The 110,610-nt window shown below is 63.5% G+C and carries 111 protein-coding genes, 1 tRNA gene and 1 riboswitch (1 of these 113 only partly in view); of the genes, 52 read left to right on the top strand and 60 right to left on the bottom strand.

Features of this window, described 5'->3' with window-relative positions; genetic code table 11:
* The 5 genes in view from NKH90_RS17155 to NKH90_RS17135 are tightly spaced (at most 19 nt apart) and all read right to left on the bottom strand, a layout consistent with a single transcriptional unit that may run on beyond the window.
* On the bottom strand, positions 1–678 hold the 5' portion of the coding sequence (locus tag NKH90_RS17155) for an aldo/keto reductase (protein WP_352820133.1). 378 nt of this gene lie to the left of the window's left edge; the window shows 678 of its 1,056 coding nt (coding positions 1–678); its start codon is at positions 676–678; its stop codon lies off the left edge, out of view.
* A gap of 19 nt (positions 679–697) precedes the next feature.
* Entirely contained in the window at positions 698–1,645 is a 948-nt protein-coding gene (locus tag NKH90_RS17150; RefSeq protein ID WP_352502692.1) for an ABC transporter ATP-binding protein, read from the bottom strand.
* Positions 1,623–2,621 (bottom strand): ABC transporter ATP-binding protein, encoded by a 999-nt coding sequence (locus NKH90_RS17145; protein WP_352820132.1) that lies wholly within the window; start codon positions 2,619–2,621, stop codon positions 1,623–1,625. Before NKH90_RS17145 ends, NKH90_RS17150 begins: the two co-directional genes overlap by 23 nt.
* A 2-nt stretch (positions 2,622–2,623) precedes the next feature.
* Positions 2,624–3,622: an ABC transporter permease gene (locus NKH90_RS17140; RefSeq protein ID WP_352471358.1), complete on the bottom strand. Its 999-nt coding sequence runs from the start codon at positions 3,620–3,622 to the stop codon at positions 2,624–2,626.
* A complete protein-coding gene (locus tag NKH90_RS17135; RefSeq protein ID WP_352449708.1) occupies positions 3,622–4,608 on the bottom strand; it encodes an ABC transporter permease in 987 nt (328 codons plus the stop codon). The genes NKH90_RS17140 and NKH90_RS17135 overlap by 1 nt, the downstream gene beginning before the upstream one ends.
* A 314-nt stretch (positions 4,609–4,922) precedes the next feature.
* Here NKH90_RS17135 and NKH90_RS17130 point away from each other — a divergent pair, with 314 nt between their 5' ends.
* From NKH90_RS17130 to NKH90_RS17110, 5 genes are read left to right on the top strand one after another with little or no spacing between them, the layout of a single operon-like run.
* The gene (locus NKH90_RS17130; protein WP_352540160.1) at positions 4,923–6,533 is read left to right on the top strand and encodes an ABC transporter substrate-binding protein; all 1,611 of its coding nucleotides are present in this window, start codon (positions 4,923–4,925) and stop codon (positions 6,531–6,533) included.
* 59 nt (positions 6,534–6,592) lie between these two features.
* A complete protein-coding gene (locus NKH90_RS17125) occupies positions 6,593–7,777 on the top strand; it encodes an LLM class flavin-dependent oxidoreductase (RefSeq protein ID WP_352471360.1) in 1,185 nt (394 codons plus the stop codon).
* Between the two features lie 9 nt (positions 7,778–7,786).
* Positions 7,787–8,824, top strand: coding sequence for an ABC transporter substrate-binding protein (locus NKH90_RS17120; protein ID WP_352820131.1), 1,038 nt, complete (start codon positions 7,787–7,789; stop codon positions 8,822–8,824).
* Positions 8,825–8,842: 18 nt separating this feature from the next.
* Complete coding sequence (locus NKH90_RS17115; protein WP_352820148.1) at positions 8,843–10,060, top strand: acyl-CoA dehydrogenase family protein; 1,218 nt, start codon at positions 8,843–8,845, stop codon at positions 10,058–10,060.
* Between the two features lie 5 nt (positions 10,061–10,065).
* Positions 10,066–11,328 carry an FAD-dependent oxidoreductase gene (locus NKH90_RS17110; protein ID WP_352616956.1) on the top strand — a complete coding sequence of 421 codons (1,263 nt, stop codon included), beginning with the start codon at positions 10,066–10,068 and terminating at the stop codon, positions 11,326–11,328.
* Positions 11,329–11,364: 36 nt separating this feature from the next.
* On the opposite strand, the gene NKH90_RS17105 is transcribed toward NKH90_RS17110, so the two are convergent.
* Complete coding sequence (locus NKH90_RS17105; RefSeq protein WP_352616960.1) at positions 11,365–12,456, bottom strand: rhodanese-like domain-containing protein; 1,092 nt, start codon at positions 12,454–12,456, stop codon at positions 11,365–11,367.
* Entirely contained in the window at positions 12,453–13,814 is a 1,362-nt protein-coding gene (locus NKH90_RS17100; protein ID WP_352820146.1) for an LLM class flavin-dependent oxidoreductase, read from the bottom strand. Before NKH90_RS17100 ends, NKH90_RS17105 begins: the two co-directional genes overlap by 4 nt.
* A 181-nt stretch (positions 13,815–13,995) precedes the next feature.
* Here NKH90_RS17100 and NKH90_RS17095 point away from each other — a divergent pair, with 181 nt between their 5' ends.
* Complete coding sequence (locus tag NKH90_RS17095) at positions 13,996–15,435, top strand: FAD/NAD(P)-binding protein (RefSeq protein WP_352820130.1); 1,440 nt, start codon at positions 13,996–13,998, stop codon at positions 15,433–15,435.
* An 80-nt stretch (positions 15,436–15,515) separates the two neighbouring features.
* Here NKH90_RS17095 and NKH90_RS17090 read toward each other — a convergent pair whose 3' ends face one another.
* Positions 15,516–17,111 carry an ABC transporter substrate-binding protein gene (locus NKH90_RS17090; RefSeq protein ID WP_352820129.1) on the bottom strand — a complete coding sequence of 532 codons (1,596 nt, stop codon included), beginning with the start codon at positions 17,109–17,111 and terminating at the stop codon, positions 15,516–15,518.
* A 94-nt stretch (positions 17,112–17,205) separates the two neighbouring features.
* Positions 17,206–18,801: an ABC transporter substrate-binding protein gene (locus NKH90_RS17085; RefSeq protein ID WP_352820128.1), complete on the bottom strand. Its 1,596-nt coding sequence runs from the start codon at positions 18,799–18,801 to the stop codon at positions 17,206–17,208.
* 342 nt (positions 18,802–19,143) lie between these two features.
* Between NKH90_RS17085 and gcvA the strand changes: the two genes are divergently transcribed.
* Positions 19,144–20,154 carry a transcriptional regulator GcvA gene (gene gcvA, locus NKH90_RS17080; RefSeq protein WP_352820127.1) on the top strand — a complete coding sequence of 337 codons (1,011 nt, stop codon included), beginning with the start codon at positions 19,144–19,146 and terminating at the stop codon, positions 20,152–20,154.
* A 31-nt stretch (positions 20,155–20,185) separates the two neighbouring features.
* Here gcvA and NKH90_RS17075 read toward each other — a convergent pair whose 3' ends face one another.
* From NKH90_RS17075 to NKH90_RS17035, 9 genes are all read right to left on the bottom strand, one after another.
* Positions 20,186–21,046, bottom strand: a complete 861-nt coding sequence (locus NKH90_RS17075) for an NADPH-dependent oxidoreductase (protein WP_352820126.1) — start codon at positions 21,044–21,046, stop codon at positions 20,186–20,188.
* A 68-nt stretch (positions 21,047–21,114) separates the two neighbouring features.
* Complete coding sequence (locus tag NKH90_RS17070) at positions 21,115–22,191, bottom strand: LLM class flavin-dependent oxidoreductase (RefSeq protein WP_352820125.1); 1,077 nt, start codon at positions 22,189–22,191, stop codon at positions 21,115–21,117.
* 74 nt (positions 22,192–22,265) lie between these two features.
* On the bottom strand, positions 22,266–23,621 hold the full coding sequence (locus tag NKH90_RS17065; RefSeq protein WP_352820124.1) for an LLM class flavin-dependent oxidoreductase: 1,356 nt from the start codon (positions 23,619–23,621) through the stop codon (positions 22,266–22,268).
* Positions 23,618–24,799, bottom strand: coding sequence for an acyl-CoA dehydrogenase family protein (locus NKH90_RS17060; RefSeq protein ID WP_352471374.1), 1,182 nt, complete (start codon positions 24,797–24,799; stop codon positions 23,618–23,620). Before NKH90_RS17060 ends, NKH90_RS17065 begins: the two co-directional genes overlap by 4 nt.
* A gap of 4 nt (positions 24,800–24,803) precedes the next feature.
* On the bottom strand, positions 24,804–25,145 hold the full coding sequence (locus NKH90_RS17055) for a DUF3088 domain-containing protein (protein ID WP_352820123.1): 342 nt from the start codon (positions 25,143–25,145) through the stop codon (positions 24,804–24,806).
* Positions 25,146–25,152: 7 nt separating this feature from the next.
* Entirely contained in the window at positions 25,153–26,508 is a 1,356-nt protein-coding gene (locus tag NKH90_RS17050; RefSeq protein WP_352471376.1) for an LLM class flavin-dependent oxidoreductase, read from the bottom strand.
* Positions 26,509–26,521: 13 nt separating this feature from the next.
* Positions 26,522–27,697, bottom strand: a complete 1,176-nt coding sequence (locus NKH90_RS17045; protein WP_352540175.1) for an acyl-CoA dehydrogenase family protein — start codon at positions 27,695–27,697, stop codon at positions 26,522–26,524.
* A gap of 24 nt (positions 27,698–27,721) precedes the next feature.
* Positions 27,722–29,161: an NAD(P)-binding domain-containing protein gene (locus NKH90_RS17040; RefSeq protein WP_352820122.1), complete on the bottom strand. Its 1,440-nt coding sequence runs from the start codon at positions 29,159–29,161 to the stop codon at positions 27,722–27,724.
* Between the two features lie 643 nt (positions 29,162–29,804).
* Positions 29,805–29,889: transfer RNA gene (locus tag NKH90_RS17035), tRNA-Leu, on the bottom strand.
* Between the two features lie 456 nt (positions 29,890–30,345).
* Here NKH90_RS17035 and NKH90_RS17030 point away from each other — a divergent pair.
* Both NKH90_RS17030 and NKH90_RS17025 read left to right on the top strand, forming a co-directional pair.
* Entirely contained in the window at positions 30,346–30,933 is a 588-nt protein-coding gene (locus tag NKH90_RS17030; RefSeq protein ID WP_023677958.1) for a YqaA family protein, read from the top strand.
* A gap of 29 nt (positions 30,934–30,962) precedes the next feature.
* On the top strand, positions 30,963–31,481 hold the full coding sequence (locus NKH90_RS17025; protein WP_352452439.1) for a disulfide bond formation protein B: 519 nt from the start codon (positions 30,963–30,965) through the stop codon (positions 31,479–31,481).
* 151 nt (positions 31,482–31,632) lie between these two features.
* Here NKH90_RS17025 and NKH90_RS17020 read toward each other — a convergent pair whose 3' ends face one another.
* Together NKH90_RS17020 and NKH90_RS17015 are read right to left on the bottom strand one after the other, a co-directional pair.
* The gene (locus tag NKH90_RS17020; protein ID WP_023677956.1) at positions 31,633–32,190 is read right to left on the bottom strand and encodes an HNH endonuclease; all 558 of its coding nucleotides are present in this window, start codon (positions 32,188–32,190) and stop codon (positions 31,633–31,635) included.
* A 129-nt stretch (positions 32,191–32,319) separates the two neighbouring features.
* Positions 32,320–32,961 (bottom strand): DNA-3-methyladenine glycosylase family protein, encoded by a 642-nt coding sequence (locus NKH90_RS17015; RefSeq protein ID WP_352471385.1) that lies wholly within the window; start codon positions 32,959–32,961, stop codon positions 32,320–32,322.
* A gap of 122 nt (positions 32,962–33,083) precedes the next feature.
* Here NKH90_RS17015 and gluQRS point away from each other — a divergent pair, with 122 nt between their 5' ends.
* Positions 33,084–33,959 carry a tRNA glutamyl-Q(34) synthetase GluQRS gene (gluQRS, locus tag NKH90_RS17010; RefSeq protein WP_352820121.1) on the top strand — a complete coding sequence of 292 codons (876 nt, stop codon included), beginning with the start codon at positions 33,084–33,086 and terminating at the stop codon, positions 33,957–33,959.
* A gap of 127 nt (positions 33,960–34,086) precedes the next feature.
* Positions 34,087–34,977: a DMT family transporter gene (locus NKH90_RS17005; RefSeq protein WP_352471389.1), complete on the top strand. Its 891-nt coding sequence runs from the start codon at positions 34,087–34,089 to the stop codon at positions 34,975–34,977.
* On the opposite strand, the gene NKH90_RS17000 is transcribed toward NKH90_RS17005, so the two are convergent.
* Positions 34,944–35,798 carry a YihY/virulence factor BrkB family protein gene (locus tag NKH90_RS17000; RefSeq protein WP_292656768.1) on the bottom strand — a complete coding sequence of 285 codons (855 nt, stop codon included), beginning with the start codon at positions 35,796–35,798 and terminating at the stop codon, positions 34,944–34,946. The genes NKH90_RS17005 and NKH90_RS17000 overlap by 34 nt on opposite strands.
* Before the next feature lie 57 nt (positions 35,799–35,855).
* Here NKH90_RS17000 and NKH90_RS16995 point away from each other — a divergent pair, with 57 nt between their 5' ends.
* The 7 genes from NKH90_RS16995 (at position 35,856) to NKH90_RS16965 (ending at position 41,406) form a co-directional block, all read left to right on the top strand.
* Positions 35,856–36,722 carry an SDR family oxidoreductase gene (locus NKH90_RS16995; RefSeq protein WP_352820120.1) on the top strand — a complete coding sequence of 289 codons (867 nt, stop codon included), beginning with the start codon at positions 35,856–35,858 and terminating at the stop codon, positions 36,720–36,722.
* 23 nt (positions 36,723–36,745) lie between these two features.
* The gene (locus NKH90_RS16990) at positions 36,746–36,937 is read left to right on the top strand and encodes a twin transmembrane helix small protein (protein WP_023677950.1); all 192 of its coding nucleotides are present in this window, start codon (positions 36,746–36,748) and stop codon (positions 36,935–36,937) included.
* Between the two features lie 25 nt (positions 36,938–36,962).
* Positions 36,963–37,544 carry a cob(I)yrinic acid a,c-diamide adenosyltransferase gene (locus NKH90_RS16985; protein WP_023677949.1) on the top strand — a complete coding sequence of 194 codons (582 nt, stop codon included), beginning with the start codon at positions 36,963–36,965 and terminating at the stop codon, positions 37,542–37,544.
* Between the two features lie 22 nt (positions 37,545–37,566).
* Complete coding sequence (locus NKH90_RS16980; RefSeq protein ID WP_352820119.1) at positions 37,567–38,370, top strand: rhomboid family intramembrane serine protease; 804 nt, start codon at positions 37,567–37,569, stop codon at positions 38,368–38,370.
* Positions 38,371–38,578: 208 nt separating this feature from the next.
* The gene (locus NKH90_RS16975; RefSeq protein WP_023677947.1) at positions 38,579–39,328 is read left to right on the top strand and encodes an electron transfer flavoprotein subunit beta/FixA family protein; all 750 of its coding nucleotides are present in this window, start codon (positions 38,579–38,581) and stop codon (positions 39,326–39,328) included.
* 154 nt (positions 39,329–39,482) lie between these two features.
* On the top strand, positions 39,483–40,412 hold the full coding sequence (locus NKH90_RS16970) for an electron transfer flavoprotein subunit alpha/FixB family protein (protein ID WP_023677946.1): 930 nt from the start codon (positions 39,483–39,485) through the stop codon (positions 40,410–40,412).
* Between the two features lie 115 nt (positions 40,413–40,527).
* Positions 40,528–41,406 (top strand): 3-hydroxybutyryl-CoA dehydrogenase, encoded by an 879-nt coding sequence (locus tag NKH90_RS16965; RefSeq protein ID WP_023677945.1) that lies wholly within the window; start codon positions 40,528–40,530, stop codon positions 41,404–41,406.
* 8 nt (positions 41,407–41,414) lie between these two features.
* Here NKH90_RS16965 and NKH90_RS16960 read toward each other — a convergent pair whose 3' ends face one another.
* A complete protein-coding gene (locus tag NKH90_RS16960; RefSeq protein ID WP_352471395.1) occupies positions 41,415–42,053 on the bottom strand; it encodes an NrsF family protein in 639 nt (212 codons plus the stop codon).
* Positions 42,054–42,060: 7 nt separating this feature from the next.
* Positions 42,061–42,603 (bottom strand): sigma-70 family RNA polymerase sigma factor, encoded by a 543-nt coding sequence (locus tag NKH90_RS16955; protein WP_352489432.1) that lies wholly within the window; start codon positions 42,601–42,603, stop codon positions 42,061–42,063.
* A gap of 202 nt (positions 42,604–42,805) precedes the next feature.
* On the opposite strand from NKH90_RS16955, the gene NKH90_RS16950 reads away from it, so the two are divergent.
* From NKH90_RS16950 to NKH90_RS16940, 3 genes are all read left to right on the top strand, one after another.
* Positions 42,806–43,813 carry an iron ABC transporter substrate-binding protein gene (locus NKH90_RS16950; protein WP_352820118.1) on the top strand — a complete coding sequence of 336 codons (1,008 nt, stop codon included), beginning with the start codon at positions 42,806–42,808 and terminating at the stop codon, positions 43,811–43,813.
* A gap of 169 nt (positions 43,814–43,982) precedes the next feature.
* Positions 43,983–45,566, top strand: a complete 1,584-nt coding sequence (locus NKH90_RS16945) for an ABC transporter permease (protein WP_352820117.1) — start codon at positions 43,983–43,985, stop codon at positions 45,564–45,566.
* Positions 45,563–46,645, top strand: a complete 1,083-nt coding sequence (locus NKH90_RS16940) for an ABC transporter ATP-binding protein (RefSeq protein ID WP_352615997.1) — start codon at positions 45,563–45,565, stop codon at positions 46,643–46,645. The genes NKH90_RS16945 and NKH90_RS16940 overlap by 4 nt, the downstream gene beginning before the upstream one ends.
* A 22-nt stretch (positions 46,646–46,667) precedes the next feature.
* Here the strand turns inward: NKH90_RS16940 and ugpC are convergent, their stop codons facing one another.
* The 4 genes from ugpC to ugpB form a co-directional block, all read right to left on the bottom strand.
* Positions 46,668–47,735 (bottom strand): sn-glycerol-3-phosphate ABC transporter ATP-binding protein UgpC, encoded by a 1,068-nt coding sequence (gene ugpC, locus NKH90_RS16935; protein ID WP_352820116.1) that lies wholly within the window; start codon positions 47,733–47,735, stop codon positions 46,668–46,670.
* A gap of 7 nt (positions 47,736–47,742) precedes the next feature.
* On the bottom strand, positions 47,743–48,591 hold the full coding sequence (gene ugpE, locus NKH90_RS16930; RefSeq protein WP_352570555.1) for a sn-glycerol-3-phosphate ABC transporter permease UgpE: 849 nt from the start codon (positions 48,589–48,591) through the stop codon (positions 47,743–47,745).
* A gap of 8 nt (positions 48,592–48,599) precedes the next feature.
* Positions 48,600–49,484: a sn-glycerol-3-phosphate ABC transporter permease UgpA gene (ugpA, locus tag NKH90_RS16925; protein WP_352683133.1), complete on the bottom strand. Its 885-nt coding sequence runs from the start codon at positions 49,482–49,484 to the stop codon at positions 48,600–48,602.
* Positions 49,485–49,565: 81 nt separating this feature from the next.
* Positions 49,566–50,876, bottom strand: coding sequence for a sn-glycerol-3-phosphate ABC transporter substrate-binding protein UgpB (gene ugpB / locus NKH90_RS16920; RefSeq protein WP_352820115.1), 1,311 nt, complete (start codon positions 50,874–50,876; stop codon positions 49,566–49,568).
* 296 nt (positions 50,877–51,172) lie between these two features.
* Here ugpB and NKH90_RS16915 point away from each other — a divergent pair, with 296 nt between their 5' ends.
* Complete coding sequence (locus NKH90_RS16915; protein WP_352816670.1) at positions 51,173–53,605, top strand: bifunctional diguanylate cyclase/phosphodiesterase; 2,433 nt, start codon at positions 51,173–51,175, stop codon at positions 53,603–53,605.
* 2 nt (positions 53,606–53,607) lie between these two features.
* Here the strand turns inward: NKH90_RS16915 and tlpA are convergent, their stop codons facing one another.
* Positions 53,608–54,291, bottom strand: a complete 684-nt coding sequence (gene tlpA, locus NKH90_RS16910) for a thiol:disulfide interchange protein TlpA (RefSeq protein WP_352820114.1) — start codon at positions 54,289–54,291, stop codon at positions 53,608–53,610.
* Between the two features lie 35 nt (positions 54,292–54,326).
* On the opposite strand from tlpA, the gene argH reads away from it, so the two are divergent.
* The 3 genes from argH to lysA all read left to right on the top strand — a co-directional run bounded on the left by argH (position 54,327) and on the right by lysA (position 57,289).
* On the top strand, positions 54,327–55,727 hold the full coding sequence (gene argH / locus NKH90_RS16905) for an argininosuccinate lyase (RefSeq protein ID WP_352769965.1): 1,401 nt from the start codon (positions 54,327–54,329) through the stop codon (positions 55,725–55,727).
* Between the two features lie 71 nt (positions 55,728–55,798).
* Positions 55,799–56,005: a hypothetical protein gene (locus NKH90_RS16900; RefSeq protein WP_023677931.1), complete on the top strand. Its 207-nt coding sequence runs from the start codon at positions 55,799–55,801 to the stop codon at positions 56,003–56,005.
* A gap of 15 nt (positions 56,006–56,020) precedes the next feature.
* Positions 56,021–57,289: a diaminopimelate decarboxylase gene (lysA, locus tag NKH90_RS16895; RefSeq protein ID WP_352820113.1), complete on the top strand. Its 1,269-nt coding sequence runs from the start codon at positions 56,021–56,023 to the stop codon at positions 57,287–57,289.
* Positions 57,290–57,299: 10 nt separating this feature from the next.
* On the opposite strand, the gene NKH90_RS16890 is transcribed toward lysA, so the two are convergent.
* Positions 57,300–57,602, bottom strand: a complete 303-nt coding sequence (locus NKH90_RS16890) for an ArsR/SmtB family transcription factor (RefSeq protein ID WP_352489424.1) — start codon at positions 57,600–57,602, stop codon at positions 57,300–57,302.
* A gap of 50 nt (positions 57,603–57,652) precedes the next feature.
* On the opposite strand from NKH90_RS16890, the gene NKH90_RS16885 reads away from it, so the two are divergent.
* Together NKH90_RS16885 and NKH90_RS16880 are read left to right on the top strand one after the other, a co-directional pair.
* Complete coding sequence (locus NKH90_RS16885) at positions 57,653–58,594, top strand: threonine/serine dehydratase (protein WP_352502689.1); 942 nt, start codon at positions 57,653–57,655, stop codon at positions 58,592–58,594.
* Between the two features lie 212 nt (positions 58,595–58,806).
* Positions 58,807–61,422, top strand: a complete 2,616-nt coding sequence (locus NKH90_RS16880) for a TIGR02302 family protein (protein WP_352820112.1) — start codon at positions 58,807–58,809, stop codon at positions 61,420–61,422.
* 71 nt (positions 61,423–61,493) lie between these two features.
* Here NKH90_RS16880 and NKH90_RS16875 read toward each other — a convergent pair whose 3' ends face one another.
* Positions 61,494–62,351, bottom strand: coding sequence for a LysR substrate-binding domain-containing protein (locus NKH90_RS16875; RefSeq protein ID WP_352471415.1), 858 nt, complete (start codon positions 62,349–62,351; stop codon positions 61,494–61,496).
* A gap of 223 nt (positions 62,352–62,574) precedes the next feature.
* Here NKH90_RS16875 and NKH90_RS16870 point away from each other — a divergent pair, with 223 nt between their 5' ends.
* Positions 62,575–63,525 carry a DMT family transporter gene (locus NKH90_RS16870; RefSeq protein WP_352820111.1) on the top strand — a complete coding sequence of 317 codons (951 nt, stop codon included), beginning with the start codon at positions 62,575–62,577 and terminating at the stop codon, positions 63,523–63,525.
* 18 nt (positions 63,526–63,543) lie between these two features.
* Here the strand turns inward: NKH90_RS16870 and NKH90_RS16865 are convergent, their stop codons facing one another.
* The 3 genes from NKH90_RS16865 to NKH90_RS16855 form a co-directional block, all read right to left on the bottom strand.
* Positions 63,544–63,915, bottom strand: a complete 372-nt coding sequence (locus tag NKH90_RS16865) for a response regulator (protein WP_352471419.1) — start codon at positions 63,913–63,915, stop codon at positions 63,544–63,546.
* Between the two features lie 191 nt (positions 63,916–64,106).
* Positions 64,107–64,649, bottom strand: a complete 543-nt coding sequence (gene hpt / locus NKH90_RS16860) for a hypoxanthine phosphoribosyltransferase (RefSeq protein WP_254816654.1) — start codon at positions 64,647–64,649, stop codon at positions 64,107–64,109.
* Positions 64,650–64,832: 183 nt separating this feature from the next.
* Positions 64,833–65,123 carry a hypothetical protein gene (locus NKH90_RS16855; RefSeq protein ID WP_352683073.1) on the bottom strand — a complete coding sequence of 97 codons (291 nt, stop codon included), beginning with the start codon at positions 65,121–65,123 and terminating at the stop codon, positions 64,833–64,835.
* A 236-nt stretch (positions 65,124–65,359) separates the two neighbouring features.
* Between NKH90_RS16855 and ftsE the strand changes: the two genes are divergently transcribed.
* From ftsE to NKH90_RS16840, 3 genes are all read left to right on the top strand, one after another.
* Positions 65,360–66,019: a cell division ATP-binding protein FtsE gene (gene ftsE / locus NKH90_RS16850; protein ID WP_023677923.1), complete on the top strand. Its 660-nt coding sequence runs from the start codon at positions 65,360–65,362 to the stop codon at positions 66,017–66,019.
* On the top strand, positions 66,012–66,995 hold the full coding sequence (locus tag NKH90_RS16845) for a cell division protein FtsX (protein WP_352820110.1): 984 nt from the start codon (positions 66,012–66,014) through the stop codon (positions 66,993–66,995). The genes ftsE and NKH90_RS16845 overlap by 8 nt, the downstream gene beginning before the upstream one ends.
* Before the next feature lie 262 nt (positions 66,996–67,257).
* Entirely contained in the window at positions 67,258–67,848 is a 591-nt protein-coding gene (locus NKH90_RS16840; protein ID WP_502898855.1) for a YdcF family protein, read from the top strand.
* 29 nt (positions 67,849–67,877) lie between these two features.
* On the opposite strand, the gene NKH90_RS16835 is transcribed toward NKH90_RS16840, so the two are convergent.
* Positions 67,878–68,498: a pyridoxamine 5'-phosphate oxidase family protein gene (locus tag NKH90_RS16835; protein ID WP_352820109.1), complete on the bottom strand. Its 621-nt coding sequence runs from the start codon at positions 68,496–68,498 to the stop codon at positions 67,878–67,880.
* Between the two features lie 131 nt (positions 68,499–68,629).
* Between NKH90_RS16835 and NKH90_RS16830 the strand changes: the two genes are divergently transcribed.
* Both NKH90_RS16830 and NKH90_RS16825 read left to right on the top strand, forming a co-directional pair.
* The gene (locus NKH90_RS16830; protein ID WP_352540197.1) at positions 68,630–69,538 is read left to right on the top strand and encodes a LysR family transcriptional regulator; all 909 of its coding nucleotides are present in this window, start codon (positions 68,630–68,632) and stop codon (positions 69,536–69,538) included.
* Between the two features lie 106 nt (positions 69,539–69,644).
* Complete coding sequence (locus tag NKH90_RS16825; RefSeq protein WP_352820108.1) at positions 69,645–70,445, top strand: lysophospholipid acyltransferase family protein; 801 nt, start codon at positions 69,645–69,647, stop codon at positions 70,443–70,445.
* Between the two features lie 27 nt (positions 70,446–70,472).
* Here NKH90_RS16825 and NKH90_RS16820 read toward each other — a convergent pair whose 3' ends face one another.
* On the bottom strand, positions 70,473–71,093 hold the full coding sequence (locus NKH90_RS16820) for a LysE family translocator (protein ID WP_352820107.1): 621 nt from the start codon (positions 71,091–71,093) through the stop codon (positions 70,473–70,475).
* A gap of 78 nt (positions 71,094–71,171) precedes the next feature.
* Complete coding sequence (locus NKH90_RS16815) at positions 71,172–72,119, bottom strand: aldo/keto reductase (protein WP_352820106.1); 948 nt, start codon at positions 72,117–72,119, stop codon at positions 71,172–71,174.
* A gap of 346 nt (positions 72,120–72,465) precedes the next feature.
* On the opposite strand from NKH90_RS16815, the gene NKH90_RS16810 reads away from it, so the two are divergent.
* Positions 72,466–73,446: a quinone oxidoreductase family protein gene (locus NKH90_RS16810; protein WP_352820105.1), complete on the top strand. Its 981-nt coding sequence runs from the start codon at positions 72,466–72,468 to the stop codon at positions 73,444–73,446.
* Positions 73,447–73,490: 44 nt separating this feature from the next.
* On the opposite strand, the gene NKH90_RS16805 is transcribed toward NKH90_RS16810, so the two are convergent.
* Positions 73,491–74,024: a gamma-glutamylcyclotransferase gene (locus tag NKH90_RS16805; protein ID WP_352616048.1), complete on the bottom strand. Its 534-nt coding sequence runs from the start codon at positions 74,022–74,024 to the stop codon at positions 73,491–73,493.
* A 114-nt stretch (positions 74,025–74,138) separates the two neighbouring features.
* Here NKH90_RS16805 and NKH90_RS16800 point away from each other — a divergent pair, with 114 nt between their 5' ends.
* Positions 74,139–75,140 carry a DUF2125 domain-containing protein gene (locus tag NKH90_RS16800; protein WP_352502688.1) on the top strand — a complete coding sequence of 334 codons (1,002 nt, stop codon included), beginning with the start codon at positions 74,139–74,141 and terminating at the stop codon, positions 75,138–75,140.
* A gap of 133 nt (positions 75,141–75,273) precedes the next feature.
* On the opposite strand, the gene NKH90_RS16795 is transcribed toward NKH90_RS16800, so the two are convergent.
* Together NKH90_RS16795 and hisC are read right to left on the bottom strand one after the other, a co-directional pair.
* Positions 75,274–76,209: a prephenate/arogenate dehydrogenase family protein gene (locus NKH90_RS16795; RefSeq protein ID WP_352820104.1), complete on the bottom strand. Its 936-nt coding sequence runs from the start codon at positions 76,207–76,209 to the stop codon at positions 75,274–75,276.
* 6 nt (positions 76,210–76,215) lie between these two features.
* On the bottom strand, positions 76,216–77,325 hold the full coding sequence (gene hisC, locus NKH90_RS16790; RefSeq protein WP_352820103.1) for a histidinol-phosphate transaminase: 1,110 nt from the start codon (positions 77,323–77,325) through the stop codon (positions 76,216–76,218).
* Between the two features lie 139 nt (positions 77,326–77,464).
* Positions 77,465–77,542, top strand: a riboswitch (SAM riboswitch).
* A 76-nt stretch (positions 77,543–77,618) separates the two neighbouring features.
* On the opposite strand from hisC, the gene metX reads away from it, so the two are divergent.
* From metX to NKH90_RS16775, 3 genes are all read left to right on the top strand, one after another.
* Positions 77,619–78,788, top strand: coding sequence for a homoserine O-acetyltransferase MetX (metX, locus tag NKH90_RS16785; protein WP_292661143.1), 1,170 nt, complete (start codon positions 77,619–77,621; stop codon positions 78,786–78,788).
* Positions 78,789–78,903: 115 nt separating this feature from the next.
* Complete coding sequence (gene metW / locus NKH90_RS16780) at positions 78,904–79,518, top strand: methionine biosynthesis protein MetW (protein ID WP_352471435.1); 615 nt, start codon at positions 78,904–78,906, stop codon at positions 79,516–79,518.
* 130 nt (positions 79,519–79,648) lie between these two features.
* Entirely contained in the window at positions 79,649–79,996 is a 348-nt protein-coding gene (locus NKH90_RS16775; protein WP_352471436.1) for a hypothetical protein, read from the top strand.
* 85 nt (positions 79,997–80,081) lie between these two features.
* Here the strand turns inward: NKH90_RS16775 and NKH90_RS16770 are convergent, their stop codons facing one another.
* Complete coding sequence (locus NKH90_RS16770) at positions 80,082–80,402, bottom strand: DUF1330 domain-containing protein (RefSeq protein WP_352540204.1); 321 nt, start codon at positions 80,400–80,402, stop codon at positions 80,082–80,084.
* Positions 80,403–80,637: 235 nt separating this feature from the next.
* Here NKH90_RS16770 and NKH90_RS16765 point away from each other — a divergent pair, with 235 nt between their 5' ends.
* Positions 80,638–81,384: an SDR family NAD(P)-dependent oxidoreductase gene (locus NKH90_RS16765; RefSeq protein WP_352820102.1), complete on the top strand. Its 747-nt coding sequence runs from the start codon at positions 80,638–80,640 to the stop codon at positions 81,382–81,384.
* Between the two features lie 42 nt (positions 81,385–81,426).
* Positions 81,427–82,452, top strand: a complete 1,026-nt coding sequence (locus tag NKH90_RS16760) for an RNA polymerase subunit sigma-70 (RefSeq protein WP_352820101.1) — start codon at positions 81,427–81,429, stop codon at positions 82,450–82,452.
* 17 nt (positions 82,453–82,469) lie between these two features.
* Here the strand turns inward: NKH90_RS16760 and NKH90_RS16755 are convergent, their stop codons facing one another.
* The 3 genes from NKH90_RS16755 to NKH90_RS16745 form a co-directional block, all read right to left on the bottom strand.
* The gene (locus NKH90_RS16755; RefSeq protein WP_352820100.1) at positions 82,470–83,276 is read right to left on the bottom strand and encodes a DUF1194 domain-containing protein; all 807 of its coding nucleotides are present in this window, start codon (positions 83,274–83,276) and stop codon (positions 82,470–82,472) included.
* 76 nt (positions 83,277–83,352) lie between these two features.
* Positions 83,353–85,185: an ABC transporter ATP-binding protein/permease gene (locus NKH90_RS16750; RefSeq protein ID WP_352451213.1), complete on the bottom strand. Its 1,833-nt coding sequence runs from the start codon at positions 85,183–85,185 to the stop codon at positions 83,353–83,355.
* 128 nt (positions 85,186–85,313) lie between these two features.
* Positions 85,314–86,084, bottom strand: a complete 771-nt coding sequence (locus NKH90_RS16745; protein WP_352451212.1) for a class I SAM-dependent methyltransferase — start codon at positions 86,082–86,084, stop codon at positions 85,314–85,316.
* Positions 86,085–86,182: 98 nt separating this feature from the next.
* Here NKH90_RS16745 and gloB point away from each other — a divergent pair, with 98 nt between their 5' ends.
* Entirely contained in the window at positions 86,183–86,950 is a 768-nt protein-coding gene (gloB, locus tag NKH90_RS16740; RefSeq protein ID WP_352820099.1) for a hydroxyacylglutathione hydrolase, read from the top strand.
* A 21-nt stretch (positions 86,951–86,971) separates the two neighbouring features.
* Positions 86,972–87,400, top strand: coding sequence for a cupin domain-containing protein (locus NKH90_RS16735; protein ID WP_352820098.1), 429 nt, complete (start codon positions 86,972–86,974; stop codon positions 87,398–87,400).
* Between the two features lie 4 nt (positions 87,401–87,404).
* On the opposite strand, the gene NKH90_RS16730 is transcribed toward NKH90_RS16735, so the two are convergent.
* The 3 genes from NKH90_RS16730 to NKH90_RS16720 are packed head-to-tail and all read right to left on the bottom strand — an operon-like array spanning position 87,405 to position 89,812.
* Positions 87,405–88,076 (bottom strand): lysoplasmalogenase family protein, encoded by a 672-nt coding sequence (locus NKH90_RS16730; RefSeq protein ID WP_352683102.1) that lies wholly within the window; start codon positions 88,074–88,076, stop codon positions 87,405–87,407.
* Complete coding sequence (gene yddG / locus NKH90_RS16725) at positions 88,073–88,981, bottom strand: aromatic amino acid exporter YddG (protein ID WP_352820097.1); 909 nt, start codon at positions 88,979–88,981, stop codon at positions 88,073–88,075. Before yddG ends, NKH90_RS16730 begins: the two co-directional genes overlap by 4 nt.
* A gap of 42 nt (positions 88,982–89,023) precedes the next feature.
* The gene (locus NKH90_RS16720; RefSeq protein WP_352505076.1) at positions 89,024–89,812 is read right to left on the bottom strand and encodes a DUF3108 domain-containing protein; all 789 of its coding nucleotides are present in this window, start codon (positions 89,810–89,812) and stop codon (positions 89,024–89,026) included.
* 612 nt (positions 89,813–90,424) lie between these two features.
* Between NKH90_RS16720 and rpmB the strand changes: the two genes are divergently transcribed.
* The 3 genes from rpmB (at position 90,425) to NKH90_RS16705 (ending at position 92,235) form a co-directional block, all read left to right on the top strand.
* A complete protein-coding gene (gene rpmB / locus NKH90_RS16715; RefSeq protein WP_352505075.1) occupies positions 90,425–90,721 on the top strand; it encodes a 50S ribosomal protein L28 in 297 nt (98 codons plus the stop codon).
* A gap of 82 nt (positions 90,722–90,803) precedes the next feature.
* The gene (locus NKH90_RS16710; RefSeq protein WP_352505074.1) at positions 90,804–91,484 is read left to right on the top strand and encodes a queuosine precursor transporter; all 681 of its coding nucleotides are present in this window, start codon (positions 90,804–90,806) and stop codon (positions 91,482–91,484) included.
* Positions 91,485–91,560: 76 nt separating this feature from the next.
* Positions 91,561–92,235: a spermidine synthase gene (locus NKH90_RS16705; RefSeq protein WP_352820096.1), complete on the top strand. Its 675-nt coding sequence runs from the start codon at positions 91,561–91,563 to the stop codon at positions 92,233–92,235.
* Between the two features lie 57 nt (positions 92,236–92,292).
* Here the strand turns inward: NKH90_RS16705 and NKH90_RS16700 are convergent, their stop codons facing one another.
* The 6 genes from NKH90_RS16700 to NKH90_RS16675 all read right to left on the bottom strand — a co-directional run bounded on the left by NKH90_RS16700 (position 92,293) and on the right by NKH90_RS16675 (position 97,988).
* Positions 92,293–92,775: an SRPBCC family protein gene (locus NKH90_RS16700; protein ID WP_352820095.1), complete on the bottom strand. Its 483-nt coding sequence runs from the start codon at positions 92,773–92,775 to the stop codon at positions 92,293–92,295.
* Positions 92,772–93,140, bottom strand: a complete 369-nt coding sequence (locus NKH90_RS16695; protein WP_352540338.1) for an ArsR/SmtB family transcription factor — start codon at positions 93,138–93,140, stop codon at positions 92,772–92,774. Before NKH90_RS16695 ends, NKH90_RS16700 begins: the two co-directional genes overlap by 4 nt.
* Positions 93,141–93,316: 176 nt before the next feature.
* Positions 93,317–94,342 carry an esterase-like activity of phytase family protein gene (locus tag NKH90_RS16690; RefSeq protein WP_352820094.1) on the bottom strand — a complete coding sequence of 342 codons (1,026 nt, stop codon included), beginning with the start codon at positions 94,340–94,342 and terminating at the stop codon, positions 93,317–93,319.
* Entirely contained in the window at positions 94,339–96,237 is a 1,899-nt protein-coding gene (cobT, locus tag NKH90_RS16685; protein ID WP_352820093.1) for a cobaltochelatase subunit CobT, read from the bottom strand. Before cobT ends, NKH90_RS16690 begins: the two co-directional genes overlap by 4 nt.
* A gap of 11 nt (positions 96,238–96,248) precedes the next feature.
* Positions 96,249–97,235, bottom strand: coding sequence for a cobaltochelatase subunit CobS (cobS, locus tag NKH90_RS16680; protein WP_352451201.1), 987 nt, complete (start codon positions 97,233–97,235; stop codon positions 96,249–96,251).
* 123 nt (positions 97,236–97,358) lie between these two features.
* Positions 97,359–97,988, bottom strand: coding sequence for a J domain-containing protein (locus NKH90_RS16675; protein WP_036238769.1), 630 nt, complete (start codon positions 97,986–97,988; stop codon positions 97,359–97,361).
* 133 nt (positions 97,989–98,121) lie between these two features.
* On the opposite strand from NKH90_RS16675, the gene NKH90_RS16670 reads away from it, so the two are divergent.
* Complete coding sequence (locus NKH90_RS16670; protein WP_352471452.1) at positions 98,122–98,424, top strand: BolA family protein; 303 nt, start codon at positions 98,122–98,124, stop codon at positions 98,422–98,424.
* A gap of 2 nt (positions 98,425–98,426) precedes the next feature.
* On the opposite strand, the gene NKH90_RS16665 is transcribed toward NKH90_RS16670, so the two are convergent.
* The 4 genes from NKH90_RS16665 to NKH90_RS16650 are packed head-to-tail and all read right to left on the bottom strand — an operon-like array spanning position 98,427 to position 101,910.
* A complete protein-coding gene (locus NKH90_RS16665) occupies positions 98,427–99,236 on the bottom strand; it encodes an alpha/beta hydrolase (RefSeq protein WP_352820092.1) in 810 nt (269 codons plus the stop codon).
* A gap of 39 nt (positions 99,237–99,275) precedes the next feature.
* On the bottom strand, positions 99,276–100,172 hold the full coding sequence (locus tag NKH90_RS16660) for an HlyC/CorC family transporter (RefSeq protein WP_352476244.1): 897 nt from the start codon (positions 100,170–100,172) through the stop codon (positions 99,276–99,278).
* Positions 100,169–101,311, bottom strand: a complete 1,143-nt coding sequence (aroB, locus tag NKH90_RS16655; RefSeq protein WP_352820091.1) for a 3-dehydroquinate synthase — start codon at positions 101,309–101,311, stop codon at positions 100,169–100,171. Before aroB ends, NKH90_RS16660 begins: the two co-directional genes overlap by 4 nt.
* Positions 101,308–101,910, bottom strand: a complete 603-nt coding sequence (locus tag NKH90_RS16650) for a shikimate kinase (RefSeq protein WP_352471455.1) — start codon at positions 101,908–101,910, stop codon at positions 101,308–101,310. The genes aroB and NKH90_RS16650 overlap by 4 nt, the downstream gene beginning before the upstream one ends.
* 158 nt (positions 101,911–102,068) lie before the next feature.
* Here NKH90_RS16650 and NKH90_RS16645 point away from each other — a divergent pair, with 158 nt between their 5' ends.
* From NKH90_RS16645 to NKH90_RS16625, 5 genes are all read left to right on the top strand, one after another.
* On the top strand, positions 102,069–102,218 hold the full coding sequence (locus tag NKH90_RS16645) for a hypothetical protein (RefSeq protein ID WP_023677884.1): 150 nt from the start codon (positions 102,069–102,071) through the stop codon (positions 102,216–102,218).
* Positions 102,215–103,123, top strand: coding sequence for a site-specific tyrosine recombinase XerD (locus NKH90_RS16640; protein ID WP_352540217.1), 909 nt, complete (start codon positions 102,215–102,217; stop codon positions 103,121–103,123). The genes NKH90_RS16645 and NKH90_RS16640 overlap by 4 nt, the downstream gene beginning before the upstream one ends.
* A gap of 99 nt (positions 103,124–103,222) precedes the next feature.
* On the top strand, positions 103,223–104,173 hold the full coding sequence (locus NKH90_RS16635; RefSeq protein WP_352471457.1) for an acetyl-CoA carboxylase carboxyltransferase subunit alpha: 951 nt from the start codon (positions 103,223–103,225) through the stop codon (positions 104,171–104,173).
* A gap of 210 nt (positions 104,174–104,383) precedes the next feature.
* Positions 104,384–105,679, top strand: coding sequence for a L,D-transpeptidase family protein (locus NKH90_RS16630; RefSeq protein WP_352820145.1), 1,296 nt, complete (start codon positions 104,384–104,386; stop codon positions 105,677–105,679).
* A 5-nt stretch (positions 105,680–105,684) separates the two neighbouring features.
* Positions 105,685–105,960 (top strand): sulfurtransferase TusA family protein, encoded by a 276-nt coding sequence (locus NKH90_RS16625; RefSeq protein WP_352616109.1) that lies wholly within the window; start codon positions 105,685–105,687, stop codon positions 105,958–105,960.
* A 194-nt stretch (positions 105,961–106,154) separates the two neighbouring features.
* Here the strand turns inward: NKH90_RS16625 and NKH90_RS16620 are convergent, their stop codons facing one another.
* Positions 106,155–107,267, bottom strand: a complete 1,113-nt coding sequence (locus NKH90_RS16620) for a CobW family GTP-binding protein (RefSeq protein WP_352820090.1) — start codon at positions 107,265–107,267, stop codon at positions 106,155–106,157.
* A 4-nt stretch (positions 107,268–107,271) separates the two neighbouring features.
* Positions 107,272–108,450, bottom strand: coding sequence for a D-alanyl-D-alanine carboxypeptidase family protein (locus NKH90_RS16615; RefSeq protein WP_352820143.1), 1,179 nt, complete (start codon positions 108,448–108,450; stop codon positions 107,272–107,274).
* A 270-nt stretch (positions 108,451–108,720) separates the two neighbouring features.
* Here NKH90_RS16615 and NKH90_RS16610 point away from each other — a divergent pair, with 270 nt between their 5' ends.
* Positions 108,721–109,884 (top strand): M20 aminoacylase family protein, encoded by a 1,164-nt coding sequence (locus NKH90_RS16610; protein WP_352451192.1) that lies wholly within the window; start codon positions 108,721–108,723, stop codon positions 109,882–109,884.
* A gap of 72 nt (positions 109,885–109,956) precedes the next feature.
* Here the strand turns inward: NKH90_RS16610 and NKH90_RS16605 are convergent, their stop codons facing one another.
* Positions 109,957–110,100: a glycine zipper domain-containing protein gene (locus tag NKH90_RS16605; protein ID WP_198023575.1), complete on the bottom strand. Its 144-nt coding sequence runs from the start codon at positions 110,098–110,100 to the stop codon at positions 109,957–109,959.
* A 41-nt stretch (positions 110,101–110,141) separates the two neighbouring features.
* Positions 110,142–110,432 (bottom strand): hypothetical protein, encoded by a 291-nt coding sequence (locus NKH90_RS16600; RefSeq protein WP_352471460.1) that lies wholly within the window; start codon positions 110,430–110,432, stop codon positions 110,142–110,144.
* Between the last annotated feature and the right edge of the window lie 178 nt (positions 110,433–110,610).

Below are 110,610 nucleotides of genomic sequence, written 5' to 3'. Positions count from 1 at the left end.
CGTGTCGGCGGCAGGCGCCTGGTTCGGCTCGTATTTGCCGGTCAGCACGCCGCGCGCCAGCGGGCTGTAGGAGACGACGCCAAGACCGTAATAGGCAGCCGCCGGCAGCTGTTCGGCCTCGGCGGTGCGGTTGACGATGTTATAGAGCGGCTGGCTGGCCACCGGCCGGTCGATGCCGAGTTCATCGGCCAGATGCGCGACTTCGGCGATGCGCCAGCCACGAAAGTTGGAGACGCCGAAATAGCGCAGCTTGCCCTGGCGGATCAGGTCGGCGATCGCCCGCACCGGCTCTTCCAGCGGCGCATCGAAGACGGCGCGGTGGAAGTAGAACAGGTCGATATAGTCTGTTCCCAGGCGCCGCAGGCTGTTCTCGACGGTCTGGATCACCCATTTGCGCGAATGGCCGCCGAGATTAGGCCCCTTGTCATGCGAGTTGACGAACTTGGTCGCCACGACCCAATGATCGCGCGTCACCTTGATACCGCGACCGACGACTTCCTCGGACTTGCCGTTGTGATAGACGTCGGCGGTGTCAATGAAGTTGATGCCTTGCTCGCGCGCCTTATCGATGATGCGATGCGCGACCGTCTCCTCGGTCGGCCCGCCGAACATCATCGTGCCGAGGCTGAGCGGCGAAACCTTCAGGGCGCTGCGGCCAAGATAGCGGTAGTCGGACATTTTTCTGCTCCGTTGAATTTCAGTTGATGGTTGGTTCGGCGTAGTGGCAGGCGACATGGTGTCCGGGCGAGATCGCCCGGAACGCCGGTTCCTGCGAACGGCACAGATCGGTCGCCAGCGGGCAGCGGGTATGGAAACGGCAGCCGCTGGGGATGTTCTGCGGGCTTGGCAGATCGCCATGGATCGGCGCGGCCTGACGTCGGCGCGCCGGGTCCGGCACGGCATCCATCAGCGCGCGCGTGTAGGGATGCTTTGGCGAGGTCCACAGCGCCGCATTGTCGGCGCTTTCGACAATGCGTCCGAGATACATCACCAGCACCCGGTCGGCGAAATAGCGAACGACTGATAGATCGTGCGAAATGAAGAGATAGGACAGGCCGAGCTGACGTTTCATGTCGACCAGCAGGTTCAGAATCTGCGCCTGGATCGAAAGGTCGAGCGCCGACACCGGCTCGTCGCACACAACCAGTTCCGGATTGAGGATCAGCGCCCGGGCGATGCCGATGCGCTGGCGTTGCCCGCCGGAAAATTCATGCGGGTAGCGGCCAAGCGAATCCCTCGGCAGACCGACACGCTCGATGATGTCCTCGACGATGGTGCGCCGCTCGGCCGTGTTGCCGATGCCATGGACCTTCAGTGGTGCTGTCAGGATGTCGCCGATCGTGTGGCGCGGATTGAGCGATGCGAACGGATCCTGGAAGATCATCTGGATATTACGGCGCGCCGCCTTCAGCCGGCGCGTGTCGAGAACGGTGATGTCGGTGCCGTTGAACTCGATCCTGCCGCTAGTCGGGTCGACCAGCCGCATGATGGTCTTGCCTAGCGTCGATTTTCCGCAACCGCTTTCGCCGACGAGACCAACCGTCTCGCCGCGTCCGACTTCGAGGGATACGCCATCGACGGCGCGCAGCGTGCCGCCCTGGGCGTGGAAATGGGTGGAAAGGTCAGAGACCGAGAGCAGCGCCATGCGCAACCTCCGGAATGAAGCTGTAGGGGCAGGCGACTAGACGATCCTCGCTCACCTCGACGAGGGCGGGTACGAAATGGGCGCAGCTGTCGCGCGCCACCGCGCAGCGTGGGCGGAACGGGCAGCCCTTTTCGCCGGCGGCCGAGACGATACTGCCGGGAATCTCGGTCAGCCTGGCGTCGCGGTAGTGGAGATTGGTCTTCAGCCTTGGCGACGCCGCCAGCAGGCCGCGCGTATAGGGGTGAAGGGGTGTTCTGAACAGTGCGTCCGGCAGCGCCTGTTCAACCTTGCGGCCGGCATACATGACGACGACCTTGTCGGCCCATTGTGCGACGACGCCAAGATCGTGGGTGATGAGCATGACAGCCATCGACAGTTCGCGGCGCAGCGTATCGAGCAGGTCGAGCACCTGCGCCTGGATGGTCACGTCGAGCGCCGTCGTCGGTTCGTCGGCAATCAGCAGGCGCGGTCGGCAGGCAACGGCGATGGCAATCATGACGCGCTGGCGCATGCCGCCGGAAAGCTGGTGCGGATAGTCATCGATGCGCCGCTGCGGATCGGGAATGCGAACCAGATTGAGAAGCTCGATGGCACGGTTCCGCGCTGCCTTGCCGCGTATGCCTTCGTGCAGCGTCAGCACCTCGGTGATCTGCCGGCCGATGGTCAGCACCGGATTGAGCGACGTCATCGGCTCCTGGAAGATCATGGCGATCTCGCGTCCGCGCAGGCTCCGCATAGCCTTCTGGTCGAGACCAAGCAGATCCTTGCCGGCGAATTCGATCCTGCCATTGGGTATTTTCGCCGAGCGCGGCAGAAGCTGCATCAGGGCGAGCGCGGTCAGCGACTTGCCGGAGCCTGATTCACCAACGATCGCCAGCGTCTCGCCCTCACCGACCTCGAAGCTCAGCCGGCTGACCGGCTCGGCGGTCGGGAAGCGAACCGTCAGATTGTCGATCCTGAGCAAAGGAGCCGCCATCTCTATCGCTCCTGTGAGAAGCGCGGGTTGAGCGCGTCGTTGAGGCCGTCACCGATCAGGTTCAGCGCCAGCACGGTAAAGACGATCGCCAGTCCCGGAAGCGCTGTCAGATACCAAGCGGTGCGGATCAATTCCCTGCCCGCTCCGATCATCGAGCCCCAGCTGACGACGTTGGGATCGCCGAGGCCCATGAAGGACAGCGCCGATTCCATCAGGATCGCGGTCGCCACCATCACCGACGAGGTCACGATCAACGGCGGCAGCGCATTGGGCAGGATCTCGCGGAAGATAATGCGGACATGGCCGTAGCCGAGGCTGCGGGCGGCCATGACGAAATCCTTCTCGCGGATGGCCCGGAACTCGGCGCGGGTCAACCGCGCCACCGTCGGCCAGGTGATGACGGCGATCGCCACTGTCACGACAGGCGCGGTCGGCTGCGCGATCGCCACCATGACGACCAGCAGCACGAAGCTCGGTATGGTCTGAAAGATCTCGATCAGGCGCACCAGCAGGTCGTCGATCCAGCCGCCGAAGTAGCCGGCGGCGGCGCCGACCAGGATGCCGAAGCTGAGGCCGAGCGCGGTCGCCACCAGGCCGACGAACAGCGAAATCCGTGCGCCATGCAGAATGCCCGAAAGCACATCGCGGCCCATGGAGTCCGTGCCCAGTGGGAAGGCTGGGTTCTGGCCCGGCCACAGGAAGGGCCGCGCCACCATCGATAGCGGATCGGCCGGATAGAGGACTGGTGCCAGCAGTGCGGCCAGCACGACCAGTGACAGGAACACAACGCCGAACATGGCGTTGGGATTGCGCAGGAAAACCTTCAGCGCACGCCCGCCAGCGGCTATCGGCACCGACGCTGCCGAAGCGGAGCGTGCGTCGGGCGCGTGGAGATTGCTCCAACTCTTTGCCTCGGGTTCAGGCGGTGCCGCGGGCCCGCGGGCATCGGCATGGAGACGGCGGGAACGGGCATCGCCCGCGGCGAAATCGGTGGAAGCCATCAGCGTACTCCGATGCGGGGATCGAGCCAGGCGTGCAGAAGATCGACGGTCGCGTTGGCGATGATCACCAGCAGCGACGACAACAGAAGGATGCCGAGCAGCACGGTGAAATCGCGGCCCATGACCGCTTCGAAGGCGAGACGCCCGAGGCCGGGCCAGGAATAGACAGTCTCGACAACCACGGCGCCGCCGAGCATGCCGCCGACATGCATGCCGGCCATGGTGGTAATGGGGATCAGCGCGTTGCGCAGGACATGGCGAATGGTGATGATGGCCGGCGGCAGGCCCTTGGCTGCGGCGGTGCGCACGTAGTCCTGCGACTGGACCTCCAGCATCGCCGCTCGTGTCAGCCGCGCATAGATCGCCACGTAGAACAGCGCCAGCGACAGTGCCGGCAGGATCATGTAGCGCGCCCTGTCCCAGAGCCCGGCAAGGCCGGTCAGGTTGCTGCCGATGGTTCCCGAGCCGCCGCTCGGCAGCCAGCCGAGCTTGACCGAAAACAGCACGATCAGCATCAAGCCGATCCAGAAACCCGGGATTGAATAGAACAGCAGCGAAATAACGGAGAGCACACGATCCGGCAGGCGCCCGGCAAACACCGCCATCACCGATCCAAGGGCGAGGCCGAGCACAATGGCGACGGCCAGAGCCACCGCCATCAGCACTAGCGTGCCGGGCAGCCGCTGGCCGATCAGGTCGGCGACCGGCATGCCGTAGCGCGGCGAAAAGCCGAGGCTGAAATGCGCCAGATTGTAGAGATAGTTGAACAGCTGGACGAGAAGCGGATTGTCGAGCCCGAAGCGCTGGCGAAGCGCCGCCATCGTTTCGACAGTGGCCGAGCCAGCCTCGCCGGCCATGACATCGGCGGCATCGCCGGGCGCGAGCTGCAGCAGGAAGAAGTTCAGGATGACGATGCCCAGAACGGTCGGCACCGCCTGGATGGCGGTGCGCCGGAAGGTTCTGCCAATGCGCGTCAGGGTCGACATCGTTTTCGCTATCCCGGCTGTGGCTGACGATGCGGGTTTGCTGTTTCCCGGAAAGTTCCGCGCTTTTTAGTTGACAAGATTTATAGACATTGTCAAACCTGATTTAAGAAATTTTATCCTGCAAATGGCTTCATTGCAGAATAGAATTTTATTTCATACTACAAACTTAGCTGTTTGAAGTATGAAATCTTAAGCGCGGGAGCAGGTCGGCCAAATCTTTTCGCAAACGGGCCCGCTCTTGGAACGACGGATTTTTAGCCTGGCGGCCGACGATCGGCCGATCGGGTCCGGCAGCAAAAAAGGACCAGGACGCTATGTCTCATTTCCTCAGTCCGAACCGCCGCAGGTTCCTCGGCATCTCGGCGGCCGCGCTCGGAGCGACCCTGTTGCCTGCATCGCGCAGCGCCTACGCCGCCGAGCCGAAACAGGGTGGAACGGCGACGCTGGTGCTCTCGGCTGAGCCGCCTGTGCTGACGACCATCGCCCACACGGCATTCAATTCGGTCTACGTCTCGGCAAAGACCACCGAGGGCCTGCTGACCTATGATTTCGATCTCACGCCGCGCCCATCCCTGGCCAGACAATGGTCAGTCAGTGGCGATGGGCTGCAATACACCTTCAAGCTGCGCGAAGGCGTGAAGTGGCATGATGGCCAGCCGTTCACCGCCGCCGACGTCGCCTATTCGATCACCACGATCAGAGAGGTTCATCCGCGCGGCCGCAACACCTTCCTCAACCTTGTAGACATCCAGACGCCGGATCCGCTGACCGTAGCGCTGGTTCTGTCGAGGCCGGCGCCTTACTTGATCACGGCCCTGGCTGCGGCCGAAACGCCAATCGTGCCGAAGCACCTCTATGACGGCACAAAGGCAGCCGAAAATCCGGTCAACGTCGCTCCGGTCGGCACCGGCCCGTTCGTCTTCAAAGAATGGGTGCGCGGCAGCCACATCGTTTACGAACGCAATCCTGACTACTGGGACGCACCGCGCCCCTATCTCGACCGGTTGATCGTGCGCTTCATCCCGGACGCTTCGGCGCGCGCGCTGGCGCTGGAGACCGGCGAGATCGATCTGGCGCCGGCAACGCCGATTCCGTACAGCGATTTGCAGCGTTTTGAGACGCTGCCGCATATCGGCTTCGAGAAGCAGGGCTACCAATATTCCAATGGCATCAGCCGGGTCGAATTCAACCTGGAGAAAGCCTATTTCCAGGATGTTCGCGTCCGCCGTGCCTTCGCCCATGTCATCGACCGCAACGTCATCCGCGAGACGATCAACTATGGCTATGGCGAAACCATTCCAGGCCCGATCAACCCCAATCTGAAGAAGTGGTTCGTCGCCGACCTGAAGACCTATCCGGTCGACACGGCCGCCGCCGATAAACTGCTCGATGAAGCAGGCTTGCCGCGCGACGCCAACGGTACCCGGCTCAAGCTTGTCCACGACTATGTCCCGAGCGGCGAAACCTACAAGCGCGGCGCCGATTACATCAAGCAGGCATTGGCCGCGGTCGGGATCGAGGTCACCGTGCGCAGCCAGGATTTCGCCACCTACACCAAGCGCATCTACACCGACCGCGACTTCGACTTCACCTTCAACGGCATGAGCAATCTGTTCGACCCGACGGTAGGCGTACAGCGCCTCTACTGGTCGAAAAATTTCAAACCCGGCGTGCCGTTCTCCAACGGTTCGAAATACAGCAATGCCAAGGTCGACGAACTTCTTGAAGCGGCCGCCGTCGAGGTCGACCACGAAAAGCGCTTCGAGCAATGGGCCGCGATCCAGCAGATCCTTGTCGAGGACCTGCCCGATATCGGCATCGTCAGCCAACCGGAAATCACCCTCTACAACAGGCGCATAGCCGGTCACACGGTGGGCGCCGAGGGCAATGCCGGCTCCCTCGCAACCGCCCATATCGTCGCCTGAGCCTGACCCGTGCGCGGTCCTTCGCACGGGTTCCCTTCCTCCACCCGAGAAAGTTCGCCATGACGCTCGCCCACAAGCCTGGTTCCATCGTCGGCACGCCCTTCTTCAAGGCGCCGACCGACTATCCGGACAGCCCGCTGTCGAAAGCGCTTCAGCAGCCGGTGCTGCTCGGGCTATTCTTGCCGATCCAGGCCGGTGGCTGGACCAACTCGACCTTGCCGCGCTCGACCGACTGGCGCTTCGACTACAATCGCGACCTGACGTTGAAGGCCGAGGAGCTTGGCTTCGACCTCGTCTTCGCGCTCAGCCAGTGGCTGCCCAAGGGCGGTTATGGCGGTGTCTTCAACGGCCAGGCGCTGGACAGTTTCGTCTCCGTCGCGGCCATGGCCGCGATCACCAAGAAGATCATGCTGATCTCGACCATGCATGTTCTCTACGGTCCCTGGCATCCGCTGCATCTGGCGAAATTCGGCGCCACGCTCGACCACATCTCCGGCGGCCGCTGGGGCATCAACGTCGTCACCGGCCATCGCGCCGTCGAACATGAAATGTTCGGCTGGAACCGCATCGAGCACGACCGCCGCTATGAACTCGCCGCCGAGTTCGTCGAAGTGCTGCAGCGACTGTGGCAGGACGACGAGAATTTCTCATTCTCCGGAGAATCGAGCTGGAAGCTCAATGGCGGCTTCGTCACGCCCAAGCCGAATTACGGCCGGCCGATCCTGGTCAATGCCACCGGCTCCGACGCCGGCATTTCCTTTGCCGGCCGCTATTCCGACATCGTCTTCGTCACCAGCCCGGCCGGCTCCGACATCGCCAGCGCGCTGGAAGCGCTGCCGGCGCATACGAAGAAGGTGAAGGACGCAGCCCTCGGCGTCGGCCGCACCGTGCGCACGCTGCTCAACCCGCTGGTCATCAGCAGGCCGACCGAGAAGGAGGCCTGGGCGGTCGCCGATGAGATCGTCGCTCATGCCGACAGCCGCACGCCGAAAGGCTTCCAGACCTTCAACAGCGATGCCCAGGCCTGGAAAGGACGCGAGGGCCGCGACGATCCCTACGCCAAGGTCGGCGGCAACATCTATCTCATCGGCACGCCCGAACAGATCGTCGACCAGTTCGTCAAGTTGAAGGACGCCGGCATTGACGGCCTGCAGCTGTCCTTCTTCGATTTCAAGCCTGACCTCGAATTCTTCGGCGAGAACATCCTGCCGCTGATGAAGCAGGCCGGCCTGCGCAACACCTAAGGAGCCATCATGACCGCGACTGCGATCTCCGAAATCTGGTACACACGCTGCCCGGTGCCGACGCCTGTCGGGCTCGCCGCACAGCTCGGGCTTCTCGACGAGACCTTTCGCAAGGAGGGGATCGAATTGAAGTCGATCATCGATTCGCCCAATCGCGACATCCGCCAGAGCCATTTCAACCATACGCTCGACTGGTCGTTCCGCCACGGCGGCAACGTGCCGCCGATCCGCGCGCGGTCCGAAGGGCGCAAGACGCGTCTCGTCGGCATCACCTGGACCGACGAATTCCAGGCAATCATCGCCCTGCCCGGTTCCGGCATCAGGACAATCCAGGACCTGAAAGGCCGTCGCTTCGGCATCGCCCGGCGCCCCGAGGGAATCGTCGACTTCATGCGAGCGACGGCGTTGAAGGGACTGGTCTCGGCGCTCTCGCTCGAGGGCCTTGGCTATGGCGACGTCGAGATCGTCGACATAGCGCTGGCCGACAGCGTGCTCGACGGCCAGGAAGGACCGTCGCTGTTCGGCCTCAAGCGCAAGCAGCCCTATGGCGAGGAAGCCGCAGCCCTGATCCGCGGCGAGGTCGACGCCATCTATGTCAAGGGCACGGCCGGCATCAATGTCGCCAATCTGATCGGCGCCATCCAGGTCGTGGAATTCGGCTTCCACCCCGACCCGAACATCCGCATCAATTCCGGTTCGCCGCGCGTGCTGACCGTCGATGAACTGCTGGCGGAACAACGCCCCGATCTGGTCGCGCGACTGATCGAGACCATCCTGCGCGCCAGTGCCTGGGCCGAGGCGCATCCGGAAGAGACGCAGCGCTTTGTTGCCCGCGAAGCCGGGGCCACCGAGGAACAGGTGCTGGCCGCCAATGGCCCGGATGTCCATAAGCATCTCGGCCTCGGACTGCAGCCTGAGCTCGTCGCAGCGGTTTCCCACTACAAGGATTTCCTGCGCGACTGGGGCTTCCTCGCCGGCGATTTCGACGTCGAGCACTGGGTCGATCGCCGGCCGCTCGATCTGGTGAACATTCGGGCCGCCGCCTGAGAGAAAGCCAACGTCATGATGTCGACAATTGCCGAGTTTCCGCAACTCCTCGAGAAAGTGGCCGGCCTCGCCGACGACTTCGCGCTGACCGCCGCGCATCACGACGCGACCGGGGAATTCCCATTCGCCAATTTCGACCGGCTTCACCAGGCGGGGCTGCTTGGCCTGGTCACGGCGCGCGAACATGGCGGCTTCGGTGGCGGGCTGACGGAAGCACAGGCGGTGATCGCCGAGATCGGTCGTGGCGAGCCGTCGACAGCGCTGGTGCTGGCCATGCACTACAACAGCCAGTATGCGATGCGGAAATCCGGAAAATGGCCGCGCCATCTGGTTCAGCGGATTGTCGAGGCCGGGCGCCTTGGCCCTGCCCTGATCAACGCCGCCCAGGCCGAGCCCCGGATCGGCTCGCCAGCTCATGGCAAGCCGCCCGAAACCATTGCCCGGCGGGACGGCAACGTCTGGCGGATATCCGGCCACAAGAACTACGTCACCGGCATTCCTATTCTGAAATGGGTGAACTTGCTGGCGCTGACCGACGAGCCGCAGCCGCGTCTGGCTTCATTCCTGGTGCCGACCGACGCGCCTGGATTTCGCGTCGAAAAGACATGGAACGCCGCCGGCATGCGGGCGACGGCCAGCGACGACATCATTCTGGATAATGTTGCGGTTCCTGCCGAAGACATCACCGAGGCGCAGCCGGCATCCGAGCCGCTGAGGCGCGAGGAAAGCGCGACGGCGTTCTTCTTTTCGCTGATCGGCGCTGTCTACCACGGTGCCGCCCGTGCTGCCCGTGACCGGCTGGTCTCCTTTGTCAGCACGCACGCGCCGGCAAGTCTTGGTGCGCCGCTGTCGACCGTGCCGCACATCCAGTCAGGGCTGGGCGACATAGAGGTTCGGCTTGCGAGCAGCGCGCGGCTGCTGCGTTCACTCGCCGAAGATGTCGACGCCGGCCGGCCTGTGGGCACCGACGGCATGACGGTCAGGCATGTCGTCATCGACAATGCCGTTGCCGTCACCTCGCTGGCGCTGGAGCTTGCCGGCAATCCAGGCCTTAACAGAGATTTCCAGCTTGAGCGCCACCACCGTGATGCGCTGACCGCCCGTTCCCACGCACCGCAGAACCACATGATCCGCACGATCGCCGCCAAGGCGACGCTCAGCCGCCATATCGCCCGGCAGTTGGCCGAGACGCCGGCTATTGCCGCGGGCAAGCCCAAGCTCGCGGCGGTCGGTTGAGCGCCATGACAACAGAACATGTCGAAGTCGCCATCATCGGCGGAGGCCCCGGCGGCCTGACACTGGCGCAAGGCCTGAAGAAGAACGGCATCAGTGTCGCGGTCTTCGAGAAGGACCGCGCCCGCACCGACTATGTCCAGGGTTTTCGTCTGCGCATCCGCCAGCGCGGCATCGATTCCCTGATCGCCAATTTGCCGCCGGAACTCTACGACGCTTTTGTCGCCACGCTCGGCCAGGCGCCGGATCGCAACATCCTGCTCGACGAGAATTTCAACATTCTGGGCGAGGATGCCTGGGGCGGCGGCAACGCGCCGGGCGAGGCCGACGACACGCATATCGAAAAATCGGTAAGCCGTATCACGCTGCGCCAGGTGCTGTTGTCCGGCCTCGACGGCATCATGCGCTATGGCAAGGTCTTCTCTCGCTACGACGAGCAGCCGGATGGTTCGGTCGTCGCGCATTTCGAGGACGGCTCGGCAATCCATGCCGACGTGCTGGTCGGTGCCGACGGCGCCCGCTCGCGGGTGCGCCAGCAACTGGTGCCGCATGCGCGAAGCTTCGACACCGGCGTCAGGCGTCTGGCCGGCAAGATGACGCTGCATGCCGCAGCCCTTCACCAGATCTCGCCGCTGCTACTCGACTACAATGCCGGCGTCAGGCCAACCGAAGGTCATGGGCTTATGGTCACCAGCCACAGGGTCAATGTCGACGCATTCCGAAAGCATGGACTGATCGGGCTGGACGACGCCACCCACAAGGATTTTTCCGGCTTCCATTTCAACAACACCACCAGCTATGTCTGGTGGAACACCGCCTATGAAAAGGACGAACTTGCCACAGACGACGCGCTGGCAAAGCTCTCCGGTTCAGAACTGATTGACCTGCTGATCTCGAAGATCGCCCACTGGCACCCGGAAATCCTCAACCTCATCCGCTACACCGACCCATCGACGGTGGCGCTGCTTCATGTCCACAGCTCCGAACCTGTCGATCCCTGGCCGACGAAACCGGTGACGCTGCTTGGCGATGCCATCCACGCCATGACCTATTTTCGCGCGCTTGGCGGCAACACCGCGATCTACGACGCCGGGCTGCTGGTGCCAGAGCTGGTGGCCGCCAAACGCGGCGACAAGCCGCTTCTCCAGGCGCTGTCGGAGTATGAGGCCAAGATGCTGGAGCACGGCGCCAAAGCCGTGCGGTCTTCGCTGACGGCGATGCAGAAGAACGTGCTGGCGGGCCGTCGCCGCCAATCGGAAGCCGCCGAATAGTGGCCCCCGAAAAAATCGCCTGACAGTGCTCCTGCCCTACGCCGCTTCCACCAGGCTGGTCGACTGGAAGTCGTACAAGAGGATCGCGATCTCGAAGCCGCGCCGCTGCAGCCAATGCGCCGTCGTCGCCGCGCGGACACCGAGCAGATCGTCGATCAGCACGACGCGGGCGCCGCGCACGGCGATGGTGCGATAGGCGACACCGAGCAACTGCCCGCCCTCAGACGCGATCGACCCCGGAATATGCGCTTCGGCGAACTCGTCGGGCGTGCGCACGTCAAGCAGGTAGGTCGTCCGCGTTTCGTCCTTCGCCCAGTTTGCGGCCGTGGCCGCATTGATGCGGGGAAAGCTGTCGCCTTCGGCAAGCTTTGCGATGTGCTCCCCGGCGAAACGCTTGGCATCCTCGCTTGCCGGACCATAGATTGCGGTCTTGCCGGTTTCGAGTGCAAGACCGGCCTCGCGCCATGCCCTGGTGCCGTCGTGCAGATAGGCGACCCGGTTGGGCACGCCGGCATCGATCAGTGTCTGCGCCCCGATGATGGCGCGCGGCAGGCCGGCGCAGGAGACGACAACCTTCGTCTCCGGTGAACGCACCAGGTCGGCGAAGCGTAGCACCAGCTCGGCGCCCGGCACGCTGATGGCGCCCGGCACATGGTCCTTTTCGAACTCCGCCACCGTGCGGCTGTCGAGCACCACCACGTCGGCGCCTCGGCCTCTGAGCACCGCGAGCTCTTCAACGCTGACGACCGGGGTTCCCTTCTCGTCGCGGATCGCCAGCGAAAAATCGACGCCCGGCGTATCGAAGGTCGGCAGGTCTTCAACGCCGCTTTGCGTCCATTCCGGAATTCCACCGTTCAGCGAAAACAGCTGAGTACGGCCATACCCCACCAGTCGTTCGACAAGTTGCTCGGCAACGCCGCTGCCGTCGTCCGCCAGCACGGTGCGCACCGATTTGCGCGGGATGAAGCGGTCGATCTCGGCCTCGACCTGAGCCGCGGGCAGGTTGGTGGCGAACAGCGGCGATGCGTATCCGACAGTCGCGCTGTCGCGAATGTCTAGTACCGCCAGTTCTTCGCCATCCGCCAGCCATTGGCGAAACATTTTCGAATCGATCGTCCTGTCGCTCATGATGCTTTCCTCTCTTGCTGTTCAGCGGCGCCACGGATCGGACGCGCAAGGCCGAGGTTCTCGCGCAACGTCCCGCCTTCGTAAGCAGTCCGGAACAGACGCCGCCGCTGCAGCTCCGGAATGACGAGGTCGACAAAATCGGTGAGGCCCGTCGGCAGGATCGGCGGCATGACGTTGAAGCCGTCCGCCGCGCCACCGGCGAACCACTCCTCCATCATGTCGGCCACATCCTTTGGCGTGCCGACGATCTGGAAATGGCCGCGCGCGCCGGCAACGGCGAGATACAATTGGCGGATGGTCAGGTTCCGGCTCGCGGCCAATTCGGAAACGACTTTCAGGCGGCTCTTCACGGCATCGGAACTGCCCAGTTCCGGCAACGGTCCGTCGAGTGAATGGCCGGAAAGATCGACACCGCCGAGCAATCCTGAAACCAGCGCCACACCAACCACAGGATCGACCAGGCGCTGGATCGCATCGAACTTGTCCTCGGCGTCCGTGCGCGTCGGCGCGACGACCGGGAAGACACCGGGCATGATCTTCAAAGAATCGGCAGAGCGACCAAAGGAGCCCAACCGGCCTTTCAGCTCGCTGTAAAAACCTCGGGCCGATTCGATGGTCGGATGGGCGGTGAAAACCACCTCCGCCGTCTGCGCCGCCAGCTGCTGGCCGGCATCGGAAGAGCCGGCCTGAACGATGACGGGATGGCCCTGCGGCGGGCGGGCGACGTTGAGCGGCCCTTTGACGCGGAAATGCCGGCCGACATGGTCCGGGGCGTGGATGCCGCGCCGGTCGATGGCGATCCCCGAAGCCTTGTCGGCGACGAAGGCATCGTCGTCCCAGCTGTCCCAAAGCTTCTGCGCGACAGCGACGAATTCCTCGGCGCGGGCGTAACGGTCGGCATGAACGGGATGCTGGTCGAGGCTGAAATTCGCCGCCGCCGGCGCATCGGCTGAGGTGACGACATTCCAGCCTGTCCTGCCGCCGCTGAGATGATCGATCGAAGCGAACAGCCGCGCCAAGTGGAACGGCTCCCAATAGGTGGTCGAGGCGGTCGCAACGAGCCCGATCCCTTGCGTGATGGTCGAGAGCGCCGACAAAAGCGTCAGCGGCTCGAAATGCACGACATGGCCGGTGCGCTCGAAGGTCTCGATCGGCTGCTCGCCATTGCGCGCGCTGAGGCTGTCGGCCAGAAACACCATGTCGAACAGGCCACGCTCGGCAGTGCGCGCGGCGTCCGCATAGTGCTGGAAGCTCAGGCCCGGATTGGCAGGCACATCGGGATGGCGCCAGGCAGCGACATGATGGCCCGGTCCGCGAACAAAGGCTCCAAGCCTTATCTTTCGATTTTCAGTCATCAGCGGTTCTCGGGCTGGTCGCAAAGGGCGTTCCTATCTAGCGCCTGCCAAACCCGCTGAGTGAAAGAATGCCTTTCGCCAGCTGGCAATTATTGTTTTTTGACATCGGGTTACGGGAAAGCACGATGATCGTTGCCGGGGCGATGGGCTGGAGCCACGACCACCGGCGTCGCAAAGGTTCTTGATGCTTCATACCCCTTCCTCCCCGCTACGCTCGATCCCTCGTTCAATCATCATCGTTGGCGGCGGCTTTGCCGGCGCGGTTACCGCGATCAAGCTGCTCGACCGTTCAACTGAGCCGCTGGCAATCACCATCATCGAGCGCCGGGCCGAGCTTGGTCGCGGCGTCGCCTATAGCACCGTCGATCCACAACACCTCGTCAACGGCGCGGCGCGCATCTTCTCGCTGCATCCGGACGATCCCGATCACCTCGTTCGCTGGCTTATGGCGAATGGGCCGGAGCACGGCTGGACACCGCCCGAGGATGTCCCGGACTCAAGCCCGCCGCGCTGGCTGTTCGGCAGCTATGTCCTGTCGGAACTGACGAGAGCGATCAGAGAAGCAGATCCGCGTTCTTCGCTGCGCCACATCAAGGCATCCGCCGTCGACATGCTGACGGGTCCGTCCGGGGTATGCGTCGGCACCAGCGATAGCCAGCAATTGCTGGCGGATGAGGCGGTACTGGCAACCGGGGTGTTCCAGAGCCAGCCGTCCACCACGGAAGCAGCCGTCGTCGGCGATCCCCGTTATGTCGCCAATCCCTGGGATTCGGCGGCGCTCGATCGGCTCGCTGGCAGCAAGGAACTGCTGCTGATCGGCTCCAGCCTCAGCATGGTCGACGTCGTCGCCAGCATGGAAGCGCGCGGCTTCAAGGGCGGTTATCGCGTCGTGTCGCGGCGCGGACAGATCGTCGAACCTCGGCGCAACGTGGAAGCGTGGCGCGATTTCCTCGCCGGGCGGCCGCTGCCGAAAACCACCAGGGCGCTTCTCGCACTGGTCAAGGCCGAACGCCGGGCAATCGAACCCACCGGCCTGGACTGGCAAGGGCTGCCGCTGACGATCCGGCCGTGGATCCTGGCCTTGTGGCAAGGCGCCACCGACAAGGAGCGCTTGAAGTTCGCACGCCATCTGCGCGCCTTCTGGGATGTCACCGCGCACCGCGCGGCGCCACCGAGCTTTGAGCGCGTGGCACTGGCGCGAAGCCAAGGCCGTTGGACGGGTCGAGCGGGACGGGTGCTGGCACTCCATCCGCAGGCAAATGGCATCGTCGCTGAAATCCGCTGGCGTGATACCGGCGCGGTCGAACGGCTGCGCTTCGACGGCGTCGTCAACTGCCGCGGCCATCAGGAGCATGATTGGCGGCGGATCGCCGATCCATTCGTCCAGAACCTGCTCGAGAACGGCATCGTCAGGCCGCATGCGACCGGCTTCGGCATCGACGCGACGCATGACTGCCAGGTGATTTCCCGTGATGGCGAGACCCATGGCAATCTGTTCGCCATCGGCCATCCGCTGCGCGGCGTCGCCTGGGAATCGAGCTCGATCGGCGAACAACTGGCGCAGGCCATAGCCCTTGCCGGCCTTCTGGTCGGCGCCAGCCCAAGGCTGCGTGCTTTGGCCTGAAGTTACCAGCTTTGCGAAATGGAAGAAACGAAAACGGCCGCAGCTCTATGCGGCCCTTCTCTCATGATTGCCCGGCAGATTTAGGCGTTCGGGTCGAGATAGGCGTCGGCGAAATTCGCTGACAGGCCTTCGGCGCCAGGCGCGTAGTTCTTGACGGTTTTGCGGGCGATGATGATGGTCGGTGGCGCGATCAGATTGATGATCGGCAACTCGTCGGCGATGATCTCCTGGAACTTGAAGAAGAGCTGCTTGCGCTTGGCCTCGTCTAGCTCGACCGATGCGGCTTCCAGCAACCGGTCAACCTCCGGGTTCTCATAATGCGCGCCGTTGGAGAACGGCAGCCCTTTCTTGATGTTCTTTGACCAGTAGAGCCGCTGCGCCCCGGCGCTCGGGTCGAAGATGTTGCCGCAAGATTCGGTCGACAGGTCCCAAGTGCGGTCGGTGTAGATGGTTTTGACATAGGTGCCGAAGTCGAACTTCTGGATCTCGGCGTCGATACCGATCTTGGCCAGCGCCTGCTTGAGGAAGTCGGCATAGCCCCACGGATTGTAGGGATTGTTGGTGAGCCTTAGCTTGAAGCGGATGCCGTCCGCTCCTCGCTTGAAACCGGCCTCGTCTAACAGTTTTTCCGACAGCGCCGTATCGACGGTCGCGGCCTTCACGTCGGGATCGAAATACTTCTTGTTGACGACGCTGATCGGTGTCGGCGACACTTGGCCATAGCCGTAGAACACGATGGCGTTGACCGCATCGAGATCGATCGCATGTGCGATTGCCTGGCGGACTTTTTTCTCCTTCAGGATCGGGTTTTCGAGGTTGATGATCAGTTGGTGCAGCGGGCCGCTATAGGCGAAGACCGTGCTGTCGACGACGAATTGCGGCAGCGCCTTGAAACGCTCCAGATCGGCGAAGGCCACCGGGTTCGGTCCGATGTCGACCTCGCCCGTTTCGAGCGCCGCGGCGCGCGCGCCCGGATCGGTGATGAAGCGGAAAATGATCCGGTCGAGATAGGGTTTAGGCGCATCCCAATAGGTCGGATTCTTTTCGACGAGGATGTGGCTGCCCTTTACCCATTCCTTCAGCACGAACGGCCCGCTGCCGATGATCTGCTCGAAGGACGGATCGTCGGCCGGCTTCAGCTTCTCGTAAATGTGTTTGGGCACGACAGGCGATTCCGTCGCGGCCAGCCCCGAAATCAGGGCGGCGGACGGCTTCGACAATTTGATCTTCACGATATGCGGGTCCGACGTGTCGATGTCGGTGACGTTCTGGAAGGTGATGCGACCGCGCGGATGCGCTTCGCGCAGCCGGGAGATAGAAAAGGCCACGTCCTCGGAGGTCAAATCATGGCCATCGCTGAACTTCACTCCCTGGCGCAGCTTGAAGACGTATTCGAGCCCGTCGTCGCTGATCGACCATTCGGTGGCCAGTTGCGGTCGCGGATTGAGATCGTAGTCGTAGGCGAGCAGGCCGTCGAAAATCTTCGGACCGATGGTGGCCGGTCCGCCAGCGCTGGTGTTGATGGAAACGATCTGGTTCGGCTCGGGATAGTAGACGAAATTGAGCGTGCCGCCGGCCACCGGCTTTGCGTCTTCTGCGAATGCCCCGGCGGGAAGTGCAGCACTCGCGCCGGCCAGCAGCAGGAACTGATTGAACAGGCGTCGGTTGATGGTCATGGTCGGTACTCCGAATTGGCGCGATTTGTCTTCATGGAGAAAGTCGGGACCGGAGTTTCACGTGCCGATCCCAACCAGAGGGCTTGCAGAACGCTTAGGCGTTTGGCGCGAGCCATATCTGCGCGAAGCTGTTGTTGATCCCCTGAGCGCCTGGCGCGAAATCCCTGACCTTCTTGTTGGCAACAATCTGGGCGCCGGCGGCGACCAGATCGACCGACACCACGTCGTCATGGATGATGTGCTGGAATTTGTACCAGAGCTCGCGCCGCTTGGTCTCGTCGGGCTCGATCGCCGCCGCTTCGAGGATCTGGTCGACCTCGGGGTTTGCATAGTGGCTGGCGTTGGAGAAGACGAGGCCGATCTTGAAGTTCTTCGACCAGTAGGCGCGCTGGACACCGAGCGTCGGATCGAAGGTGTTCGACAGCGACTCGACGACCAGGTCCCAGGCGCGGTCGGTGTAGACGGTCTTCAGGAACGTCGACAGGTCAAGCTTGAGGATCTCGGCATCGATGCCGACCGTCGCCAACGACTGCTTGATGAAATCGGCATAGGACGCCGGCAGGAACGCGTTGTAGGCAAGCCGGAGCTTGAAGCGCGTCCCATCGGCGCCACGCGGATAGCCGGCGTCGTCGAGCAGCTTCTCCGCCAGTTTGGTATCGGGCTCACGCGCCTTGATGCTGGGGTCATACCATTTGGGCAGCGCCGTGCTGATCGGGCTCGGCGATACCTGCGCATAGCCGTAGAGCGCGATGTCGACCAGCTTCTGCAGGTCGATTGCGTGGGCGATGGCAAGGCGCACATCGCGCTTGGTCAGGGTTTCGTTCTCGTAATTGAAGAACAATTGCTGCTGTGGGCCGGAATAGGCGTAGGTGTTGGTGTCGACGACCAGAGCGGGGTTTGCCTTCAGCCGTTCGATGTCGGCCAGCGGCACGGGATTGGCGCCGATATCGATCTCGCCGGTTTCAAGAGCCGCCGAACGCGCGGCCGGGTCGAGGATGACGTGCAGGACGATGCGGTCGAGGTAGGGCCGAGGCGCGTCCCAATAATCCGGATTGCGGTCGAAGATCAGATGGCTGCCGGGCACCCATTCCTTGAGAATGAAGGGACCGGTGCCGATCGTCTGTTCGAGCTTCGGCTGTTCCGCCGGCTTGAACGTTTCGTAGACGTGCTTCGGCACAATCGGTGATTCCGAGCTGCTCAGTGCCGTGATCAGATAGGGCGCCGGCTTTGAAAGCACGATGATGGCGGTGTGCGGATCGGGCGTCTCGACCGCGGTCACGTTTTGGTAGGTGATGCGGCCGCGCGGATGCGCCTCCTTCAGCCGGAAGATGGTGAAGGCAACGTCTTCCGACGTGAAGTCCTTGCCGTCATGCCATTTGACGCTCTCGCGCAGCTTGAAGGTGTAGCGCAGGCCGTCATCGCTGATCGACCACTCCGTCGCCAGCAGCGGTTTCGGGCTGAGGTCATAGGCGAAATCAAGCAGACCTTCATTCACCTTGGGACCGATCGCCTGGCCGGTGCCCGACGAGGTGTTGATGGCAATCAGCGAGGTGGGGTCGGGATAGTAGGCCCAGTTGAGCGTGCCACCCTGGACCGGCGTTCCTTCGGCAGCGAAGGAAACCCCGGGCAATGCGAAGCTCGCACCGCCAAGCAACAGCAGCTGGTTGAAATGACGACGATTGACAGACATGGCCTTGAGCTCCGGAAAACGGCTACGATGGCATCCGGCGGCCGAACACACTCCGGCGCCTCGACGCGATGATCCCTGCCACGCCGCAAAACCGGAAGAATGATTTTCTATCGTCTGCCGAAAGCACTGCTTCGCACGACCGTTTCATTCCAGGATCTGGCAAAGCTGCTCGACGCCCAAATCAGCGCTCCGATCTTATTTCTACAAGAATTGTAGACATTACGATTTTTTAGATTTCCGTTCCCGCTGCCGCGACGCTGCGGCAAACGAAATTTTCCACCGGGCACTTTGGCGCAAAGCCCGCCCTCGTCGCGCCCGGCCTGAACGTGTTGAATGCGCTCCATGGTCGATCTCATTCGCGCAAAATCAAGGAAGCTGCGGCCGACGCTGGCGAGGCTTCCGCCGCTGACGTCGCTTCGCGCTTTTGTCGCAACCGCCCGCCACCTGAGCTTTACGCGGGCGGCCGAAGAACTCCATGTGACGCCTGCCGCCATCGGCCAGCAGATCCGCCTGCTCGAGGATCACCTCGGTCAACCGCTGTTCCATCGCAACCGTGGCGAGCTTCTGCTGACGTCGGCCGGCCAGGCGCTGATGCCCGGCCTCACCGAGGCTTTCGACGTCGTTGTCGAGTCGGTCGCGCGGATTTCCGGCGACGAGGAGGATGCGCCGATCAAAGTGTCGGTCGCGCCCTCCTTCGCCAGCAAATGGCTGATCCCGCGCCTCGACGCACTGCGCGACGCGGTACCCGGCCTAGAAGTGCTGGTCGACGCATCGACCAGGCTTGCCGATTTTGCCAGCGAAGACGTCGACTGCGTCATCCGCTACGGGTCGGGCGCCTATAGCGGCCTGCTGACGGAACGGCTGTTTTCGGAAGCGGTGCTGCCCGTCTGCAGCCCGGAATTTGCTCGCATGCACGGTCTCTATCGCGGGCCGGAGGGGCTGCGTGACGCACCGATCCTGCATGAGGACGGTCCGGAACGCGATCCAAGCTGCCCTGACTGGAAGGGCTGGCTGAGATCCAACGGCCTGTCTGGCCGCTTTGTCGAAGGCGGTATACGGCTTAGCCAATCGTCACTGGTGCTCGACGCGGCTGTGGCCGGCAAGGGCATCGGTCTCGGCAAATTCCGGCTGGCCGAGCCTGACCTTGCCGCGGGGCGGCTGGTCAGTCCATTCGGCTCGCCGCAGCCGGTCGAGTTTTCCTATTATTTTGCGACGACGCCGCACAAGGCGAAGCTGGAGACGGTCGAGCGCTTTCATGGCTGGCTGAAGGCCGAGGCGCGCCAGCTCGGCGCTCTCGACGTCCCACCGCCGGCGGCGCTTCCGGCGCGCATCGCCATTATCGCGGCCGAATAGCCTCGCCGCGGTCTCGCGAGCAGGCGCGCGCCTATTTGAGCTTGAAGCCCATGGCCTTCAGCACTTCGCCCAGGCGATCACGGCCTTTCAGCGCTGCTTTGCTGCCGATGCGGTTCGAAACCAACTCTGTCCAGTCCACCACAGGCATCGCCTGCTCCTGCTGGAATAATCGAAGCCTCTGGTTGTAGGCTGCAAGATCGTCCGGATCGGGCTCTGATCGATAGCGCTCGCGGTGCAGCACCGCAGCCTGCGGCAGTCTGGGCTTGATGTCAGTCGCAGCCAGGAGATCGGGATAGCCGACGGTCAGGCCGAACACCGCCACGGTTTCCGGCGGGAGGCCGAGTTCGCGCGCCACCTCCTGCGGATGATTGCGCATCGCGCCGATGTAGCAGGAGCCGAGCCCGAGCGCGTCGGTCGCCACCACGGCGTTCTGTGCGGCAAGTGCGGCGTCGATCACGGCCAGCAGAAAGCTCTCCTGATAATCGAGCCCCTCGCCCACCCGGCCGTTTGCCTCGGCAATGGCGCGCAGCCGCGACAGGTCGGCCAGCCAGACCAGCAGCAGCGGCGCCTGCTCGATATGGCGATTGATCGCCGCCAGTTCGGCAAGCCGCGCCTTGCGCGCCGGATCCTCGACTGCGATGACGCTCCACGCCTGGAGATTGGAAGAAGTCGGCGCCGACTGGGCGGCGGCGACGATCAGTTCCAGCGTCCCTTCGGGAAGAGGCTTGGCGAGATAATTGCGGACCGAGCGATGCGAAAGGATCGCCTCGAGGGCTTCGTTCCAGGTTCCGGTATGCGCGCTTTGCGGCGCTCGATAACGCCGCCGTAGCGCCGCTTCACCACGCAGGTCAGCGTCGGAAGGGCGGATGCTGAAGGCGGCCGGCTGTGACATCGTCTTCCCTACTGGCAATCTGGCTTATCCGGTGTTCTGACGACCCCAGGTCATTCAAGAAGCGCGGCTTAGGCCCCGTTGCGCAAAAGCGGAAGCAACTGATCGCCTTGCCGCTTGATCTCGGAAAGATACGGCGTGTCCGAGAGCACGAAATGCGTGATGCCCAGATCCCGGTATCTGCCGAGCGAGCGGGCGACGTCGGCGGCCGAGCCGACCAGCCAGGTGGTGCCAGCGCCGCCGCCGCCATATTTGCCCGGCGCAGTATAGAGATTGTCGTCCAGCACCTCGCCGCGCGCGTGCAGATCGAGCAGACGCTGCTGGCCCACCGCTACCGCTCGACCGTGATCGTTCCAGCCGGCTCCCTGGCCCTTGGCCATCTCGTCGACCTTCGCTTCTGCGTCCGCCCAGGCCTGCCCAGCGGTGTCGCGGACCAGCGTGGTGACCCGCAACCCGAACTCCAGAGGCGGGAGGTCTCGGTCGAGTTCCCTGCTCAAGGCTTTGAGTCGCTCGATCCGCTCCCGGACGCCGTCGAGCGGCTCGCCCCAGAAGAGCTGGACATCCGCCTCGCTGGCCGACACCCGCGCCGCCGCCTCCGACGCGCCGCCGAAGTAGAGCTTGGGATGGCGACGATCGCCACGGACATGGATGCGGGGCATCACGGTAGAGCCAGTGACCTGGAAGTGCTCGCCCGCAAAGGTCACGTTCTCTTCAGTCCAAAGTCTGCGAACCAGGCGCATGAACTCTCTGGTACGGGCATAGCGATGTATCTGGTCACCTTCGCTGTCGCCATACGCAGCGAGGTTGTCCTTGCCTGACACTATGTTGATACGCACGCGACCGGCGGTCAGCTGGTCGAGCGTGGCTACGGCGGATGCGAAGTGCGCCGGCCGCCAGTACCCCGGGCGGATCGCGATGAGCGGCTCGAAGGAGGTGGTCCGCGCGGCGAGCGAGGCCGCGACAGTAAAAGTGTCGGGCCGACCCCAGCCGGTACCGATCAGCGCGCCCTTCCAGCCGTATTCCTCAAGCGCCTTCGCGTGGCTGGTCAGCGTCTCCAGGCTGTTGTGGTTCTCGACGGCCGGCTCGCCGCGGTGACCGGGAGCGACCTGGTTCGGGATGTACCAAAGAAACTCGGTGTCAGCGCTCATTGTCGGGCCTGTATTTTGGCCGGGCATGGAGGTCAATGGCAGGACCTTCCGCTCCGTTGTATTTTGATGATCATTCAAAGGGCTGCCCCTAGCAGCCCTGGCGCCTTGCTCGGCTGCGGTGCAAAGCGGCTTTCGGGCCTGATAAGGCCGAGATGGTCGCGCAGCGTGCGCCCTTCATATTCCGTTCGGAACAGCCCTCGCCGGCGCAGGATCGGCACCACCGTATCGACAAAGACCTCCAGTCCGGTCGGCAGCACGTCCGGCATCAGGTTGAAGCCGTCGGCGGCGCCGGCGACAAACCATCTTTCGATATCGTCGGCGATCTGCTCCGGCGTGCCGACGATGGTGCGGTGGCCAGTGCTGCCGTTCAGCGCCCGGATCAGCTGGCGAACCGTGAAATCATTGCTGCGGGCGAGCGCGAGCGTGGCCTTGAAGAAGGTGTGGCCGCCGTTGGGGGGCAGTTGAATCCGTTCCGGCAACTTCTCATCGAGCTTCAGCCGCTCGCGATCGATGCCGAGCACGCCGGACAGCCGCCCAAGGCTGTAGTCGAGCGGAATGCGATCCCACAGCTCTTCTTGCCGCCGCTCCGCTTCCCCCTCTGTGCTGCCGATGATAGTGGCTAGGCCGGCGAGGTTGAGCGGCACGCCGCCGGTGCGGCCATAGGCGACGGCACGCGCCTTAAGTTCCCGCGCATAGCCGAGCGCTTCCTCGAAAGATTGCGATGCGGAAAACACGGCTTCGGCGTGGCGGGCGGCGAGGTCCTTGCCGTCATCGGACCCGCCGGCCTGGACGACCACCGGATGCCCTTGCGGCGAACGCGGCACATTGTGCGGCCCGTGCACCGAGAAATGTGCGCCCTTGTGGTCGATGGCGTGAACCTTGGTGGCATCGACGAAGCGCCCGCTGGCGACGTCGCCGATGAAGGCATCGTCCTCCCAGCTGTCCCACAATGCCTTGACGATGTCAGCAAATTCCGCCGCCCGCTCGTAGCGCCGGCCATGATCGATGGCACCGTTGAGGCCGAAATTGCGGGCCGAGGCGGGATCGGCCGTGGTGACGATGTTCCAGCCGATGCGTCCGTCGCTGACATGGTCGAGCGTCGCGAAGCGCCTGGCGATATTGTAGGGCTCGTTGAAGCTGGTTGAAGCGGTGGCGATCAGGCCGATGCGCTCGGTTGCGGCGGCTACCGTCGCCAGCACAATCGTCGGCTCCAGAGATGTGATCGGCCGATAGTCAATGCGGTCCGAGATTGCTGCCTGATCGGCAAGAAAGATGGCGTCGAGCTTGGCGCGCTCGGCGATCTTCGCCACGTGCACATAGTGGCCGACGGTGAAGGCGGCATAGGGGTCGACGCCGTCCATCCGCCATGCCGCCGGCGAGAAGCCGGCATGCAGGATGTTGACGTTGAGATGGAGCTGCCGGCCGCTCATCGAAAGACGCCGGGCTCGGGATATGCGCCGGTCAGATACCAGGTGCCGACGGTGCGGGTCTTGTATTCGGCAGGGTTGTGCAAGGTGTGAATGCGTGCGTTGCGCCAGAAGCGGTCGAAGCCGTATTTGCGCACTGCGGAGCGGGCACCCATCACCTCGAATATCTCGGTCGTGACTTCGAGCGCAACATCGCCTGCCAGCACATTGGCCGCGGCGACGGCAACCGCCGCCTCACCGCGTTCTTGCTCGGTCAGCGCCTTGCCGCGCGCGATCGCATGATCGATCGCCGCCGCCGCGCGATCGGCCAGCGCCGTCGCCGCCCGCGTCTTGACCCACAGCTCGCCATACTGCCGCTTGATCCATGGATCGTCGATATGGCGCTCGACGCCGGAATACATCCACGGCCGCGAACTGTTGAGCGTATAATCTCGCGCCGCCAGCAGCGCGCCCTGGGCCGTGCCGACAAAGACATTGAGCAACACGCTCTGCTGCTGCAGCGGGCCGATGGTGCGGATTGGCAACGACGCGTCGACCCAACCGCGCACCAACTCGCTGTCGTGGATCCTGACGTCCTTGTAGGCGACCTTGCCGCTGCCGGTCTGCGTCTGGCCGATGCCGTCCCAGTCATCGAGAACGGTGATGCCTTCACGGTCCGCGGGGATCGCTGCAAACTTCCTCTCGCCGCTGCTCTCGTCCTCCCACGAGGTCGAAAGATAATCGGCAACATGCGAGCCGGAGGCAAAGGGTTTGAAACCATTGACGATCGTCCACTCGCCATCCTTGCGGCCGAACAGCGTTTTGGAAAAGCTGTTGCCGGTGTTGCCCCAGAACCAGTCGCCGGCAGCCGAACGCCGAAGCAGATCGGCTGAACGCGGCTCGTCCGAGTTGAGCCTGGCGGCGATCAATGCGCTGAAATGGTAGCCATAGATATGGCCGATCGAGCCGTCGACCTTGGCGAACTCGCGGCCGATCTTCAGCGCCGTCGAATAGGGTTCGCCGGCGCCGCCGAATTCCTTGGGAATGACGATGGTGAGCAGGCCGCTCTCCTTGAGCAGCCGTATCTGCTCGACGGGCCTGCCGCCAAGTTGGTCGCGCTCGACCGCGTCGCGGGCAAAGATCTCGCGCAGCTCGGCCGCCTTGGCGATCCATGGATTGGAGGTATCAGGATCGAAGGTCATGCTGTCACTCATGCAGATGCGGAAAGCCTTGGCGCTCGGCAAGCAGTGCAAGAATGCGCCTGGTGTCATCGGCGAAGACCTTGCCCTTGGCCGTCGGCAAGTCGGCGGGCGGATTGCTGCCGATGATCAGCACCGGCAGCGACTGGTGCCGTTCGCCGAGCGCGTCGATCACCTTGCCTCTCGGCCTCGAAAACGGCACGCGCTCAACGTCGAGTCTGGCGGCGAGATCGGGAAAGGCTGCGAGCAATCCCTCAACCTGGTTGCAATAGGGGCAGACGAACGTCTGGCCCGGCTGATTTGGGTCGGCGAAACCCGGCTGGATGAGAAAGAGCGTGTCGCGCGCCATTGCCGGCCTATTCCGCAGCTGCCGCGGCATGCCGCGAAAAACGGTTTGCCGGTCGCTTCAGGCCGAGATTGTCGCGCAAGGTGCTACCCTCATACTCGTCGCGGAACAGGCCACGGCGGCGCAGTTCCGGCACCACCAGCTCGATGAAATCCTTCAGGCCGCCGGGCATGATCGGCGCCATGATGTTGAAGCCGTCGGCGCCGTAATTCTCGAACCGCTCTTCCATGGTGTCGGCGATCTGTTGCGGCGTGCCGACCACCTGCCAGTGGCCGCGGGCGCCGGCGATGCGCAGATAAAGCTGCCGGATCGTCAGGTTCTCGCGCCACGCCAGATCGATCACCAGCGCTTGCCGGCTCTTGCCGGCATTGGTCTCCGGCAAATCCGGCACCGGCCCGTCGAGCGGATAGGCGCTGAGGTCGAAGCCGCCGGCCAGCGCCGAGACCAGACCGAGGCCGACTTCCGGCTGGATGAGATCCTGCAGCTGTTCGAACTTCCCCCGCGCCTCGGCTTCAGTGCGGCCGACGACCGGGAAAATGCCTGGCAGGACTTTCAGGTCATCCTCCGAGCGGCCATATTTGCCGAGCCTGCCCTTGACGTCGGCATAGAAGGCGGTGGCTTCGTCGAGCGTGATCTGCGCGGCGAAAATCGCTTCCGCGGTACGAGCCGCCAGCTCTTTGCCCGGACCCGACGCGCCGGCCTGGACCACGACCGGACGACCTTGCGGCGTTCGCGGCGTGTTCAGGGGACCACGCACCTTGAAGTGCTGGCCCTTGTGGTTCAGCACATGCAGTTTGTCCTTGTCGAAATAGCGCCCGCTTGCTCTGTCGCGCGGGAAGGCGTCATCCTCCCAGCTGTCCCACAGGCCGAGCACGACATCGGCGAATTCCTCGGCGCGGTCGTAGCGCTCGCCATGCTGGATATGCGTCTCGTGACCGAAATTGAACGCTGCCTCCGGATCGGAAGAGGTGACCAGATTCCAGCCTGCGCGCCCGCCGCTCAGGTGGTCGAGCGACGCGAACTGGCGGGCCAGATTGTAGGGATCGGAAAAACTGGTCGACGCCGTGGCGATGAGGCCGATGTTCCTGGTCACAGCCGACAGTGCCGACAGCAGCGTGATCGGCTCGAACGGATAGACGCCGCTATGCGCCTTGCGGCTGGCGGCCTCGAGGTTGCTCAGCCGCGCCGCGACGCCATCGGCAAAGAAGATCGCGTCGAATTTGGCCGCTTCCGCCAGCCGGGCAAGTTCGACGTAGTCGCCGAGGCTGGTCCCCTCGCCTGCCGCTGGATGGCGCCAGGCCGCCACATGGTGACCGGTGAAGAGCAGAAACGCTCCCAGCTTGAGCTTGTCCTTGCGCCTGGCCATTTTTTTCGCCTCCTCAGCGGTACAGTCCGCCGGCCGGGAATTCCCCGGTCAGCAACCAGGTGCCGATCGTGCGCTTCTTGTATTCGGCCGGATTGTGCAGCGTGTGCGTGCGCACGTTGCGCCAGAACCTGTCGTAGCCGTTGGCCTTGGTGGCTGAGCGGGCGCCCATCACCTCGAAAACCTCGCTCGACGCGTCGAGGCCGACTTGTCCGGCGTAGACATTGGCGGTGGCGAGATCGATCGCCGTCTGCCCGCGCTGCTCCAGGGTCAATGCCTCGCCCTGGCCATAGGCGGCATCGAGGCTGCATGCTGCTATATCGGCCAGTTCGGCCGCGGCGAGCGTGCGGATATAGAGGTCGCCATATTTGCGTTGCACGAACGGATCGTCGGTATGTTTCTCATAGCCGGAATAGACCCAGGGGCGCGATTGCGAGACCGTATAGTCCCGGCCTTCGCTCAGCGCTCCTTGCGCGCTGCCGACGAACAGGTTGAGCAGGACCGCCTGCTGGAACAGTGACGTCAGCGTCTGGAACGGCGTCAGCGGCACCGCGGGCGAGCCAATCAGTTCGTCGTCGCCGACATGCACGTCCTTGAACGTCACCTTGCCGCTGCCGGTCTGCCGCTGGCCGACACCATCCCAGTCATCCTCGATGACGATGCCCTCACGGTCAGCCGGGATCGCTGCCGCTAGTCTATCCTGGCCGTCCTCCCAGGCAACCTGGATGTAGTCTGCGATGTGGGAACCGGAGGAGAACGGCCGAAAGCCGCTCAGGATCCAGCCCGTGCCGTTGCGCCTGGCCGTCGACGTCTTCGACATGGCGTTGCCGGAATTGCCCCAGACCCAGTTCTCCCTTGCCGAGCGTGTCAGCAGCCGGTCCCTCTGCGCCTGCGTGCCACGGAACAGCACGCCATTGAGCGGCAGATGATGGTATCCGTAGAGATGGGCGAGCGAGCCGTCGGTGCGGGCGAATTCGCGCACGACGCGAAGCACCGACAGCCAGGGTGCGCCCTTGCCGCCATAGCGCTTGGGAATCTGCGCCGACGGCAAACCACTTTCCTTCAGCAGGCGGATCTGTTCGACGGGCCGGCCGCCGGCCTTGTCGCGCGCCACGGCATCCCGATCGAAGATTTCGCGCAGTTCGACCGCCGTGGCGACGAACGGGTCGGAAAGGTCAGGGCTGAAGGTCATCGGCGTTTGTCCATGGAAATGCGTCTATTCCGCCGCGATGGTCTGCGCCGGCCGCGAGACGGAAGCGGCATAGGCGTCTTCGCCGAACTCGGCCGGATGGCTCCCGGTTATGCGGCTCTCATGGCTGTCGAGATCGGCGAGGAAGAGATCGCGGCTGATGCGCGCGACAACGGCCGGCACATCGCGCCTGATCGACGGCACATCGCCGATCGGCAGGCCGAAACTGACAAAGCCGCCGGGATTGAAGACATGGATATTCCTCAGGAATGGCGCCTCCCCCGGCGCCTTCTCGAGAAATTCATGGCCGAGGCCGAGATAAGGATGGGCGCCGAAAAATTCATCCAGCTCTGCTTCCGGCGGCGCGTACTGGTCGCGCCATAGCCGGATGGTGGCGGCGAAATCGGCGAACTCAGGCTTGCGCGTCGGGTCGGCGAAATAGCCGGTGCCGGCGACGACGAAGTCGAACGCAAACGTCTCGCCTGCGATATCGGTGACGACCTTGCCGTCTTCGACATCCGCATTTGTCCAGGGGGCACCGAGATGGAGATGAAAATTCTGGTGCCGCACCGCCCGCTCCACCGCATCGAGCGGCGGCGTTGAACCGGCCTCGCGGAAGCGCAATGCCTGGCGCCAGCGCACCGCATCGGGCAGCCGAGGATAATTGTCATAGGCGCCGGGATAGCCGCGCACGCGGTTGATCGGCACACTGGCAATGCTGTTGCGGCGGGCAAAGAGACGCACCGATTTCGCGCCGGCCTCAAGGGCAGCTCCGGCCGCATCGAATGCCGAAGCCGCCGACCCGACGACAGCCATTGCCTTGCCCTTGAGCGAGGCAAAATCGATTGCCGCCGAACTGTGTGCGACAAGGCCCCGCGGCAAGGCGGCAAGTACCGCCGGTATCACTGGACCGCCGCTGCCGCCAAAGCCATTGGCCAGAATGATCTTGCGCGCCGTTTCGACCGATGGCGTGCCGTCGGCTTCGAGGTGGAGGCGAAAAAGCCCGCCGGCCGGCTCGATGCGAATGAGACGCGTGCCGTAACGGATGCCGATACCGAGGAACGCGCGATACCATTTCAGGTAGTTCGCCCAATCCGTCCGTGCGATGCGGTCGAATCCGGCATAGGCTTCCGCACCGTGGCGGGCTTCGTACCAGGACTGAAAGCTCAAGCCCGGCAAGCCGAGTTCCGGCCCCGGCAAGCCCTTTGGCGTTCGCAGCCGGTTCATCCGTGCATGAGTGAACCAGATGCCGGCCTTGCTTTCATCCGGTGCCGCGTCGACGACAGTAACCTTGCCGATGCCGGCACGCCTCAACGCGAAGGCAAAGGTCGCCCCCGTCTGCCCACCGCCAACGATGAAGACATTGTGGTCGATGCCTTCCCGGTCCGGCACCCAGTTCTGCGGATCGGGGCCGATCAGCCGGAGCGTCTCCCGGGCGTGGTGATCTGGATCGGTCGGTAAGGCCATTTCGGTCCCGGCTGAAGTTGAGCCTCATCAAACTCCGCCTCGGTCGGCAAACAGTCCAGAAATGTTCGCTTTGATTGGCCGGTAGTTTTTTTCACTTGCATTGCAACGACGCGCTTTCACAGCCGACGAATGGGCGGCGCGTGTGGCCTCCCTGAAGCCGGGGCATCTTTTTGATATTGCAGCGGGCTCAAGCGCACTGGTCATTTTATTTCTTACGGCTCACGCGTAATGCGCCGACGCAGTCGGGCATTGGTGTCGAGCACATCAGCGGCGTCGCGTGGTCAGCGGGATCAAGCTTGATCTTGGTCGACCGACATGGGTGACGTCCGCCATCTGAAAGACGGCAGATCGCGGATACACCAGCAACGGTCCTCGCAGGATAGGACAGCGCAGCTACTCAACAGGCGTCCCAAGAGGCCCGTCGGCTACTCCATCGCAGGAACGAAAACCAGAAGAGTAGCGGACCTTTCGTGTGCAGTTTTTGCACACGATCTCTCATAACATATTGATTTTATGTATTGATCTGTCCCATCCATCACCGGACATTGCGGAGTATCCTGGTGGAGGTGGGCGGCCGACACGATTCGAACTCTGGCGCGACAGGTGAAATGACTGCCGTTCTCAAAGTTTGTTGGCCGATAGTTGGTGCGGGTGGTCGGGCTCGAACCGACACTCCTTTCGGAACTGGATTTTGAATCCAGCGCGTCTACCAGTTTCACCACACCCGCAAGGCGCTAACTCATTTACCTCTCAACGCTCTCATGCTGCACCTACGCAGAGGGTGGCAGTTCGAGAATTAAGCGGCTCTTAACTCCTAACCCATTGACCTCCAATCCTATTACCCTGCGGGCTGACGGTAGACGCATCCTGATTTTGAGTCGAGCGCGTCTACCAATTCCGCCATAGGGGCTCAGGCCGGGCGGCCTGGATGGGCGCGGACTATACGGTTGGAGGCCTGTTCGTCAACTGGCCAAATCCCGACATCTGGGCTCGCTCAAGCCTCAGCCTTTCGATTTCGTGAAGCAGCTGCCATTGTGCAGCGCGGAAAATCTTTCTAGACAGGCGGCGCATGTCATTGAAGCGCACCTTGTCCGACGAGGTTGATGCGGGGCGCTTCCAAGTCTTGTTTGTACATGTCGTGATCCCAAGACCGCTTCTGGTTTGGGCGTGCATTAGGAGTGCCGATGCTTCGCGGACTTTACGACTGGACCTTGTCGCTGGCGGCGAGCAAATCCGCCGAATGGTGGCTGGCCTTCATCGCCTTCGTCGAGAGCTCGGTGTTCCTGGTGCCGGCCGACGTCCTCTATCTGCCGATGGCGCTGTCGCGGCCGGATCGCGCCTATCGTTACGCGCTGGTCGCCACCGTCGCCTCGGTGCTGGGCGGCATCGCCGGCTGGTTCATCGGCCATTATGCCTATGATGCGGTGGCGCGGCCGATCCTCGAATTTTATGGCAAATATGACGAGTTCGAAGCGATGCGCGTCTCATCGGGTGTCGGCTTCATCATCCTGATGCTGGTCACCTCCGGCCTCGCCCATCTGCCGCCGATCAAGGTTGTGACGATCCTGTCGGGCGTCATCGGTGTTCCTTTGCTGCTGTTCATCGTGCTGGCAATCGTGGCGCGCGGTGCTCGCTTCCTGTTTCTCGCGTGGCTGTTGCGCCGCTATGGCGAGCCGATCCGCCACTTCATCGAAAAGCGCCTTGGCCAGATTGCAGGCGCCGCCGCCGCTGCCCTGATTTTGCTCTATATTGTCGTCAAATACGCCGTCTGAACGGCATCGAACCGAATGGACTGAGTCCGATGACAGCGACCGTGAATGCCGATACCGGACGCCAGCGGCTGCGCACCGCCCTGTTTCTCGCTGTCGCCATGGCCGCCACGGTCGGCTCGGCGCTGGCCTTCCAGTATCTCGGCGGCTACATCCCCTGCAAGCTCTGCCTCGAGCAGCGCACGCCTTACTACGTCGGCGTGCCCTTGATGCTGCTGGCGGTGCTTGCGTCGGCTCTTCACGCGCCAGCCTGGGTAAGCCGTGGCCTGCTGGCTATTGGCGGCCTGCTGATGCTCTACGGCGTCTATCTCGGCGTTTATCACTCCGGCGTCGAATGGGCGTGGTGGCCAGGCCCGACCGATTGCACCGCAGCCGCCGGGCCGGTGGACACCGGCGGCAAGGGCGTGCTCGATGCGCTCGACAAATTCGTCCCGCCCTCCTGCGACAAGGCGGCGCTCCGCATCCTCGGCCTGTCGCTGGCCGGCTGGAACGCCATCGCCAGCTTTGTCCTGACGGTCGTAGCCTTCCGCAGCGCCTTCGCCCGCGACTGAGCGGCACAACGCAGAGTTCGTCCAGAAATTCGTCAGGCCGGAGTGCATGACGTGGCTTTCGAGAACCGGAGCGGAGCGTACTAAAGTACGTGAGCACCGGAAGCGCGGAAAGCTGCGTCAGGCGACCGGCATGGCGGATTTCTGCCGAACTCTATGGTTCGAGTTCGACATCCCAGTACAGATAATCCATCCAGCTTTCGTGTAGATGGTTGGGCGGGAACAGCCGGCCGTTATTATGCAAATCATGCACCGTCGGCTGGTAGGGCTTCTGCAGCGGCCACATCTTGGCGTGGGCCGGCATCATGCCGCCCTTCCTCAGATTGCAGGGCGAGCAGGCAGCGACGACATTCTCCCAGGTCGTGGCGCCGCCGCGATGGCGAGGAATGACATGGTCGAACGTCAGATCGTCCGGCGTGCCGCAATATTGGCATTGGAAACGGTCACGCAGGAAGACGTTGAAACGGGTAAACGCCGGATGCCTCGACGGCTTCACGTAAGCCTTCAGGCTGACGACGCTCGGCAGCTTCATCGAAAAGGTCGGTGAAGAGACGGCGTGTTCGTATTCGGCGACGATGTTCACCCTCTCGAGGAACACCGCCTTGATGGCATCCTGCCAGGACCAGAGCGACAGGGGGTAATAGCTGAGCGGACGGTAATCCGCATTCAGCACCAGCGCTGGAAGCCCATCCGGAGATACGGCAACCGTCACGTCGTTGACCTCCTTCACCCTAGAACCGGTCGACGCGGATACTGTAAGCCCGACATGACAGGGATGTGAAGCGGATTGTCGATCATGCCGGGTCTCAAAAACGCATGATTTCAATGCTTTTTTGCGGATTCAGGCCGGAGGCGCGGCATCCCTGCCCTTCAATTCGCGATAATAAGCCCAGAAAAGCCGCGATGCGACACCGCGCCACGGGCTCCATGATTCGGCAAGCCGGATCAGCATTTTCTCCGGCGGACGCGGGTCGATGCCTAGTGCATGGCCGACCGCGCTCTGCAATGCAACGTCGCGCGCCGGAAAGATGTCCGGGTGTCCGGCGGCAAACAAAAGGTAGACTTCAGCCGTCCACGGGCCGATCCCCGGCACCCTGGTCATGGCCGCGATCGCCTCGCTTGCATCGAGCCGACAGAGGTGATCGAGGTCGAGCCCGTCGGCCACCGCCCGGGCGACGGCAAGCAGGCCGCGCTGCTTGGGTCGCGACAGCCCGGCCTCGCGAAAGATCACCTCGTCGGCGGCAAGTATCGCCTGCGGCGTCAGCGGATCGAGCAGTCTCGTCAGCCGGCCGAAGATGGCGTCGGCGCTCGCGCGGGACACTTGTTGCGAAACGACGATGGAAGCAAGGCTCCTGAACCCCGGCTCCGATAGCCTGAGCGGCACCTCGCCGGCCATGCCGCGCACTCTTTCCAGGCGTGGGTCGAGTAAGCATAGCCTATCCAGCCCTTGCGCAATGTCGTCGAGACTGGCGATGCGTTGCATGTCTGCTTGTTCCAAAATCAAAAGTGCCGCACGCTTCGTCACGTGTCCCTCTGGACGCACGACGCCACCGGCGCAAAGTAGCAATTGGCGAAAGCGCCACACAACCCGATTGCCGCCGGACAATGACACTGCTGACATTCCGCTTCGCGCCGAGCCCGAACGGCGAACTGCATCTCGGCCATGCCTATTCGGCGCTGCTCAATCAGAAATTGGCAAAGGCGACGGGCGGACGCCTGCTGCTGCGCATCGAGGATATCGACACGACACGCTGCACGCCGGAATTCGAGGCAGGCATTTTTCGCGACCTGAAATGGCTGGGGCTTGGCTGGGAGGAACCGGTGCGCCGCCAGTCCGAGCATTTTGCCGAATATCGGGCGATGCTCGAGCGGCTGATCGAGGAAGAACTTGTCTACCCGGCCTTCATGAGCAGAAGTGAGATCCGCGCCTTTATCGCCGACAGCGAGAAGCGTGGCCGCGACTGGCCGCGCGACCCGGACGGCGTGCCGCTCTATCCTGCCGCCGACAAGGCGTTGACGGCGAGCGAACGCAAGCGGCGCCAGGCCGAAAATGTGCCATTTGCCTGGCGGCTGGACGTCGATGCGGCAATAGCGCGCGCCGGCAAGGACCTGTCATGGGCCGAATACACGGACGAGACGCTCTCCGCGACGCGTCGTGTCGAAGCCCATCCGCAGGATTGGGGCGACGTGGTCGTGGCGCGCCGCGAAATCCCGACCAGCTATCACCTCGCCGTCACCATGGACGACGCGCTGCAGGGCGTCAGCCATGTCGTGCGCGGCCAGGATCTCTATTCCGCGACCAGCGTGCAGCGGCTGCTTCAGCAACTGCTTGGCCTGCCGCAGCCGGCCTATTTTCACCATCGCCTGATCCTCGGCCCGGACGGACGAAAGCTGTCGAAGAGTCTTGGCGATACCGGCCTTGCCGCCCAGCGTAAGACGGGCGCATCGCCGGACGATGTGAGGCGGCTGGTCGGTCTCTAGCGGCGCCAAAGGCATTCCTTGAATGGAATTGAGCCTATGGATCAACGGTTTGGTTTTGCCTTCCGCTCGGAACGGCATTAGAGCAAGCGCGACAATCAGTCCTCACCGACGCGTGGCCTCCGGAAAAATGCACAGCCTCAAGCGGTTCATCCCCGCCTCTTTCGTCGTCCTGTGGGCGACCGGCTTCATCGGCGCGCGCTATGCCATGCCGTGGGCGGAGCCCTTTACTTTCCTGGCCGCGCGCTTTGTCCTGGCCGCAATCCTGCTTGTCGCTTTGATGGCCGCACTTGGTTCGAGCCGCGCCACCCGCGACGAGGCGCTGCACGCGACCGGCGCCGGCATCCTGATGCATGGCGTCTATCTCGGCGGCGTGTTCTGGGCCATCCACCGGGGCATGCCCGCTGGGCTTTCAGCCCTGATCGTCGGCCTGCAGCCGCTGATCACGGCAGTGCTCGCCGGCAGGCTTCTCGGCGAGGCCATCCTGCCGCGCCACTGGGCCGGTCTCGGCCTCGGGCTGATCGGTGTGGTGATCGTGCTCTGGCCGAAGCTCGGCGCGCTCGGCGGCGGGGTGACGGCCGAAACACTGGGCGCCTCACTTGTCTCGGTGCTCGGCATGAGCGCCGGCACGATCTGGCAGAAGCGCTTTGCTTCCGGCGGCGATCTGGTGGCTGCCACGTTCTGGCAATATGTCGGCGGCGCATCTGTAATGGCCTTGGCCTCGCTAGCCTTCGAGACGCGAACGGTCATCGTCAATGGCGAACTGATCTTCGCCATGGCCTGGCTCGTGCTTGTGCTGTCGATCGGCGCCATCTTCCTGTTGATGGTGATGATCCGCGACGGCGAAATGTCGAAGGTCGCCTCGCTGTTTTACCTCGTGCCGGCCGTCACCGCGGTCATCGCCTGGGCATTGTTCGGTGAGCACTTGAGCCCGCTCCAGATCGCCGGCATGGCGATCGCGACGCTCGGCGTCGGGCTGGCGACGGCTCAGCCGCCGACGCGGGCACGCGCCTCTAAATAGCGGCTGATCGCGGCGTTGAGCTCGCCACCGAGGATGAAGATCGCTGATACGATGTAGAGGAAGACGACGGCGATCATGATCGAGGCGAGGCCGGCATAGGTCGTCACATAGGACGAGAAATGATCGAGATAGGCGGCGAAGATGGTCGACCCGATGAGCCAGCCGACCAGCGTGAAGATGATGCCAGGCACGATCGAAACGAAGCGGCGCTTGCCGGCCGGCAACCAGAAATGCACGGCGAACAGGCCGCCGATGATGACGACCGAGGCGATGACGTAACGCCACAGCGTGATCGTGCCCATGTAGGGCTTTATCCATTCGAAATGCGACTCGGCCAGCCGTGCCAGCAACGGCGCGAAGACCAGCAGCACGCTGATGGCCAAAAACCCGGCCGTCGCGATCAGCACGAAGATGATGCTCTGCACCCGCCGGTAGATGATGCCGCGCGTTTCCGAGACACGATAGGCCCGGTTGAGCGAGGTGCGCAGCGCCTCGATGCCGTTCGAGGCGAAATATCCGGCAAGCACGATACCGTAGGTCAACAGGTCACTGCGCCGGACGGTAAGCACGTTGAGCACCTCGCGCGCGATCGGTTTGGCGATCTGCTCGGGCCATGTGTCGAACACAAGGTGCACGGCGGTGTCGGCGAAAGCCTGCGCGCCGAAAAAACTCGCCAGCGTCGTAGCGAAGATCAGGAAAGGAAAAAGCGCCATCAGCGCGGTGATCGCCAGATGGCTGGCCATTGCCCAGCCGTCGTCGGTGTTGAAATGGCCGAGCGCGTCGTAGAGGACGCGTTTGAGGGCTACGATCTTCCGCAACAAGAACCGCGTTCCCTTCGATTGTCCCGACGCCGCGAATATGGGAAGGGTTTGCGGTAAATGACAACCCTAGGTCAAACCACCATTCCTCCCGGAGAAGAGTTGCGCACCATCATTGTCACAGGTGCCTCTTCCGGCATAGGCGCCTATTGCGCCTATGCTCTTAAGAGGGAAGGCTGGCGGGTGTTCGCAACGGCCCGAAAGCCCGAAGATATCGCCGCGCTCGAGGCCGACGGCATCGAGGCCTTTTATCTGGACTACACCGAGCCCGGATCGATCGAGGCGCTGGTGGCGTCGGTGCTGGAACGGACCGGCGGCCGGCTCGGTGCGCTCTTCAACAATGGCGCCTACGGACAACCCGGCGCCGTCGAGGACCTGCCGGTCGAGGCTTTACGGCAGCAGTTCGAGGCCAATGTCTTTGGCTGGCATGATCTCACTCGCCGCGTCGTACCGGTGATGCGCCGTCAGGGCCACGGTCGTCTCGTTCATTGCTCATCGATCCTCGGCCTCGCGCCGGTGCCTTTTCGCGGCGCCTACTCGGCATCGAAGCACGCTATCGAAGGGCTGATGCTGTCCCTCTATCAAGAACTCCTCGGCAGCGGCATCCATGTTTCGCTGATCGAGCCGGGGCCGGTGAAATCGAAGATCGCCAGCAACAGCCTCGCATGGTTCCTGGCGAATATCGATCACGAGAATTCCGTTCATCGCCTCGCCTATGCGGCGCAACTCAAACGGCTGCGGGCCGGCGGCAGCACATCGCGGCTGAAGCCCGGGGCGGAGGTGGTTTATGCCGCCTTGCACCATGCGCTTCTGTCGCGGCGCCCGCGCCCGCATTATGTGGTAACAGTGCCGGCCAGGATCGGTGTGATCCTTAAACGCATCCTGCCGGCTTCTGCACTCTACCGTCTGCTCGCCAATCGCGCCTGAACGCAATTCAACTGGAACACACCATGGCAACCGTCTTCAACATCCTCGCCGTTCTTGTCATGGTCGCAGTGGTGATCGTGCTGATCCGCGGCCTCATCAACATGATGCGCGGCGGCTCCAGCATGACCTCCAACAAGCTGATGCAGACGCGCGTGCTCTTGCAGTTCGTGGCCTTGGTGCTGATCATGCTGGCGGTGTATTTCACCCGTAAGTGACGCAGCACCAGCCGGGAGGTACCCCGTGGTCAAGCTCAACAAGATCTACACCCGCACTGGCGACGATGGCACCACCGGTCTCGGCTCCGGCGAGCGGCGGCTGAAATCCGACCTTCGCATCGACGCCTACGGCACGGTCGACGAGGCCAATGCCTGCATCGGCATGGCCCGCATTCATACCGCGGCAGTAAATCCGGCGATCGATGCGATGCTCGGCCGCATCCAGAACGACCTTTTCGATCTCGGCGCCGATCTGGCGGTCCCCGATAATGGCAAGCCGCTCGACTACGAGCCGTTGCGCATCATCGCCTCGCAGACCGACCGCATCGAACAGGATATCGATCTCCTCAACAAGGACCTTGAGCCGCTCAAATCCTTCGTGCTCAACGGCGGTACGCCGGCGGCGGCTGCCCTTCACCTCGCCCGCACGGTGGCCCGCCGCGCCGAGCGCATCATGGTGGCGCTGTCGCAAGACCCGGACGAGCACGTCAACCGCGAGGCGATAAGATACATCAACCGTGTCTCGGACTTTCTGTTCGTCGCCGCACGCGCGGTCAATGACAACGGAAATGCCGACGTGCTATGGGTTCCCGGCAAGAACCGCTGAAATCTGCCGAGCTGGGGACCTGATGTTCATCCCGCTTTACGACACCAACAGGCTGCGGCACATCAAGCTGCAATATGTGACGATCAGCCTGATCGCGCTCAACGTGCTGATCTACTTTGTCACCACATTAGGCGGCGAGGATTTCGCCAACGCCACGGTGATGGGCCTCGGTTTCATCCCGTCGGTTGTGCATGACAGCGTCGACCTCGCTCCGCAATTTGTCGTCATTCCGGAGAGCCTGAGCTATCTGACCTATTCCTTCCTGCACGCGGATATCTTCCACCTCGGCGGCAACATGCTGTTCCTGTGGGTGTTCGGCGACAATGTCGAGGATGCACTCGGCCACATCCGCTACCTCGTCTTCTATCTGCTTTGCGCCATTGCCGGCGCTTTCTTCCAGGGTCTGGTTGCCTGGGATTCGCGGGTGCCGCTGATTGGCGCGTCGGGCGCCATCGCCGGTGTGGTCGCCGCCTATCTGATCCTTTATCCGCGGGTGAAGGTATGGGTGCTGGTCTTCGCGCGCATCCCGTTGCGCATCCCGGCCTTCATCCCGCTGATCCTGTGGATCCTGTTCCAGATCTTCATGTTCTCCCAGGGGGGCGAGGATCAGGTTTCCTGGGCCTGCCATATCGGCGGCATCATCGCTGGAGCCGTGCTGGTGCTTGTCTTGCGCAGCCGCGGCGTACCGCTACTCGCCGGCGCAGACGAGGAGCCGGCCGTGGTCGCCGGTCCGGCGCCCGTAGCCGGGGAGCCGGCGCCAAGCGACCCACAACCTGCGCAGCCGGCGCCGCGCTGGGGCCGGGGAAGCGTTTCCGGTCCGGACTGAACCGATTTGAGTGCTTCGCCGAGGATCCGAGTGCGCCTCGGATATTGACGCGCGGGGTCGCCGCAACTACGGAAGCGCCACCCTACTGGCGTGGCGAAGACCAGAATTCCGTCCGGAATGTCGGCTTTCGACAACTATGAAGAGGTGCACGCTGCTATAGCGCGCCCGACGAGCGTGAAAAGACTATCGTGAAAGAGGTGGCAGGCAAATGAAGATCCTTGTGCCCGTGAAGCGGGTTGTGGATGCGAACGTCAAGGTCCGGGTGAAGGCGGACGGTTCGGCGGTGGAACTCGCCAACGTCAAGATGGCGATGAACCCGTTCGACGAGATCGCGGTCGAAGAGGCGATCCGGCTGAAGGAAGCTGGCAAGGCCGAAGAGATCATCGTCGTGTCGATCGGGCCGCAGCAGGCACAGGAGACCTTGCGCACGGCGCTCGCCATGGGCGCTGACCGCGCCATCCTGGTCAAGACCGACGAGCAGACTGAGCCGCTGGGCGTCGCCAAGGTGCTGAAGGGCGTCGTCGAGGCAGAACAGCCCGGCCTTGTCATTCTCGGCAAGCAGGCGATCGACGACGATTCCAACCAGACCGGCCAGATGCTGGCCGCACTTCTCGGCTGGGCGCAGGGCACCTTCGCCTCCAAGATCGTGCTCGACGGTGACAAGGCCACGGTGACGCGCGAGGTCGATGGCGGCCTGCAGACGCTGGAACTGAAGATGCCGGCGATCGTCACGGCCGATTTGCGGCTGAACCAGCCACGCTACGCTTCTCTGCCCAATATCATGAAGGCCAAGAAGAAGCCGCTCGACGAGAAGAGCCCTGCCGATTACGGCGCCGACGTCAAGCCGCGGCTTAAAGTGATCAAGACCGAGGAGCCGGGCGGCCGCAAGGCGGGCGTCAAGGTCAAGAGCGTCGCCGAACTGGTAGACAAGCTGAAGAACGAAGCCGGCGTGCTCTAAGGAAATCCGATGAGGCCGGCCTGCAAACGGCCGGTTCTCCGCTTCCGGTGCTCACGTACTGAAGTACGCTCCGCTCCGGTTCTCGAAACCAACCGTTTTCGACTCGGCCTGACCGGATTTCAGGAGCCTCGAAGACGAAAGTCAGGAAAACATCATGGCTATTCTTCTGATTGCCGAACACGACAACGCTGCGCTTTCCGACCAGACCGCCAAGGCGCTTTCGGCGGCGCTCCAGATCGGTTCGGACGTGCATGTGCTGGTTGCCGGCAAAGGCGCCAAGCCGGCAGCGGACGCCGCCGCCAAGCTCAAGGGCGTCACCAAGGTACTGCTCGCCGACGCCGACGAACTGACCGAGCGTCTCGCCGAACCGCTGGCGGCACTCGTCGTTTCGCTTGCAGAGCCATACGAGACGATCATCGCGCCGGCGACCTCGTCGGGCAAGAACGTTGCGCCCCGCGTGGCGGCGCTGCTCGATGTCGCCCAGATATCTGAAATCATCGAAGTCGTGTCGCCCGACACCTTCAAGCGGCCGATCTATGCCGGCAACGCCATCCAGACGGTGCAGTCCAGTGACGCCAAGAAGGTCATCACGGTGCGTACCGCTTCCTTCCAGGCAGCGCCCGAGGGCGGTTCCGCGCCGGTCGAGACGGTCCAGGCGGCGGCCAATCCCGGCCTGTCGAGCTTTGTCGAGAACAAGCTCTCCGAGACCGACCGTCCAGAGCTGACCTCGGCCAAGATCATCATCTCGGGCGGCCGTGCGCTGGGCTCCTCCGAGAAGTTCCAGGAGGTCATCCTGCCGGTCGCCGACAAGCTCGGTGCGGCGGTTGGCGCATCTCGCGCCGCCGTCGATGCCGGCTATGCGCCGAACGACTGGCAGGTCGGCCAGACCGGCAAGGTGGTAGCGCCCGACCTTTATATTGCCGTCGGCATCTCCGGTGCCATCCAGCACCTTGCCGGCATGAAGGATTCGAAGGTGATCGTTGCCATCAACAAGGACGAGGAAGCGCCGATCTTCCAGGTCGCCGACTACGGTCTCGTCGGCGATCTCTTCGTCATTCTGCCGGAACTGCAAAAGGCGCTTTGACGCCTTCTGCCAAAGCGTATTAAATTCTGAGGGGTGGGGGTAGACGAAGTCGCCCCGCCCTTTTAGTTTGCACTGCACAAAAAACGGGCCGCAAAGGCCTCGACGGGATCGGGTAATGAGCAAGATCGAAACGATCGGCATCATCGGCGCGGGCCAGATGGGTGGCGGCATCGCCCATGTGTCGGCGCTGGCGGGCTATAAGGTGCTGGTTTACGATATTTCGCCCGACCGCATCGAAAAGGGCATCGCTACGATCAGCGGCAACATGGCCCGTCAGGTCGGCTCAGGCAAACTCGAGGAAAAGCTGCGCAATGAGGCTATGGCGCGCATTTCGGCGGCACCGGCCATGGCCGACCTTGCGGGCGCCGATCTGGTGATCGAAGCAGCGACGGAGGACGAGACGGTCAAGCGCAAGATCTACGCCCAGCTCTGCCCGCAGCTCAACCCCGAGGCCATCCTGGCGACGAACACGTCATCGATCTCGATCACACGGCTGGCTTCGCAGACCGACCGGCCGGAACGCTTCATCGGCATACATTTCATGAATCCGGTTCCGGTGATGAAACTGGTCGAACTGGTGCGCGGCATCGCCACCGAGGACCAGACCTTCGAGGCGGCAAAAACCTATGTGAAGCAGCTCGACAAGACGATCACCGTCTCGGAGGATTTCCCGGCCTTCATCGTCAACCGCATCCTGCTGCCGATGATCAACGAGGCGATCTACACGCTCTATGAAGGTGTCGGCTCGGTCGACGCCATCGATACCGCCATGAAGCTCGGCGCCAACCATCCGATGGGGCCGCTGCAGCTTGCCGACTTCATCGGGCTCGATACCTGCCTATCGATCATGCAGGTGCTGCATGACGGGCTGTCGGATTCGAAATACCGCCCCTGCCCGCTGCTGGTCAAATATGTCGAGGCCGGCTGGCTCGGCCGCAAGACCGGGCGCGGCTTCTACGACTATCGCGGCGAGCATCCCGTTCCGACACGCTGATCGCCTCGCTACCAGCGCACAAAAAGTCGTCCGCCGAGCGCCCCGAGCACGGCAAGGATGGCGACCGCGATCGTATACCAGGTGCCGACGAAAAGCGGCGAATCGTCGAAGCAATGCGCCGCATAGAAGGTCGCCGCCAGCCCGCCGGCAAGCAGGCCCGCGGCCGCACCGGCAAGCACCGGCCTTGTCGGCGCGCCATGGCGCAGCACCGCGAGAAAGACGGCAAGCGGGCCGATCCCGATCAACGGAATGAAGGTCAGGCAGATGACCATGTTCGTGCCGACCAGGCGCGTGCCCCAGTCGGACGCAGGCACGGCGAAGAGTTCGAAAATCACAGCCACAATCACCAGCAGCGGCGCGGCGATCATCCAGCTCACCGCCCGGCCGGTCGATGCACCGGGCGTCGACAGCCCACGCACCAGGACAAAGGCGCTGACGGCAAGAGCAATCGTGAAGACGAATTTGGACAGGAACCGCATCGTGTGCATGGCGATCGCAATGTCGGGGCGCGGGCCGATCGTCAGCCAGAAAACCGCGGCCGCGATCACGATGGCCACGCCGGCGGCAAGCCACCAGGCGGTGCCTAGCGGCAGCGCCTTGCTGCGGGCATCGGCGTCAAGCGCCCTGATGAAATCTTCGGTCCTCATGTTATTCTTATTCCCGCCCCGCCCTGAACCGTTTGGCAATGGCGGCAAGCCCGCGGTGCAGTGACACCCGCACAGCCGTCTCGCTGATGCCGAATTTGGCCGCGGTCTCACCGATTGACCGGCCTTCGACCGATACGGCCGAGACGACGGAACGCTGTGCCGGCGACAGGCTGTCGAGCGCCCGGTTGACGTCGCGCTCGCTCACCGTCTCCGATTCCGGCTCGGCAAAGGTCTCGGCGATTTCGTCGATCTCGATCTCGATCCGCCGACCGCGCCGCCGGAACGCATCGATCAGCTTGAAGCGGGCTATTGCATAGACCCAAGGCAGCACCGGCGCATCATGGCGCCAGGTGTGTCGTTTCACATGAATGGCCAGCAAGGTTTCCTGCACTACATCCTCGGGATCCACCCCGCCCTGCACGATCTTGCGCCGGGCAAAGCCACGAACGAGCGCGGCGATCCGGTGCAGAAAGTCGGCATAGGCTCTTTCGTCTCCGGCGATCGCGGCCCGCAGCAGCCGTGAAAGCTCGGCTTCGTCCTTGCCGCTCACAAGAGTTCACTCCCCGATATTCGCGTCTCGGCGCTGATTTGTTACGTGGCCGGCGAAATAATGTCCAAGGCAAATTAGCTGAGCATCACGAAAGTTTGCTCCTTTTGAGCGATTGAGTGGGCCAGCAATGTTGACTGCGCTAGTCATGTATTGATAGGTGCAGCGTGCCAAGCCAAAGCCAATCGAAATCGAGGACGACGCCATGAAATATGCTCTTTCCGCCCTTGCCGGTGCGACAGCACTTGCAATCAGCCTGATCGCCGGCCCGGCAATGGCAGAGGACGAGGGCATCGTCGTCTACAACGCCCAGCACGAAAACCTGACCAAGGCTTGGGCGGAGGGATTCACCAAGGAAACCGGCATCAAGGTTACCGTCCGCAATGGCGGCGACAGCGATTTTTCCAACCAGATCGTTGCCGAAGGCACCGCTTCGCCCGCCGATGTATTCCTGACGGAGAATTCGCCGGCCATGGCATTGGTCGAGGCGGCCGGCCTGTTCGCACCGGTCGACACCGAGACGCTGGCCCAGGTTCCGCAGGAGTACCAGCCGGCGAGCGGCAAATGGGTCGGCGTTGCCGCGCGCAGCACCGTCTTTGCCTACAACAAGACCAAGCTGAGCGCCGACCAGCTGCCCAAATCGCTGCTCGATCTCGCCGATCCGAGCTGGAAGGGCCGCTGGGCCGCTTCGCCCTCCGGCGCCGATTTCCAGGCGATCGTCAGCGCGCTTCTGCAGCTCAAGGGCGAGGCAGCGACGGCCGAATGGCTGAAGGCGATGAAGGAGAATTTTACCGCCTATAAGGGCAACAGCACGGTGATGAAGGCGGTCAATGCCGGCGAGGTCGAAGGCGGCGTGATCTACCACTATTACTACTACGGCGATCAGGCCAAGACCGGCGAGAACAGCAAGAATGTCGAGTTGCACTATTTCAAGCACCAGGACCCCGGCGCTTTCGTCTCGGTTTCCGGCGGTGGTGTGCTGGCCTCGAGCAAGCACCCGAAGGAAGCGCAGGCTTTCCTGAAATGGGTCACCGGCAATGGCGGCCAGGACGTGCTGAAAACAGGCGATTCGTTCGAATACGCAGTCGGCAAGGGCGCCGAGTCCAATCCGAAGCTGGTGCCGCTGGCCGATCTGCAGGCGCCGAAAGTCGACCCGACGACGCTGAACTCGAAAAAGGTGACCGACCTGATGACGGCGGCCGGCTTGCTTTAGCCGGCGTTCGTCCTAAAAGGGCAACCGACTGCGCTCCTGTGGGAATTCGCTTTCCACAGGAGCGCTCTGTTTTCAAGATGGCATTTGCCTATGACCACAAGCTACCCGCGAGATTATCCGCCGCCGATCGTTTCCGCCTCCGGGCGGAGCTGGCGCAACGTCTGATCTGATGCAATCCGCGATCGATCTCGCACGCCCAGGCTTGCCGGCCGACGCCACGGCCGTGCGGGCACGTCGTTGGTCGGTCTCATGGATTGCGTTGGCTGCCGTCTTTGTCTCGCTTTTCGCGCTGCTGCCGCTTGCCTTCATCGTCTGGGTGGCGGTGCAGACCGGCTGGGAAACGGTGGCGGCGCTGGTGTTCAGGCCGCGCGTCGGCGAGCTTCTGGTCAACACCAGCCTGCTGGTGGTGCTGGCGGTGCCGATCTCGATCGTGCTGTCGGTCACGCTGGCCTGGCTGACCGAGCGCAGCGATCTGCCGGGTGCCCGCCTATGGGCCTGGCTGTCGGTGGCGCCGCTCGCCATTCCGGCCTTCGTCCACAGTTACGCCTGGGTCACCATGGTGCCCAGACTGCACGGCCTGTGGGCCGGCGTGCTTGTGTCGGTCATCGCCTATTTCCCCTTCCTTTATCTGCCGGTGGCGGCGGCATTGCGCCGGCTCGATCCCGCTCTCGAGGATGCAGCGGCAGCCCTTGGTCTCGGCCCGTGGCGTGTGTTCAGGCGTGTCGTGCTGCCGCAGCTCCGGCTCGCTATTTGCGGCGGCTCCCTGCTGGTCGGCCTGCATCTCCTGGCCGAATACGGGCTCTATGTCTTCATCCGCTTCGACACCTTCACCACCGCGATCGTCGACCAGTTCCAGTCGACCTTCAACGGTCCCGCCGCCAACATGCTGGCCGGCGTGCTGGTGACCTGCTGCCTTGTGCTGCTCGGGCTGGAGGTGCTGGTGCGCGGCGAGGAGCGCTATGCCCGCGTCGGTTCGGGTGCTGCGCGCCAGCAGCAGCGCACGGGCCTTGGGCGCGCCACCATTCCTTGCCTGCTGCTGCCTGCCATTACCACGCTGCTGGCGCTCGGCGTGCCGTTCGCCACTATCGGCCGCTGGCTCATGGCCGGCGGCGCCGATGTCTGGCGGCTCGACGAGATCGGCCTGGCGCTTGGCCAAACGCTGTTCCTAGCAATTGCCGGCGCGCTGCTCGCCACCGTCGCGGCAATGCCGATGGCGTGGATTTCGATCCGCGCGCCGGGGCGGCTGCAACGCGTCCTGGAGGGCTGCAACTATATCGTCGGCGCGTTGCCCGGCGTTGTCATCGCCCTAGCGCTGGTCACCATCGCCGTGCGTATCGCCATGCCGCTCTACCAGACCCTGTTCACCATCCTGGTCGCCTATGCGCTGATGTTCCTGCCGCGCGCTCTGATTAGCCTCAGGGCGTCGATCGCACAGGCGCCGGTCGAGCTCGAACGCGCCGCCTCCAGCCTCGGCCGGTCGCCGCTCAAGGCGCTGTGGTCGACGACCATCCGCCTGTCGGCGCCGGGCGCCGCAGCCGGCATGGCGTTGGTCGCGCTGGGTATCATGAACGAATTGACCGCAACCCAGATGCTGGCGCCCAACGGCACCCGCACGCTGGCCATGGCGTTTTGGTCCTATAGCGGCGAGATCGACTATGCGTCGGCGGCGCCTTATGCCCTGATCATGGTGGCGATGTCGCTGCCTTTGACCTGGTTGCTCTACGTCCAGTCGAAGCGGATGGCCGGGCGATGAGCTTTCTCGAGCTGAGCGGCATCCACAAGCACTACGGGCCCGTGGCAGCACTTGCCGGCGTCGACCTCAGCGTGGCCAGCGGCAGCCGTACGGCAATCGTCGGGCCGTCCGGTTGCGGCAAGACCACCTTGCTGCGGCTGATCGCCGGCTTCGAGGCGCCGGACCAGGGCCGCATCGTGCTTGATGACGAGGTGCTGGCCGATGGCGACACGGCCGTGCCGGCGCATCGCCGCGGCATCGGGCTGGTGGCGCAGGACGGCGCTCTATTCCCGCATCTGAGCATCGCCGCCAATATCGGCTTCGGCATGGGGCGTCACGAGGAAAAGCGCAGTGAGCGCATCGCCGAGCTCGCCTATGTCGTCGGGCTGGACAAAGGTATCCTGAAGCGCCGTCCGCACGAACTCTCCGGTGGCCAGCAGCAGCGCGTCGCGCTCGCCCGCGCCATGGCCATGAAGCCGCGGCTGATGCTGCTCGACGAGCCGTTCTCGGCGCTCGACACCGGCCTGCGCGCCTCGATGCGCAAGGCCGTGGCCGAGCTCCTTGAAACCGCCGGCATCACCACCATCCTGGTCACCCACGACCAGGCCGAGGCGCTGTCATTCGCCAGCCAGGTCGCGGTGATGCGCGACGGCAAATTCTCGCAGGTCGGCACGCCGCGCGAGCTCTATTTCAAGCCGAAGGACAGGATGGTCGCCGAGTTCCTTGGCGACGCCATCGTCCTGCCGGCAAGGATCGCCGATGGCTTCGCCATCTCGCCGCTCGGCCGCATCGCTGTCGACAGCTCGGAGCGGCGCGACGTCGCCCGCATCATGCTGCGGCCGGAGCAGGTGTTGCTTAAGCGCACATCGCGTGAAGGCATGTCCGGCACGCCGGACATGCTGTTCGGCGAGGTGACAGAATCGGAGTTCGCCGGCTCGATGTGCACCATCGCGGTGCGTCTGTTGAACAGCCCCGATCCGCCCGACGCCGCCGCTATCGGCAATACGCCGTTGATCCTGCGCAAGCCGGGCATGGACGCGCCGGCGATCGGCGAGATCGTCCGGCTGACCGTGTCGGGCAAGGCGCATGTGTTTGCCTGAACGGTTTTGCGCAAGGCCGACTTCAATCGACCCGTTTGCCCGCCTGATCGAACCAATGCAGCTTTTCGGACCTGGCCACGACGCGCAATTGGTCGCCTGGCTTGGCGCTGGCGCGGCCTGAGACGCGCACGACGATGCGGCTGCCGGCTGCCACGCAATGGAGAAAGCTTTCGGCACCGACCGGTTCGACCGCTTCCACTGTTGCCGGCAGCGCGAGCGCGCCGGCCGGCGCCTCTGCCGCGAAGGTGATGTCGGTGTCCTCCGGACGAAAGCCTAGCGTCACTGCCTTGCCCTGTCGAGGCGCCAAGCCAATCACAGTACCGTCCGCCAATACCGAGCTTGGGGAGGCCTCTGTGAGCGCCAGCAGATTCATCGGCGGTGCGCCTATGAACGAAGCGACGAAGGTCGAGGCCGGTTTCTCGTACACATCAAGCGGCGCGCCGGTCTGCTCGACCAGGCCGGCGTTCATGACGACGAGGATGTCGGCCAGCGTCATCGCCTCAAGCTGGTCGTGCGTGACATAAACCGAGGTGACGCCAAGCGAGCGCTGCAGATTCTTGATCTCGATGCGCATCTGCCCGCGCAATTTCGCATCGAGGTTGGACAGCGGTTCGTCGAACAGGAAGACCTTCGGGTTGCGCACGATGGCGCGACCCATGGCGACGCGCTGGCGCTGACCGCCGGAAAGCTCGCGCGGGCGCCGGTCGAGCAGCGCCGAAAGCTCCAGCACCTTGGCAGTCGAGCGTACCCTGCTGTCGATCTCGTCATTCGGCGTGCCGCGGTTGCGCAGGCCATAGGCCATGTTGTCATAGACCTTCATATGTGGGTAGAGCGCGTAGTTCTGGAACACCATGGCGATGTCGCGCTCGGTCGGGCCAATGGCGTTGACCACCTTGCCGTCGATGGCGACTGTACCGGCAGAAATCGTCTCCAGCCCGGCGATCATCCTCAGCAGCGTAGACTTGCCGCAGCCGGAGGGGCCGACCAGCACGCAAAGCTCCTTGTCGGGAATGGCGATGGAAACGCCCTTCACGGCCTCGACGCCGCTGGGATAGATTTTCCTGACATCCTTCAGATCCACGGTCGCCATCGGCTTCTCACTTTTCGGATTCGACCAGACCGCGCACGAACCAGCGTTGCATCAGCACGACCACCAGGATCGGCGGCACGATGGCCAGCATTGCCGTGACCATCACCAGGTGCCATTGGGTGTCGGCATCGGCGAAGGAAACCATCTTTCTCAGCGCGATGACGATGGTGTTCATGTCGTTGCTGTTGGTGACGAGCAGCGGCCAAAGATACTGCGTCCAGCCATAGATGAAGAGGATCACGAACAGCGCGGCGATGTTTGTCCGCGACAGCGGCACCAGAATATCGAAAAAGAAGCGCCATGGCCCGGCACCGTCGACACGCGCCGCCTCGACCAATTCGCCCGGTATGGTCATGAAGAACTGGCGAAACAGCAGCGTTGCGGTGGCCGAGGCGATCAGCGGGACGATCAGGCCGGCATAGGTGTCGATCATGCCGAGATCGACCATCACCTTGTAGGTCGGCAGGATGCGCACCTCGACTGGAAGCATCAAGGTGATGAAGATCAGCCAGAAGAAGGTCATGCGCAACGGAAAGCGAAAGAACACGATCGCGTAGGCCGACAGGATCGAGATGAAGATCTTTCCCACCGCAACGCCGAGCGCCATGATCGTGGTGTTGAGGAGCAGCCTGCCGACGCTGACCCCGCCGATACGACCGATGCCGCCGAACAGCGCCTCGCTGTAATTGTTCCATAGCTGGCCGCCGGGCAAGAGCGGCAGGGGCGGCCTGAGGATCGTTTGCAGCGTGTGCGTCGAGGCAACGAAGGTGTAGTAGATCGGAAAAGCCACGATCAATATGCCGAGGATGAGCACGGCATGGGCGATGAAGGTGCGGAGCGGGGACTGGCCGATCATCGCTGCCCTCAGCCGTAGTGGACTTTGCGTTCCACATAGCGGAACTGGATTGCTGTGAGCGCGATGACGATGGCCATCAGGATGACCGACTGCGCCGCCGAGTCGCCCAGGATCAGATTGACGAAGCCGTCATTGTAGACCTTGTAGACCAGCGTCTCTGTCGTCTTGCCCGGCCCGCCGCCGGTGACGGCATGAACGATGCCGAACGTGTCGAACAGGGCATAGACGGTGTTGACGACCAGCAGGAAAAAGGTTGTCGGCGCAAGCAGCGGGAAGACGATGGTCCAGAAGCGCTTGGTTTCGCCGGCGCCGTCCATGGCCGCCGCTTCGATCAGCGTTTTCGGCACCGCCTGCAGGCCGGCGACGAAGAACAGGAAGTTGTAGCTGATCTGCTTCCAGGCAGCAGCCGACACCAGCAGGATCATGGCGTGGGTGCCGTTGAGCAGCGGGTCCCATACGACGCCGAGGCTTCTCAGCAAATAGGCCAACGAGCCGATCGAGGGATTGAACAGGAAAAGCCAAAGCATGCCGGCAATCGCCGGCGCCACGGCGTAAGGCCATATCAACAGTGTGCGGTAAAGGCCTTTGCCGCGCACGGCCTTCTCGGCCATGACCGCGAGCAGCAGGGCCACAACCATGGCAACGATCGCGGTCGCAAGAGAGAACACTACTGTGACCTTGATCGAGTTGAGGTAGGCCGGATCGGCCAGCACCTTCCGGAAATTGGCAAACCAGACGAACCTGCTCTTCAGCCCGAACGGGTCTTGCCTGAGCATCGACTGGTACAGCGCCTGACCGGCCGGCCAGTAGAAGAAAACCAGGGTGATGGCGAGTTGTGGCGCCACCAGCAGGTAGGGCAGGATCTTGTTGGGAAAGACGACGCGTGGAGACAGGCTGATTTCCCTCGCTATCCAGGTATCGCCCGCGCGAGCTCGCGTGGGCGATATTCCAACCGACTAACTGAGATAATCCCGTCAGTTCTCCAGCGCTTCCTTGATCGCGACGTTGCCGCGCGCAACCGCATTGTCGAGTGCCTGCTGGGCGGTTTGCTGGCCGGCCAGCATCTTCTCCAGCTCCTCGTTCTGGATATCGCGCACCTGCGGCAGATTCGGCAGGCGCACGCCCTTCGAGTTGTCGGTCGGCGCCTTGCCCGTCATCTGCAGGATGGGTGTCTCGCGGCCGGGGTTTTTGTCATAGAAGCCTGATTTCTTCGTCGCCTCATACGCGGCGAGCGTCACAGGCAGGTATCCCGACTTCTGGTGCAGATATTCCTGCACATCGGTCTTGGACAGATAGGCAAAGAAGGCGGCGACACCCTTGTATTCCTCGTCCGACTTGTTGCCGAACACCCACAGGCTGGCACCACCCGGCGTCGTGTTCTGCGGGGCACCCTTGGCGTCACTGTCGTAAGGAAGCTGGCCGATGCCATAGTTCATGCCGGACTTGACGATATCGCCGAGGCCGCCCGACGATTCGGTGAAGATGCCGCATTCGCCGGCGAGGAATATCTGCTTGGCTTCGGAGGTGCGTCCGCCATATTTGAACGTGCCGTCCTTGGCCAGGCCAGCGAGCGCCTGGAAGTGGTTGACGAAAATCGGCGCATTGATCTTGAGTTCGACATCACCTCCAGCCAGGCCATTCTGCTGGGTGGCCCAAGGCACGTCATTCCACGCCGCGAAATTCTCCAGGTGGATCCAGGTCAGCCAGGTCGAGGTATAGCCGCAAGGGGCGGCGCCGCTCGTCTTGATCTTCTTGGCAGCTTCCCACACCTCGTTCCACGTCTTGGGCGGATTGTTCACGTCGAGGCCTGCCTTCTGGAAGATGTCCTTGTTGTAATAGAGGATCGGCGAGGAAGAGTTGTAGGGGAACGATAGCATGGTGCCGTCCGGCTTCGAATAATAGCCGACGATGCCGGGCAGATACTGGCTCTTGTCGAAAGTCATCCCGGCGCCGGTCATCACATCGGCCACCGGCTTTATCGCACCCTCGGCCGCCATCATCACGCCGGTGCCGACGTCGAACACCTGGAGGATATCTGGCGCTTGCCCGGCACGAAAGGCAGCGATGCCGGCATTCAGCGTCTCCGGATAGGTGCCCTTGAACACCGGAACGAGCTCATAGTCGCTCTGGCTGGCGTTGAAATCCTTGGAGATCTTGGCGACGACCTCGGCGTTGGCGCCGGTCATGGCGTGCCACCAGCTGATCTGCGTGACGGCGAAGGCGGAGGTGGTGGAAAGCAGGGTCACGGTGGCGGCGATACCGGCCGCAAAGCCGAAGAACTTCATGTTTCATCTCCCGTTTGTCATTGGCGAAAGGGGCACTTCCGCAAAGCCAATATGTGGCGCTGATGACAATCGGACAACGGTTTTATTGCGGATCAATGAACATCATTCCTTCCTAAAGTGCACTCGCTACTGAAACCGGGCGCCAGAAATCACATCACCGTCTTTTCGGCGCAGCGGCGTCGGTTTTCCCCCGAAAAGACCCGCCTCATGGCCCACGGGTTAACCATTCGTTAAAATCTCCAAGAGCTAATCCGTCACACCTCCCCTGTTAATTTTGGCAGACCGAGTGAACCAGGATGCTGACGGTCTATAATTGTATTGTAAGTCAGCACGATCCGAGACTGGTTGCGCTTGCCGCACTCATCTGTGGAATTTCTTGCTTCTCGGCGGTTAATCTCCTTAAGCATGTCGGCCGATCGACCGAGCGAAACCGGCTTGTCTGGCTGATGATCGCCGCGGCCTCGACCGGGTTCGGCATATGGGCGACGCATTTCATCGCCATGACCGCGTTTACGCCGGGAATACCGAACGCATACAATCCGGGATTATCCGCCTTTTCGCTTGCCGCCGCCGTTATCATGACCGCGCTTGGGATGTGGGTCGCCACCTTGCGCCGCGGCATCGACCATTTCCTCGTCGGTGGCGCCATTCTGGGCGGCGCCATCGCGACGATGCACTACATCGGCATGGCAGCTTTCGAGGTCGAAGGCCGGGTCGTATGGAACCTGCTCCTTGTCGCGATATCGCTTCTGGCCGGCGTGACCCTCGCGGCACTGGCGCTCCTTGTCGTCTTGCGCCGTCCGTCAGCGCTCGCGACTTTCGGCGGCGCCGCGCTTTTGACGCTGGCGATTTGCAGCTTGCATTTCATCGCGATGGCCGCGGTGTCGATCATTCCGGATTCCTCGATTGAAATATCCGAACATTCCATCGAGCCCATTTCCCAGGCCTTTGCCGCAGCGGTCGCCAGCCTGATAATCCTTGTGCTATCGGGTGCCGCGCTGTGGATCGACCTGCGCTTTCGCCGCCAGAAGCTCGAGGCCGATCGCATGCACGATCTCGCCAATGCGGCGGTGGAAGGTCTGATCGTTTGCGATGGCACCCGCATTGTCAGCGCCAATGACAGTATGGCGAAGCTGACCGGAACAGCGACAGCCACCCTGAACACGATGCAATTCGGCGAGCTTTTCGACGGACAGAGCGCAGCCGATATGTCCGGCTTCGGCGAACAGGCGCAGGAAGCGAAGTTAAGGGGCAGCGACGGGGCGAGAATTCCTGTCGAGCTGATCGCCAGGAAAATCACCTACTGCGGCAGGCCTCATACGGTGCTTGCCGTTCGCGACATCCGTGAGCGCAAGAAGGCAGAACAAGAGATCCTCCGCCTCGCGCATTTCGATCCGCTTACCGGGCTTGCCAATCGGCGGAGCTTTTCTTCCCGGCTGGAAGCAGAATTCGCCTCGATGGATCGTGGCGGCAAGGATGGACATCTGGCGCTCCTGCTGCTTGACCTTGACCGGTTCAAGCAAGTCAACGACCTCTATGGCCACGGGGCCGGCGATGCTATGCTGCAGAAGCTGGCGCACTGCATTTCCGGCATCCCGCGCCACGGACAGATGCTCGCGCGTCTCGGCGGCGATGAATTTGCCATCATAGCTCCGAACCTCCCCGACCCCCTGGCCGCAGGCCGGATAGCCGAGGACTTGCTGGCGGCGATCCGGGAGGAAAACAGGGTTTCGGTCGGCTCCGGCCTCGTCTCGGCCAGCATCGGCATCGCCTTCTTTCCGCTGGATGCCGAAGACCAGGCCGGCCTGATCAGCCATGCCGACACGGCACTCCATCGCGCCAAAACCGAAGGCAGGGACACTTATCGGTTTTTCGAGATAGCCATGGGCACCGCGGCCCGCGACAAGCGCGTGATGGAGCATGAATTGCGCCAGGCGATCGCCCGCAAGGAGTTCCACCTCGTCTATCAGCCGCAGAAGGAGATCCGCGGCGGCAGGATGATCGGCTTCGAAGCCCTGGTCCGTTGGCAGCACCCTGAGCGGGGTGACATTTCTCCGACCGTTTTCATCCCCGTGGCCGAGGACAGTGGCGCTATCGCGCAGATCGGCGACTGGGTGCTGACGACGGCTTGTAACGATGCTGTTCGCTGGACAAACCCGCTGATGGTCGCCGTCAACGTCTCCGCCGTGCAACTTCACAATCCGAACTTCAGCCGCAAGGTGCACGACGCATTGACGAGATCCGGCCTGGCCCCCGGCAGGCTCGAACTGGAGATCACCGAAACGGCCCTGGTGAAGGACATGCCGCGCGCGCTGGCAACCTTGAGGCAGGTCAAGGCGCTTGGCGTGCATGTGGCGATGGACGATTTTGGCACCGGCTATTCTTCGCTGTCCAACCTCAGCGCCTTTCCCTTCGACAAGATCAAGATCGACGGGTCGTTCATCAAATCGGTCGACAAGAACGCCCAGTTCGCGGCGATCGTTCGCGCCGTGCTGGGGCTTGGACGCGGTCTCGGCTTACCGGTTCTGGCAGAAGGCATCGAGACGCCGGGTGAATTGCAGTTCCTGGACGCCGAGGCTTGCGAGATCGGGCAAGGCTACTACCTCGGCAAACCGGCTCCGATCGAGACATTCGGGGAACTGACGGGCGTGGCCGCTCCGGCAATCCGCACCGCCAGCCGACGCGGCGCAAGCATTGCCGTGCTCAAGCCGCGCCTGCGCACGGTCTGAGCCTATCCCGGCTGAAGCGCCGCCTCGACCAGACGCTTGGCATCCGGCCCCGACCATTCGGCCGGGCCATTCATATGGGCGATCAGGCAGCCTTGCCCATCGATCAGCATGGTGACCGGCAGACCGAGCGCCAGGCCGCGCGTCTTGACGTCGTTGAACAGCGCCATCGTGGCATCGCGATAGTAGCCGAGCGACTTGACGCCGATGTCCTCCAGGAACTTCTTCGGTTTGGCATCGTCGCCGGCATCGACGTTGACGGCAACAACCTGAAACGCATCGCTGCCCATCTCCTTCTGCAGCGCATCGAGCGCCGGCATTTCGGCGCGGCAAGGTGCGCACCATGTCGCCCACAGATTGAGCAGCACCGTCTTGCCGGCATGATCGGCGATCGTCGTCGGCTTGCCGTCGGGGCCGTTGAAGGCAAGGCTTTTCAGCGATTGCGGCGGATCCGCCGGCAAAAGCGCGGCAACCTGGCCGGTGGCAGCGGCGGCGATCTTCTTGGCACGGTCGGTCTTGGCGGCGCAGGCGACGTCGTCCTTGCCGCCGCCGGCGGCCACTTGCGCGGGCGCCTTGTTGCCAGAACTGCTTTCCCTGACATATACCGCGACCGCGCCGGCCAGCACGCCCGCAACCAAAGCGGCGAGGATGAGACGCAAAGCCGGGAAAAATCTATTGCCGTCTGCCATTTTTGAAAAACTGCTCCGGAGCACGGGTTATAGCGATGAACGACAAGAAGGCCAGCAACCAGATGTGGGGCGGACGTTTTGCCTCGGGTCCGGCCGCAATCATGGAAGCGATCAACGCATCGATCTCGTTCGACCGCAAACTCTATGCGCAGGATATTCGCGGCTCGATCGCCCATAGCCAGATGCTGGCGCAAACGGGCATTATTTCGGCGGCCGATCAAGAAAAAATCGCTCACGGGCTGAACACGATCCTCGCAGAGATCGAGGCCGGCACATTCGAGTTCTCGACCAGGCTGGAAGACATCCACATGAATGTCGAGGCCCGTCTGGCCGATTTGATCGGCCCCGCCGCCGGCCGCCTGCATACCGCCCGCTCGCGCAACGACCAGGTGGCGGTCGACCTCAGGCTGTGGGTCAAGGACGAATGCTTTCGTGTCGCCGAGGCGCTGAAGGGCCTGATCACGGCGTTCCTGGATCGGGCCGAGGAGCATGCGGCAACGGTGATGCCGGGCTTCACCCACATGCAGGCGGCGCAGCCGGTGACCTTCGGCCACCACTGCATGGCCTATGTCGAGATGTTTGCGCGCGACCTGTCGCGTGTCCGCGACGCCATCGAGCGGATGGATGAAAGCCCGCTCGGCGCCGCCGCCCTTGCCGGCACCAGCTTTTCCATCGACCGGCACCAGACGGCGAAGGCGCTTGGCTTCCGCGAGCCGATGCGCAATTCGCTCGACAGTGTTTCGGACCGCGATTTCGCGCTCGAGTTCCTGGGCTTTGCGGCGATCTGCGCGACGCATCTGTCGCGGCTGGCCGAAGAGATCATCATCTGGTCGACGCCGCAATTCGGCTTCATCAGGCTGTCGGATAGTTTCTCGACGGGTTCGTCGATCATGCCGCAGAAGAAGAACCCGGACGCTGCCGAACTGGTGCGCGGCAAGACCGGCCGCGTCACCGGCCATCTCGTCGGCCTGCTGACGGTAATGAAGGGCATGCCGCTGACCTATGGCAAGGACATGCAGGAAGATAAGGAATCCGTCTTCGACGCGGCCGAGACACTCGACCTGATGCTGGCGGCAATGACCGGCATGGTGCGCGATATGACGGTGAACACTGCTGCGATGAAAAAGGCGGCCGGCGCCGGCTATTCGACTGCGACCGACCTCGCCGACTGGCTGGTGCGCACGCTCGGCCTGCCGTTCCGCGAGGCGCACCACATCACTGGCAGGGCGGTGGGGCTGGCCGAGGACAGGAAGATCGGGCTCGACAGGCTTTCGCTGGAGGATCTGCAGTCCATTCACCCCGGTATCAGCGCCGACGTGTTTTCGGTTCTTGCCGTGCAGAATTCTGTAAAGAGCCGCACGAGCTTCGGCGGCACCGCGCCGTCCGAGGTGCGCAAGCAGATCCGCTACTGGAAAAAGCGGCTCGCCAAGGCGTAAGACGCGGGGTGCAATGGCCGCAAAACTCGGCTAGAAGCGGCTGCGGGCAACAGTTTCGGACGGATGGCACGATGACCGGAAGCAGGATTTTGGTGACGCTGACGCTGCTGGCGGCAATGGCCACCGTTGCGGCCTGCGGCAGGAAGGCTGCGCTCGACACGCCGTACGCGGCAGCCGTGCAGGCCCGCAAGGACGCCGAGAAGGCCAAGCAACCTTTGCCGCCGGAGCCGGAAAAACCTGTCGAGGACAAGAAATTCATCCTCGACCCGCTGCTCTGATTTCGGACCAATCTCGTGAACCATTTCGACTACCGCGATGGCGCGCTGCATGCCGAGGACGTGGCGATATCAGACATCGCCGCCAGCGTCGGCACGCCGTTCTACTGTTATTCGACGGCGACGCTGACCAGGCATTTTCGCGTCTTCACCGAGGCCTTTGCCGGGCTCGATGCTCTCGTCTGCTATGCCATGAAGGCGAATTCCAACCAGGCCGTGCTGAGGGTGCTGGCAAGGCTCGGCGCCGGCGCCGACGTGGTCTCGGAGGGCGAATTGCGCCGCGCTTTGGCGGCCGGCATCCCGGCAAGCAAGATCCTGTTTTCGGGCGTCGGCAAGACCGCGCGCGAAATGGATTCTGCGCTCTCGGCCGGCATTCTCTGTTTCAACGTCGAATCCGAACCGGAGCTGGAGCTGCTGTCGGCCCGCGCCACCGCGCTGGGCAAGATCGCGCCGATCTCGCTGCGCATCAACCCGGATGTCGACGCCAGGACGCACAAGAAGATTTCGACTGGGAAGGCCGAGAACAAGTTCGGCATTCCGTGGCAGCATGCGCGGAAGGTCTGTGCGCGCGCGGCTGAGCTGACGGGCATCAAGGTCACCGGCATAGACACCCATATCGGCAGCCAGATCACCGAATTGCAGCCCTTCGACGACGCCTTTGCGCTGCTGGTGGAGCTGGTCGGCGCCTTGCGCTCCGACGGTCATGCCATCGAGCACATCGATGTCGGCGGCGGCCTTGGCATTCCCTACCGCGTCGACAACAACCCGCCGCCTTTGCCCGATGCCTATGCCCGGATCGTCAGGAAACATGTTGCCAAACTTGGGCTGAAGGTAATGTTCGAGCCAGGCCGGCTGATCGTCGGGAATGCCGGCATCCTGGTGTCGGAAGTAATCTTCGTGAAGGAGGGCGACGCCAAGAACTTCCTCATCGTCGACGCCGCGATGAACGACCTGATCCGGCCGACGCTTTACGACGCTTTTCACGACATCAAGCCGGTGGCGCAGCAGCCGGCCGCTGCACCACGCATGAAGGTCGACGTCGTCGGCCCGGTTTGCGAGACCGGCGACTATCTCGGGCTCGACCGTGACCTGCCCCGGCTGAAATCCGGCGACCTGATCGCTGTCTCCACCGCCGGCGCCTATGGCGCCGTTCAGGCCGGCACCTACAATACCAGGCTGCTGGTACCGGAAGTGCTGGTCGACGGCGACCGCTTCCACGTTGTGCGTCCGCGCCAGACCTATGACGAGCTGATCGGACTGGACTCGGTGCCGGACTGGTTGGAGTAGAACTCTGCAGCTACAGCCGGTGCTGAATGAGCGCCCTGATTTCGGCGATTCTGTCCTCATTCCGGCGATAGAATATCCACTGCTTGATGCGCTTGCTGCGCAAAAGCCCTGCCTGGGTGAGCACGCGCATATGCTCGCTGAGCGTAGCCTGGGTGATCCCTAGCCTCTCCGCGATCAGCAGCGCGCAGACGCCGTCCTCGACCAGATCGCCGTCCGTCTGCGGCGGAAAATGCGCCCGCGGGTCCTTGAGCCAATCGAGGATCTGGAGCCTGCGCTCGTTGGCAATCGCTTTGAAAACGTCGACCTCTTGCATTTAGGCACTTTGCCAAGTTACTAAGTAATGTCAACTCTGGGAGTGAAAGCATGCTGCACGGCCACACGATCACACGCGAGCGCATTGCGGCGATAGAACCCCGCATCCGGCCCTTCGTGCGCCACACGCCGGTGCTGCGCGTCGACATGGCCGATTTCGGCCGCCCGCCTCTGCCCGTCGACCTGAAGCTTGAGTGCTTGCAGCATTCCGGCTCGTTCAAGGTACGTGGTGCGTTCACCAATCTCCTCGAACGGCCGGTTCCTGCGGCCGGCGTCGTCGCCGCGTCGGGCGGCAATCACGGCGCCGCCGTCGCCTATGCCGCCATGCGGCTCGGCCACAAGGCGACCATCTTTGTTCCCGAAGTGAGCCCGCAGGCCAAGCTGGACCGCATCCGCGGCTACGGCGCCGAGCTGATCGTCGGCGGCGCCCGTTATGCCGAGGCGCTGGCCGCCAGCGAGAGCTTCGCCGAAAAATCCGGCGCGCTGCAGATCCACGCCTTCAACCAGGAGGAGACGCTGGTCGGGCAAGGCACGCTCGGCCTCGAGATCGAGGCCGACCTGCCGAAGCTCGACACCCTGCTGGTCGCCGTCGGCGGCGGCGGGCTGATCGGCGGCATCGCTGCCTGGTTTTCCGGCCGCATCAGGATAATCGCGGTCGAGCCGGAGGGTGCGCCGACGCTTCATCGCGCCTTCGAGGCGGGCCGACCCGTCGACGCGCCGGCTGAGGGCATCGCCGCCGATTCGCTCGCGCCAAAGCGTGTCGGCGAAATGATGTATCCTATCGCCGAGGCATTCGTCGAGCGCTCGATCCTGGTCGGCGACGACGACATTATCGCCGCCCAGGCGGCGCTGTGGGACCGCGTGCGAATCATCTCCGAGCCGGGCGGCGCGGCCGCCTTCGCGGCGCTCCTGTCCGGCCGCTACGCACCGGCTGCAGGCGAGCGCGTTGCCGTACTGGTCTGCGGCGCAAACGCCAATCCGGCGAAATTCTGACAATATCCGGGGCATTATTGTTCACGTTTTGGGGAACCGCCTCGCCTTCGCCGTGTTTGTTGGTATCCTTAGGGCGATGTGCATCCGCTTGGACGCACGAAGTACGCGCTAAGATTTTAGGTCTTCGCATCGTGCTTCCCGAAAATCGACTTTTCGGGCCCATGCGATAGACTCGTGAGGCCTGGGCTATCCCGCCCGGCCAGGAAGGGCCGATGACACAACGACCCATTTTCACCAGCGATCGCAGTCTGGCCAGGCGCCTTGCCTTGAGCCGGCTGGGGACGCAGGTCTCGATAATCGTCGAACGCGGCTGGCCATTGCTGCTGCCACTGATCATCGTCGCCAGCCTGTTCCTCAGCATTTCGTGGCTCGGCCTGTTCCCATTTTTGCCCGATCTGGCGCGGATCGGTCTTATCACGGCATTCGGCGTCGCAGCGCTTGCCGCACTCTATCCACTGCGTTTCTTCCGCACGCCATCCAGGGCCGAGGTCGACCGCCGCATCGAGGCGGCCAACCGATTGCTGCACAGCCCGGTGCAGGTCCAGACCGATCGCCCGAGCGGCAAGGAAAGCATTTTTTCGCAAGCCCTGTGGCGCGAGCATCAGCGGCGCATGGCGGACCGGCTGGGCGAGCTTGGCGGCGACGTGCCGCGCACACGCGTGCCGGAACGCGACCCGTGGGCGCTGCGCGCCGTTGCCGCGCTTTTGTTGGTCACTGCCTTTGCCTTCTCCTTCGGGCCATCGGGCGGCAGGCTGAGCGACGGTTTTGTTGCCCGTGCCGCCCGCGACGTCGTGCCGCCGCGCATTGATGCCTGGGTGACGCCGCCGGCCTATACCGGCAGGCCGCCGGTATTCCTGAACGCCCCCGTCTTGGCCAACAACGCCACTAAAGCGTCGCCGACCTTCACGGTTCCGGAGGGCAGCGATGTGTCGCTGCGCGTCACCGGCGGTTCGGGCGAGGAAACGCTGAGCTACGCCGATACCGGCGGCAACACCCGCGCCATCGATCCGACCGGGCCGCAAGCCGCCAAGACTGAGGCAAGTCCGGCAACGCCTTCCACCGTGCGCCAGTTCAGCGGCAAGTTGACCGCCGACGGCACGCTGACGCTGCAGTCCAGCGACGGCGAGCTCGGCCGCTGGGCCTTCGCCATAATTCCCGACAAGCCGCCGCAGATCCGCTTTGTCGGCGAGCCGAAGCGCGCCGTCAACGGCGCCTTCGAACTCAACTACCAGATCGACGACGACTATGGCGCGGCCTCCGCCAAGGCGGTTTTCGCATTGGCCGATCCGCAAGTGCCCAACGCGCATCCGCTCTATGGCCCGCCGGAAATGCCGCTGACGTTGCCGCGCCGCGGCGGCAAGGCCAATGCTGCTAAGACGACGAAGGATCTGACCGACCATGTCTGGGCCGGTGGCAACGTCAAGCTGTCGCTTGTCGTCACCGACGGTGCCGGACACACGGCGACCAGCGAAACCAAGACGCTGGTGATGCCGGAGCGGCCATTCTCCAACCCGTTGGCGCGGGCTGTGGTCGAGCAGCGCCGCATGCTGGCGCTCGACGCCTATGCCAAGGACCGCGTGCTCGACCTGATGGATGCGATCACGCTCAGACCCGAAGACACGTTCGACAACATGACGCACTATCTCGCCATCATGAGCGCCCGCACCCGGCTGAAGATGGCCGACAGCGACGACCAGTTGCGCGACGAGGTCGCTTACCTCTGGGAGATCGCGCTCGGCATCGAGGAAGGCAATCTGTCGGCGGCCGAGAAGCGGCTGCGCCAGGCGCAGCAGGCGCTGCAGGACGCGATCAAGAACGGCGCCAGCGACCAAGAGATCGAGAAGGCGATGAAGGAACTGCGCGAGGCGATGAACCAGTTCCTGCAGGAATTCGCGGCGCGGGCGCAGCAGAATCCGAATGCGCCACAGATGCAGCAGAACGGCCAGGAACTGCGCCAGAGCGACATCGACCGCATGATGGACCAGATCGAGAACCTGGCGAAATCCGGCAATCGCGACCAGGCGCAGCAATTGCTGTCGGAGCTGCAGGATATGATGAACAATCTGCAGGCAGGCCGCCAGCAGCAAGGCGGCCAGCAGGACAGCGAGATGCGCCAGCAGATGGACAAGCTGGGCGAAATCATGCGGCGCCAGCAGGAGATGATGAACGACACTTTCCGCATGGACCAGATGCAGCGCGGCCAGCAACAGCGCGGGCAGAACCGCGACGAGCAGCTCGGCGAGAACAGTGAGCCAGGCCCGATGGGCGAAGAGGGCAAGCCCGGCCCAGGTGACGACCGCGATCCCCTCGGCCGGCCGAACCCGATGACGCCGCAGGAATTTGCTGACGCGCTGAAGCAATTGCAGGAAGGCCAGGGCAGGCTGCAGAGCGAGCTCGATCAATTGAGGAAGAGCCTCGAAGGCATGGGCCTCGACCCCAATGAGGGGTTTGGCGAGGCCGGCAAATCCATGGGCAATGCCGAACAGGCGCTCGGCGAGGGCGAAGGCGACCAGGCCGTCGGTCACCAGGGCCGCGCATTGGAAGCCTTGCGCAGGGGCGCCAAGGACATGATGAAGCAACTGCAGGCGATGCAAGGCGACCAGGGCGGCAACGGCCAGGGCGGACGCCAGCAGAATGCCGACCGTGACCCGCTCGGGCGGCCTCGCACCAGCGAGGGTCCCGACGACGGAAGTTCGGTGAGAGTGCCCGACGAGATCGACGTGCAGCGTGCCCGCCAGATCCTCGAAGCGATCCGCAAGCGGCTCGGCAACGCACTCAGCCCCGATATCGAGCGCAGCTATCTGGAGCGGTTGCTGGAGCTGAAGTAAGGCTGCCTGTATTCGGAAGATCGCCGCGCGCAGTCCGTGGTGGCCGCCAGCGCCGAGCTGAGTGGCATGCTTTAACGGTTGGTGAAAGCCTCGCGGATCGCCTCTTCCATGCCGTCGATTGCCTCGCCGGAAGCGTTCGCATTGCGCCGCAGCACCACGTTCGAGGAATCGATGTCGCCGAACCCGTCGGCGGCCGTAAGCTCGCGGCAGCCGGCCGGGATGTTGCTGCGCGAGATCGGCGCAATCGCCAATCCGGAGGTGACGGCGAGCCGCAGGCCGCCATTGGTATCGCTGGTGTAGGCGACACGATAGGCGAGACCGCGCTGTTCCAGCGACTTTATGGCGAAATCCTTGCACCAACCGGCACGGTTGTAGAGCGCGATCGGCACCGGCCGCTCCTCATGCATGTGATGCAGCTCCGACGTCACCCATACGGTCGGGTCATGCATCAGCACCTCACCGCCTGACAGATCCTGCCATTCGAACACCACCGCCAGATCGAGCTCGCCGGCGGCGAGCGCCGCGATTTGCGCACCGGAATGCGCGTAGCGGACGGTGATGTCGACCTGAGGATGGCGCTTGGCAAAGACGCCGAGTGCCCGCGACAGGATCGCGTGGCCATATTCCTCCGGGATACCGATGCGCACCGGCCCGCCAAGCGGCGCCGCGACCATCGATGCCGCCGTCTCGTCGAGCAGTGAAACGATACGCCTGGCGTTGGCGATGAGTTCGCCGCCGCGCTGCGTCAACGCTACACCGCGCGACCCGCGCTCGAACAGGCTGTCGCCGATCATGCCTTCGAGCCTCTTCATCTGCATCGAGACTGCCGACTGGGTGCGGCCGGCCCGCTCCGCCGCTTTGGTGAAATTGCCGGTGTCGGCGACCGCCACGAAGGTGCGCAACAGGTCGCTGTCGAGATTGGGTCGCATGTGCCCACCATAAGAAAATCTGATTGCTGGCATCATTCCAATTCGTTTGCAACATGTCAAACGGGGGACGATAGTCGCCTTACCCATTGGATATGCGGCCGCGAAATCGGCTGCGGACCAATCAAAAGTCCTCACTCGTACCCGCTGCCCGAAACGGTGGCGGGTTCTTTTTACCCGGATGCAGGCCTGCCTTCGGCCACGCACGCGGGAGACAGGAGCGCCTATGCAGACTCGGCTTGTGCTCGGCATCCTCAGCCTCTGTCTCGGCGTGCTGGTCTTTTCGCTGCAGGACCCGCTGGTCAAGGCGGTGTCGAGCCACTATCCGGTCACCGAGGTGATGGCGATCCGCTCGATCGTCGCCCTGCCGATCCTGGTTTTCCTCGTCCACGCCGATGTCGGATTGCAGGCGATCCTGTCGAAGCGGTTCGGCATGCTGACGATGCGCGCCTTCATCCAGTTCACCTCCTACACGGCCTACTATCTGGCAATCGCCGCCCTGCCGCTGGCTGACGCGGTGGCGCTCTATTTCATGGCGCCGCTGTTCATCATGGCGCTGGCCGGCCCCTATCTCGGCGAACGCGTGTCCTGGCAGGCGCTCGCCACCGTCCTGGTCGGCATGCTCGGCGTGCTGGTCATGGTGCGCCCGGGCGCCGGCTTGTTCGACTGGGCAGCGCTGCTGTCGCTAGGTTCGGCTCTGCTCTACGGTTTCTCGCAGCTGATGGCACGCAAGATCGGCGACACCGAATCCTCGACTGTCATGGCGTTCTATCAGAACGGCGCCTATCTGGTCGGCGCCGCCTTGGTGGCGGCATTGTTTTGGCTGGCAGGCATTGACCACGCCGTGCATCCGAGCCTCGAATTCCTCGTCCGGCCATGGGTCTGGCCGGCGACGCCGGACCTCCTCAAGATGGGGGCATGCGGCTTCGTTGCCTCGGCCGGCATGATCCTGTTGTCGCAGGCCTACCGGCTGGCGCCCGCCAACAGCGTCGCCACCTTCGAATACACCGGTATCATCTGGTCGCCGCTATGGGGTTTTCTGTTCTTTGCCGAGGTGCCGCGACCAGCGACGGCGGCCGGCGCAGCCCTCATCATCGGCGCCGGGCTTTTTGCGCTCAATGCCGGCCGGCGCCGGAGCGGCGCGCCAGCCAATACGGCGACCTGCGACCCTGCCTGAAGGCGGTCGGCCTTGGGCTTAGGCGAAGCAGGCGAGCGCCTGTTCGACGCGGGCGCGGATTTCAGCCAGCGTGAACGGCTTTTGCACGACGTCGAGAATAATGCCGTCCAATTCCTCGGCGCGCTCGCGCTGGTCGGCATAGCCGGTCATCAGCATGATCTTCATCGCCGGGAACAGCGCCGCTGCCGCCTTGGCCATCTCGATGCCGTCCATCTCCGGCATGCGGATGTCGGACAGCACAAGGTCATAGCTCCCTTGCGCCGCCCGGACCAGAGAAAGGCCGTGCGCGCCGTCCGCGGCGACAGTGACATTATGCCCGGCGCGCTCGAGCGCGCGAGCGGCGAGAGTGCGGACGGATTCATCGTCCTCGACGATCAGGAGATTTGCCATGGGCAGGATATTTGGCGAGGAAAAGTTGATGTTTCCTGAAAGCCAGGAAGGCCATGAGGCCTTTTCAAAATTCGCTCCGCCGAGTCATATGACGTGGTTTTCGAGACCCGGAGCGGACGTTCGAGTCCGTGAGCACCGGAAGCGCAGAAAACCGCGTCAGATGACCGCCGGAGTAGAATTTTCAAAAGGCCTCAGGCGTCGCCCTTGACGATGCCGACGAACGGCAATTCGCGAAACGCGTGGGCGACGTCCATGCCATAACCGACGACGAAATAATCGGGGCAGTCAAAGCCGACATAGTCGGCGTTGAGCGTGGTCTGGCGGCGCATGCGCTTGTCGAGCAGCACGGCGATGGCACAGCTCCTTGCGCCGCGCGACAGCATGAGGTCGCGGGTGAAACTCAGCGTCTTGCCGGATTCCAGAATGTCATCGATCAAAAGCACATCGCGGCCGGCGACCTCGTTGTCGATGTCGCGCAGCACCCTCACCTCACCGCTGGTCGTGCCGGCGCCATAGCTGGAGATGAAGATGAACTCGACCTCCGGCGACAGGCCGACATCGTGCATGGCACGGATAAGATCGGCGGCGAAGATGAACGATCCCTTCAGCACCGAGATTACCAGAAGGTCGTGGTAGTCGTGCCCGGCGATCTCCTTGGCAAGTTCCAGGTTCCGCCGCGCGATGGCGGACGCCGAAAACAGGACTTCGATGTCCTTGCCGCGCACAACTGGCATTGGCTGCCCTTCCAGAAATGATCGCCTTTGTAGGCGAAGCCGACCGAAACGGTCTTCAACCCGTTTCTAGGCATGTCGTGCCGTCTGGCAAGGCCAAATCTTTCGCAGGGCACCCGCGAACGGTCGGATGTCCCACCGTCGCGAATCGTTTATCTGGTGACCTGTTGATTTTCTGGCGCCGCTCTAACGAACCAGCGCATGGCCGCCCGAAATCCAGAAGGCGGCAAAGACGGCACCGACGCCGACAATCCAGAAGATCGGCCCACCATGCACCCACAACGGCCGTTCGACGGCGGTTTCGGGCTTGCGCAACATGTCCATGCCTTCGATCGAAGGCATGGAAATCATGCGCGCAGGCGGCGGCGCAAAGTCTTGACGTGTAAAATGGCGGGGCAGCACCTCATAGTCGGCATCGATGACCTCGGCGGTCACGTCGCGCATGATGCGTTCCGGCTCGGCGGCCGGATCGGTCATGATTTCGCCGGAAACCGGGCGCGCGGTTCGATCCTCAGCCATCATGGCCCAACACTACCGCACCTGTTCGCTGTTCGTTTCTTTTGGGTAAACGGAAATGGTTAACGCTTCCCCACCGGAACCCCTGTGACTCGCTCGAAAAGCCCCCAAATTAACCGTCGGTTAACCATGCCGGCCGATGGTCTTTCCACAGAAAGGGCTGGCATCTTGCCGCCGAGAATTTCAGGTCGTCGAAAGTGATCCGCTTCGAAAATGTCGGCCTCCGCTATGGCATGGGTCCGGAGATTCTCCGCGACATCTCCTTGCACATTCCGGAGCGCTCCTTTCAGTTCCTGAGCGGACCTTCAGGCGCCGGCAAGACGACGTTGCTGCGGCTTTTGTTCATGTCGCTGAAGCCGACGCGCGGCCTGATCACCATTTTCGGCAAGGACCGCTCGCGCATCTCGCGCACCGAATTGCCGCATCTGAGACGTCGCATCGGCGTGGTGTTCCAGGATTTTCGCCTGCTCGACCATATGACCACCTACGAGAACGTGGCATTGCCGCTGCGCGTGCGCGGTCGCGAGGAGGCGACCTATCGCACTGACGTCACCGAGCTGCTGAAATGGGTCGGCCTCGGCGAGCGCATGCATGTGCTGCCCCCGGTGCTGTCTGGCGGCGAGAAGCAGCGCGCCGCCATTGCCCGGGCGTTGATCGAGCAGCCCGAGATCCTGCTCGCCGACGAGCCGACCGGCAATGTCGACCCGCCGCTGGCGCGACGCTTGCTGCGGTTGTTCATCGAGCTCAACCGGCTGGGCACCGCCGTGGTGATCGCCACACACGACCTCGGCCTGATGGAACAGGTCGACGCACGGCGAATGATCCTGGCCGGCGGAAGGCTGGACATCTATGACTGAGCTCTCCGTCGAACATTTCGAGGGTCAGGACGCCGCGGCGGCAAAGCCCCGCGTCCAGCGCAAAATGGCGCCGATCGTGCCGGCGCAGAACATCGCCGGCCGGGCGCTGGTGCTGGTCATTGCCATCATGACGTTTCTGTCCTGTCTGACGTTTGGCGCAGTCACGCTGGTGCGTGACACCGCCTCCGTCTGGGAGAACCAGATCTCGCGCGAAGCGACCATCCAGATCAAGCCGGTCGACGGCCTCGACATGGAGGCCGCACTTGCGCTGGCCTCGCAGATCGCCGGCGAATTCCCTGGCGTGAAAAGCGCCAGGATCATCGATCGCGAAGCAACGGCCCGACTGCTCGAGCCTTGGCTAGGCTCGGGCCTGAACATCGATGAGCTGCCGGTGCCGCGCTTGATCATCATCACCATCGACGAGAATAGTCCGCCCGATTTCGCCGCACTGCGCGCGGCAATCACGCCGAAGCTGCCGAGCGCCTCGCTCGACGATCATCGCACCTGGGTCGACCGGCTGGTTGCCATGGCCCGCACCACGGTAACGATCGGTATCGCAGTGTTGGCGCTGATGCTGTCGGCGACGGTGCTGACCGTTGTATTCGCGACGCGCGGCGCCATGGCCGGCAATGGCCACATCATCGAGGTGCTGCATTTCGTCGGCGCCGAGGCGCGCTTCATCGCGCGCGAATTCCGCCGGCATTTTCTGGTCACCGGCATGAAGGGCGCCGCGGCAGGCGGCGCCGCGGCGATCCTGGTCTTCATCGTCTTCTCCTGGTGGTCGTCACGCAACATGGCAACGCCGCAGGCCGACCAGGCGACCGCCCTGTTCGGCAATTTCGCCATCGGCTCGGCGGGTTATCTCGGGGTCGCTGTCATGGTGCTGGTGATCGGCGCGCTGACGGCGGCAACCTCCCATTTCACCGTGGTTACCTATCTCAGCGACATCGACATTCGCCAGCCGGACGCCGGCTAAAGGAAAGATCGATCACGGATGAAAACGCATCGTCACGAAAATTGCATTTTTTTCCTACCAAAGGCCGTATTTCGGGATTAACCATTTCATGATGGACGTTCGGGACTCGACCGATACCGCTGGATGCATGCCAGTGCTGGTTGCGCGCCCGCCTGTATTCGCCGAGCCTGATGAATTTGCCAAGCCGGATCAGTTCGCCGAACGTGGGCGGCTGCTGGCAGCCCGCTCCTTGCGCATCTCGGCTCTCCTTCTGCTCGCCTTTATGGCGCTGTTTGTCGCCGGCTTCGGCTGGTTCGCCAATACCGTCAGCCGCCTGACTACGCCCGCCAATCCGGCAAGGGCCGACGCTATCATCGTGCTGACCGGCGGCCAGTCGCGCCTCGACGCTGCGATGGGCTTGCTTGCGTTAGGCAAGGGCGAGCGGCTGCTGATTAGCGGCGTCCATCCCTCCGCCAGCCGCCGCCAGCTTCAGGCCGCGACCGGCGGCGACAAGAGGCTGTTTTCCTGCTGCGTCGACATCGACCGCGCCGCGCTCGACACGATCGGCAATGCCGAGGAAAGTGCCAAATGGGTCGAGGACCATGCCTACGGCACCGTCATTCTCGTCACCAACAATTATCACATGCCGCGCAGCCTGCTGGAAATGGGCCGGCTGCTGCACGGCGCCAGGCTCGAACCCTATCCGGTGGTCAACACCAACCTCGAGAATGGCGGCTGGCTGACCAAGCCAGAAGCGCTGCGCGTGCTGTTCACCGAATATAACAAATACCTGCTGGCGCTGGCGCGCGGCATCATGCCGGTGAAGCAATCGCCCAACGGCGTCACGCTGGCCGACGCCGCGGGCGGAAACTGAACGGCACCGGCACTTTTATTCCCTAGCTCTTATTCCCTGGCTGCAGCATCTGATCGCAAGCGTGCGATCTCCTGTTCGAGCCGTTCGATGCGCTTGTCGCGTTCGCCCAGCGCCGCCGCCACGTCGGCCGCTTCGAAACGCTGCGGGATGTGCTGCGAGCAATTTGAATCCCAAGCCGAAACCGTAAACAGGATAACCTGCTCGGGTCGCGCCTTATAGTCTTGCGGCATCAGCTTTGCCGTCAGCTCGGCATCGCCCTCGACGACGCGCGCCCTGCCCCAGATCTTGATGCGCTGCCGGTGCGCATAATCGATCAGGAATAGGAAAGCCTGTGGGTTGTCGTTGAGGTTGCCCTGGGTGATGAACTGCCTGTTGCCGGAAAAATCGGCAAAGCCGATCGTCCGTTCGTCGAGCACCGTGAGGAAACCGGCAGGCCCGCCGCGATGCTGGATGTAAGGCTGCCCGTCCGCATTGGCGGTCGACAGAAAGACGCTGGTCTGCGCCTCGATGAAGGCGGCGAGATCGGGCGTGATTGCCGCCTGCCAGCCGCCACGCTCCTCGACACGGGCATAGGCCTGGCGCGAGCCCTTGCGCGCCTGAATCGCCTTCACCGTCGGGGTGAAAGCAACATCGCTGGTGTGAGCGTTCATGGAAGCCTCCTCAAGCGCCAAGCTGCGCTGTATTGCTAGTCAGGAAATAGGTCCTTCCATCTTCGAGATGCAGATGCCATATCTGCAATCTATCCTTCCGTTTTTCGGGAGGGCAAATTTTCGGGAGAGCTATGGATCGCCTCCAGTCCATGTCGCTTTTCGTTGCCGCGGCGGAGACAGGCAGCCTCTCGGCTGCCGGGCGCCGCTTCGGCATTCCGCTGACGACGGTCAGCCGCAAGGTTTCGGACCTGGAAAAGCATTTGAAGACACGGCTGTTGAACCGCTCGGCGCGGCAGCTGTCGCTGACCGATGCAGGCCATGCCTATCTCGCCGCCTGTCGTCGCATTCTCGACGAGGTCGGCGAGGCCGAGCGAATAGCCGCCGGCGAATACAATGCCCCGACCGGCGAACTCATCGTCACTGCGCCGATCGTCTTCGGCCGCCTGCATGTGCTGCCGGTCGTCACCAGCTTCCTCTCCGTCTATCCTGAGGTAGGTGTGCGGCTGACACTCGCCGACCGGATAACCCAGTTGGTCGAAGAGCACATCGACCTCGCCATCCGCATCGGCGAGCTTGCCGATTCGAGCCTGATCGCCACCCGCCTGGGCTCAATCCGCCGCGTCGTTTGCGCGAGCCCGGCCTATCTCGCCGAGCACGGCACACCGAAAACGCCGCAGGAGCTTGCAGCACACAGTGCCATCACCTTCGAAGGGCTCACCGCCGCAGCCTGGAGCTTCGCCACCGGCAAGACCGAATTCAGCGTGCCGATCCGCTCCAGGTTACGGGTCAACACGGCTGAGGCAGCGATCGATGCGGCGATTGCCGGCGTCGGCGTGACGAGGCTGCTTTCCTATCAGATTGCCGCCGCAGTCCGGTCGGGTACGCTGCGCCCGGTGCTGCAAGAGTTTGAGCCAGACCCATGGCCGGTGAGCCTCGTCCATGCCGGCCAGGGGCTACTGCCGGTGAAGCTGCGCGCATTCCTCGACTTCGCCGCCCCGCGCCTGAGACAGCGCCTGCTGCAGGCCGCGTGGGAAACGTGACGAAGACGGCCCTCGCAAGGCCGGGCCGATCGCCCGCCTCGCAGCGTTTCCTTTTTGCCGGCGCTTGGTGTAACGAACGCACACCTCCTCACCGGGCACTTGTTGTATGCTGTATTTCCGCTCGCTGGCGTTCAATCTCGCCTTTTACCTCAATCTGATCGTCCAGATGATCCTCTGGACCCCGTATTATTTCCTGTCGCCGCGCCATCGCGCCTGGTTCGTGCCGAAATTCTGGTCGCGCACCAGCATGTGGCTCTACGACAAGATCGCCGGCACCAGAAGTGAGATCACCGGCCAGGAAAACCTGCCTGACGGCTCCTTCATCCTGGCGCCGAAGCACCAGTCCTTCTGGGACACGATCGCTTTCCTGCCTTATCTCGACGATCCCGTTTACATATTGAAACGGGAGCTGACGTGGATCCCGTTCTTCGGCTGGTACATTTTGAAGATGCGGATGATTCCTGTCGACCGCGGCAGCCGCTCGAAGGCATTGAAAATGGTGATCGCCGCGACCAAACAGGAATTGGCGCGCAATCCGCGCCAGCTGATCATCTATCCCGAGGGCACCCGCCGCGCGCCGGGCGACGAACCGGTCTACAAATACGGCATCGTCGAACTCTACGCGCAACTTGGCATTCCGGTGGTGCCGGTCGCCCACGTCGCCGGCCTCTATTGGCCGCGCCGCAAATTCCTGCGCTATCCCGGCACGATCAAGGCGCGCTTCCTGCCACCGATCCCGCCCGGCCTCGGCAAGGACGAATTCATGCAACGGCTGATCGGCGAGACGGAGGCCGCCTGCGACCAGCTCCTCGTCGAAGCGGCGCAGACACCGAACCCGCCGCCGATGCCGCCGACGGCGGTGAAACGGCTTGGTGAGCTGGACGCGAAACCTGAATTGAAAGACTGAGACACCCACCGCGGATGCCAGAAAGGCTCACGGCAAGGCAGCCAGGGCGGCTGTTGCAACCAGCGTCACGGCAAACACCAGATTGATGATCCGCGACGCCAGCGGTTTGCGCAGCAAACGTGCAAAAGCCGCGCCGGCGAGAAGCCACAAGAGATGAATGGCAACAATCATCAAGGCGAGGACCGCCAGCTTGGCTGAAATAGCAAGACCGCCGGCGCCGGAAGACGCGCCGGCGAACACGGCGGCAATCGCCACATAGGCTTTCGGATTGGCAACGGCCAGAAGGAACCCGCCCAGGAAAGTGGGAAGCGCCGCCCCACCAATGCGTGCCGCCAGTGGCGGCGTCGTCGCTATCTTGAAGGCCAGATAGAGGATGTAGGCTGCCGAGGCGACCGCCAGCAGCGCGGCGAGCTTCGGCAACGCCGCGAGAACGGCCATAATGCCCGTTGCCACCACCACGAGCACGAGGATCGTGCCAACAACGATCCCCGAGGCATAGCGCAGCGAACCGCGCAGGCCGAACGCAGCGCCGACCGCGGTGACGCTTATCGTCGCCGGTCCCGGGCTGCCCATGACGATGGCCGATGCCAGCACAAGCGCCAGCAATCGCTCCCATAGCTGCTGATCGAGAAGACCCTGTCCGGCCATGCGGCGTCCCTGCATCCTGTGACGAGGCAGGGACGGTAGGGTAAGGCAGCGGCGCCGGTCTTGAACGATCGTGCGCGGCTATGCGCTGGCCTTGTCGAGCTCGACGATATCGTCCGGACTGAGCTGCAACGATGCGGCACGCACCAGGCTGTCGAGCTGGTCGAGCGTCGTCGCGCTGGCGATCGGAGCGGTGACGCCGGGCCGCGCCATGGCCCAGGCAAGCGCCACTTCCGCCGGCTTGGCCGAATGTCTGGCCGACACCGCGTCGAGCGCTGAGAGAATGCGCATGCCGCGCGCGTTGAGATACCCTTTCACACCACTGCCGCGCGGGCTTTTGCCGAGATCGGCTTCGCTCCGGTACTTGCCGCTCAGAAACCCCTTGGCGAGGCTGAAATAGGTGATGACGCCGATGTCCTCGGCCGCGCACAGATCGCGCAGCGGACCATCGAAGGACGAGCGGTCGTAGAGATTGTATTCCGGCTGCAGCACCTCGTAGCGCGGCAGACCGCGCAGGCTTGCTACGTCAAGTGCGGCCCGCAACTGGGCGGCGTCGAGGTTGGAAGCGCCGGCATAACGGATTTTGCCCTTGTCGAGCAGTTTCTGGTAAGCGCCGAGCGTTTCCTCATAAGGGGTCGCCGGGTCGGGCCAGTGCGACAGATAGAGATCGACGCTATCGACCTGCAGCCTCTTCAGCGAAGCATCGATGGCCTTTTCGATATAGGCGGCGGACAGGTCCCTCTTGCCCTGTCCCATATCCGAACCGACCTTGGTGATGACGACAACCTTGTCGCGGTTACCACGGCTCTTCATCCATCGGCCGATGATGGTTTCGGATTCGCCGCCTTGGTGGCCGGCAATCCAGCGCGAATAGGAATCGGCCGTGTCGATGGCGTTGAAACCGGCGTCGACAAAGCGGTCGAGCAAGTCGAACGAGGTTTTCTCATCGGCGGTCCAGCCGAACACATTGCCGCCCAGAACCAATGGCGCGATGGATAGGTCGGTGCGACCGAGACGACGTTTCTGCAAGGCTGATCTCCATGGTGATTCATGCTGGGGCGGATGGGAGCCGCCGATCGGGCTAACCTATGTCGCGCCGTGGCGACGTCAAACGCATAGCCTCTTTTCCAGCCCGCCGGCGCTTCACAAAGCCGCGACCCGCCGCGCCGTGTCCGGCCCCAAGGCGCTGGTCCCGGGCATCCAAACCAGCAGCCTCTGAAGAAACGATCTGGCAAGTTTGGCACATAGATTGTCAAATCTGCCAATTCAGACCTTTGCCGGCCGGCCATAGGTTCCGCCGCGCCGACGCAAGTCTCGGCACGGTCTGGCCGGGGCTCAGACTGTTGGCCTCGGATCGTTTGTTATGGAGACCGGCATGAAAGCAATTGTATTTGACGCCATCGGTTCGCCGCGCGACGTGCTCTACATGGATGACCTGCCGATGCCACGGATCAGCGACGGCGAGGTGCTGGTCAGGATGGTCTCGGCCTCGATCAATCCGGGCGACTTCCTGTTTATCCAGAACCTCTATCCCGAACCGAAGAAGCCGCATTTTCCCCGGCAGATCGCCGGAAACCATGGCGCCGGCATCGTCGAAGCCGTTGGCGCGAACGTCGGGTTGGAACCGGGGATGCTTGTCGCGTTCAGCTATTATGGCAGCTGGGCCGAGTACGCCGCCATTCCCGCCGAATGGCTGATCCCGTTGCCTGCCGGCTATCCTGTCGAACGCGCCGGGCAGATGGTGAACCCCATTACCGCGTGGGATCTGCTGGTGGATTCCCGTGTGCGGCCTGGCCAGTGGCTGGCTGTCACGGCCGGCTATTCGTCGATTTCGACAATGGTGATGCAGTTCGCCCAACGACGCGGCATCAACGTCATCGCGCTTGTGCGGCGCTCGCACCAAAGCTTCGATCTGAAGACGCTTGGCGCCGCCGCCATTCTTGACCTTTCGGACTTGAAGGCAAGTATCCGGGAAGCGGTGATGGATATCACCGGCGGCGCCGGATTGAATGGGATTATCGACAATGTCGGCGGACCTGTCAGCGGCGAATTGATCCGCACCCTGGCGCTCGGCGGGCAGATGGTGATCAATGGCGGAATGAGTGCCGAGCGCTTCGAACTGCACAATTTCGACGTGTTGCTGAGCGGCGTCGAAATCAGGGCGAATATCTATCGCTACTTCTTTTCGCCGCCTGCCGAAGCCGACCGGCCTGTCCTATGCGAGATTATCGACACCTTCGGCCAGCCCGGCTTCCACGTTCCTGTCGGCGGTCTCCACCCGCTGACCGAGTTCAAGCTTGCCGTGGCAAACAGTCTGGATCGCGCCGATCTTGGAAAACAGATTTTCAGGATGTAGCCCGCGTCACGACACCGAAAACATCATGGTAACGACAAAAGGCGCTACGTCGCGATCCGTCTCGTCACGTCTTCCAGCCAGTGGTCGCTTATACCCAGTGCTTCGAGGTGCTCCAGCGTGCTGAGCACGTAATCCTCATTCCTCCCCGATTGGCCGACGGCGCCGCGAACGACGGCCGCCGCCTCGGCCGGGTCGAGCGCACCGGCATATTGCTCATGGCTGCGGTCCACGACATAGGCGACGGCGTCGACCGTCTTGCCCCCATCCGTTTCACCCTTGTCGAGGCGAACGCTGAGCACACGTTCGAGATAGACGTTGGTGACCAGCTCGCGTTCGCGCAGATAGGTAATGACCTCGTTGCGCAGCTCGCCTGGAACCCGGAACGCCAGCCCGATGCAGGAGCCGCCGCGGTCGAGGCCGAGCACCAGGCCCGGCCGTTCGCGCGTGCCGCGATGCACGAAAGAATAGACGCAGAGCGAACGGCGGTAGCCATGCAGGCGGGCGCGCCGCGTCTCGACATGTGCGAATCCCGGTCGCCAGATCAGTGAGCCGTAGCCAAAAACCCAAAAATCGCCCATATCGCCAAGCCTGATTGTGACGACCACCTCACCGGTGGTGTTTCAGTCCGTCTACCTGTTGGTGCCGCAAGCGACAGCCCGCCCGTGCCACCCCGCGTTAACGAAAGCCGCAGCATGACGTCAAGTGACGAGCGCCCGCCGCCCAGCCAACGTCGCCGCCTGTTGTGGCTTGCCGCTTTCATCCTCGTGCTGTTCGGCATCTACAGCGCGGGCTGGTTCTACCTGGCGGACCTGGTCGAGAGCGCAACCAAAAAGGCGGTCGCCGATCTCGACGACAAAGGCATCAAGGCCGACTGCGCCAATCTCGCGGTCAGCGGCTATCCCTTCAGCTTCACCGTTTCCTGCGACAGCCTGGCTTACGAGGACGACAGCCGCAACGTCGCGGCATCGACAGGCAAGATCAACGCCGCCACGCAGATCACCCGGCTTCTGTCGCCTGCCGCCGAGCTCAGGGGGCCGCTCAGGACCTCTGTTCCCGGCATGACCCCGCTCTGGATCGACTGGGATGATCTGCGGGCCGACATGAAGCTGTCCTGGCCGCTGCCGAGGCGCCTCTCGCTGCAGGCAGAAGGCCTGTCCGGCCAGACCGATCCGGCAGACGACACCGATCCCGTCTCGCTGTTCAGCGCCGGAACCGCCACCGGACAATTGCGCCCAAACGGCCCGGACATCGACTATGCCGGCAATTTCACCGATCTTGAAATCGACGCGGCGGCCATCGGCGGGCGCGTCTTGCCGCCGCTCGACGGCAGCGGCGACGTGACGCTGAAGAACGGCCTGACACTGATCAAGGCAAATCCGACGAGCCTGCGCGGCCAGGCGGCCGAAATCCACGAGCTCGATCTGTCGTCCGGAACTGCGCGCATCACCGTTTCCGGACCGCTGTCGGTCGATGACGACGGTCTCATAAATGCCGACCTGACGATCAGGCTCAATGATCCAAAGGCCGTGGCGGCAATCCTCGCCACCGCCATCCCCGAGCAGAAGAAAGAGATCCAGACCGGCTTTGCCGGACTGGCGCTGCTCGGCAACCAGCCGTCGATGCCGCTGAAGATCGTCAGGGGCAAGGCCTCGCTCGGCTTCATCCCGCTCGGCAAGATCAAGCCGCTCGACTAGAGCAATCCCAGGAAAAGTGTGAAACGGTTTTCCGTCCGGAATTGCGCAAAACAAAGAGATAGAGCCGTTCGGCGTTTCTGTGAAACGATGAACCGCTCTAAGCCGGGCCGGCCTGCGATCGGCCTGCCGCGGCTTATCCCTTCGGCGGGTGTTCGACTGCCTGGCGACCGAAATCCGGTACATCGATGTCCTGGCCGGCCTCGATGATCGAGCGGCGGACAGCGCGGGTCCGGGTGAACAGGTCAAACAGTTTTTCGCCGTCGCCCCAGCGGATCGCCCGCTGCAGCGAGGACAGATCCTCGGAAAACCGCGCCAGCATTTCGAGAATGGCGTCCTTGTTGTGCAGGCAGACGTCGCGCCACATGGTCGGGTCGGACGCCGCGAGACGAGTGAAGTCGCGAAAGCCGGAAGCCGAGTATTTGATGACCTCGGACTTGGTCACCGACTCCAGATCGTCGGCGGTACCGACGATGTTGTAAGCGATGATATGCGGCAAGTGCGAAACGATGGCCAGCGTCATGTCATGATGCTGCGGGTCCATCGTGTCGATGTTGGAGCCGCAGCGGCGCCAGAATTCCGAGAGCTTTTCCAGTGCTGCGGGATCGGTGCCGGGCAGCGGCGTGAAAATGCACCAGCGGTTCTCGAACAGTTCGGCAAAACCGGCGTCCGGTCCCGATTTTTCGGTGCCGGCCAAAGGATGGCCGGGGATGAAGTGCACGCCAACAGGCACGTGCGGCTGCATCTGCGCGATCACCGACGCCTTGGTCGAGCCGACATCGGTGAGGATGGCGCCCTTCTTCAGCGCCGGCGCGATCTCTGCGGCGACCGTGCCTGAAGAGCCGACCGGCACCGAAACGATAACCAGATCAGCATCGCGAACCGCCTTTTTCGCATCCGTCGTATAGGTGTCGCCAAGGCCGAGTTGGCTCGCGCGTGCCAGCGTCGCGTCGCTGCGCGTCGAAATCGCGACTTGGCCGGCGAGTCCCTCGCGGCGGATGACGCGGGCCAGCGACGAGCCGATCAGGCCGATGCCGACCAGTGCGATCTTTCCGAACATCGGTGAGGTCATGGTGTTCTAGCTTTTCAGGAATGTCGCGAGTGCGGCGACAACGCCGCGATTGGCCTCTTCGGTGCCGATGCTCATGCGCAGCGCGTTCGGAAAACCGTAGCCGGAAACGCGCCGCAATATGTAGCCGCGCGCACTGAGGTAGTCGTCGGCGGCGGCCGCCGAATGCTTTTTGTCCTCGGGAAAGTGGATGAGGATGAAATTACCGACGCTCGGCGTCACCCGCAGCCCGAGCCCGCTTAGTTGCTCGCTCAGCCATGCCAGCCAGGTCTCGTTGTGCGCCACGCTGCGTTCGATATGGGCGCGGTCGTGGATCGCCGCGATGCCGGCCTCGATTGCCGTCGCATTGACGTTGAAAGGCCCGCGCACGCGGTTGATCGCGTCGATGACGTGCATTGGCGCATACATCCAGCCGATCCGCGCCCCGCCTAGGCCCAATTTGGAGAAAGTGCGGGTCATGACCACGTTTTCCGCGCTGCCCACCAACTCGACGCCGGCTTCATAATCGTTTCGCCGGACATATTCGGCGTAAGCTGCATCCAGCACCAGAAGCACGTTTCGCGGCAGGCCGGCATGCAGGCGGCGCACCTCCTGGAACGGCACGTAGGTGCCGGTTGGATTGTTTGGATTGGCAAGGAAGATGATCCGGGTAGCCGGCGTCACCGCGGCGAAGATCGCATCGATGTCGGCGCGTTCATCGGTCTCCTTGACCGTTACCGGGACGGCACCGGCCGACTGAATGTAGATCTTGTAGACCATGAAGCCGTGTTCGGTGATGATGGCTTCGTCACCGGGTGCGAGATAGGTCTGCGCCAGCAGGCCCAGAATCTCGTCGGAGCCGTTGGAGCAGACGATGTTCGCCGGGTTGAGCCCGTGCACCTCGGCGATGGCTTCCCTCAGGCGCCTGGCGCTGCCGTCGGGATAGACCGCGAGCTTGTCGGCGACCGCACGCGCGGCCTCTATCGCCTTTGGCGAAGGGCCGAGCGGGTTCTCGTTCGCCGACAATTTATGGACCTTGGCGACACCTTCAGGCGCCGCGCTCTTGCCGGGCACATAGGCTTCGATGTCCATGATGCCGGCGCGGGGCTTTGGACGTGTCTGATCCGGTGTCTGGCTCATTTCATGAAATCCGTCGAGAGTGCCTCCATCCGGAAGCCGCAGCGGAAATACAAGCCGTGGCCCGGAATGTCGAGGGGCCGGCAATTCGGGATCAAGAACTTGCCGTTGACGAAGCCATGCGCGAGTCATAGAAGAACGGCTACAGTTCCGTGGTGATTTGGCCGGTCGGCTTGCAGCCACGTTAAACAACTTGCTAAAGGGCCGTTTGCATCTTGTAACCGGCTTTGCGAAGGCATGGCCGGTTTTTTGTTGCCCAGACCGGTGGACAACTGAAGGCCGGGCAAGGAGATGTGATGGTCGCTTTGCGCGCGCGAAAAACCAACAACGAGGCCGACCAGCCGTCGAGCCCGGTGTTGCGTTTCGGCGCCGACAAGCCGCTCAAGCTCGACGCCGGCACGCTGCTGTCGCCGTTCCAGATCGCCTACCAGACCTATGGCACGCTCAACGACGCGCGGTCCAACGCCATCCTCGTCTGCCATGCGCTGACCGGCGACCAGCATGTCGCCAACACCAATCCGGTGACCGGCAAGCCGGGCTGGTGGGAAGTGCTGATCGGTCCCGGCAAGATCATCGATACCGACCGTTTCTTCGTCATCTCGTCAAACGTCATCGGCGGCTGTCTCGGCTCCACCGGCCCCGCCTCGACCAATCCCGCCACCGCCAAGCCCTACGGGCTCGACCTGCCGATCATCACCATCCGCGACATGGTGCGGGCGCAGCTGATGCTGGTCGAGCACTTCGGCATCGAACAGCTGTTCAGCGTGCTTGGCGGCTCGATGGGCGGCATGCAGGTGCTGCAATGGGCCTCCAGCTATCCGGAGCGCGTCTTCTCGGCGCTGCCGATCGCCACCGGCGCCCGCCATTCCTCGCAGAACATCGCTTTCCACGAGGTCGGCAGGCAGGCGGTGATGGCCGACCCGGACTGGCATGGCGGCAAGTATTTCGAGCACGGCAAGCGGCCGGAAAAGGGGCTGGCGGTGGCGCGCATGGCCGCCCACATCACCTATCTGTCGGAAGCAGCGCTGCACCGCAAGTTCGGCCGCAACCTGCAGGACCGCGAAGCCCTGACCTTCGGTTTCGATGCCGACTTCCAGATCGAGAGCTATCTGCGCCATCAGGGCATGACCTTCGTCGATCGCTTCGATGCCAACTCCTATCTCTACATGACACGGGCGATGGACTATTTCGATCTCGCCGCCGACCATGGCGGCCGGTTGGCCGATGCCTTCGCCGGCACCAAGACGCGCTTCTGCCTGGTTTCGTTCACCAGCGACTGGCTGTTCCCGACCGAGGAGAGCCGCTCGGTCGTGCACGCGCTGAACGCGGCCGGCGCTTCGGTCTCGTTCGTCGAGATCGAGACCGACCGCGGCCACGACGCCTTCCTGCTCGACGAGCCCGAACTGTTCGCCGCCATCAAAGGCTTCATCGCCTCGGCCGCCCGGGCAAGAGGGCTTGGCGCATGACCCCGAAAGGTTGCAGGCTGTTCGGATCAGGACCATGCGCCAGGCATCAGCGCATGACCCCGAAAAGTTGCAGACTTTTCGGATCAGGATCATGTGCCGAGCAAGAGCCGAAGGCATGAGCGTCAACCGCGCCCAGCGCGTCGACCTCGAAGTCGTCGCCGATCTCATCCCGCCGCAGTCGCGGGTGCTGGACGTCGGTTCCGGCGACGGCCTGCTGCTCGAATTGCTGCAGGAGACCAAGAAGGTCGACGGTCGCGGGCTGGAACTGTCGCAGCGCGGCGTCAACGAATGCGTGGCGCGCGGCCTGTCGGTTATTCAAGGCGATGCCGACAAGGATCTCCAATTCTATCCCGACAAGGGTTTCGACTTCGTCGTTCTGTCGCAGACCTTGCAGGCGACCCGCAATCCGAAGCTGGTGCTCGACGAACTGCTCCGGATCGGCAACCGCGCCATCGTCTCATTCCCGAATTTCGGCCACTGGCGGGTGCGCCTTTCGCTGCTCTTCAACGGCCGCATGCCGGTGACCAAGGACCTGCCCTATTCCTGGTACGACACGCCCAACATCCATTTCTGCACCATTCGCGACTTCGTCAATCTGTGCGACGAGCTTGGCGCGACGGTGGAAAAGGCAACCGCGCTCGACGCCAACGGCCAGCGGATCGGCTTCTCCATGCCTTGGTGGTTCTGGAACTTTTTCGGCCAGCAAGCGGTATTCCTGCTGAAACGATAGGTTTGACAGGCAGAAGCAACGAACCTCAGACCTGCGCAAGAAACCATATTTTCAATTTTCAATCCAATGAAGTTGCCCGGCATTCTTTGTTGCTTTAACAGGTCTCAAACGGGTTGGTTTGGGGGAAGCAATGAAGACGTTAGTATTAGCAACAGCTTTGATGTCGGCCACTTTGATTTCCGGATGCACGACGTCGAAGACCGATTTCCAGAATGGACAAGTCGCGTTGAGTGGCAGCCCGGCGCTGAAACGGCAGGCGATCCAGCGGTGCATGACCAAATTCAAGATGCGGTTCGGCAAGGTTGAAAGGGCAAACCTCGCCGCGCTCATGAACGTCCCGGATGCCGGATTGGAACACACGTTCTGCACGCGATTGATGAACGGCTTCGCGAACGGCAGGATCAACTACTCGGATTACCTGGCTGCATTGTCGCATGGCGACATGTCCAACGCGATCAAGGTGCTGCAGGGGCGGTGAAGCTGCCGATGCAGACGCGATCCAAATTCGGTGCCGCCAGATAGATGGCGGCACCATAGACGCCGGTTGTACCCGATCATTCCCTCTATTCAAGCACGTCCGTGGCCTTGTGCGGGTGCTGGACGCCATCAACGAAGACCACGTCGGACCGGGAATTGCCGGTACGCAGCGGCAATATCTCCTGATAGGCGGGCGAGTCGTACCATGCACGTGCCTGCTGCCGGTTGGGAAACTCGATGACTATGAGATAGCCCGGCCAGGTGTTTTCAACGACTTCCACCTCGCCTCCGTGCACCACGAAGCGGCCGCCAAACGGTTCCAGCGTGGCATCGATCTTGTGCAGGTACTCGACGATCTGCGGTCCCGGCGTGACCTGGCGCATATGGGCGACGGCGTAGGCGGTCATGGCGTAACTCCTTGTGGTCGAAGGCCGGACAACCGGCTTGATGGGAGCAGTTTGCCGAGACGTCGCGCACAGGTCGATTACCCCCGAGGTAATGACACTGAATACAAAACCGACGCGCCGCTGCCGTCAGCTGAAAGATATTTCCGCCTGGCACCGATGATTTCCACCCACCTGCGCTGTCCTTATCGATGAGCGCGCCTGGATAGTCCGGCGGCCGGGAATAGAGAGGTGATCCATGGGATCGTTGCAAAATCAGAATGTCGTCGTCGTCGGAGGCAGCCGTGGTGTCGGCCGCTCCATCGCGGAGGCCGCCCTCAAGGAGAAAGCGACGGTGCTGGCCGTCGCCCGCGGAAAACAGGCCCTGGCGCAATTTGCCTGGGAGGTCTCGGGCGTGAAGACGCTCGCGGCCGATGCTACGATGGACTCCGCCCCGGATAAGGTCTTCGCCACGCTTGAGCCGGACGTACTGGTGATCTGCGCAGGTGCGCTGGCGCCTTCTGCGCCGGTGCATGAACAGAACTGGAAGGCGTTCTCGGCAAATTGGGACACGGACGTCAAGGCGTCGTTCCTGTTTTGCCGGGCCGCTCTGCGGCGTCCGCTCAACCCGGGGACCCGGATCGTTCTGATCTCCAGCGGCGCGGCCTTGACCGGCGGACCACCGAACGCCGGCGGCTATGCCGGCGCAAAACGCATGCAGATGTTCCTGGCCGGTCATAGCCAGAAGGAGGCCGACCGGCTTGGCCTCGGCCTGCGCTTCATGGCGCTCGCGCCGATGCGCATCATGCCGGAAACCGGCGTGGGCAAGGCCGGCGTCGACAGCATAGCGGCCTATATGGGCATCCAGCCGGCGGACTTCATCGCCGCCATGACCGACATGCAAACGCCGGCCGATGTCGGACGGGCGGTGGTCGCACTCGCCACCGGCCAACCGCAAGGCAGTTCCTTCATGGTGAGCGGTAGCGGGCTTGCCCCGGCCGCCTGAGGGGCGCGTAATGCAACGCTCGCTCGTAACCGCACAAGCCACATGACAAACGGTCAACCACCTCTGCAGCCAGCACCCCAGCCGATCCTCGATCGGCTGGCCTTCGAGAAGGTCACGGCCGCGCATCGCCGCGAGCTCAAGCTGCATTGTTATCGCATGATGGGTTCGCTGCACGAGGCCGACGACCTCGTCCAGGACACGTTGCTTCGCGCCTGGCGCGCAAGATCGGAGTTCGACGGGCGAGGTTCGGTTCGCGGTTGGCTCTACATGATCGCGACCAACGCTTGCCTCAACGCCATCAAGGCGAGGTCGAGGGCGCGTCGCATTCTCTGGGAACCCGGACGGCCGCCCTCGCACGGGGCGGCCATAGGCGGGCCGGTAGCCGACATCGCCTGGCTGGAGCCCTACCCCGACGCCGAGCTTCCAGACGTTGCCGGCAGCGAGCCAGGTCCGGAAGCCCGTTACGAGAGCCGCGAGGCCGTCCAGCTCGCCTTCGTCGCGGCGATCCAGGATCTGCCGCCTCGGCAGCGCGCCGCGCTGCTGCTTGCCGACGTCCTCGGATGGTCGGCTGTCGAGACGGCGCGTTTGCTGGGCGGATCGACGGCTTCGATCAACAGCGCGTTGCAACGGGCCCGCGCAACGCTGGCGGCGCGCTATCCTCAGGGACGGCCTGCCAGCCGATCACGGCCCAGCCCCGAAGAAGGCCTGCTGCTCGAACGCTACATGCAGGCCTGGCAGGCCGCCAATCTCGACAGCTTGATCGAGCTGCTGCGTGAGGACGCCATCTACACCATGCCGCCTTGGCGCGAATGGTATCAAGGCCGCGAAGCGATCCGCGGTTTCTTCGAGACCGTCTGGCCGAGGTTTGGCGGCTTCCGCACGCTGGCTACCCGCGCCAATGCCCAGCCGGCGGTCGGGGTTTATTCCCGCAGCCACGATGGCCCTGAATGGCGGGCCCATTCCCTGCATGTGTTCGACGCAGCCGAGGGCGGGATCGCTTCCTTGACGATCTTCATAGGGCCGCTCGGGCCATCTCTGTTCCCGGCCTTCGGCCTGCCACCAGCCTAGCTACCCCTGGGCCAGCCTTATCGGTCGAGTTCCGGGAAATATGGGTCCGAGAAAAACCTTCGGTCGCGCTCGCCTTGCAGGCAGTCGATCGGTGCGTCGATGCGGATCGTCCTCGGATCCACCTTGGGATACTCGGCGCTGCTGACCTCGAGGATCAGTTTGCGGCGAGTGGCGGTGGCGAATTCGGAAGCAGCATAGATCGGCAGCACGAACGAGCCCGGCCCGCCGGTGACGCATTCGGCATAGTACCGGTCGAGATGGCTGAAGGTGGGTGACGGGCTGACCAGGATCGGCAGCCCGTTGATGACGATGCCCTTCGCCAGCGCCGCATCGCGTGCCGTTGTGACCGGCAAGCCGGTGTTGTTTGGGCCGTCCCCCGAGACGTCGATGACGCGGCGTTTGCCGGTGAAGGCCGTGCCGTTGAAAAGCTCGGCACCGAAAGCCACAGCACCGGAAATCGAGGTGCCGCGAAAGCTCCTGAACGGGCGGGCCGCGATCTTGTCGGCGAAAGCGTTGGCGCTCTCCTTGCTGTCGACGACCTGCCAGGCAATGACCGCATCGTCGCGGATGGTGCCGGCCCATTCGAAATAGGCGATGGCGATGCGGCCGAAGGTGCCGGCACGCACGGCGTTGATGAAGTCGGGGTGGCGCAGCGCCGCGACATAGCCGGCGCGCTGCAGGGCAAACTCCCTTTCATCCATCGACTGCGAGATGTCGACGGCCAGCACCAGCTCGACATCGACGGCAATTGCATTGGCCGGTGCGGCCGCAGGTGCCGCCGGGGTGCAGGCAAGGCAGGCGAGCAGGGCGAGAGCGTCAAGCATGGCCGATCGGAACGTTCCCATCTGAAACGATCGCGACAGTTTTTCGCCGCGATCGCGGCGAAATAAAGCTTGCCTTCTATTTCTTTCGGCCAGCCGAAACGACAACCGGGGGCGGTTCGATGGCACCTGCCCTGATACGGGCCGGCTTGAGTGGCGGCTGGCCGGCATCCTTGACGATGGTCAACGCCCGCCGGAAGAAGCGGGCATTGTGCTGGCCGCGGCCGATATTGAGGATCGCGGCGTCGGGAAGGCGCTTCTCCAGCATCGACAGCACTTGCCTCAGCGTTGGGCCGTCGAACGCGTCCAGCGCCTCGTCGATGATCACCCATTTCGGCCGTCGCAAGGCCAGCCTGGCAAAGGCCAGCAGACGCTGCTCGTCGTCGCTGAGCTCACGCTCCCAGCGCGCCGAGCGATCGAGCGAGGACGACAGGCGTTGCAGCCCGACATCGGCCAGCACCTCCGAGATCTCGGCATCGCTCGCCTCCGCCGCGCCGTCTGAATGGTTGAGCACCTCGCGCAGCTTGCCGAGCGGGAAATAGGGGGTACGCGGAACAAAGATCGGCGCTTCTCCGGCCGGCATGCCGATCCGTCCGCTGCCCCATGGCCACAGACCGGCAATGGCCCGGAAGAACAGCGTCTTGCCGGCGCCCGGATCTCCGGTGATCATGACCCGGTCGCCGGCGCGGATTTCGACATGCGGCTCGGCAAGCTTGGTGCATCCCTCCGGCGAGGCGACCTCGAGTTTCTCGAAGGTCAGGCTGCCGTCCGGGTTTTCGCCGAACGAAATGCGCCTTTCCGTATGGTGCAGCGCGTCGGTGTCGCCAAGCGCGATGCGAAAGTCGGCGACCCGCATCAGCGTAGCGCGCCAATCGGCGATGCCGCCGATATTGTTGATGAACCAGCGCAGCGACGAATGGACCTGGTTGAAAGCGCCGACGGCCATCATCAGGCCGCCAAAGCTGATATCGCCGGCGAAATAGACCGGTGAGGCGACCAGGATCGGTGCGACGACAGTGATCCAGCCATAGGTGTCGGTAACCCAGGAAAGATTGATCTGGGCGCTGTAGATGCGCCGCATGGCGCCCAGCACCATGCCGAGATCGAATTCGAGCCGGCGCCTGGCATCGGCCTCGCCGTGCGCCAGCGCGATGGCATCGACATTCTCGTTGACGCGAACCACCGAGGAGCGCAGCTCCGCTTCACGCGTATAGCGATCGTTGTTGAAGCGGATCAACGGTCGCCCGACCAGCCAGCTCAACCAGGAGGCGGTGCCAGCATAAAGGATCGCCGCCCAGACCATGTAGCCGGGTATGGCCAGCAAATGGCCGCCTATGTGGAAGACGAAGCCGGAAGACAGCGACCACAGGACCCCAACGAACGAGGCAAGCAGGATGCAGGACTGCAGCAGGCCGATGCCAAGACCGGTGGAAAGATCGGAGAGATGCCCGGCATCCTGCTGCAGGCGCTGGTCGGGATTGACGCCGATGGCGCCGGCATGGGTCAGCCGGAAGGCACGCGCCGGCCGCATCCATTCGTCGATCAGGTCGAGCGTCAGCGCCTCGCGCAGCTTCAGGCGGAGCATCTGGTCGAGCCAGGTCTGGCCGACATTGAGCACCACAAGCCCGCCGGCGATGCCGGCAAAGACCAGAAGCTGATGCAGGAAAGCCGGCATGTCGCGCCGCGCAAGCGCGTCGTAGAAAGGCTGGTTCCAGCGATTGAGCAGAACCTGCCCGATTGAGCTCGCCACGATGACGGCGACGATGCCGATCGCTGCCCAAAGCAATTGTTTTCGCACTGGCGAGCTGGTCAGTGCCAATTTGATTGTTGCCAGCTGCTCACGCAGGCTGCTGGCTTCGATCGACGTGGCAAGCTTCTGGGCGCTGGCCTCGACATCCGGACGATCATCCATCGGTTAAATCCTTGCATTCGGAGCAATGCCAAACCGGTCATAGGGATCGGCCGCACGGCCTTCAATCGGACAGCAAACCTGATATCGTCAGATAGGCGTGAAAAAGCACGTCTCGGATCACGAACGCGTCATCCTGGCGGTGCCGGGTGTTCGGCCCGCGACAGCCGGCCAAGCGTCGGCGCGCCATGCGGCGAGAGAACCGGCACGAAGACGCGGCGGGACGCGCGCTGGGCAACCGGCACGCCTTGATAGAGCCGCTTCTGCGCCTCGACGACGATAACGCCCGAAAAGATCGGCCAGAAGCGCCGGCCGGCGCGTTCCAGCACGTTATGGAACTGCATCATGAAACGTCGCGGCGACGGCGGGAAGAACAGCGCATCGGACCACGCCGCCGGCGTGAAATTCGCTTCGCGCAGCAATTCGGTCAGCTGGCCGCGCGAGAACGGTCGGCCATTGCCGAAAGGCGTATGCTCGAAGCGTGCCCAGACACCGCGCCGGTTGGGCACGACGATGACGACACGGCCGGCCGGCGACAGCACCCGCCAGATCTCGTTCAGCGTCTCGCGCGGGTTCTCGACATGTTCGAGCGAATGGACGAGCAGCATGCGGTCGATGCAGGAATCGACCAGCGGCAGTTCCTCATCGAAGACCAGCGCGGTCGCCGTCGGCCCGGTCGCCGGCCAGACCACCGCGCCCTGTGTTGCCGGCATGAAGGCAAAGACACGCTCGGCATCGCTGCCGAAGCGTTCCAGCCACGGCAAGGTGTAGCCGAGGCCGACCAGCCGCTCGTTGGGCACGACGGCCCATATCGAGGACAGCGCCATGGTGATCGAGCGTTCGGCCAGGCGGCCGAGCGTGGTTGAATAAAACGAACGGAGATCGACAATGTCTGAATGCATGCGCGGAACGGTAGCTTCGAAGCAGTCCAAGTTCAACAAAGGCAGATGACATCGGCTGGCGGGCGCCCTATGTCTGCGGCAATAAAGGGAGAGATGCGATGCCGGTCGAGATCGAACAATTCATGTGCCGCAGCGACAATTTCGGCGTGCTGGTGCATGACCCGAAAAGCGGTCAGACGGCGCTCATCGATGCGCCCGAGGAGGCGCCCATCCTGGCGGCGATCAAGCGCACCGGCTGGACCCCGACGATGATCCTGACCACTCACCACCATCTCGACCACGTCGAGGCCAATCTGGCGCTGAAGGAGCGCTTCAAGCTGCGCATTGTCGGGCCGGAAGCCGAAAAGGCAAAGATTCCCGGCATCGACGAAACTGTCGAGCAAGGCTCGGTCGTCCATCTCGGCGACGAGCGGATCGAGGTCATCGCCACACCCGGCCATACCGCCGGCCATGTCACCTATCATCTGCCGGCGTCGAAAGTAGCATTCGCCGCCGACACGCTGTTTGCGCTCGGCTGTGGGCGGCTGCTCGAATGCAAGCCGCCGGTGATGTACGAATCCCTGAAGAAGCTCGCGGCGCTGCCGGCCGAGACGGTCGTCTATTGCGGCCATGAGTATACGCTGGCCAATGCCCGTTTCGCGCTCACCGTCGACCCGACCAATTCGGCGCTGAAAGAGCGTGCCGCCAAGGTCGAGGCGCTGCGCGCCGACGGCAAGCCGACGCTGCCGACGACGATCGGCGAGGAACTGTCGACCAATCCGTTCCTGCGCTGGCACGATCCGGCGATCCGCAGGCATCTCGGCCTGGAGAAGGCCTCCGACGCCCAAGTGTTCGCCGAGATCCGCAAGCGCAAGGACAATTTCTGAGCGGCGCCAGGAGCTAGGGTCATGACCAGTTCCGCCGAAATCATCGCCCTGCTCGGCCTGAAGCCGCATCCGGAAGGCGGCTGGTATGCCGAGACCTTTCGCGACGGCACGGCAGGCACGCGCGGGCATTCGACGGCGATCTATTTCCTCCTCGAGAAGGACCAATTGTCGGCCTGGCACCGGGTCAGGGACGCGGCCGAGGTCTGGCATTTCTATGACGGTGCGCCGCTGGCGCTGTCGATACACCGAGAAGGCGGTCCCGTCATCGAGGAGGTCCTCGGTACGGCGCTTGCCGCGGGCGAGCGGCCGCAGATCGTCGTGCCGGCAGGCTGGTGGCAGTCGGCACGCAGCCTCGGCGAATGGACCCTGGTCGGCTGCACCGTGGCGCCGGGTTTCGATTTCTCCGCCTTCGAACTCGCCGAACCAGGCTGGCTGCCGGGAACGCCCTAGGCACCTAGCCCAGCAGCAAACCCAGCGTGATCGCCAGCTGGCCGGCATAATACAGCGCCCAGACCCCATGGCGCACCCAAATGCGGTGCGCCGAGATGGCGGGCAGCAGGAACTTTTCCGCGGCGTGCAGCCCGTCGGACAGCATGAGCAGGATGACGCCGCCGACGACCCAGACGCTGTTCAGGGTGAGCGCCGCAATGCCCATGCCAAGCAGCGCCGCGGCATGGATGCCAATCGGCAAACGCAAGGCCGGGCCGGTGCGGCGCCAGAGCGCGAAAATCATCGCCAGCGCCAACACGGCCATCGCCAGGGCAATAATTCCTCGCCACGGTTCGGCCGAGAGCAGCCCGAGGCCGCTGCCGGCGCGCAGGAACAGCACGACGTAAAGCACATGCGCGGCAAGAAAACTGGCCGTGCCGCCAAGAAATGCCTTCTCGCCGTCGCGCGACAGGAAGGCGTCGCCGACGGCACTGACGCCCAGCGCGGCGACGAGCAGCCATGGGCCGCCCTGCTGCGCGACCAGCACCGCCAGCATCGCCACCGGCAATGTCCTTGCCGCCGACCGCGAAAGGCGCGGCGGCATGCCGAGGCTGAACGCGTAAATCACCGCCGCCGCCAGCGAAAATACCAGCGTCGCATTGGCATTGGCATCGATGCCGCCGGGAAACGGCATCATGCGTTTGCCTCGCTCGTGGCCCTCTTGCGCAGGAACAGCGATTTCGCCGCCAGTGCCGCGCCGCCGGTGATCAGCACGCAGGCGGCGAGGATGCGCCATGACGGCTCGGCGAAGCCGGCGGCGATCAGCACCAGGGTGGACAGCAGCGGCGCGGCATAGCTCGCCGCCGCCAGCACCTGGATGTTGCCGCGCTTGACGCCGATGTCCCAGGCATAGAACGCCGCCCCCACCGGCATCAGACCGAGGCCGAGCACGGCCAGCCACTGGCCGGCGCCGTTGGGCAGCACCGTCTCTTCCAGCAACAGATGGCAGACCAGCGAAAGCGCCGCGGTGGCGGCGCAGAACCAGGTGACGATGCTGGTCGGCACCGACGGGAAGCGCCGCGACAACAGCGAATAGGACGACCACAGCACCGCGCAGACGCCGGCCATTGCATAGCCGAAGGCATAACGCGCATCGAAGGCAAGCCCGCCGCCGCCCTTGGTGACGATCAGGACCGTGCCGGCAAGGCCGAGCAGCGCGCCGGCGACGTGGTTCCAGGCCAACCGCTCGCCCGGCATCAGCGCCGACCCCAGCACGATCAGCAGCGGCCACAGATAGGCGATCAGGCTGGCCTCGACGGCCGGCGCATTGCGCAGCGCGGTGAAGTAGAAGAAGTGGTAGCCGAACAGGCCGGCAATGCCGATCACCCAGACTTTGCGTGGTATTTCGACCTGGCGCGGTATCTTCGCGGCGCCATCGGCTGCCGGCATGAACAGCCGGGCAAACAGCCCGACGCAAGTGCCGATCGTGAAGGTGATTGCCGAAAGCAGGAACGGCGGCACGGCGCCCGAAGCATCCGTAAGCAGCGCCAGCAGCGCCCACATGGCGACCGCGGAGAAGCCGATCAGTGTTGCGCGCGCCATACCCGTCGCCCCCTGCCCATCGTTGGCGGCGCACCATCACGCCTATTCGTTTGCTTCGAACCGCTCCGCGCTGATCGTCAACGGGCCGATTTGCGTGCTGACCGTGGCGCGGATCGGCGCATATACGCCGCTTTGGCCGACCGGTGCAAACGTCACCATGATGCGGCTGCGTTTCTTCAGGTAATTCAGCGCCTTGCGGTTCTTGCGGTAGCCGGCCACCGGCTCGAAGCCCAGCCTGCAGGTGACCGTATCGCCCTTGTAGCCGGCCACCGAGATCGACCCTTTGGACTCGTAGGTCAGTTTCAGATCGGCACGCATTTCGCCGTCATAGAGCTTCACCGTGCGCCCGCAGACCTGGTCGAGGCTGTCGGCATGGATGACGGTGGCGGCCATCGGATCGAGGACCGATACGAGATGGCTGCCGACCAGCGGTATCCAATTCTCGGGATTGCGCTTCTTCGGCTCAGGCACGACCTTGGTCGAGGTGACGACGCCGTTGGCAAACTGGATGTCGATCATCGATGCCTTCTTGCCGGACGTGTAGTCGGCGTGGAACGCTTGCGGCTGCAACTGCTTGCCCGAAATCTTGCCCTTCGACGAGATCGTGCCTCGCGTATCGTCGAACAAAGTGGCGAGCCCGGCGGCGGAAACGCTGCCCTCGATCGAATAGGTGTCATCCTCGTAATGGCTGGAGAATTTCGCCTTGGCCACGGAGAGGCCGAGGAACGACACCGAATATTCGCCCGTGAAGGATTGCGGCTCGGCCGAAGCCGTCGTCGGCAACGCGGCGGCCAACAGCACGACCAGGGCATGGAGGAAAGAACGAGGCATGGCGGGTCCTTGATTGTCGACCGGACGGGCGGCTCCGGTCTGGCATGTCCCTGTGCGACCGCTTATAGGCTGAATTCCGGCCTTAATGTGAAAGGCGGCGTCGGCAGGGAACGCTGGGGAGGGTCCAGGGCCAGAAATAAAAAACCCGCCTCGACGGGCGGGTCGTTGGAGCCAATTAGCACCATACCGAAATTAGTAGCATAGCTGCCGGCACAAAGCAAGAACAAAATGTGGCCACCTGGAAAATCGCGACAGGTTTGCGCAGCCCCTCATCGCCCTGCCGGGCACTTCTCCCCGTATAGGGACGGGGAGAAGGTCGCCTTGCAAACGGTTTCGCCAATTTGCGGAGTTGCAGAAAGCGCCGAGCCTGCGGCCCAGCCCCTTCTCCCCGTCACTATACGGGGGAAGGTGCCGGCAGGCGGATGAGGGGCAGCGCCGGCATCGGTCATCTTTTGATTGATTCCCTTGGCACTAACCAACCCCAAGCTTGACGCCTCGGCGAAATGCAACTATGGAACGCCAACTTTTTCCATGAGGCCGCCTGACCGAAACCGCGCGCCACCCGGCGCGGGTCGAATGTTTGGCCAGGACCGAGAACCGAAGGTTAGAACCATGTCCCGCACCTGCGAACTCACTGCCAAGGCAGTCATGTCCGGCAACAATGTGAGCCACGCCAACAACAAGACCAAGCGTCGCTTCCTGCCCAATCTCGTCAATGTGACGCTGATCTCGGAAGCGCTGAACCAGAACGTGCGCCTGCGCATTTCGGCCAACGCATTGCGTTCGGTCGAGCATCGCGGCGGCCTCGACGCCTTCCTGGCCAAGGCCGATGCCAAGGAATTGTCGCAGCGCGCCCGCCTGTTGAAGAAGCAGATCGCCAAGAAGATCGCCGAGCAGCCGGCCGCCTGAGTTTTTCGGCGGCAGCCGCCTTCCAGGGCGTGGTCCGAACTCCGGATCGCGTTCCGCTGGTTCCATTACCCAGGATAAAAAAATGATTTTCCTCTCGCGGTACCTGCCCTTCGTGGCGGCCATGGCGCTCGTCGTCGTGGCCTCGAACATCCTCGTGCAGTTCCCGATGCAAGGTTCAATCGGCGGGCTGTCGCTGGCCGACATCCTGACCTGGGGCGCCTTCACCTATCCGTTCTCCTTCCTGGTCACCGATCTCGCCAACCGCCGCTATGGGCCGGCGGTGGCGCGCAGGATCGTCTTTGTCGGCTTCATGACAGCGGTGATCTGCTCGATCGTCATCCCACCGCTGCTGTTTCGCCACGGCCTGATCGAATTCGAGACCGCCGCCGACCGGCTGGTGCGCATTGCCGCTGCCTCGGGCGCCGCCTTCCTCACCGCGCAGTTGCTCGACGTCACCGTATTCAACCGGCTGCGCCGGCAGAGCTGGTGGCGCGCGCCGATCGTCGGCACGCTGGTCGGCTCCGTTTTCGATACGGTGGTGTTTTTCACCGTCGCCTTCGCGGCGGCGTTCGCCTTCGCCGGGCCCAACGACGGCTTTGCGCTGGAAACCGCGCCGCTGATGGGCGTGCTGCCGGTCGAGACGATGCGCTGGATTTCCTGGGCGCTCGGCGATCTCGGCGTCAAGCTGGTCATAGCGGTGGTGGCGCTGATCCCCTACCGGCTGCTTGCCGCCCGCTGGAGCCAACCGGCACTGGCAGCATGATCCCGAACCAAAGGTCCGCGTTAGCGAAAAGTGGGAACCGGTTTTCGGACAAGATCATGCTCAAAGACTATCGAGCATGATCCCCTGGCTTCAACTGGACTCGGCAAAAACGCCTGACGGCGGACAGGAACTCCGCCTGAAGCGGCGCGGCGGCGAATTCTCGATCATGCTTGGCGCCAACGAGCTGATGAACAGCCGGCTCAGCGGTTCCGAAGAGGCGCTGGCGAAACTGTCCTGCCAAAGGATTGCCGGCCGCCGGACCCCGAACATCCTGATCGGCGGCCTCGGCATGGGCTTTACCTTGCGCGCGGCGCTGGCCGAGCTCGGCGACGATGCGCAGGTCGCCGTTGCCGAACTGGTGCCGGCAGTCGTGATTTGGGCCCGCGGCCCGATGGCCGAGCTGTTCGGCGGCTGCCTTGACGACCGGCGCGTCAGCATTCGTGAGACCGATGTCGGTCAGCTCATCCGTTCGCAAGCATCGACCTGGGACGCGATCCTGCTCGATGTCGACAACGGCCCCGAGGGCATCGTCTACAAGGCCAACGATGCGCTCTACAGCGCAGCCGGCCTGATCAGCGCGAGAGCAGCTCTCAAGCCCGGCGGTGTGCTGGCGGTCTGGTCGCAGGGCCCTGACGCAGGTTTCACCCGAAGGCTCAAGAAGGCCGGCTTCACGGTCGAGGAGGTCAAGGTGCGGGCTCACGGCAAGCGCGGCGTCCGTCACATCGTCTGGTTCGCGAGCAAGGGGCAATAGGCCATCTCGCAATCCGGGCGGGCCTTGGTGGACGCCGCCCGGTACACCCGCGAACCTCTACTTCGCCTTCTGAAGCTCGGCGGCGAGCGCCTGCAGCAGCCCGCGTGTGCCCTCCTCGCGCCCTTGCGCTGAATCGACGCCATCGAAGAACGCACCCTGTTCGGTATAGGTCAGGCGGGTGCCCTCGCCGGAAGGTGCAAGCTCGACCGTGGTGAGCGACGCCGACAGCGGCTGCGGCCCGACCGCCATCCGGTATGAAAATACGATGCGCCGGTCAGGGACGATGTCCTGGAACTGCGCATCGAGCCTGATCTCCGGGCCGCCCTGGTAGCTGAACCGCGAAACCTCGCTGCCGCCGACACGGAAATCGAAGGTGAATTCGGCGATGGTGAAGCCGTCGCCTTCGACGCGCCAACGCCGCACCGTCGCCTTGTCGGCAAAGGCGAGGAAGACGCGTTCGCGCGATTGCGGGTAGGTCCGCTCGATCGTGAAGCTTGAATGGATGACGGACTGGTCGTTCACGGGGGCAATCTGGTTCATTTCTTTTCGTCCTTTTCCTGGTCGTGGGGTGTTGCGTCCGGTTGGTCAGTCTCCGCCAGGATCTGGCCGAGACGGTCGAGCTGGCGTTCGGCCGGTGTACGGCGCGCGGCGATCCAGTCGGCGAGCGGGGCTAGCCCGCCGGGCTCGATCCGGCAGGTGCGCACGCGTCCGACCTTCTCGCTGCGGATCAGCCCGCACGCTTCCAGCGCCTGGAGATGCTGGAGTACGGCAGCGAAGGTCATGCCGAACGGCTCCGCCAACTGGCTGACGGTGGCTGGCCCGCGGCTCAGCCTTTCCAGGATTGCCCGGCGCGTCGGCTCGGCAAGAGCCCGCAGGATACTGTCGATCTCGGAATACTTAAGCATGGACTTGAGTATTTCGCCGATGACGCAAATTGTCAAGTCACGACTAAAGTATTTTTTCGGATGGTGAGAGCCGGCTGGAAAACCCGCGACGCGGGTCATTGCCAGGGGAAATTGCCTGCGCTGCAAAACGGCGCGGAAATGCCAGCGATGCTGTCGGCCAGCAGGCCTGTCGCGCGTCAATCCTCGTGCAGCACAAATTCCAGGTAAAGATTGCGCTGCAGGATCGAGTGGTTGTCATCGGACATCAGCGACACGATCAGCGCGCCATCGTCGCGGGTCCAGACGTCGAGCGCTTCCATGTTGTCGATCTGGTAGCCCATGTCGGCTTCGAGCAGCACCGGCCCGTCGGCGACGGCGCCCTTCTCGACGCTTTCGCCATAGATGCGCCGCAGCCGCATCTTGACGCCGCCGGCCATCGAAAAACTGCGCTCCAGAAGCAACAGGTCGCCGTCCGGCAGGAAGGCGCCGTCGGTGATGTCGAAATCGCCATTGCGCTTGACGGTGAAGACGCCCTTGTGCGGCCCTTCGATGATCGCGGCAAAGATGTTGCCGGCCTTGTCGAGGCTCTTTTCCGACACCACGACCAGTCCGCCCGCGTGCTGCCCGTTGGGACTGGCGCGGGTGACGGTCTCAAAGCCGCGATTGCGGCGAAGTTCCCAGGCTGGGATCAGGAAGTCCAATTGCCTGAACGGCACCTTCATGCCGTCCGGATCGATCTTGAACTCTGCGATACGGTGATCGCCCTCGAAACCGACCGTGGCAATACCGTCCTTGACCGCGAGGCCTTCGGCATCGACCGCCCATTTCGCGTCGATCGGCTGGCCGGCCGCATCGACCATCTGCTGCATGCGAAAATTCTGGATGCCGGAAGGCCGCTTCTCGGCATCGTGGACGAGGGTGCCGAAGAACCAGAAGCCGGTGTCGGCAACGCCGATGAAATCGCTGCCGGGCTTGAGGAACCGAAGCGCCGACAGCGCGCCGAAATCGCGCGTCGACGAGGTCATTTCGAGCCCGCCGACGAATTCGAGCGGCCCGAACTGTTTGTCCGGCCGGCCGATATGGAATTCGCTGATCGGCCGTGCCGAGATTTCGGCCGGCTCGACCGAGGCCAGGCCGGCAGCGATAGCCGGCGCCAAACTGATGCCTAACAACGCACTGGCGGCCAAAAGCTTCTGCCAAAAGCCGCCGCGGGAAAAAATCATCCGGCGTGCCGCATGCCGCCGCGCCGCGTGTCCCGCACGGTTTCCTCGGCGAACAGCGAGGCCAGCTGCTCGGTCATGGCGCCGGCCAGTTCTTCGGCATCGACGATGGTGACGGCGCGGCGATAGTAGCGGGTGACGTCGTGGCCGATGCCGATGGCCAAAAGCTCGACCGGAGAGCGCGTCTCGATGAGTTCGATGATGGCCCGCAGATGCCGCTCGAGATAATTGCCGGGGTTGACCGACAGCGTCGAATCGTCGACCGGCGCCCCGTCGGAGATCATCATCAGGATCTTGCGCTGCTCCGGCCGCGCGATCAGCCGGTTGTGCGCCCACAGCAGCGCCTCGCCGTCGATGTTTTCCTTGAGCAGGCCCTCGCGCATCATCAGGCCGAGATTGCGGCGCGCCCGCCGCCACGGATGGTCGGCGGATTTGTAGATGATGTGGCGCAGATCGTTGAGCCGGCCGGGGTTCGGCGGTTTGCCTTCCTTCAGCCATTTCTCGCGCGCCTGCCCGCCCTTCCAGGCGCGGGTGGTGAAGCCGAGGATTTCGACCGAGACGCCGCAGCGTTCCAGCGTGCGCGCCAGGATGTCGGCGCAGGTCGCGGCGACCGTGATCGGCCGGCCGCGCATTGAACCCGAATTGTCGAGCACCAGCGACACCACCGTGTCGCGGAATTTGGTATCGCGCTCCTGCTTGAAGGACAGCGGCTGCATCGGGTCGATGACGACGCGCACCAGCCGTGCCGGATCGAGATAGCCTTCTTCGAGGTCGAAATCCCAGGAGCGGTTCTGCTGCGCCATCAGGCGGCGCTGCAGCCGGTTGGCCAGCCGCCCGACGACGCCGGAAAGGTTGGCGAGCTGCTTGTCGAGGAAGGCGCGCAGCCGGTCGAGCTCCTCCTCCTCGCACAGTTCCTCTGCACCAACGGTCTCGTCGAAGGCCGTGGTGAAGACCTTGTAGTCGATCTCTTTCGGCAGATTGGTGAAGGGATTGTCGTTGCGGCGCGCCTCGCCGGGCGTCTCCGCATCGGCGTCGTCGTCGTCGGAGAGATCCTCGGCGGTGGCGTCGGAGGCTTCCGTCTCGGCCGATTGCTCGTCGTCCGACGATGCCTCGGTATCCTCGGACTGCGACTGCTCGGAGCCCGAATCGTCTTCGCCGCCCTCCTCGCTCTGCTCCTCGCCTTGCGGCTGGTTTTCGTCGTTGTCCTCGGAGTCTTCCGTCTCCTGGTCGTCGCCGAGCTCCTCCGCCATTTCCATGGAGGCGAGCATCTCGCGCACGACGCGGGCGAACGCCTGCTGGTCGTCGAGCTTTGCCGACAGCCCGTCCAGATCGGCACTGGCTTTTTCCTCGACCCAGGGGCGCCAGAGATCGACCAGCCGTTCGCCGCTCTTCGGCACAGTGCGGCCGGTCAGCTTTTCGCGCACCATCAGCGCCAGCGCTTCCTCGATCGGCGCGTCGGCCTTGTCCTTGACGTCGACGAGGTTGGCCCTGGCGTATTTGTCCTCGAGCATCGAGCCGATATTGTCGGCGACGCCCTGCATGGCGCGGCTGCCGATCGCCTCCACCCGGGCCTGCTCTACCGCGTCATAGATGGCGCGGGCCTGTTTGCCTTCCGGGGCCAGCCTGGTGTGGATGCGCGCATCGTGGCAGGCGCGCTTCAGCGCCATGGAATCGCCGAGCCCGCGGGTGATGGCGATGTCCGCCTTCGATGCCTTCTTCGGCAGTTCCGGCAGCCGGGCGCGGCTGCCGGCCAGTGCCGGCCGATCCTTGGCGAAGCCGACCTCGAGATCCTTGTCGCCGGCGATGGCGCGCATGCAGACGGTAACCGCGCGCTTGAAGCTGTCGTTCTCAGCGCCGGTCTTGGATTTGTTTCGCGTATTGTCGCCCGGACCCGCCATCGAGACTCTGCTTAGCCCAGCACCACATTGGCAGCCGATTCCGGCAGATCCTCGCCAAAGGCGCGTTGGTAGAACTCGGCCACCAGCGAGCGTTCGAGCTCGTCGCATTTGTTGAGGAAGGTCAGCCGGAACGCCATGCCGATATTGCCGAAGATCTCGGCATTCTCGGCCCAGGTGATAACCGTACGCGGGCTCATCACCGTCGACAGATCGCCGTTGATGAAGGCCGAGCGCGTCATGTCGGCGACACGCACCATCTTGTTGACGATCTCCTTGCCCTTGCCGTCGCGGTAATGCTTGGCCTTGGCCAGCACGATGTTCACTTCATTGTCGTGCGGCAAATAGTTCAGCGTGGTGACGATCGACCAGCGGTCCATCTGCGCCTGGTTGATCTGCTGGGTGCCATGATAGAGGCCGGTGGTGTCGCCCAGCCCAACCGTGTTGGCGGTCGAAAACAGCCGGAACGCCGGGTGCGGGCGGATCACCCGGCTCTGGTCGAGCAGCGTCAGCCTGCCCGACGATTCCAGCACGCGCTGGATGACGAACATCACGTCCGGGCGGCCGGCATCGTACTCGTCGAAGCACAGCGCGACATTGTGCTGGTAGGCCCAGGGCAGGATGCCGTCGCGGAACTCGGTGATCTGCAGCCCGTCCTTGACGACGATGGCGTCCTTGCCGACGAGGTCGATACGGCTGACATGGCTGTCGAGGTTGACGCGCACGCAAGGCCAGTTGAGCCGGGCGGCGACCTGCTCGATATGCGTCGACTTGCCGGTCCCGTGATAGCCCGACACCATGACCCGACGGTTGTAGGCAAAGCCGGCGAGGATCGCCATGGTCGTGTTCTTGTCGAACAGGTAGTCCGGGTCGATGTCGGGGACATGCTCGCTCGTCACCGCATAGGCCGGCACCACCATCTTGGAGTCGAAGCCGAATGTCTCCTTCACCGACACCGTGGTGTCGGGCAGGTTGGCGATGTCGCGATCGACCTTGTTCATCTCTATCAACGTCTCCACAAGCGAAACGCCGCGTTTCGCCGGCAATCGATTTTGTTCGGGGGCGGTCTTAGAGCCTTTTCCAACCTTATGAAAGTTGGAAAACGACACGAACCGTAAGGTCGCTCAGCACAAACCTGCCTGCTTGAGCACGCGATACGCCTGGAGCACATCGCGGAACCGGTCTTCCGAACCTCTGTCGCCGCCATTCGCATCCGGATGGTGGCGTTTCACAAGTTCCTTATAGCGCGCCTTGATATCCTTGCCAGTTGCCTTTGTATCAAGGCCAAGCGTTTCCAGTGCCTTGGCCTCAAGCGGCTTGGCCTTGCGCTCGCGTGCTTCGCGCGGGTCCTTCGGGCCTTTGAACAGGTCGAACGGATCGCGCATGCGATTGTAGTAGCCGGCGCGACCGGAGCGCGCCTGGGCAAAGTCCGGCGAGGAGCGGGTCGATGCGCCGTTGACGCCCATTTTCCAGGTCGGCCGGTGGCCGGTCATGGCTTCCTTCTGGAAGCGGGCGATCTCGGTGTCGGGAACGCCCGAGAAATAATTGAAGCCTTTGTTGTACTCGCGCACATGGTCGAAGCAGAACTGGAAATACTCGCCTTCCTTCATCCGTCCGACCGGGGCACGGTGGGTACCGGCCTCCTTGCAGCCATCCCACTGGCAGATCGGCGAACGCGACTTCAGCTCCGCGTCCTTCTCCGGGCGGATACGAATCTTCTCGAAATATTTTGGGTACGGCTTCATCTCACCCATTTATGGGCTGTTCGCGGATGCGAAACAAGAATTGACATTTTCGCGATGATCGCCCTAACCGCTGAATCGCGGCATAAAACCGGCGAATTGCGAATTTTGTGCGATGACATAGATGTGGTGAAGGGAAGCGGCGATGTCCATACAGGCAACGATGGAAGACAAGCTGAAAAAGGCGTTTTCGCCGGAACGGCTGGCCGTCATCAACGAAAGCCATCTCCATGCCGGGCATCATCATGTGGATTCCGGCCATCACGCCACCTTCGACGGCACCGGCGAGACGCATTTTCGCGTCCGCATCGTCGCGCCAGCCTTTGCCGGCATGAGCCGCGTCGAACGTCACCGCGCCGTCAACACATTGCTGGCCGAGGAATTGAAATCCGGCGTGCACGCCCTGGCGATCGAGCCGGCGGCGCCCGGCGAAAAGACCCGCTGGTAATTTCAGCCGAGGCTCGCCCTCAGGAAAGCCATCACCGCGGCGGTCAATGCATCGCCCTCGGTGCCGAAGTCGCGATTGATCGACATGTGCGAATAGGCGCTGCCGTCGAACAGCGTGACCCTGGTTCCGGTGGCGCGCAGACGCCCGGCGAAGGCCTGCGCATCCGCCGCGCGGGCTTTCGCGCGCGAATGGGCGATGAAGGTCGGCGGGTGCTTGCGGCCTTCGACGTAGGTGACAGGCGACAGCGCGCGCCACTGCGCCGGATCGGGAAAGGCGCGGGCATAGACCCCTGCCATGCCGCCGCTTCTGGCCAGCGCCTCCAGATCGTAGGCCCTGGTGTCGTCGAGAACCAGCGCCGCGACGCCGGGCAGGCCGCCGCGCAGCCCGGTCAATGTGACGAGATGGCAGCCGGCCGAATGGCCCATGGCGACGATCCGGTCCGGATCGCCGCCATGCCTGGCGATGTTGGCGCGGACGTAACGATAGGCCAGTTCGACATCTGCCGCCTGGGTGGCGACGTCGGCCTTGGGCAGCATCCGGTAGTCGATCGAGACGAAGCAGAAGCCATTGTCGAGCAGGAATTGCGGCTTGGCATTGACGTTGCCGCGGTTGCCGACTCGCCAGGCGCCGCCATGGACGAAAAAGACGACCGGCAGGCCGCTTGCGCCGTCGCGGGAATAAATGTCGAGCTTGGCCGGCCCATAGTGGAAGGTTTCGGGCGACGGCGAACGCAGCCGCAATGCCGCCGCAGCCTGTCCCGGCAGCAGCGCCGCCATCGACGCCAGAAGCAGGCTTCGCCGATCGATCTTCATCAACGCCTGACTGCCACGGCTGCCACAAGGTGCGCACTGTCATTCTCCAAGCATCGCCGGCTTGATCCTCAGCCGCGCGATACGGTTCTTGTCGCGCTTCATGACGACGAAGCGCTTGCCGTGAAACGTAAAGGCCTGCTTTTCGTCCGGGATCGACTGCGCCTCGTGGATGACAAGGCCGGCGATGGTGGTGGCTTCCTCGTCCGGCAGGTTCCAGTCGAGCGCCCGATTAAGGTCGCGGATCGGCACCGTGCCGTCGACGACGACGGAGCCGTCGGCCTCCTGCTTGACACCCTGGATGTCGATGTCGTGCTCGTCGGCGATCTCGCCGACGATCTCCTCGATGATGTCCTCCAGCGTCACCAGCCCTTCGACCTCGCCATATTCGTCGACGACGATGGCGAAATGCGCCTTGCGGCGCAGGAAGGCATTGAGCTGCTCCTGAAGCGTCGTGGTGTCGGGCACGAACCACGGTTTCGACGCGATCTTCATCACGTCGATCCTGGAAAAATCGTTGCCGACCTCGTTCAGCGCGCGCAGCAGATCCTTCGCGTGCAGCACGCCGACAATGTTGTCGAGCGAACCCTTCCACAACGGCATGCGGGTGTGCGGGCTCTGCAGGATCTCGCGAACCACCGCTTCGGGCGGGTCGTCGGCGTTGACCGAGCGCATATTGGTGCGGTGGACCATGACGTCCGACACTTCGAGCTCCTCGAGGTCGAACAGGCCGCCGATGCGGGCGCGGTCCTCGCGCACCACCTGGCCGTCGCGACGGAAATCGTCGACGGCGCCGCGCAGTTCCTCGCGCGCCGAGCGCTGCGGCTCGATGCGCTGCAGCTCGTAGCCGAAGGCGGCGAGCAGGTGCCGGCGCAGGACGAAGCCCAGCAGGCCGAGGCCGGCGAGCACGGCAGCCGCGATCCAGCCGGCCTGGCTCATCCCGGGCGGCTTTCCTGCCGACCCGGATGGTTCTCCCGGAGGAAAGCCAGCACTTCCGAGGCCGGCACATCCCTGGCGATAAAGGCCTGGCCGATGCCGCGCGTCAGGATGAAGGTCAGCGCGCCGCGCGACACCTTCTTGTCCTGGGTGATGAAGGAGAACAGCGTCTCGGCGTCGGGCAGTTCGCCTGGAATGTCGGCCATGCGCCAGGGCAGACCGACGGCGCGAAGATGCGCCTCGACACGCGCCGCGTCGTCGGGGCTCGCCAAATTGAGCCTTGACGAAAAGCGGTGCGCCAGCGCCATGCCGATGGCGACGCCCTCGCCATGTACGAGCCTTGCGCCGTCATAGCCGGTCGCCGCCTCCAGCGCATGACCGAAGGTGTGGCCGAGATTGAGCAACGCGCGGTCGCCGGTCTCGAACTCGTCGCGGGCAACGACGTCGGCCTTGGAACGACAGGCCTCGGCGATGGCCGCAGCCCGCTCCGGCCCGCCGGCAAACACTTGACGCCAGTTTTCTTCCAGCCAGGCGAAAAACTCGGGCCGGTCGATCAGCCCATATTTGGCCAGTTCGGCATAGCCGGCGCGAAACTCGCGGATCGGCAGCGTGTCGAGCACTTCGGTGTCGGCCAGCACCAGCTTCGGCTGGTGGAATACCCCGACGAGGTTCTTGCCGCGCTTGCTGTTGATGCCGGTCTTGCCGCCGACGGAGGAATCGACCTGCGCCAGCAGCGAGGTCGGAACCTGCACAAAGTTCATGCCGCGCCGCGCGATGCCGGCGGCGAAGCCGGCCAGGTCGCCGATGACGCCGCCGCCGAGCGCGATGACGACATCGCCGCGCTCCAGCTTGGCGGCCAGCACGCCGTCGACCACCTCCTCGAGATGCGCAAAGCTCTTGGTCTTTTCGCCTGGCGGCAGCGTGATGACGGCATGTTGGATGCCACCGCTTGCCAGGCCGGCCGCAAGCGCTGCGAGATGCGCGCTAGCGACGTTTTCGTCGGTGACGACCGCCGCCCGCGTTCCCGGCAGACGGCGCGAGATCTCGGCGCCGGCGCGTGACAGCAGGCCGGGGCCGATCAAAATGTCGTAGGCACGCTCGCCAAGCCCGACTTCGACAGTGACCGTTGCATCAGCGCTCACGACCGCACCTCGTCGATGCCGGCAACGCCAAGATGGCCGCGCAGCGCGTCCACCACTTCGGCGGCAATGATCTCCTTGCGGTCGTCGCGGGTCGGCACGACGACATCGGCCGCGGCATAAACCGGGTAGCGTTCCGCCATCAGCCGTTCAAGCACGGCGCGCGGATCGGCGCTTTTCAGCAGCGGCCGGTTCTGTTTCTTGGAAACGCGCTCCATCAACAGGTCGATCTCGGCCTTCAGCCAAACCGAAACGCCATGGCTGGCGATCGCCTCGCGCGTCTGCGCGTTCATGAAGGCACCGCCGCCGGTCGACAGCACCTGCGGCCCGTGCTCCAGCACACGCAGGATGACGCGCTGCTCCAGTGCCCGGAACTCCGCCTCGCCATAGCGCTCGAACAGGTCCGGGACGCTCATGCGCGAGACGCTTTCGATCTCCTGGTCGCTGTCGATGAAGGGCAGTGCCAGCATCGCCGCCACCTTGCGGCCGATCGCCGTCTTGCCGGCGCCCATCAGCCCGACAAAGACGATGGAACGGCCGCCCAGCCGGCCGAGCAGCGCGGCATGGCTCTCGCCCGGAGGATTTGCTGGTAGCGCGTTCATGCTTCTAGGGCCTCTTTGGCGGCGTATCGACATCAAAAGCCTGTTTGCGTCAAGCGCGGCGCAACCGGGACTATGGGCTTCACCCTTGAATTGGCCGGATTGGCGTCTCATAAGGGCACAGGGTTGGAAATGCAGAATAAGACGACGGGCGAAAATTAATGCCAACACTGTTTCGCTTTGTCGTGACGCTCGCGATTCTGGCCGGCATTGTCTATGGCGCGATGTTCGCCCTGGTCATGTTCGTCGAGCCGAGGAAGGCGGAAATGAGCGTGCGTATCCCTCCGGAAAAGCTCAATCCCAAAAAATGAACAGCGCCGCTCGCATCGAAGCCTTCCTGGAGATGATGAGCGCCGAGCGCGGCGCCGCCGAAAACACGCTTTCCTCCTATCGCCGCGACCTCGAAGACGCTTCCGCCGGGATCGGCGGTGGGCTTGCCGCTGCCACCAGCGCCGACATCCGTGCCTATCTCGACGACATCGCCGCGCGCGGCTTTGCCGCCACCTCGCAGGCGCGCAAATTGTCGGCGATCCGGCAGTTCTTCAAGTTTCTCTATGCCGAGGGCCTGCGCGGCGACGATCCGACCGGCACGCTGGACAGCCCGAGGAAGGGCCGGCCGCTGCCGAAGACGATGAGCGAAGCCGATACCGGCCGGCTGCTCGACCGCGCCGCGCAGGAGGCCTCCATGCATGGCGCCGACAGGCTGGCGGCGCTGCGCCTGCACGCGCTGGTCGAGGTGCTCTACGCCACCGGCTTGCGCGTTTCGGAGCTGGTCGGCCTTCCCGTGACGGTGGCGCAGCGCGACGACCGCTTCTTCATGGTGCGCGGCAAGGGCAACAAGGAGCGCATGGTGCCGCTGTCGGCCAAGGCGCGCACGGCGATGCGGACCTGGCTTGCCGCCCGGGCGGCGGTGCCGGCTCTTGCCGACAGCCCGTTCCTGTTTCCGGCCGCCGCCGACAGCGGCTATCTCTCGAGACAGGTCTTTGCCCGCGAGCTGAAAGCGCTTGCCGCACGGGCCGGCATTGCCGCGGCGAAGATATCGCCGCATGTGCTGCGACATGCTTTCGCCAGCCATCTCTTGCAGAACGGCGCCGATCTCAGGGCCGTGCAGCAGCTGCTCGGCCATGCCGATATTTCAACGACGCAGATCTACACGCATGTGCTGGAGGAGCGGCTGGTGCGTCTGGTCAACGATCATCATCCGCTTGCCGACTAGGCGTCATGTCGCTATGTGAGAACGACGCTCCACCGCGCCCAGCCTGCATTTTCGGGCTTGCGTCAGTCATTGCCTTCCGACTTGCCGGTTCGCCCAAGAATGTACAATTACCTCGATTTCGAAAAGCCTGTGCAGGATCTCGAAGGCAAGATCCTTGAGCTGAAGAAGCTTGCCGAGAACGGCGAGGCGGTCGACGTCGGCGATGAGATCGCACGTCTCGAGAAGCGCTCGCGCGATGCGCTGCGCGACGCCTACAAGGCGCTGACGCCATGGCAGAAGGTGCAGGTGGCGCGCCATCCGGACAGGCCGCATTGCATCGACTACATCAAGGGCCTGCTTACCGATTTCACGCCGCTTGCCGGCGACCGCAATTTCGGCGAGGACCAGGCGATCGTCGGCGGCTTCGCCCGCTTTCGCGGCGAGCCGGTGGCGATCATCGGCCAGGAGAAGGGTTCCGATACGGCAAGCCGGCTGAAGCATAATTTCGGCTCGGTGCGGCCGGAGGGCTACCGCAAGGCGGTGCGGCTGATGGAACTCGCCGACCGCTTCCAGATCCCGCTGCTGACGCTGGTCGACACGGCCGGCGCCTATCCCGGCGTCAACGCCGAAGAGCGCGGCCAGGCGGAAGCCATCGCCCGCTCGACCTCGGCCTGCCTTGGCCTGAAGGTGCCGTCGATCTCGGTGGTGATCGGCGAAGGCGGCTCGGGCGGCGCTATAGCGATCGCCACCGCCAACCGCGTCTACATGCTCGAACACGCCATCTATTCGGTGATCTCGCCGGAGGGCGCCGCCTCGATCCTGTGGCGCGATACCACGCGGTCCAAGGATGCTGCGACCAATATGAAGATCACGGCGCAGGACCTGCTGGAGCTGAAGATCATCGACGCCATCATCGCCGAGCCGCTCGGCGGTGCCCATCGCGCCCCCGAAACGGTGATCGCCGCCACCGGCGACCTCATCGCCAGGACGATGAAGGAATTCTCCGGCGCCAACACCGACTTCCGCGAGCATCGCCGCGAGAAATACCTGGCGATGGGCCGCAATCTGTAACCAACGCAGGCACGCGGCCTGAAATGTGGCGGCGTGAACCAGTTTCGCCACAAAAATGCCGCTGCATTCGGCTCAGTGAGCTTAACGTAAGGGGACGCGCCGCATGCTTGCGGTAAGGAATTTTCAAGGTTAACGGGCTTAAGGTCCGTCAGCGGTCGGTTTAGCAGCTGCGGCATCCGCGGCGCAGAGATGAAGACGATAGCCATATCCATGTTTGCCAAGCTTGCCCGGACCGGAGTTCTGATCGCTGCGATCGGCGTCGCCGGCTGCAATGACGCTTCGATGAAGGATTTTGCGCCGCAAGCCAACAAGCCGCTGCCGGACAAGATCCTGGCCGAGATGAAAGCCAAGGGCATGATCCGCACCTCCTCGGTGATGGCGCGCATCTTCAAGGAAGAAGGCAAGCTCGAAATCTGGAAGGCCAAGACCAACGGCCGCTACGACCTGGTCGCCAGCTACGACATCTGCAAATGGTCGGGCAAGCTCGGCCCGAAATTCACCGAAGGCGACCGCCAGGCACCGGAAGGCTTTTACACGGTCCGCCCGGCACAGATGAACCCGCGGTCGAATTACCACCTGTCCTTCAATATCGGCTACCCGAACGCCTATGACCGCGCCAATGGCCGCACCGGTTCCAACCTGATGGTCCATGGCGCCTGCTCGTCGTCCGGCTGCTATTCGATGACCGACGCCCAGATCGAGCAGATCTACGCTTTCGGCCGCGACGCCTTCCAGGGCGGCCAGACCGAGTTTCAGATCCAGGCTTTTCCGTTCCGCATGACCGCCGCCAACATGGCGCGCTATCGCAACGACCCGAACTACGAATTCTGGAAGATGCTGAAGGTTGGCTACGACAATTTCGAGGTCACCAAGGTGCCGCCGAAAGTCGACGTCTGCGAGAAGCGCTACGTGTTCAACCAGGTTGCGGCCGACGGCTCGACCTTCAATCCGACCGGCCCTTGCCCTCCGACCACCCAGCCCGATTCGCTGAAGAGCGCCATCAACGCCTATCAAAGCACCTATGAGGCGGCCTTCAACGGCGCCATAAAGGCCAGCGTGCCGGCGCCCAAGCCAACCATCGCCGGGATCAAGGAAGCCAGCATCGTTTCCGACTGGTCGAAGCGGCGTGCCCGCGGCGAACGCGTTCCGATCGAGCCGCCCTCGCTCAACCCGGACGGCACGGTGGCCGAAACGGCGCGCATGGGCCGCATCGATTCGCCGGCGGGCCGCAAGATGGCAGCGCTCGACGCCGAAAAGGCTGCCAAGCAGAAGGCCGAGGAACAGCGGCTTGCCGCGATAGAAGCGGCGAAGGCAGCGAAAGAGGCAGCCAAGGCGCAGGCATTGGCCGAAAAGGATGCTGCCAAGTCGGCGGCCGAAGCGCCTGTCGCGACCGCAACCGTCGCGCCATCCGCGGAGGCCGTTCCGGTCGCCGAAACGCAGGCTGCGGACGCCGAAAGCACGGCGACAAGGCTGAAGAAGAAACTGCTCGGCATGTTTGGCGGCTGAGGTTCATGCTTGAACAGGAAGATGGGGGCCAGGAAGACAGGCCCTCAACCAGCCCCGCCGCCGTCTACGACCTCAAAGGCTTGAACTGCCCGTTGCCCGTGCTCAAGGCAAAAAAGCGCCTGGCCGCAATGCAGCCGGGCAGCCGCCTGTGGCTCGAAACCACCGACCCGCTCGCCGTCATCGACATTCCCGCCTTCTGCGCCGAGAGCGGCCATCGGCTGATCGAAACGACGACGATGGCAGGCGGCCACCGCTTCCTGGTCGAGCGCGGGATCGGCTGAGTCTCGACTTAGCTCGTTCTGGCGAAAGCGGCTGAGCGGGATAATCTCCCCCCTTGAGGGGGAGATGGCCGGCAGGCCAGAGGGGGTTGCCGCGCGTGAAGCGCCAACCTTTTCTTTCGTCCCACAGGGGGTCGCGCCAGCCGAGGCGACCCCCTCTGTCGCCTTCGGCGACATCTCCCCCTCAAGGGGGGAGATCACGATCCGGCAATAGCCAGCGGGTTGCTTTCCAGTGCTGCGCGATCCGGCGTGTCGATCGACGGCCGGTTGGTGAAGGCGGCGAACAGCCGCCGGACATAGTCTTCGGGCATGTCGAGCGTGATCAGCACCAGCCTGGTGCCGCGCTGGCTGTCCGGCCAGGCCGGCAGTTGCACCGGCGGATGCAGGATCTTCTGCACGCCATGGATAACCAGCGGCCGCGACCGGTCTTCTGCAAGCTCGATGACGCCTTTCATCCGCAAAAGGCGCTCGCCATGCGCCGAGCGCAACAGATCGAGGAACATCTCGATTGCCGAAAACGGCACCGGCCCGTCATGAACCAGCGAATACGAACGCACGCGGGAATCGTGCCTGTGGTCATGGTGATCATGGTCGGCATGGTCATGCCCGCCGTGGTCATGCCCGCCGTGGTCATGGTCGTGGCCGGCTTGTTCGCCCAGCCAACGCTGCACATCGACGGATTTGGTGGCCGGATTGTAGAGGCCGCTATCGAACAGGGTCGCGGTGCTTGCCTCGCCCGCGTCGAGCACCACGGCGCCCGGGTTGAGCTGCCTGAGCCGCGCCCGCAACGCCTCGACATCGCCTGCATCCGTGGTCAGGTCGGCCTTGCTGAGCACGATGCGATCGGCGACGGCCACCTGCTTCACCGCCTCGACATGCGCATCGAGCGTCGCATTGCCGTTGACGGCATCGACCAGGGTGATGACGCCGTCGAGCCGGAAGGCCTGGACCAGGGCCGGGTGTGCCATGATCGACTGCAGTACGGGGGCGGGATCGGCGAGCCCGGTGGTTTCGACGATGACGCGGGCAAGCCGGTCGATGCGGCCGGTCTGCAGCCGGTCGACGAGGTCGGCCAGCGTGTCGACCAGCTCGCCGCGCACCGTGCAGCAGAGGCAGCCGTCGGAGAGCTGGATGATGCCGTCGGAGGCCTGCTCGACCAGGAGATGGTCGATCGCCACCTCGCCGAACTCGTTGATGATGACGGCGGTGTCGGCGAGCTCCGGATCTCGGAGCAGCCGGTTGAGCAGCGTCGTCTTGCCGGCACCGAGAAAGCCGGTGAGCACCGAAACGGGGATCGGGAAGCCGGCCATGCGGCTAGTTCAGCGCCTTGGCCGGCTGCTGGACCTGCGCGGCGGTGGCGGATCCGGCCACAATTGGCTCGGCGCCGGCCGGCGCCGCCCGGTCCGGCCGCCATGTCGGCAGCGGCACGTCGGCATATTCCTGCCCGGAAGCGTCGACCATCGCCTTCGGCTTCGGCCCCGTGGCGCCGCCGAGGCCGACGGCGATCAGCGTCGGCACATGGTCGAGCTTTTCCTGATAGGGCGATTTCGGCACGTCCTTGCCCTTGTCGCCGACCGCGGGGGCGGCCTCCGACTGCTCCTCGACCGGCTTCTTCTTGCAGATTTCGTCATTCATGTCGTTGGCCGACATGGTGTCGCCATAGGCGGGCAGCGCCGCGACCGTCAGCCAGCTCGGCGCCGGGGTTGCAAAACCCTGGTCGAGCAGTTTTGCCGCCGCCTCGGCGCGGGTGACTGCCGATCGTTCGCCGAGCACCACGGCGACCAGGGTGCGGCCGTTGCGGGTCGCCGAGCCGATCATGTTGAAACCGGACGAGCAGACGAAACCCGTCTTCATGCCGTCGGCACCCGGATAGCGGCCGATCAGCAGGTTGTAGTTGGAGATCGCCTTCTTGCCGACGGCAAGGCCTTCGATCGAGAACCAGGGGGCATATTGCGGAAATTCCTTGCGAATCGCCATCACCAGCAAAGCGAGATCGCGCGCTGTCGTATACTGGTCCGGCGAATAGAGCCCGTTCGGATTGACGAAATTGGACCCGCTCATGCCGAGCCTCTGCGCCTCGGCGTTCATGCGTTCGGCGAAACCCGCTTGCGAACCGCCGATATTCTCGCCGACCGCCATGGCGATATCATTGGCCGATTTGACCAGCATCATCTTCAGCGCATTGTCCAACCGCATCACCGAGCCCGGCTTGAAGCCCATCTTGCTCGGCGGCTCGCCGGCAGAATGTTTCGTTACCTTGATCGGCGAATCGAGCTGGACCTCGCCCGCGGCAATCGCCCGAAACGCCACATAGGCGGTCATCAGCTTGGTCAGCGACGCCGGGTACCAGCGCCTGAACGCCTCCTGGTGCTGCAGGATCTTGCCGCTGTTCAGGTCGAACAGGATTGTCGGATTGGCCAAGGCAGGCCCGGCCAGCGACGCAAGCACCACCGTGCCCGCCACCAACAGTCTGAGGAAATGCCTGTAGCGCATCATGAAAACCGAAATAGCCTCTTGCCGCAGTCGCACCTGGCTCCGTAAGATTTCGTTACACGATCGCCAGGATAATGGTCCGGCCCTCTGTTCCCGGACCACAGTCGCGGTGCTATTTACTCTATGTGACGTCAACATGGCAAAGTGCTGCCGATCACAACGTGGAAGCAGCAGCACAATGCAAAGCAGCGTGCATGGTTGCAAGGCAGCAGGCACAATTGCAAAGCAGCAGGCCAAGACCGCCTGCTCCAACAGCGAAATGGAACCATCATGCCGATCCTGAACCGAGCCGCCGAAATGCAGGACGAGGTGGCCGGCTGGCGCCGCCATTTGCACCAGACGCCGGAGCTGAATTTCGACGTCTTCAAGACCGCCGCTTTCGTCACCGAGAAGCTGAAGGCTTTCGGCTGCGACGATATCGTGACGGGTTTGGGCAAGACCGGCGTCGTCGGCATCATCCGCGGCCGCCACGGCGAAGGGTCGACCATCGGCCTGCGCGCCGACATGGATGCCCTGCCGCTCAACGAGATCACCGGCAAATCCTATGCCTCGACCGTCCCCGGCAAGATGCACGCCTGCGGCCATGACGGCCACACCGCTATGTTGTTGGGTGCCGCCAAATACCTCGCCGAAACGCGCAATTTCGCCGGCTCCGTCGCGGTCATCTTCCAGCCGGCCGAAGAAGGCGGCGGCGGCGGCAACGAGATGGTCAAGGACGGTATGATGGAGCGCTTCGGTATCTCCAAGGTTTTCGGCATGCACAACATGCCGGGCCTGCCGGTCGGCCAGTTCGCCATCAGGCCGGGCCCGATCATGGCGGCGACCGCCGAATTCACCATCACCGTCAAGGGCCGGGGCGGCCACGCGGCGATGCCGCACGGCACCATCGATCCGATCGTCATCACCAGCCAACTCGTCGGCGCATTGCAGACGATCGCCTCGCGCAGCACAGATCCGGTCGAGGCGGTGGTCGTCTCGGTGACGAAATTCCATGCCGGCGACGCCTATAACGTCATTCCCGAGACCGCCGAGATCGCCGGCACCGTACGCACGCTGAAGAAGGAAGTCGCCAAGAAGGCAGAGGAGCGCATCCGCGCACTTTGCCAAGGCCTGGGCGCTGCCTTCGGCGCGACAATCGAGGTTGATTACAATGCCAATTACCCCGTCACCTTCAACCATCCGGAAGAGACGGTCTTTGCCAGCGACATCGCGGCCGACGTCGCCGGCGACAGCCATGTGCACCGCGCCATCCAGCCGGTGATGGGCGGCGAGGATTTCTCCTACATGCTTGAAGCGCGGCCGGGCGCCTTCATCTTCATCGGCAACGGCGATACCGCCGGCCTGCACAACCCAGCCTACGACTTCAACGACGAGGTCATCCCGCACGGCATGAGCTATTGGGTGAAGCTGGCGGAAACAGCGCTGGCGGCGTAGCCATTCGGCATCGGCGGTGCGGCAACCGCCGCACCTCTGGGCGGCAAAACCGGGCAGGACATGTTCTGCTGGTCACTTCCGGCCGGACGACTTCCGGGCAAGGCCGAAGGCAATGCCCAGAGCAATACCTATACCGATGCCCGCAACAATGTTGTCCAACACGACGCCGATAGCCACGCCGATCACGACGCCGAGTGTGAGGTGTTTGGCATCCATTATGCCCGGTCATGTAGCGTGGAAGGGAAGAGCCGCAACCGCTACGGTCCGCTCTTCGGATCCTCGACCTCCAGCGCCTCCATGACCGGCGCCAGCTCATTGTCGTCGGCAGCCTGCGGCTCTTCGCCTGTCCTCGCCTTCTTCAGGGCTGCCTCGATCGCCTCCTGGATATTGCCGAGTTCGTCTTCGCGAACCTCGTGGCCATAGCCGGCAGCGTCGGCGTCCTGCTCGAATTGCTGCGCCAGAACGGCGACGCTCACCTCGCTCTCGGCCGGCAAATTGCCGACATTCTCCTGCAGCCACGTTTGAAAGAACTCTTTGGTGGCGCTCATGCGGTGTCTCCTTCGGGACACTAAAGCGCGCCGGCGTCCCGAAAGTTCCGCTATCCCGACCTCTTTGGGGCCTGCTCCCACATTCGGCCAGGCGGCGTTGGCGCCGCCTGGCTCGGCTGCTTACTGGCTGACAGCAGTCGTCGGTTCGCACGACACGTTCGGGTTCATGTCGGCGAAC

The organism is Mesorhizobium sp. M0898 (genome assembly GCF_040319695.1).
GTDB lineage: Bacteria > Pseudomonadota > Alphaproteobacteria > Rhizobiales > Rhizobiaceae > Mesorhizobium.
Note: the sequence above shows the minus strand (reverse complement) of the source record. Positions and strands in the feature narration are given on the sequence as shown.

What these genes read in the sequence shown, in the direction of transcription:
- NKH90_RS17150 (WP_352502692.1), bottom strand. Translation starts at nt 1,645, where the DNA reads ATGGCGCTGCTCTCGGTCTCTGACCTTTCCACCCATTTCCACGCCCAG.
- NKH90_RS17145 (WP_352820132.1), bottom strand. Translation starts at nt 2,621, where the DNA reads ATGGCGGCTCCTTTGCTCAGGATCGACAATCTGACGGTTCGCTTCCCG.
- NKH90_RS17140 (WP_352471358.1), bottom strand. Translation starts at nt 3,622, where the DNA reads ATGGCTTCCACCGATTTCGCCGCGGGCGATGCCCGTTCCCGCCGTCTC.
- NKH90_RS17135 (WP_352449708.1), bottom strand. Translation starts at nt 4,608, where the DNA reads ATGTCGACCCTGACGCGCATTGGCAGAACCTTCCGGCGCACCGCCATC.
- NKH90_RS17130 (WP_352540160.1), top strand. Translation starts at nt 4,923, where the DNA reads ATGTCTCATTTCCTCAGTCCGAACCGCCGCAGGTTCCTCGGCATCTCG.
- NKH90_RS17125 (WP_352471360.1), top strand. Translation starts at nt 6,593, where the DNA reads ATGACGCTCGCCCACAAGCCTGGTTCCATCGTCGGCACGCCCTTCTTC.
- NKH90_RS17120 (WP_352820131.1), top strand. Translation starts at nt 7,787, where the DNA reads ATGACCGCGACTGCGATCTCCGAAATCTGGTACACACGCTGCCCGGTG.
- NKH90_RS17115 (WP_352820148.1), top strand. Translation starts at nt 8,843, where the DNA reads ATGTCGACAATTGCCGAGTTTCCGCAACTCCTCGAGAAAGTGGCCGGC.
- NKH90_RS17110 (WP_352616956.1), top strand. Translation starts at nt 10,066, where the DNA reads ATGACAACAGAACATGTCGAAGTCGCCATCATCGGCGGAGGCCCCGGC.
- NKH90_RS17105 (WP_352616960.1), bottom strand. Translation starts at nt 12,456, where the DNA reads ATGAGCGACAGGACGATCGATTCGAAAATGTTTCGCCAATGGCTGGCG.
- NKH90_RS17095 (WP_352820130.1), top strand. Translation starts at nt 13,996, where the DNA reads ATGCTTCATACCCCTTCCTCCCCGCTACGCTCGATCCCTCGTTCAATC.
- NKH90_RS17090 (WP_352820129.1), bottom strand. Translation starts at nt 17,111, where the DNA reads ATGACCATCAACCGACGCCTGTTCAATCAGTTCCTGCTGCTGGCCGGC.
- NKH90_RS17085 (WP_352820128.1), bottom strand. Translation starts at nt 18,801, where the DNA reads ATGTCTGTCAATCGTCGTCATTTCAACCAGCTGCTGTTGCTTGGCGGT.
- gcvA (WP_352820127.1), top strand. Translation starts at nt 19,144, where the DNA reads ATGGTCGATCTCATTCGCGCAAAATCAAGGAAGCTGCGGCCGACGCTG.
- NKH90_RS17075 (WP_352820126.1), bottom strand. Translation starts at nt 21,046, where the DNA reads ATGTCACAGCCGGCCGCCTTCAGCATCCGCCCTTCCGACGCTGACCTG.
- NKH90_RS17070 (WP_352820125.1), bottom strand. Translation starts at nt 22,191, where the DNA reads ATGAGCGCTGACACCGAGTTTCTTTGGTACATCCCGAACCAGGTCGCT.
- NKH90_RS17065 (WP_352820124.1), bottom strand. Translation starts at nt 23,621, where the DNA reads ATGAGCGGCCGGCAGCTCCATCTCAACGTCAACATCCTGCATGCCGGC.
- NKH90_RS17060 (WP_352471374.1), bottom strand. Translation starts at nt 24,799, where the DNA reads ATGACCTTCGATCCTGATACCTCCAATCCATGGATCGCCAAGGCGGCC.
- NKH90_RS17055 (WP_352820123.1), bottom strand. Translation starts at nt 25,145, where the DNA reads ATGGCGCGCGACACGCTCTTTCTCATCCAGCCGGGTTTCGCCGACCCA.
- NKH90_RS17050 (WP_352471376.1), bottom strand. Translation starts at nt 26,508, where the DNA reads ATGGCCAGGCGCAAGGACAAGCTCAAGCTGGGAGCGTTTCTGCTCTTC.
- NKH90_RS17045 (WP_352540175.1), bottom strand. Translation starts at nt 27,697, where the DNA reads ATGACCTTCAGCCCTGACCTTTCCGACCCGTTCGTCGCCACGGCGGTC.
- NKH90_RS17040 (WP_352820122.1), bottom strand. Translation starts at nt 29,161, where the DNA reads ATGGCCTTACCGACCGATCCAGATCACCACGCCCGGGAGACGCTCCGG.
- NKH90_RS17030 (WP_023677958.1), top strand. Translation starts at nt 30,346, where the DNA reads ATGCTTCGCGGACTTTACGACTGGACCTTGTCGCTGGCGGCGAGCAAA.
- NKH90_RS17025 (WP_352452439.1), top strand. Translation starts at nt 30,963, where the DNA reads ATGACAGCGACCGTGAATGCCGATACCGGACGCCAGCGGCTGCGCACC.
- NKH90_RS17015 (WP_352471385.1), bottom strand. Translation starts at nt 32,961, where the DNA reads ATGCAACGCATCGCCAGTCTCGACGACATTGCGCAAGGGCTGGATAGG.
- gluQRS (WP_352820121.1), top strand. Translation starts at nt 33,084, where the DNA reads ATGACACTGCTGACATTCCGCTTCGCGCCGAGCCCGAACGGCGAACTG.
- NKH90_RS17005 (WP_352471389.1), top strand. Translation starts at nt 34,087, where the DNA reads ATGCACAGCCTCAAGCGGTTCATCCCCGCCTCTTTCGTCGTCCTGTGG.
- NKH90_RS16995 (WP_352820120.1), top strand. Translation starts at nt 35,856, where the DNA reads ATGACAACCCTAGGTCAAACCACCATTCCTCCCGGAGAAGAGTTGCGC.
- NKH90_RS16990 (WP_023677950.1), top strand. Translation starts at nt 36,746, where the DNA reads ATGGCAACCGTCTTCAACATCCTCGCCGTTCTTGTCATGGTCGCAGTG.
- NKH90_RS16980 (WP_352820119.1), top strand. Translation starts at nt 37,567, where the DNA reads ATGTTCATCCCGCTTTACGACACCAACAGGCTGCGGCACATCAAGCTG.
- NKH90_RS16975 (WP_023677947.1), top strand. Translation starts at nt 38,579, where the DNA reads ATGAAGATCCTTGTGCCCGTGAAGCGGGTTGTGGATGCGAACGTCAAG.
- NKH90_RS16970 (WP_023677946.1), top strand. Translation starts at nt 39,483, where the DNA reads ATGGCTATTCTTCTGATTGCCGAACACGACAACGCTGCGCTTTCCGAC.
- NKH90_RS16965 (WP_023677945.1), top strand. Translation starts at nt 40,528, where the DNA reads ATGAGCAAGATCGAAACGATCGGCATCATCGGCGCGGGCCAGATGGGT.
- NKH90_RS16960 (WP_352471395.1), bottom strand. Translation starts at nt 42,053, where the DNA reads ATGAGGACCGAAGATTTCATCAGGGCGCTTGACGCCGATGCCCGCAGC.
- NKH90_RS16950 (WP_352820118.1), top strand. Translation starts at nt 42,806, where the DNA reads ATGAAATATGCTCTTTCCGCCCTTGCCGGTGCGACAGCACTTGCAATC.
- NKH90_RS16945 (WP_352820117.1), top strand. Translation starts at nt 43,983, where the DNA reads ATGCAATCCGCGATCGATCTCGCACGCCCAGGCTTGCCGGCCGACGCC.
- NKH90_RS16940 (WP_352615997.1), top strand. Translation starts at nt 45,563, where the DNA reads ATGAGCTTTCTCGAGCTGAGCGGCATCCACAAGCACTACGGGCCCGTG.
- ugpC (WP_352820116.1), bottom strand. Translation starts at nt 47,735, where the DNA reads ATGGCGACCGTGGATCTGAAGGATGTCAGGAAAATCTATCCCAGCGGC.
- ugpE (WP_352570555.1), bottom strand. Translation starts at nt 48,591, where the DNA reads ATGATCGGCCAGTCCCCGCTCCGCACCTTCATCGCCCATGCCGTGCTC.
- ugpB (WP_352820115.1), bottom strand. Translation starts at nt 50,876, where the DNA reads ATGAAGTTCTTCGGCTTTGCGGCCGGTATCGCCGCCACCGTGACCCTG.
- NKH90_RS16915 (WP_352816670.1), top strand. Translation starts at nt 51,173, where the DNA reads ATGCTGACGGTCTATAATTGTATTGTAAGTCAGCACGATCCGAGACTG.
- tlpA (WP_352820114.1), bottom strand. Translation starts at nt 54,291, where the DNA reads ATGGCAGACGGCAATAGATTTTTCCCGGCTTTGCGTCTCATCCTCGCC.
- argH (WP_352769965.1), top strand. Translation starts at nt 54,327, where the DNA reads ATGAACGACAAGAAGGCCAGCAACCAGATGTGGGGCGGACGTTTTGCC.
- NKH90_RS16900 (WP_023677931.1), top strand. Translation starts at nt 55,799, where the DNA reads ATGACCGGAAGCAGGATTTTGGTGACGCTGACGCTGCTGGCGGCAATG.
- NKH90_RS16890 (WP_352489424.1), bottom strand. Translation starts at nt 57,602, where the DNA reads ATGCAAGAGGTCGACGTTTTCAAAGCGATTGCCAACGAGCGCAGGCTC.
- NKH90_RS16885 (WP_352502689.1), top strand. Translation starts at nt 57,653, where the DNA reads ATGCTGCACGGCCACACGATCACACGCGAGCGCATTGCGGCGATAGAA.
- NKH90_RS16880 (WP_352820112.1), top strand. Translation starts at nt 58,807, where the DNA reads ATGACACAACGACCCATTTTCACCAGCGATCGCAGTCTGGCCAGGCGC.
- NKH90_RS16875 (WP_352471415.1), bottom strand. Translation starts at nt 62,351, where the DNA reads ATGCGACCCAATCTCGACAGCGACCTGTTGCGCACCTTCGTGGCGGTC.
- NKH90_RS16870 (WP_352820111.1), top strand. Translation starts at nt 62,575, where the DNA reads ATGCAGACTCGGCTTGTGCTCGGCATCCTCAGCCTCTGTCTCGGCGTG.
- NKH90_RS16865 (WP_352471419.1), bottom strand. Translation starts at nt 63,915, where the DNA reads ATGGCAAATCTCCTGATCGTCGAGGACGATGAATCCGTCCGCACTCTC.
- hpt (WP_254816654.1), bottom strand. Translation starts at nt 64,649, where the DNA reads ATGCCAGTTGTGCGCGGCAAGGACATCGAAGTCCTGTTTTCGGCGTCC.
- NKH90_RS16855 (WP_352683073.1), bottom strand. Translation starts at nt 65,123, where the DNA reads ATGACCGATCCGGCCGCCGAGCCGGAACGCATCATGCGCGACGTGACC.
- NKH90_RS16845 (WP_352820110.1), top strand. Translation starts at nt 66,012, where the DNA reads ATGACTGAGCTCTCCGTCGAACATTTCGAGGGTCAGGACGCCGCGGCG.
- NKH90_RS16840 (WP_502898855.1), top strand. Translation starts at nt 67,258, where the DNA reads ATGGCGCTGTTTGTCGCCGGCTTCGGCTGGTTCGCCAATACCGTCAGC.
- NKH90_RS16835 (WP_352820109.1), bottom strand. Translation starts at nt 68,498, where the DNA reads ATGAACGCTCACACCAGCGATGTTGCTTTCACCCCGACGGTGAAGGCG.
- NKH90_RS16830 (WP_352540197.1), top strand. Translation starts at nt 68,630, where the DNA reads ATGGATCGCCTCCAGTCCATGTCGCTTTTCGTTGCCGCGGCGGAGACA.
- NKH90_RS16825 (WP_352820108.1), top strand. Translation starts at nt 69,645, where the DNA reads ATGCTGTATTTCCGCTCGCTGGCGTTCAATCTCGCCTTTTACCTCAAT.
- NKH90_RS16820 (WP_352820107.1), bottom strand. Translation starts at nt 71,093, where the DNA reads ATGGCCGGACAGGGTCTTCTCGATCAGCAGCTATGGGAGCGATTGCTG.
- NKH90_RS16810 (WP_352820105.1), top strand. Translation starts at nt 72,466, where the DNA reads ATGAAAGCAATTGTATTTGACGCCATCGGTTCGCCGCGCGACGTGCTC.
- NKH90_RS16805 (WP_352616048.1), bottom strand. Translation starts at nt 74,024, where the DNA reads ATGGGCGATTTTTGGGTTTTTGGCTACGGCTCACTGATCTGGCGACCG.
- NKH90_RS16800 (WP_352502688.1), top strand. Translation starts at nt 74,139, where the DNA reads ATGACGTCAAGTGACGAGCGCCCGCCGCCCAGCCAACGTCGCCGCCTG.
- NKH90_RS16795 (WP_352820104.1), bottom strand. Translation starts at nt 76,209, where the DNA reads ATGACCTCACCGATGTTCGGAAAGATCGCACTGGTCGGCATCGGCCTG.
- hisC (WP_352820103.1), bottom strand. Translation starts at nt 77,325, where the DNA reads ATGAGCCAGACACCGGATCAGACACGTCCAAAGCCCCGCGCCGGCATC.
- metX (WP_292661143.1), top strand. Translation starts at nt 77,619, where the DNA reads ATGGTCGCTTTGCGCGCGCGAAAAACCAACAACGAGGCCGACCAGCCG.
- metW (WP_352471435.1), top strand. Translation starts at nt 78,904, where the DNA reads ATGAGCGTCAACCGCGCCCAGCGCGTCGACCTCGAAGTCGTCGCCGAT.
- NKH90_RS16775 (WP_352471436.1), top strand. Translation starts at nt 79,649, where the DNA reads ATGAAGACGTTAGTATTAGCAACAGCTTTGATGTCGGCCACTTTGATT.
- NKH90_RS16770 (WP_352540204.1), bottom strand. Translation starts at nt 80,402, where the DNA reads ATGACCGCCTACGCCGTCGCCCATATGCGCCAGGTCACGCCGGGACCG.
- NKH90_RS16765 (WP_352820102.1), top strand. Translation starts at nt 80,638, where the DNA reads ATGGGATCGTTGCAAAATCAGAATGTCGTCGTCGTCGGAGGCAGCCGT.
- NKH90_RS16760 (WP_352820101.1), top strand. Translation starts at nt 81,427, where the DNA reads ATGACAAACGGTCAACCACCTCTGCAGCCAGCACCCCAGCCGATCCTC.
- NKH90_RS16755 (WP_352820100.1), bottom strand. Translation starts at nt 83,276, where the DNA reads ATGCTTGACGCTCTCGCCCTGCTCGCCTGCCTTGCCTGCACCCCGGCG.
- NKH90_RS16750 (WP_352451213.1), bottom strand. Translation starts at nt 85,185, where the DNA reads ATGGATGATCGTCCGGATGTCGAGGCCAGCGCCCAGAAGCTTGCCACG.
- NKH90_RS16745 (WP_352451212.1), bottom strand. Translation starts at nt 86,084, where the DNA reads ATGCATTCAGACATTGTCGATCTCCGTTCGTTTTATTCAACCACGCTC.
- gloB (WP_352820099.1), top strand. Translation starts at nt 86,183, where the DNA reads ATGCCGGTCGAGATCGAACAATTCATGTGCCGCAGCGACAATTTCGGC.
- NKH90_RS16735 (WP_352820098.1), top strand. Translation starts at nt 86,972, where the DNA reads ATGACCAGTTCCGCCGAAATCATCGCCCTGCTCGGCCTGAAGCCGCAT.
- NKH90_RS16730 (WP_352683102.1), bottom strand. Translation starts at nt 88,076, where the DNA reads ATGATGCCGTTTCCCGGCGGCATCGATGCCAATGCCAATGCGACGCTG.
- yddG (WP_352820097.1), bottom strand. Translation starts at nt 88,981, where the DNA reads ATGGCGCGCGCAACACTGATCGGCTTCTCCGCGGTCGCCATGTGGGCG.
- NKH90_RS16720 (WP_352505076.1), bottom strand. Translation starts at nt 89,812, where the DNA reads ATGCCTCGTTCTTTCCTCCATGCCCTGGTCGTGCTGTTGGCCGCCGCG.
- rpmB (WP_352505075.1), top strand. Translation starts at nt 90,425, where the DNA reads ATGTCCCGCACCTGCGAACTCACTGCCAAGGCAGTCATGTCCGGCAAC.
- NKH90_RS16710 (WP_352505074.1), top strand. Translation starts at nt 90,804, where the DNA reads ATGATTTTCCTCTCGCGGTACCTGCCCTTCGTGGCGGCCATGGCGCTC.
- NKH90_RS16705 (WP_352820096.1), top strand. Translation starts at nt 91,561, where the DNA reads ATGATCCCCTGGCTTCAACTGGACTCGGCAAAAACGCCTGACGGCGGA.
- NKH90_RS16700 (WP_352820095.1), bottom strand. Translation starts at nt 92,775, where the DNA reads ATGAACCAGATTGCCCCCGTGAACGACCAGTCCGTCATCCATTCAAGC.
- NKH90_RS16695 (WP_352540338.1), bottom strand. Translation starts at nt 93,140, where the DNA reads ATGCTTAAGTATTCCGAGATCGACAGTATCCTGCGGGCTCTTGCCGAG.
- NKH90_RS16690 (WP_352820094.1), bottom strand. Translation starts at nt 94,342, where the DNA reads ATGATTTTTTCCCGCGGCGGCTTTTGGCAGAAGCTTTTGGCCGCCAGT.
- cobT (WP_352820093.1), bottom strand. Translation starts at nt 96,237, where the DNA reads ATGGCGGGTCCGGGCGACAATACGCGAAACAAATCCAAGACCGGCGCT.
- cobS (WP_352451201.1), bottom strand. Translation starts at nt 97,235, where the DNA reads ATGAACAAGGTCGATCGCGACATCGCCAACCTGCCCGACACCACGGTG.
- NKH90_RS16675 (WP_036238769.1), bottom strand. Translation starts at nt 97,988, where the DNA reads ATGGGTGAGATGAAGCCGTACCCAAAATATTTCGAGAAGATTCGTATC.
- NKH90_RS16670 (WP_352471452.1), top strand. Translation starts at nt 98,122, where the DNA reads ATGTCCATACAGGCAACGATGGAAGACAAGCTGAAAAAGGCGTTTTCG.
- NKH90_RS16665 (WP_352820092.1), bottom strand. Translation starts at nt 99,236, where the DNA reads ATGAAGATCGATCGGCGAAGCCTGCTTCTGGCGTCGATGGCGGCGCTG.
- NKH90_RS16660 (WP_352476244.1), bottom strand. Translation starts at nt 100,172, where the DNA reads ATGAGCCAGGCCGGCTGGATCGCGGCTGCCGTGCTCGCCGGCCTCGGC.
- NKH90_RS16650 (WP_352471455.1), bottom strand. Translation starts at nt 101,910, where the DNA reads ATGAACGCGCTACCAGCAAATCCTCCGGGCGAGAGCCATGCCGCGCTG.
- NKH90_RS16645 (WP_023677884.1), top strand. Translation starts at nt 102,069, where the DNA reads ATGCCAACACTGTTTCGCTTTGTCGTGACGCTCGCGATTCTGGCCGGC.
- NKH90_RS16640 (WP_352540217.1), top strand. Translation starts at nt 102,215, where the DNA reads ATGAACAGCGCCGCTCGCATCGAAGCCTTCCTGGAGATGATGAGCGCC.
- NKH90_RS16635 (WP_352471457.1), top strand. Translation starts at nt 103,223, where the DNA reads ATGTACAATTACCTCGATTTCGAAAAGCCTGTGCAGGATCTCGAAGGC.
- NKH90_RS16630 (WP_352820145.1), top strand. Translation starts at nt 104,384, where the DNA reads ATGTTTGCCAAGCTTGCCCGGACCGGAGTTCTGATCGCTGCGATCGGC.
- NKH90_RS16625 (WP_352616109.1), top strand. Translation starts at nt 105,685, where the DNA reads ATGCTTGAACAGGAAGATGGGGGCCAGGAAGACAGGCCCTCAACCAGC.
- NKH90_RS16620 (WP_352820090.1), bottom strand. Translation starts at nt 107,267, where the DNA reads ATGGCCGGCTTCCCGATCCCCGTTTCGGTGCTCACCGGCTTTCTCGGT.
- NKH90_RS16615 (WP_352820143.1), bottom strand. Translation starts at nt 108,450, where the DNA reads ATGCGCTACAGGCATTTCCTCAGACTGTTGGTGGCGGGCACGGTGGTG.
- NKH90_RS16610 (WP_352451192.1), top strand. Translation starts at nt 108,721, where the DNA reads ATGCCGATCCTGAACCGAGCCGCCGAAATGCAGGACGAGGTGGCCGGC.
- NKH90_RS16605 (WP_198023575.1), bottom strand. Translation starts at nt 110,100, where the DNA reads ATGGATGCCAAACACCTCACACTCGGCGTCGTGATCGGCGTGGCTATC.
- NKH90_RS16600 (WP_352471460.1), bottom strand. Translation starts at nt 110,432, where the DNA reads ATGAGCGCCACCAAAGAGTTCTTTCAAACGTGGCTGCAGGAGAATGTC.